Source organism: Altererythrobacter chaiwopuensis (assembly GCF_054957755.1).
In genome coordinates, this window is record NZ_JBTXJG010000002.1 from 1 (window position 1) to 115,343 (window position 115,343).

General features: G+C 59.1%; 90 protein-coding genes and 2 pseudogenes (1 of these 92 running past the window's edge). 51 read left to right on the forward strand and 41 right to left on the reverse strand.

The annotated features are described in order from the left end of the window. Nucleotides 1-230: 230 nt before the first annotated feature. The 4 genes and pseudogenes from ACX2DJ_RS10670 to ACX2DJ_RS10685 all read left to right on the forward strand — a co-directional run. Nucleotides 231-542 (forward strand): annotated as a pseudogene (locus ACX2DJ_RS10670) (IS6 family transposase); the annotation flags it as partial. Between the two features lie 219 nt (nucleotides 543-761). After that, the gene (locus tag ACX2DJ_RS10675; protein WP_462572600.1) at nucleotides 762-2,564 is read left to right on the forward strand and encodes a sulfotransferase family protein; all 1,803 of its coding nucleotides are present in this window, start codon (nucleotides 762-764) and stop codon (nucleotides 2,562-2,564) included. A gap of 148 nt (nucleotides 2,565-2,712) precedes the next feature. Then, nucleotides 2,713-5,103 carry a TonB-dependent receptor gene (locus tag ACX2DJ_RS10680; protein ID WP_462572601.1) on the forward strand — a complete coding sequence of 797 codons (2,391 nt, stop codon included), beginning with the start codon at nucleotides 2,713-2,715 and terminating at the stop codon, nucleotides 5,101-5,103. A gap of 4 nt (nucleotides 5,104-5,107) precedes the next feature. Beyond that, the gene (locus ACX2DJ_RS10685) at nucleotides 5,108-6,409 is read left to right on the forward strand and encodes an APC family permease (RefSeq protein WP_462572602.1); all 1,302 of its coding nucleotides are present in this window, start codon (nucleotides 5,108-5,110) and stop codon (nucleotides 6,407-6,409) included. Between the two features lie 9 nt (nucleotides 6,410-6,418). Here ACX2DJ_RS10685 and ACX2DJ_RS10690 read toward each other — a convergent pair whose 3' ends face one another. Beyond that, nucleotides 6,419-7,021 (reverse strand): TetR family transcriptional regulator C-terminal domain-containing protein, encoded by a 603-nt coding sequence (locus ACX2DJ_RS10690; protein WP_462572603.1) that lies wholly within the window; start codon nucleotides 7,019-7,021, stop codon nucleotides 6,419-6,421. Between the two features lie 33 nt (nucleotides 7,022-7,054). Between ACX2DJ_RS10690 and ACX2DJ_RS10695 the strand changes: the two genes are divergently transcribed. From ACX2DJ_RS10695 to ACX2DJ_RS10705, 3 genes and pseudogenes are all read left to right on the forward strand, one after another. Next, on the forward strand, nucleotides 7,055-8,221 hold the full coding sequence (locus ACX2DJ_RS10695) for an aromatic ring-hydroxylating oxygenase subunit alpha (RefSeq protein ID WP_462572604.1): 1,167 nt from the start codon (nucleotides 7,055-7,057) through the stop codon (nucleotides 8,219-8,221). Further along, nucleotides 8,218-9,828 (forward strand): phytoene desaturase family protein, encoded by a 1,611-nt coding sequence (locus ACX2DJ_RS10700; RefSeq protein ID WP_462572605.1) that lies wholly within the window; start codon nucleotides 8,218-8,220, stop codon nucleotides 9,826-9,828. Before ACX2DJ_RS10695 ends, ACX2DJ_RS10700 begins: the two co-directional genes overlap by 4 nt. Before the next feature lie 93 nt (nucleotides 9,829-9,921). Next, a pseudogene (locus tag ACX2DJ_RS10705) lies at nucleotides 9,922-10,209 on the forward strand (IS6 family transposase); the annotation flags it as partial. Between the two features lie 208 nt (nucleotides 10,210-10,417). On the opposite strand, the gene ACX2DJ_RS10710 reads toward ACX2DJ_RS10705, so the two are convergent. Both ACX2DJ_RS10710 and ACX2DJ_RS10715 read right to left on the reverse strand, forming a co-directional pair. Next, entirely contained in the window at nucleotides 10,418-11,740 is a 1,323-nt protein-coding gene (locus ACX2DJ_RS10710) for a sigma-54-dependent transcriptional regulator (protein ID WP_462572606.1), read from the reverse strand. After that, nucleotides 11,737-13,407: a sensor histidine kinase gene (locus ACX2DJ_RS10715; protein WP_462572608.1), complete on the reverse strand. Its 1,671-nt coding sequence runs from the start codon at nucleotides 13,405-13,407 to the stop codon at nucleotides 11,737-11,739. Before ACX2DJ_RS10715 ends, ACX2DJ_RS10710 begins: the two co-directional genes overlap by 4 nt. 210 nt (nucleotides 13,408-13,617) lie before the next feature. Between ACX2DJ_RS10715 and ACX2DJ_RS10720 the strand changes: the two genes are divergently transcribed. The 4 genes from ACX2DJ_RS10720 (at nucleotide 13,618) to ACX2DJ_RS10735 (ending at nucleotide 20,176) form a co-directional block, all read left to right on the forward strand. Further along, nucleotides 13,618-15,009 (forward strand): dicarboxylate/amino acid:cation symporter, encoded by a 1,392-nt coding sequence (locus ACX2DJ_RS10720; RefSeq protein ID WP_462572609.1) that lies wholly within the window; start codon nucleotides 13,618-13,620, stop codon nucleotides 15,007-15,009. A gap of 80 nt (nucleotides 15,010-15,089) precedes the next feature. Next, nucleotides 15,090-15,962 carry an alpha/beta hydrolase gene (locus tag ACX2DJ_RS10725; RefSeq protein ID WP_462572610.1) on the forward strand — a complete coding sequence of 291 codons (873 nt, stop codon included), beginning with the start codon at nucleotides 15,090-15,092 and terminating at the stop codon, nucleotides 15,960-15,962. Nucleotides 15,963-15,964: 2 nt separating this feature from the next. Then, complete coding sequence (locus tag ACX2DJ_RS10730) at nucleotides 15,965-18,982, forward strand: TonB-dependent receptor domain-containing protein (protein WP_462572611.1); 3,018 nt, start codon at nucleotides 15,965-15,967, stop codon at nucleotides 18,980-18,982. An 87-nt stretch (nucleotides 18,983-19,069) separates the two neighbouring features. Next, a complete protein-coding gene (locus ACX2DJ_RS10735; RefSeq protein ID WP_462572612.1) occupies nucleotides 19,070-20,176 on the forward strand; it encodes a M14 family metallopeptidase in 1,107 nt (368 codons plus the stop codon). Nucleotides 20,177-20,376: 200 nt separating this feature from the next. On the opposite strand, the gene ACX2DJ_RS10740 is transcribed toward ACX2DJ_RS10735, so the two are convergent. Then, the gene (locus tag ACX2DJ_RS10740) at nucleotides 20,377-21,408 is read right to left on the reverse strand and encodes a GGDEF domain-containing protein (protein ID WP_462572613.1); all 1,032 of its coding nucleotides are present in this window, start codon (nucleotides 21,406-21,408) and stop codon (nucleotides 20,377-20,379) included. Between the two features lie 255 nt (nucleotides 21,409-21,663). Here ACX2DJ_RS10740 and ACX2DJ_RS10745 point away from each other — a divergent pair, with 255 nt between their 5' ends. After that, a complete protein-coding gene (locus tag ACX2DJ_RS10745; RefSeq protein WP_462572614.1) occupies nucleotides 21,664-23,010 on the forward strand; it encodes a sensor domain-containing phosphodiesterase in 1,347 nt (448 codons plus the stop codon). A 210-nt stretch (nucleotides 23,011-23,220) separates the two neighbouring features. Here ACX2DJ_RS10745 and ACX2DJ_RS10750 read toward each other — a convergent pair whose 3' ends face one another. From ACX2DJ_RS10750 to ACX2DJ_RS10765, 4 genes are read right to left on the reverse strand one after another with little or no spacing between them, the layout of a single operon-like run. Next, nucleotides 23,221-23,808: a hypothetical protein gene (locus tag ACX2DJ_RS10750; protein WP_462572616.1), complete on the reverse strand. Its 588-nt coding sequence runs from the start codon at nucleotides 23,806-23,808 to the stop codon at nucleotides 23,221-23,223. A 39-nt stretch (nucleotides 23,809-23,847) separates the two neighbouring features. Then, nucleotides 23,848-24,165 carry a hypothetical protein gene (locus tag ACX2DJ_RS10755; RefSeq protein ID WP_462572617.1) on the reverse strand — a complete coding sequence of 106 codons (318 nt, stop codon included), beginning with the start codon at nucleotides 24,163-24,165 and terminating at the stop codon, nucleotides 23,848-23,850. Further along, a complete protein-coding gene (locus tag ACX2DJ_RS10760) occupies nucleotides 24,162-25,001 on the reverse strand; it encodes a FecR family protein (protein ID WP_462572618.1) in 840 nt (279 codons plus the stop codon). Before ACX2DJ_RS10760 ends, ACX2DJ_RS10755 begins: the two co-directional genes overlap by 4 nt. A 14-nt stretch (nucleotides 25,002-25,015) precedes the next feature. Further along, the gene (locus ACX2DJ_RS10765) at nucleotides 25,016-26,218 is read right to left on the reverse strand and encodes a hypothetical protein (RefSeq protein WP_462572620.1); all 1,203 of its coding nucleotides are present in this window, start codon (nucleotides 26,216-26,218) and stop codon (nucleotides 25,016-25,018) included. A 165-nt stretch (nucleotides 26,219-26,383) separates the two neighbouring features. On the opposite strand from ACX2DJ_RS10765, the gene ACX2DJ_RS10770 reads away from it, so the two are divergent. From ACX2DJ_RS10770 to ACX2DJ_RS10800, 7 genes are all read left to right on the forward strand, one after another. Beyond that, on the forward strand, nucleotides 26,384-28,618 hold the full coding sequence (locus ACX2DJ_RS10770) for a CHASE2 domain-containing protein (protein WP_462572621.1): 2,235 nt from the start codon (nucleotides 26,384-26,386) through the stop codon (nucleotides 28,616-28,618). Between the two features lie 78 nt (nucleotides 28,619-28,696). After that, a complete protein-coding gene (locus tag ACX2DJ_RS10775) occupies nucleotides 28,697-30,004 on the forward strand; it encodes a multiheme c-type cytochrome (protein WP_462573071.1) in 1,308 nt (435 codons plus the stop codon). Then, nucleotides 30,001-31,947: a heme-binding protein gene (locus ACX2DJ_RS10780; RefSeq protein ID WP_462572623.1), complete on the forward strand. Its 1,947-nt coding sequence runs from the start codon at nucleotides 30,001-30,003 to the stop codon at nucleotides 31,945-31,947. Before ACX2DJ_RS10775 ends, ACX2DJ_RS10780 begins: the two co-directional genes overlap by 4 nt. A gap of 11 nt (nucleotides 31,948-31,958) precedes the next feature. Continuing rightward, nucleotides 31,959-33,782, forward strand: a complete 1,824-nt coding sequence (locus tag ACX2DJ_RS10785) for a hypothetical protein (RefSeq protein ID WP_462573073.1) — start codon at nucleotides 31,959-31,961, stop codon at nucleotides 33,780-33,782. Further along, nucleotides 33,782-37,792, forward strand: coding sequence for an LVIVD repeat-containing protein (locus tag ACX2DJ_RS10790; protein ID WP_462572624.1), 4,011 nt, complete (start codon nucleotides 33,782-33,784; stop codon nucleotides 37,790-37,792). The genes ACX2DJ_RS10785 and ACX2DJ_RS10790 overlap by 1 nt, the downstream gene beginning before the upstream one ends. Then, complete coding sequence (locus ACX2DJ_RS10795) at nucleotides 37,792-38,211, forward strand: hypothetical protein (protein WP_462572625.1); 420 nt, start codon at nucleotides 37,792-37,794, stop codon at nucleotides 38,209-38,211. Before ACX2DJ_RS10790 ends, ACX2DJ_RS10795 begins: the two co-directional genes overlap by 1 nt. A gap of 108 nt (nucleotides 38,212-38,319) precedes the next feature. Beyond that, nucleotides 38,320-38,919, forward strand: a complete 600-nt coding sequence (locus tag ACX2DJ_RS10800) for a hypothetical protein (protein ID WP_462572626.1) — start codon at nucleotides 38,320-38,322, stop codon at nucleotides 38,917-38,919. A gap of 580 nt (nucleotides 38,920-39,499) precedes the next feature. On the opposite strand, the gene ACX2DJ_RS10805 is transcribed toward ACX2DJ_RS10800, so the two are convergent. From ACX2DJ_RS10805 to ACX2DJ_RS10820, 4 genes are read right to left on the reverse strand one after another with little or no spacing between them, the layout of a single operon-like run. Beyond that, entirely contained in the window at nucleotides 39,500-40,366 is an 867-nt protein-coding gene (locus ACX2DJ_RS10805; RefSeq protein ID WP_462572627.1) for a phosphodiesterase, read from the reverse strand. 1 nt (nucleotide 40,367) lies between these two features. Beyond that, a complete protein-coding gene (locus ACX2DJ_RS10810; protein WP_462572628.1) occupies nucleotides 40,368-42,128 on the reverse strand; it encodes a cytochrome c3 family protein in 1,761 nt (586 codons plus the stop codon). Nucleotides 42,129-42,135: 7 nt separating this feature from the next. Then, nucleotides 42,136-43,020 (reverse strand): hypothetical protein, encoded by an 885-nt coding sequence (locus ACX2DJ_RS10815; protein ID WP_462572629.1) that lies wholly within the window; start codon nucleotides 43,018-43,020, stop codon nucleotides 42,136-42,138. Then, nucleotides 43,020-45,470, reverse strand: a complete 2,451-nt coding sequence (locus ACX2DJ_RS10820; protein ID WP_462572630.1) for a cyclic nucleotide-binding domain-containing protein — start codon at nucleotides 45,468-45,470, stop codon at nucleotides 43,020-43,022. Before ACX2DJ_RS10820 ends, ACX2DJ_RS10815 begins: the two co-directional genes overlap by 1 nt. A gap of 123 nt (nucleotides 45,471-45,593) precedes the next feature. Between ACX2DJ_RS10820 and ACX2DJ_RS10825 the strand changes: the two genes are divergently transcribed. Continuing rightward, entirely contained in the window at nucleotides 45,594-46,496 is a 903-nt protein-coding gene (locus tag ACX2DJ_RS10825; RefSeq protein WP_462572631.1) for a tetratricopeptide repeat protein, read from the forward strand. A gap of 11 nt (nucleotides 46,497-46,507) precedes the next feature. Here ACX2DJ_RS10825 and ACX2DJ_RS10830 read toward each other — a convergent pair whose 3' ends face one another. The 4 genes from ACX2DJ_RS10830 to ACX2DJ_RS10845 all read right to left on the reverse strand — a co-directional run bounded on the left by ACX2DJ_RS10830 (nucleotide 46,508) and on the right by ACX2DJ_RS10845 (nucleotide 50,092). Beyond that, complete coding sequence (locus tag ACX2DJ_RS10830) at nucleotides 46,508-47,041, reverse strand: Pycsar system effector family protein (RefSeq protein WP_462572632.1); 534 nt, start codon at nucleotides 47,039-47,041, stop codon at nucleotides 46,508-46,510. A 5-nt stretch (nucleotides 47,042-47,046) separates the two neighbouring features. Continuing rightward, complete coding sequence (gene gdhA / locus ACX2DJ_RS10835) at nucleotides 47,047-48,402, reverse strand: NADP-specific glutamate dehydrogenase (RefSeq protein WP_462572633.1); 1,356 nt, start codon at nucleotides 48,400-48,402, stop codon at nucleotides 47,047-47,049. Nucleotides 48,403-48,646: 244 nt separating this feature from the next. Further along, nucleotides 48,647-48,922 (reverse strand): hypothetical protein, encoded by a 276-nt coding sequence (locus ACX2DJ_RS10840; protein ID WP_462572634.1) that lies wholly within the window; start codon nucleotides 48,920-48,922, stop codon nucleotides 48,647-48,649. 60 nt (nucleotides 48,923-48,982) lie between these two features. Beyond that, nucleotides 48,983-50,092, reverse strand: coding sequence for an NAD(P)/FAD-dependent oxidoreductase (locus ACX2DJ_RS10845; protein WP_462572635.1), 1,110 nt, complete (start codon nucleotides 50,090-50,092; stop codon nucleotides 48,983-48,985). Between the two features lie 193 nt (nucleotides 50,093-50,285). Between ACX2DJ_RS10845 and ACX2DJ_RS10850 the strand changes: the two genes are divergently transcribed. Continuing rightward, on the forward strand, nucleotides 50,286-51,356 hold the full coding sequence (locus ACX2DJ_RS10850; RefSeq protein WP_462572636.1) for a GNAT family N-acetyltransferase: 1,071 nt from the start codon (nucleotides 50,286-50,288) through the stop codon (nucleotides 51,354-51,356). Nucleotide 51,357: 1 nt separating this feature from the next. After that, nucleotides 51,358-52,215, forward strand: a complete 858-nt coding sequence (locus tag ACX2DJ_RS10855; protein WP_462572637.1) for a proline dehydrogenase family protein — start codon at nucleotides 51,358-51,360, stop codon at nucleotides 52,213-52,215. A 7-nt stretch (nucleotides 52,216-52,222) separates the two neighbouring features. Here ACX2DJ_RS10855 and ACX2DJ_RS10860 read toward each other — a convergent pair whose 3' ends face one another. From ACX2DJ_RS10860 to ACX2DJ_RS10875, 4 genes are all read right to left on the reverse strand, one after another. Further along, a complete protein-coding gene (locus ACX2DJ_RS10860; RefSeq protein ID WP_462572638.1) occupies nucleotides 52,223-53,002 on the reverse strand; it encodes a glycoside hydrolase family 16 protein in 780 nt (259 codons plus the stop codon). A 93-nt stretch (nucleotides 53,003-53,095) separates the two neighbouring features. Then, nucleotides 53,096-54,229, reverse strand: coding sequence for an aspartyl/asparaginyl beta-hydroxylase domain-containing protein (locus ACX2DJ_RS10865; RefSeq protein ID WP_462572639.1), 1,134 nt, complete (start codon nucleotides 54,227-54,229; stop codon nucleotides 53,096-53,098). Nucleotides 54,230-54,231: 2 nt separating this feature from the next. Further along, a complete protein-coding gene (locus tag ACX2DJ_RS10870) occupies nucleotides 54,232-55,581 on the reverse strand; it encodes a glycosyltransferase family 4 protein (protein ID WP_462572640.1) in 1,350 nt (449 codons plus the stop codon). Then, nucleotides 55,578-57,173 carry a glucosamine inositolphosphorylceramide transferase family protein gene (locus ACX2DJ_RS10875; RefSeq protein ID WP_462572642.1) on the reverse strand — a complete coding sequence of 532 codons (1,596 nt, stop codon included), beginning with the start codon at nucleotides 57,171-57,173 and terminating at the stop codon, nucleotides 55,578-55,580. Before ACX2DJ_RS10875 ends, ACX2DJ_RS10870 begins: the two co-directional genes overlap by 4 nt. A 231-nt stretch (nucleotides 57,174-57,404) precedes the next feature. On the opposite strand from ACX2DJ_RS10875, the gene ACX2DJ_RS10880 reads away from it, so the two are divergent. After that, nucleotides 57,405-58,268: a glycosyltransferase family 2 protein gene (locus ACX2DJ_RS10880; protein WP_462573074.1), complete on the forward strand. Its 864-nt coding sequence runs from the start codon at nucleotides 57,405-57,407 to the stop codon at nucleotides 58,266-58,268. Here ACX2DJ_RS10880 and ACX2DJ_RS10885 read toward each other — a convergent pair. Both ACX2DJ_RS10885 and ACX2DJ_RS10890 read right to left on the reverse strand, forming a co-directional pair. Continuing rightward, nucleotides 58,239-59,483, reverse strand: coding sequence for a polysaccharide pyruvyl transferase family protein (locus ACX2DJ_RS10885; protein ID WP_462572643.1), 1,245 nt, complete (start codon nucleotides 59,481-59,483; stop codon nucleotides 58,239-58,241). The genes ACX2DJ_RS10880 and ACX2DJ_RS10885 overlap by 30 nt on opposite strands. 167 nt (nucleotides 59,484-59,650) lie before the next feature. Continuing rightward, a complete protein-coding gene (locus ACX2DJ_RS10890; RefSeq protein WP_462572644.1) occupies nucleotides 59,651-60,364 on the reverse strand; it encodes a GIY-YIG nuclease family protein in 714 nt (237 codons plus the stop codon). 517 nt (nucleotides 60,365-60,881) lie between these two features. Here ACX2DJ_RS10890 and ACX2DJ_RS10895 point away from each other — a divergent pair. From ACX2DJ_RS10895 to ACX2DJ_RS10925, 7 genes are all read left to right on the forward strand, one after another. Further along, nucleotides 60,882-61,193, forward strand: coding sequence for a hypothetical protein (locus ACX2DJ_RS10895; RefSeq protein ID WP_462572645.1), 312 nt, complete (start codon nucleotides 60,882-60,884; stop codon nucleotides 61,191-61,193). Between the two features lie 377 nt (nucleotides 61,194-61,570). Next, entirely contained in the window at nucleotides 61,571-62,488 is a 918-nt protein-coding gene (locus ACX2DJ_RS10900; protein ID WP_462573075.1) for a glycosyltransferase family 2 protein, read from the forward strand. A gap of 27 nt (nucleotides 62,489-62,515) precedes the next feature. Next, complete coding sequence (rfbF, locus tag ACX2DJ_RS10905; protein WP_462572646.1) at nucleotides 62,516-63,373, forward strand: glucose-1-phosphate cytidylyltransferase; 858 nt, start codon at nucleotides 62,516-62,518, stop codon at nucleotides 63,371-63,373. Then, entirely contained in the window at nucleotides 63,297-64,352 is a 1,056-nt protein-coding gene (locus tag ACX2DJ_RS10910) for an NAD-dependent epimerase/dehydratase family protein (protein WP_462572648.1), read from the forward strand. The genes rfbF and ACX2DJ_RS10910 overlap by 77 nt, the downstream gene beginning before the upstream one ends. A gap of 7 nt (nucleotides 64,353-64,359) precedes the next feature. Next, nucleotides 64,360-65,628 carry a class I SAM-dependent methyltransferase gene (locus ACX2DJ_RS10915; protein ID WP_462572649.1) on the forward strand — a complete coding sequence of 423 codons (1,269 nt, stop codon included), beginning with the start codon at nucleotides 64,360-64,362 and terminating at the stop codon, nucleotides 65,626-65,628. Further along, nucleotides 65,625-66,857, forward strand: a complete 1,233-nt coding sequence (locus ACX2DJ_RS10920) for a class I SAM-dependent methyltransferase (protein WP_462572650.1) — start codon at nucleotides 65,625-65,627, stop codon at nucleotides 66,855-66,857. The genes ACX2DJ_RS10915 and ACX2DJ_RS10920 overlap by 4 nt, the downstream gene beginning before the upstream one ends. Before the next feature lie 51 nt (nucleotides 66,858-66,908). Next, nucleotides 66,909-68,009, forward strand: coding sequence for a glycosyltransferase family 8 protein (locus ACX2DJ_RS10925; protein WP_462572651.1), 1,101 nt, complete (start codon nucleotides 66,909-66,911; stop codon nucleotides 68,007-68,009). 49 nt (nucleotides 68,010-68,058) lie between these two features. Here ACX2DJ_RS10925 and ACX2DJ_RS10930 read toward each other — a convergent pair whose 3' ends face one another. From ACX2DJ_RS10930 to ACX2DJ_RS10960, 7 genes are all read right to left on the reverse strand, one after another. Beyond that, nucleotides 68,059-69,585 carry a lipopolysaccharide biosynthesis protein gene (locus tag ACX2DJ_RS10930; RefSeq protein WP_462572652.1) on the reverse strand — a complete coding sequence of 509 codons (1,527 nt, stop codon included), beginning with the start codon at nucleotides 69,583-69,585 and terminating at the stop codon, nucleotides 68,059-68,061. Then, the gene (locus ACX2DJ_RS10935) at nucleotides 69,582-70,694 is read right to left on the reverse strand and encodes a GNAT family N-acetyltransferase (protein WP_462572654.1); all 1,113 of its coding nucleotides are present in this window, start codon (nucleotides 70,692-70,694) and stop codon (nucleotides 69,582-69,584) included. Before ACX2DJ_RS10935 ends, ACX2DJ_RS10930 begins: the two co-directional genes overlap by 4 nt. Nucleotides 70,695-70,800: 106 nt before the next feature. Next, the gene (locus tag ACX2DJ_RS10940) at nucleotides 70,801-72,255 is read right to left on the reverse strand and encodes a glycoside hydrolase (protein WP_462572655.1); all 1,455 of its coding nucleotides are present in this window, start codon (nucleotides 72,253-72,255) and stop codon (nucleotides 70,801-70,803) included. 12 nt (nucleotides 72,256-72,267) lie between these two features. Continuing rightward, the gene (locus tag ACX2DJ_RS10945) at nucleotides 72,268-73,311 is read right to left on the reverse strand and encodes a glycosyltransferase (RefSeq protein WP_462572657.1); all 1,044 of its coding nucleotides are present in this window, start codon (nucleotides 73,309-73,311) and stop codon (nucleotides 72,268-72,270) included. Nucleotides 73,312-73,405: 94 nt separating this feature from the next. Then, nucleotides 73,406-75,541 (reverse strand): GumC family protein, encoded by a 2,136-nt coding sequence (locus tag ACX2DJ_RS10950; RefSeq protein WP_462572659.1) that lies wholly within the window; start codon nucleotides 75,539-75,541, stop codon nucleotides 73,406-73,408. A gap of 69 nt (nucleotides 75,542-75,610) precedes the next feature. Continuing rightward, complete coding sequence (locus ACX2DJ_RS10955) at nucleotides 75,611-77,305, reverse strand: outer membrane beta-barrel protein (RefSeq protein WP_462573076.1); 1,695 nt, start codon at nucleotides 77,303-77,305, stop codon at nucleotides 75,611-75,613. Further along, nucleotides 77,305-78,054 (reverse strand): sugar transferase, encoded by a 750-nt coding sequence (locus ACX2DJ_RS10960; protein WP_462572660.1) that lies wholly within the window; start codon nucleotides 78,052-78,054, stop codon nucleotides 77,305-77,307. The genes ACX2DJ_RS10955 and ACX2DJ_RS10960 overlap by 1 nt, the downstream gene beginning before the upstream one ends. A gap of 284 nt (nucleotides 78,055-78,338) precedes the next feature. Between ACX2DJ_RS10960 and ACX2DJ_RS10965 the strand changes: the two genes are divergently transcribed. Beyond that, entirely contained in the window at nucleotides 78,339-78,941 is a 603-nt protein-coding gene (locus tag ACX2DJ_RS10965; RefSeq protein WP_462572661.1) for a polysaccharide biosynthesis/export family protein, read from the forward strand. A gap of 246 nt (nucleotides 78,942-79,187) precedes the next feature. Next, entirely contained in the window at nucleotides 79,188-79,850 is a 663-nt protein-coding gene (locus tag ACX2DJ_RS10970; RefSeq protein WP_462572662.1) for a LuxR C-terminal-related transcriptional regulator, read from the forward strand. A 64-nt stretch (nucleotides 79,851-79,914) separates the two neighbouring features. Here ACX2DJ_RS10970 and ACX2DJ_RS10975 read toward each other — a convergent pair whose 3' ends face one another. The 6 genes from ACX2DJ_RS10975 to ACX2DJ_RS11000 form a co-directional block, all read right to left on the reverse strand. Then, the gene (locus ACX2DJ_RS10975; RefSeq protein ID WP_462572664.1) at nucleotides 79,915-81,081 is read right to left on the reverse strand and encodes a cell wall hydrolase; all 1,167 of its coding nucleotides are present in this window, start codon (nucleotides 81,079-81,081) and stop codon (nucleotides 79,915-79,917) included. Nucleotides 81,082-81,404: 323 nt separating this feature from the next. Then, nucleotides 81,405-81,830, reverse strand: a complete 426-nt coding sequence (locus ACX2DJ_RS10980; protein WP_462572665.1) for a hypothetical protein — start codon at nucleotides 81,828-81,830, stop codon at nucleotides 81,405-81,407. Between the two features lie 273 nt (nucleotides 81,831-82,103). Then, entirely contained in the window at nucleotides 82,104-82,613 is a 510-nt protein-coding gene (locus tag ACX2DJ_RS10985) for a PilZ domain-containing protein (RefSeq protein WP_462572666.1), read from the reverse strand. Nucleotides 82,614-83,071: 458 nt separating this feature from the next. After that, the gene (locus tag ACX2DJ_RS10990; RefSeq protein WP_462572667.1) at nucleotides 83,072-83,947 is read right to left on the reverse strand and encodes an ROK family protein; all 876 of its coding nucleotides are present in this window, start codon (nucleotides 83,945-83,947) and stop codon (nucleotides 83,072-83,074) included. Further along, complete coding sequence (locus tag ACX2DJ_RS10995; RefSeq protein ID WP_462572668.1) at nucleotides 83,944-85,059, reverse strand: glycoside hydrolase family 68 protein; 1,116 nt, start codon at nucleotides 85,057-85,059, stop codon at nucleotides 83,944-83,946. Before ACX2DJ_RS10995 ends, ACX2DJ_RS10990 begins: the two co-directional genes overlap by 4 nt. Before the next feature lie 80 nt (nucleotides 85,060-85,139). Beyond that, entirely contained in the window at nucleotides 85,140-87,611 is a 2,472-nt protein-coding gene (locus ACX2DJ_RS11000) for a TonB-dependent receptor (protein ID WP_462572669.1), read from the reverse strand. 173 nt (nucleotides 87,612-87,784) lie between these two features. Between ACX2DJ_RS11000 and ACX2DJ_RS11005 the strand changes: the two genes are divergently transcribed. Continuing rightward, complete coding sequence (locus tag ACX2DJ_RS11005; protein WP_462572671.1) at nucleotides 87,785-89,119, forward strand: MFS transporter; 1,335 nt, start codon at nucleotides 87,785-87,787, stop codon at nucleotides 89,117-89,119. Continuing rightward, nucleotides 89,120-90,157: a LacI family DNA-binding transcriptional regulator gene (locus ACX2DJ_RS11010; protein WP_462572672.1), complete on the forward strand. Its 1,038-nt coding sequence runs from the start codon at nucleotides 89,120-89,122 to the stop codon at nucleotides 90,155-90,157. A 125-nt stretch (nucleotides 90,158-90,282) separates the two neighbouring features. Here ACX2DJ_RS11010 and ACX2DJ_RS11015 read toward each other — a convergent pair whose 3' ends face one another. The 3 genes from ACX2DJ_RS11015 to ACX2DJ_RS11025 form a co-directional block, all read right to left on the reverse strand. After that, entirely contained in the window at nucleotides 90,283-91,362 is a 1,080-nt protein-coding gene (locus tag ACX2DJ_RS11015) for a YeiH family protein (protein ID WP_462572673.1), read from the reverse strand. Nucleotides 91,363-91,451: 89 nt separating this feature from the next. Next, the gene (locus ACX2DJ_RS11020) at nucleotides 91,452-92,714 is read right to left on the reverse strand and encodes an MFS transporter (protein WP_462572674.1); all 1,263 of its coding nucleotides are present in this window, start codon (nucleotides 92,712-92,714) and stop codon (nucleotides 91,452-91,454) included. Nucleotides 92,715-92,830: 116 nt separating this feature from the next. Beyond that, a complete protein-coding gene (locus ACX2DJ_RS11025; RefSeq protein ID WP_462572675.1) occupies nucleotides 92,831-95,179 on the reverse strand; it encodes a TonB-dependent receptor in 2,349 nt (782 codons plus the stop codon). A gap of 123 nt (nucleotides 95,180-95,302) precedes the next feature. Here ACX2DJ_RS11025 and ACX2DJ_RS11030 point away from each other — a divergent pair, with 123 nt between their 5' ends. The 7 genes from ACX2DJ_RS11030 to ACX2DJ_RS11060 are packed head-to-tail and all read left to right on the forward strand — an operon-like array spanning nucleotide 95,303 to nucleotide 103,068. After that, complete coding sequence (locus ACX2DJ_RS11030) at nucleotides 95,303-97,360, forward strand: alpha-glucosidase (protein ID WP_462572676.1); 2,058 nt, start codon at nucleotides 95,303-95,305, stop codon at nucleotides 97,358-97,360. Next, nucleotides 97,357-98,370 (forward strand): LacI family DNA-binding transcriptional regulator, encoded by a 1,014-nt coding sequence (locus ACX2DJ_RS11035; RefSeq protein WP_462572677.1) that lies wholly within the window; start codon nucleotides 97,357-97,359, stop codon nucleotides 98,368-98,370. Before ACX2DJ_RS11030 ends, ACX2DJ_RS11035 begins: the two co-directional genes overlap by 4 nt. Then, a complete protein-coding gene (locus tag ACX2DJ_RS11040; protein WP_462572679.1) occupies nucleotides 98,367-99,281 on the forward strand; it encodes an aldo/keto reductase in 915 nt (304 codons plus the stop codon). Before ACX2DJ_RS11035 ends, ACX2DJ_RS11040 begins: the two co-directional genes overlap by 4 nt. Next, nucleotides 99,281-100,384, forward strand: a complete 1,104-nt coding sequence (locus ACX2DJ_RS11045; RefSeq protein ID WP_462572680.1) for an LLM class flavin-dependent oxidoreductase — start codon at nucleotides 99,281-99,283, stop codon at nucleotides 100,382-100,384. Before ACX2DJ_RS11040 ends, ACX2DJ_RS11045 begins: the two co-directional genes overlap by 1 nt. 7 nt (nucleotides 100,385-100,391) lie before the next feature. Continuing rightward, nucleotides 100,392-101,891 (forward strand): glycerol-3-phosphate dehydrogenase, encoded by a 1,500-nt coding sequence (gene glpD, locus ACX2DJ_RS11050; RefSeq protein WP_462573077.1) that lies wholly within the window; start codon nucleotides 100,392-100,394, stop codon nucleotides 101,889-101,891. Then, a complete protein-coding gene (locus ACX2DJ_RS11055; protein WP_462572681.1) occupies nucleotides 101,888-102,463 on the forward strand; it encodes an NADPH-dependent FMN reductase in 576 nt (191 codons plus the stop codon). The genes glpD and ACX2DJ_RS11055 overlap by 4 nt, the downstream gene beginning before the upstream one ends. Continuing rightward, nucleotides 102,463-103,068, forward strand: coding sequence for a 3,4-dihydroxy-2-butanone-4-phosphate synthase (locus ACX2DJ_RS11060; protein ID WP_462572683.1), 606 nt, complete (start codon nucleotides 102,463-102,465; stop codon nucleotides 103,066-103,068). Before ACX2DJ_RS11055 ends, ACX2DJ_RS11060 begins: the two co-directional genes overlap by 1 nt. A gap of 139 nt (nucleotides 103,069-103,207) precedes the next feature. Here the strand turns inward: ACX2DJ_RS11060 and ACX2DJ_RS11065 are convergent, their stop codons facing one another. Next, a complete protein-coding gene (locus ACX2DJ_RS11065) occupies nucleotides 103,208-104,410 on the reverse strand; it encodes a sulfotransferase (RefSeq protein WP_462572685.1) in 1,203 nt (400 codons plus the stop codon). 87 nt (nucleotides 104,411-104,497) lie between these two features. Between ACX2DJ_RS11065 and ACX2DJ_RS11070 the strand changes: the two genes are divergently transcribed. The 4 genes from ACX2DJ_RS11070 (at nucleotide 104,498) to ACX2DJ_RS11085 (ending at nucleotide 110,152) form a co-directional block, all read left to right on the forward strand. Further along, on the forward strand, nucleotides 104,498-104,716 hold the full coding sequence (locus tag ACX2DJ_RS11070; RefSeq protein WP_462572687.1) for a hypothetical protein: 219 nt from the start codon (nucleotides 104,498-104,500) through the stop codon (nucleotides 104,714-104,716). Nucleotides 104,717-104,954: 238 nt separating this feature from the next. Then, nucleotides 104,955-107,417, forward strand: a complete 2,463-nt coding sequence (locus tag ACX2DJ_RS11075; protein WP_462572688.1) for a TonB-dependent receptor — start codon at nucleotides 104,955-104,957, stop codon at nucleotides 107,415-107,417. Nucleotides 107,418-107,797: 380 nt separating this feature from the next. Beyond that, a complete protein-coding gene (locus tag ACX2DJ_RS11080) occupies nucleotides 107,798-108,994 on the forward strand; it encodes an acyl-CoA dehydrogenase family protein (protein WP_462572689.1) in 1,197 nt (398 codons plus the stop codon). A gap of 27 nt (nucleotides 108,995-109,021) precedes the next feature. Beyond that, nucleotides 109,022-110,152, forward strand: a complete 1,131-nt coding sequence (locus ACX2DJ_RS11085) for an acyl-CoA dehydrogenase family protein (RefSeq protein WP_462572690.1) — start codon at nucleotides 109,022-109,024, stop codon at nucleotides 110,150-110,152. An 88-nt stretch (nucleotides 110,153-110,240) separates the two neighbouring features. Here ACX2DJ_RS11085 and ACX2DJ_RS11090 read toward each other — a convergent pair whose 3' ends face one another. Together ACX2DJ_RS11090 and ACX2DJ_RS11095 are read right to left on the reverse strand one after the other, a co-directional pair. Then, entirely contained in the window at nucleotides 110,241-110,618 is a 378-nt protein-coding gene (locus ACX2DJ_RS11090) for a limonene-1,2-epoxide hydrolase family protein (protein WP_462572691.1), read from the reverse strand. Between the two features lie 15 nt (nucleotides 110,619-110,633). After that, on the reverse strand, nucleotides 110,634-111,848 hold the full coding sequence (locus tag ACX2DJ_RS11095) for an alginate export family protein (protein ID WP_462572692.1): 1,215 nt from the start codon (nucleotides 111,846-111,848) through the stop codon (nucleotides 110,634-110,636). Nucleotides 111,849-112,163: 315 nt separating this feature from the next. Here ACX2DJ_RS11095 and infA point away from each other — a divergent pair, with 315 nt between their 5' ends. From infA to ACX2DJ_RS11125, 6 genes are all read left to right on the forward strand, one after another. After that, nucleotides 112,164-112,430, forward strand: coding sequence for a translation initiation factor IF-1 (gene infA / locus ACX2DJ_RS11100; protein WP_462573079.1), 267 nt, complete (start codon nucleotides 112,164-112,166; stop codon nucleotides 112,428-112,430). A gap of 45 nt (nucleotides 112,431-112,475) precedes the next feature. Then, complete coding sequence (locus ACX2DJ_RS11105) at nucleotides 112,476-112,628, forward strand: hypothetical protein (protein WP_462572693.1); 153 nt, start codon at nucleotides 112,476-112,478, stop codon at nucleotides 112,626-112,628. A gap of 2 nt (nucleotides 112,629-112,630) precedes the next feature. Next, nucleotides 112,631-112,885 (forward strand): hypothetical protein, encoded by a 255-nt coding sequence (locus ACX2DJ_RS11110; RefSeq protein WP_462572694.1) that lies wholly within the window; start codon nucleotides 112,631-112,633, stop codon nucleotides 112,883-112,885. Nucleotides 112,886-113,084: 199 nt separating this feature from the next. Continuing rightward, on the forward strand, nucleotides 113,085-113,294 hold the full coding sequence (locus ACX2DJ_RS11115; protein ID WP_462572695.1) for a cold-shock protein: 210 nt from the start codon (nucleotides 113,085-113,087) through the stop codon (nucleotides 113,292-113,294). 76 nt (nucleotides 113,295-113,370) lie between these two features. Further along, on the forward strand, nucleotides 113,371-113,607 hold the full coding sequence (locus tag ACX2DJ_RS11120; RefSeq protein WP_462572696.1) for a hypothetical protein: 237 nt from the start codon (nucleotides 113,371-113,373) through the stop codon (nucleotides 113,605-113,607). A gap of 206 nt (nucleotides 113,608-113,813) precedes the next feature. After that, nucleotides 113,814-115,343 carry the 5' portion of an acyl-CoA dehydrogenase family protein gene (locus ACX2DJ_RS11125; RefSeq protein ID WP_462572697.1) on the forward strand. The gene runs 114 nt beyond the window's last position, so 1,530 of the gene's 1,644 nt are visible here — the first part of the coding sequence; it begins with the start codon at nucleotides 113,814-113,816; its stop codon lies off the right edge, out of view.

The following is a 115,343-nucleotide window of genomic DNA, read 5'->3' on the forward strand; positions in this document are numbered from 1 at the left end:
GCCGCGCAAACAGGCCGGACAGATGACCGCACCCTGACAGGTCCAACCATCAAATCAATTTAACCCTTGCGCAGGGGCCATCCACAGATGACAGCACCGCCACCTGGTCTAAGTATCTGATATACTTAGATAATTAGGCTCGAATACGGCGCAGTTCCGCGCCATTTTTTGGTTCTGTCAAAGCTAATGCACTAATTGGCGAGAAGCACGGGGCAGGGTAGGGCGCTCTAATGCCCAGACCACGCAAACCAGCCAGTCCATTCCGCTATTTCAACTCCTCGCCCGAGTTCATTCGGCTCGCGGTGCTGCTGTATGTGCGGTTTCCGCTGTCGCTGCGGAACGTCGAGGATCTGCTCTTCGAGCATGGGATCGACATTTGCCACGAGACGGTTCGGTTCTGGTGGAACCGGTTTGGCCCGATGGTCGCGGCCGATATTCGCAGACAGCGGGTAAGTCGAATGAAGGGTTACACCCAATAGCGCTGGCATCTGGATGAGGTCCTTGTGAAGGTCATCGGCGAGCGGCACTACCTGTGGCGGGCATCGTCAAGTTAACGGCCGCGGGGTGCGGCAATGCGGCGTCGTTCCAATTCATCCATTGGCCGCGGGTGCGGCATTCCACTCCTCGATTGCGCGGTTCCTCAAGGTCCGCATTATACGGGCGAACCTGCCGCCCCGATCGACCGTTATCTGGCACGCGGGCTGATCTGATATTTGCCAAGGGAATTTGACTGCACCGGCGGCCATGATAGGCAGCCGGTCATGGACGTCGAAACTTCATCCGCACACGGCCATGCGGAGCATGGGCAGCCAGTACCGATTGCCCGGCTGATCGAGAGCGATCCAGCCGCTGCGCTGGAACGTCTGCGCGGCGCGGTGGCGCGCGAACCGCGCAATGCCCCCGCCTGGCGCCTGATGGGGCGGGCTTTACGCAAACTGGCGCGCGAGGAGGAAGCGGGCGAGGCCGAAATGGCTGCGATCCGCGCCACCGCTTATGATGCGCAAATGGTCGCCATCGCCGCCGCCATGCTTGAGGGCGAGCTCAGTCAGGCCGAGGCCTTGCTGCGCGAGCGGCTCAGCGCCCAGCCCACCGATGCGGCGGCGATCCGGTTGATGGCCGAACTGGCCGCCCGGATCGGCCGCCTGCCCGATGCCGAAGCGCTGCTGCGCCGCGCGATCGAACTGGCCCCCGCGTTCACCGCCGCGCGCGCCAATCTGGCGACGGTGCTTTACAAGCAAAGCCGTTATGAAGAGGCCGCGCGCGTGCTCGACGAAGTCTTGGCGGTCGATCCCGCCAATCCGGGCAACCGCAATCTGCTGGCCGCAACGCTGGGCCGGATCGGCGATTATAACGAGGCGTTGGCGCTCTATGCCGAGCTGGTCGAAACCTTCCCCGATCATGCCAAGCTGTGGATGAGCTATGGCCATATGCTCAAGACCGTCGGGCGGCAGGAAGAAGGCGTGATGGCCTATCGCCGCGCGCTGGCGGTGCAGGCCGATCTGGGCGAGGTCTGGTGGAGCCTCGCTAATCTCAAGACCGTGCACTTCACGGGCGAGGACGTGGCGGCGATGGAAGCGGCGCTGGAGGGCGAGCCTTCGCACCATGACCGGCTGCACCTGCACTTTGCGCTGGGCAAGGCATACGGCGACTTGAAGCAAGCCGAACCGAGCTTCCGCCACTTTGCCGCGGGCAACGCGCTGCGCAGCGAAGAGCTCGAATACGATCCTGATGCGATCACGCGGCAGGTTGACCAGATGATCGCGCGGTTCACCCCGCAATTTCTAGATGGGCACCGCGGGGTCGGTGATCCCTCGCCCGATCCGGTCTTCATCCTGGGCCTGCCGCGCGCCGGATCGACGCTGCTCGAACAGATCCTCTCCAGCCATTCGCAGGTCGAAGGGACGATGGAGCTGCCCGATGTTCCTGCGATCGCGATGCGCGAGGCGCGCAAAGCCGGCGGCGACATGCGCGACTGGCCCGATGCCGTGGCCGACATGCCGCGCGAACGGTTCGCCGAACTGGGGGCGGAATTTCTCGAGCGCACGCGCGTGCAGCGCAAGTCCGGCAAGCCCTTCTACATCGACAAGCTGCCCAACAACTGGAGCTATGCCGGGTTCATCCACCTGATCCTGCCCAATGCCAAGATCATCGACGCGCGGCGCCACCCGCTCGATTGCTGCTTTTCCAATTTCCGCCAGCATTTCGCCAAGGGCCAGGGGTTTTCCTATTCGCTCGACCATATCGGGCGCTATTACCGCGATTATGTGCGGGCAATGGACCATTATGGCGCGGTCCTGCCGGGGCGCATCCACCGCGTGATTCACGAGCGACTGCTCGACGATCCCGAAGCCGAAGTGCGTGCGCTGCTCACCTATCTCGGCCTTGATTTCGAGGATAGCTGCATGGATTTTCACACCAATGCGCGGGCGGTGCGCACCGCTTCGTCCGAGCAGGTGCGCCGGCCGATCAACCGCGACGGTGTGGGGCAATGGCAGCCCTACGATCAATGGCTCGGCCCGCTGCGCGAGGCATTGGGCGATCTGGTCGAGACCTACGCGCGCTAGGGCTGCACCGGCTCAGGCCATTGTGGCAAATATGCAATAATTTATCCGCATCGCGCGATTTGCGTGGTCAACGCGCAGCAACTCACTTGGCAAATGCCGCCAGTTGTGGCGGATAAGCCGCTGGGGACAGTTCAAAGGGGATGTTTCAGTGAGAATTCCTGAAAATGGCGGGGTACGCGCCTTGACCGCAACACTGATGGCGGGCTGCTCGCTCGCCGTCGTCACGCCTGCCATGGCGCAGGGAGAAGACGCGGACGACAGCAATGTCATCATCGTCACTGCGCAGAAGCGCTCGCAGGACCTGCAGGACGTCCCGGTGGCGATCACCGCGCTCGGCACCGAAACGCTCGACCAGTTGCAGGTGAGTCAGTTGCAGGACGTGGTGAAGTATCTGCCGTCGGTGACCATCCAGAAGACCAAGGAAGGTGTCACGCAGGTCTACTTCCGCGGTGTTTCATCGGGCGAAAATGCCAACCACTCCACCTCTCAGCCGACCGTAGGCATATACCTCGATGAAATGCCGATCACGACCATTCAGGGCGCGCTCGATATTCACGCCTATGACCTTGCCCGGGTCGAAGCATTGGCTGGCCCGCAGGGAACACTTTATGGCGCCAGCTCGATGGCCGGCACGGTCAAGATGGTCACCAATCAACCCGACTATTCGAGCAGCTATGGCGCAGCCGATTTCGAGCTAAACAACATCGCCCACGGCGAATTCGGCGGCATCGCCGAAGGGTTCTACAACGCCAAATTGTCTGACAGCGCGGCGCTGCGCCTGGTCGGCTGGTATCGCCAGGAAGGCGGTTATATCGACAATATCCCGGGCAGCCGAACCTTCCCGACTTCTGGCATCGTTCAGGACAATGCCGAATTGGTCGAAGAGGATTACAACGACGTCGAAACTTATGGCGCTCGCCTTGCGCTGGGGATCGAGCTCAACGAGAGCTGGACCGTTCGCCCGACGATAATTGCTCAGGAGCAGAAGGCCGACGGCAGTGGCCAGCAGGAACGCTCGAGCGCGGTCACCGGCAAGCTGCAGACCGTTCAATACAATCCGGAACGCCGCGATGACAAATGGCTGCAGGCGGCGCTGACAATCGAGGGCAAGATCGGCAGCTGGGACCTGGTGGCAACGGGGGGCAGACTGTGGCGCAAGACCGACGTTGAATTCGACTATTCGGACTACGCCTATTTCTATGACGCGCTCTATGGCTATGGCGCCTATTTCTATGACAATAACTACGATCTGATCAGCCCGAACCAGTTCATTCAGGGCAGCGATCGGTATCGCCGTAATTTCGCCGAAGTGCGCATTTCCAGCCCGCAGGATGCTCCGGTGCGCTTCATCGGCGGCGTGTTTGCACAGCGCCAGCGCCACGGTATCGAGCAGAACTACATCATCGAGAATCTGACCGATCTGTTCACCGTCACCGGCACTGACAGCAATATCTGGCTGACCAAGCAGAACCGCACCGACCGCGACTATGCCGCCTTCGGTGAATTGAGCTTCGATGTCACCGAAAAGCTGACACTGACGGGCGGGGGACGGCTCTATCGTTACCGCAACTCGCTGGTCGGGTTCTTTGGTTACAACGCCAATTTCTCCAGCCGAACGGGCGAAGCCGCCTGTTTTGGTCCGGCCGTGGTCGAAGGATCGCCCTGCACCAACCTCGACAAGACGACAGCGGATACCGACGCGATCTTCAAGGCCAATGCGACCTACAAGATCAATCCCGACATGATGGTCTATGTCACCTGGTCGCAGGGCTTCCGCCCCGGCGGCATCAACCGCCGCGGCACATTGCCGCCGTACGAATCCGACACGCTCGACAATTACGAATTTGGCTGGAAGACGCGATTTGGCGACGTGACCTTCAACGGCGCGATCTATCAGGAAGACTGGACCGATATCCAGCTGTCGTTCCTGGGCGAAAACGGGCTTTCCGAAGTCCGCAATGCCGGGATTGCCCGCATCCGCGGGATCGAATCCGACCTGACTTATCGTTCGGGCGGGCTCACCCTCACGCTCGCCGGCAGCTATAACGATGCGACAATCCGGCGCGATTTCTGCCTCATTGCCAACCCCGATTTCGATTGCACGTTCGATCCGGGCGACGGGCGCACAAATGCCCTGCTCGCGCCCACTGGATCGCGGCTTCCGATCACCGCCAAGTTCAAGGGCAATGCCATTGCCCGCTATGAATTCCCCGTGGGCGATTGGGAGGGGCATTTCCAAGGCGCAGTTTCGCACATTGGCAGCCGGCGCAGCGACCTGCGGACCTTCGAGAATGACCTCAAGGGCACGTTCGGAGCTTTTACCACGGCAGATCTGAGTTTTGGCGTCAAGAAGGACAATCTGCGGTTCGAACTGTTCGCAACCAACCTGTTCGACAGCAACGGCATTCTCGACAGTACGGTCCAGTGCCTCGAAACAACTTGCGGCGACCCTTTTGGGGCGAGCAGCACCGGCGGGGTGTTCTACGATTACCCGATCAGGCCGAGAACTGTGGGCATCAAGGCCGGATTCGACTTCTGAGTTCGTGACGCAAAGGTCCAACCAAACAGAAAGGCCGGGCCGCAAGCTCGGCCTTTTTGCTGCCATCGCCCTGATCATGGGCAATATGATCGGTTCGGGCGTGTTCCTGCTGCCTGCCAGCCTCGCTCCCTACGGGTGGAACGCGGTGCTCGGCTGGATCATCACCATTGCCGGCACACTGGTGCTTGCCTGGGTGTTCGCCGCGCTGACCCGCGCCCTTCCCGCGGCGCGCGATCCCACAGGTTTCGTGACCGAGGCTTTCGGCGAGTTGCCGGCATTTCTGGTTGCCTGGCTTTATCTTGTGTCGATCTGGAGTGCTGTGGCCTCTATCTCTATGGCGGGGGTAAGCTATCTTTCGTCCCTGCTGCCAGCGATCGGCGCAACCGCCTTCCTGCCTGCGCTCTGCGCGATGGTCTTGGTCTGGACCATGACGTTGGTTAACTTGCGGGGCGTGCGCACGGCGGGCAATTTCCAGATGCTCACCCTGGCGCTCAAGCTTCTGCCGCTGCTGGGCGTGATCGTGCTGGCGGCGCTGGTGCTGGGCGATGGAAGCGGCGAGATCCGGCCTTTCGAGTCAAGCGAGATCAACCCGGGCCAGCTGGGCGGCGCGGCGGCGCTGACCCTGTTCGCGCTGCTCGGCTTTGAATGCGCCAGCGTAGCGGCCGGGCAGGTCGAGAACCCCACGGTCAACGTCCCGCGGGCGACGCTGTGGGGCACGGCGCTGACCGGGCTCATCTATCTGCTGGTCTGCTCGGCCGTGGCGCTGATGCTGCCCGAAGCGGTTGCCTCCGCTTCGCCCGCGCCTCTCGCGACATTTGTCGAAACTTATTGGAACAGCGGCACCGGGCAGGTGGTGAGCGTCTTTGCGATCATCAGCTGCGTCGGTGCGGTTAATGGCTGGGTACTGATGCAGGGCGAATTGCCGCGCAGCATGGCTGAACGCGGCATCCTGCCGGCATGGTTTGCGGCCACCGATGCGCGCGGCGCGCCAGTGCGCGCATTGCTGCTGTCGAGCGCGGTGGCGACGTTCTTTCTTGTCTTCACCGCCAGCCGTTCGATGCAGGGGATCTATGAATTCCTGCTGCTGCTTTCGACCAGCGCGACGCTGTGGCTCTACCTGCTCTGCGCGCTGGCGGCATGGCGCATGCGGGTTGTCCGGGCGTTCGCGCTGATTGGGGCCGCCTATGCGCTGTGGACGCTGTGGGGCGCGGGGCTGGAGGCGACCGGATGGAGCCTGGTGCTCGCCGGTGCCGGGGTGCCGCTCTATCTGTGGACCCGCCGCAGCCGGGTGCCAGCTGCCGGATAGATCACAGGTTCAGCCGGTTACGGTGTCGAGCCAGCGTTCCGCCAGCGCTTCCGCCTCTTCAGGCGTAAACGGCGCATCCCCCAGCGACAGTTCGAGCCACAGCCCGTCGATCAGCGCGGTCAGCGCAATCGCGGGCAAGCGCGCATCGTCCAGACCCGGCCTGTGCTCGGCGATCAGCGCTTCGAGCCCGCTGCGAAAGTCGCGGTAAACCTCGGCCCGCACCCGCGCGACCCGCGGGTCGCTGCGCGACAGGCTCCATAAGGCGATATAGGAAGCGAGCAGCTGCGGATCGGCGATCGGCGGGCGGAAGCTGGCGGTGATATAGGCGAGCAGACGTGCGCGCGGATCGGGCCCGGCGTTCACCACCGCCGCTGCCAGCGCCGCTTCTATATTGCGCCCGGTCATCCGATAGGTTTCGGCGATCGCCTCTGAAACACCTGAAAAGTAATGACGCAGCAGGCCGGGCGACACGCCGGCTTCGGCGCATATCGCCCGCACCGACACGCCCGCCGCGCCCTTCGATGCCAGCACGCGCGCGGTCGCCTCGATCAGGCTTTGCCGCCGTTCATCGGGATCGGCGCGCGTAAATGCGGGTTGATGGCTCGTCTGCATCTTGTTATACGTTCGTATAGCAAGGAAGAGCCAATGGCAACACAGGTCAGGGAAACACCGCAGCAGGACGCGCTTGCGGGCTGGAGCCTGCCGGCATGGACCTATCGCGATCAGGAGTTCTTCGCATTGGAACTTGATCGGGTTTTCCGGCCGAGCTGGCAGGTTGTCTGCCACGAGAGTGACGTGCCCGCAGCTGGCGATTGGCACACGCTCGATTACTGCGGTGAAAGCGTGATCGTGGTGCGTGGCAACGATACCCAGCTTCGCGCTTTCACCAATGTCTGCCGCCATCGCGGATCGCGGATTGTCGACGGATCGCAAGGCTGCGCGAAGAAGCTGGTCTGCCCCTATCACGCCTGGACCTACGAGCTTGACGGGCGGCTCTCCGGCGTACCCGACAGCGCCAGCTACCCCACGCTCGATCGCGGTAATGCAGGCCTCGCGCCGGTCGAGATCGAGGTCTGGCGCGGCTTTGTGTTCGTGCGACTCGAAAACGATGGCGGGCCTTCGGTGGCCGAAATGATGGCGCCTTACGAAGCCATGGTCGCGCCCTATCGCTTCGGCGAACTCAAGGCGTTGGGCCGCGTCACGCTGCGCCCGCGCGAGGTCAACTGGAAAAACGTCGGCGACAATTATTCTGACGGGCTGCACATTCCTGTCGCGCACCCCGGCCTCACGCGGCTGTTCGGCAAGAGTTATGGCATCGAGGCGCAGCGCCATGTCGACCGGATGTGGGGAGACATGATCGACCGCGACAGCGCCAACTGGTCCGAACGCATGTATCAGCGCCTGCTGCCCCCGACGGAGCATCTGCCGCCTGAACGGCAGCGCCATTGGCTCTATTTCAAGCTGTGGCCCAACGTCGCCTTCGATATCTACCCGGATCAGGTCGATTTCATGCAGTGGCTGCCCGTCAGCCCCACGACCAGCCTGATCCGCGAGATTTCCTACGTCCTCCCGGATGACCGCCGGGAAATGCGCGCGGCGCGTTATCTCAACTGGCGGATCAACCGCCAGGTCAATGCCGAGGACACAGCGCTGATCAACCGTGTGCAGCAGGGTATGGAATCGCGCAGCTTCAGCATGGGTCCGCTGAGCGAAAAGGAAGTCTGCCTGCGCCATTTCTGTAGCCGCATCCGCGAATTGATCCCCGAGGCGCGGCTCGAGCAACAACCAGCCCACGGATGGAGCCGCGCATGAGCAGCCAATACGATGCCGTAATCATCGGCGGCGGCCACAACGGCCTCGTCTGCGCCTTCTATCTGGCGCGCGCTGGCCTCAAGGTGCGCATTCTCGAACGCCGCGATGTGGTGGGCGGCGCGGCGGTGACCGAGGAGTTTCACCCGGGCTTTCGCAATTCGGTGGCGAGCTACACGGTCAGCCTGCTCCAGCCCAGGGTGATCGCCGACATGAAGCTGGCCGATCACGGTTACCGCGTGATCGAACGGCCGATCTCCAATTTCCTGCCGCAGGAGGATGGCGGCTATCTCAAGCTGGGCGGCGGTCTCGAACGCACGCAGGAGGAATTCCGCAAGTTCTCGGCGCACGATGCCGCAGTGCTCCCCCAATATTACGACGCGCTGGAAGGCGTGGCCGAAGTGCTGCGCAGCCTCGCGCTCAAATCGCCGCCCAACGTGGGTGAAGGGCTGCGCACGCTCATGGCCGGGGCTTCGCAGGGCTGGGGCCTTTCGCGCCTCGGGCTTGAAGCCAAGCGCGACGTGCTCGACCTGTTCACCAAATCGGCGCGCAGCTTCCTTGACAGCTGGTTCGAGAGCGAGGCGGTCAAGGCCGCATTCGGCTTCGATGCGGTGGTGGGCAACTATGCCTCACCCGATACGCCGGGCAGCGCCTATGTGCTGCTGCACCACGTCTTTGGCGAGGTGAACGGCAAGAAGGGCGCATGGGGTCACTGCGTGGGCGGCATGGGCACGATCACGCAGATCATGGCCAGGGTGTGCCATGATGCAGGCGTCGAAATCAGCCTTGATGCGCCGGTGGCAGAGGTCTTGATCGATGGCGACAAGGCGGTCGGCGTCAGGCTCGAAAGCGGCGAGGAGATTGCTGCGAAGCGCGTGATCGCCAATGTCGGGCCCAAGCTGCTCTACGGCAAAATGGTGCCCGAAAGCGCGCAGCCGGAGGATTTCCGCCGCCGCATGCGGGGCTTCAAGGCAGGCGGAGGGACTTTCCGCATGAATGTCGCGCTTTCCGAACTGCCGCGCTTCACCTGCCTGCCCGAACCTGGCGAGCATCACCGTTCGGGCATCATTCTCGCCCCCACGCTCGATTACATGGACCGCGCCTTCCTCGATGCGAAGCAGTTCGGCTGGTCGAAGGCGCCGATCGTCGAGATGCTGATTCCCTCGACGGTCGATGACAGCCTCGCCCCGCCGGGCCAGCATGTCGCCAGCCTGTTCTGTCAGCAGTTCGCGCCCGAGCTTCCTGATGGCCGGTGCTGGGACGCGGAAGAAGACGCCGCGGCAGACACGATCATCGACACTGTCGAGCGCCATGCGCCCGGTTTTCGCGCCTCGATCCTGGGGCGGCAGGTGCTCAGTCCCAAGGGACTTTTCGACAAGTTCGGGCTGGTCGGCGGTGACATCATGCACGGTCACATGAGCCTCGACCAGCTGTGGTCGGCGCGCCCGGTGCTGGGCCACGGCGCCTATCGCGGGCCGGTGAAGGGGCTCTACATGTGCGGGGCGGGCACGCATCCGGGCGGCGGCGTGACCGGCGCACCGGGGCACAATTGCGCCGCCGAAGTGCTGGCCGATCGCGGGCGCTGGGGCCGATTCCAGACCGGGGGCTGAAAGGCACACAAAACCGGCTTACGGCGCCATAACGCGCATAGCCACTGTCAGAGCAAAGTAGCTGATCGGCCAGGGCGCTGCTAATCTTTCGGAATGATCTCTTCCAAAAGCCCGTTCCGATATTTCAACTCGTCACCCGAAGTCATCCGCATGGTCGTGATGCTTTACGTGCGGTATCCGCTGTCGCTTCGATACGTCGAAGACCTGCTGTTCGAACGGGGCATCGACATTTGCCACGAGACGGTTCGGTTCTGGTGGAACCGGTTTGGCCCGATGGTCGCGGCCGACATCAGGCGGCAGCGGATCAGCCGAATGCGAGGGTTCCGTCACTGGCGCTGGCACCTCGATGAGGTGTTCGTCAGGGTCATCGGCGAGCGGCATTAACTGTGGCGGGCAAATGGCATTGCCACAGTGACATTCACTTGCCAGCAATGCGAACCATCACTTCGTCCCGCCGTTTGCAGCCGACATTAGGGGCAGTTACGCCAGGTGGTGAGCGGTTAACGTCAGGCTGACGGCACCCTGGCAGGGAAACTCGCCTTGCTCATTCTGTCGCGCACTGAGCAAAGCGTCCAGCGGCCCGCCGCAGCTATTGTCTGTAATCCCGCGGCTTAAGGTCATAGCGCGCCAGTTTGTCGTAGAGTGTTTTGCGCGGGATCTGCAACATTGCCTGTAGAGGCGCGACATTGCCACCGCATCGGCGCAGCGCATCGTCAAGCAGCGAGCGCTCGAAATCGGCCACAATCTGCTGCAATGGGCGTGGGCCCGAGAGCGGGAGAGGCCGCGGTTCGAGCGAAGACAGGCCAAGCACGAAGGCCCGCGCATAACCGCTCAACTCGCGCAGGTTTCCGGGCCAGTCGTGCGTCTGGATGTGGCGCCATTCTTCTTCGCTGATCCCGCCTGCTTCATTCTCGAGTTCGCGCTCATGCACCCGGACGAAATGGCGGAATAACTCGGCAATGTCCGAACGTCGTTCTGCGAGCGTTGGCAGGGTAATGCGCACCGCTGCAAGGCGCTGTTCAAGCTGGAGGAGTTGCGGCGGTGACAGATCCTGGGCATCCGGATTTCTCGCGAGCAGAATCCGGACGTCGAGCTTGCGGGCCCGATCAGCCCCGATGGGGATCACCGAGCGTTTGTCGATCATCGCCAAAAGCCGGGAATGGGTCTGGTCCGAAACGAAGCGCAGCTCATCGAGAAACAGGGTCCCGCCGTTTGCCCGTTCCAAGAGACCGGTCCGTGAAAGACCTGCCGATGGCTCACGGCCGAACAGCAGAAGGTCGGCATCCTCATGTGCGAGTATGCCCGCGTCGATCGTGACGAATGGCCTGCCCCTGCGCGGGCTTGAATCGTGGATCAGGCGCGCGGTGAAACTCTTGCCAGTGCCAGCTGCCCCTTCAATGAGGACATCGATTTCGGAGCGAGCCACCGCTTCGATCACGGATCTCAGCTTTTGCGCTGCCTCGGACGAGCCAAGAACCGAGGCATCGGATCGTTCGCCGAGTTCGCTGCGCAAGCGTCGGTTCTCAAGCACCAGGGCCCTCTTTTCGGCAGCGGACCTGACTGAACGGACAAGTTCGACCGAGGAATAGGGCTTGGTCAGGAAGTCAGAGGCTCCGTCCTTCATCGCCTCGACCGCCATTTCCACGTCGCCATGCGCAGTCGTGAGAATAACGGGCAATTCGGGGTCCACCTCGCGCAGGCGCGAGAAGAATTCGAGACCGTCCATCCTGGGCATGCGTATATCACTCACCACAACCCCGGGAAATTCGTTCGTGAGGGACTTCAGCGCAGTTTCGGCATCGCTGTAGGCCCGCACTTGTACTCCCTCCAGGCTCAGCGCCTGCACCGTTGCTTCGAGCAGTGATTGGTCATCCTCGACAAGCACGACATCGAGATGGGGCAACTCGGTCATGCCCGTGGAATCACCATGGTGAAGCGTGCGCCGGCCTTGCTGCTCTCGGCCCTGAGGTCACCGCCAAGGCTGCGCATGATGTCTTGCGAGATGACGAGCCCCAGGCCGAGGCCTTCTTCCTTCGTCGTCGCAAAAGGCTGGAACAGGTTTGCCCGCACCTCGTCACTTATGCCGTGCCCCTCATCTGTGACTGCAAGAAGGCAGTAATCCCCCTCAGACGCCAGTTCGATCGCGATCCTGCTGCCGGCTGGGGAGGCATCCAGCGCGTTCTGAAGTAGGTTTACCAATACTTGCTCCAACCGGACATGCTCTGCTTGAACCAGGGTTTGCGCCATCTGGGGATCCGGCCGTGACACCGTCGCACCATGGCGTTCGATCCTGTCGCGCAACAGCAGAAGCGCCCCGTCGATCACCTGTGCGAGTGGCATCTCCCGTGGCTCTCGCGCCCCGCGTCGGCTAAAACGCAGCAACTCTTCGGTGATCTGCCCGATTCTGGCCGTCAGCCCCACGATCTTCACGAAATTATCGGCGGCGGCGGTGTTTTGGCCCTTTTCAAGCAGACGCGCCCCATTCTCGGCAAAGACCCGCATCGCGGCAACCGGTTGCCTGATCTCATGCCCAATTCCGGCTGTAACCTGGCCCAGCGTGGCCAGGCGGTTGGCTTGCAAAAGCTGATCGCGCAGTGTTGCGGTCCGTTCCGCCAAAAGCGATTCCGCCTGCGCTTCGCGGCGGCCATGCCACCACAACAGCAAACCCAGGGCTCCAGCCGCCAATATCAATCCCAGCAGGACCAGCAAGCGTCCGTTGGCAATCGCAGCGGCAAGGCTGGGCGCCGGATCGACCATCAGGTGCAACTCCCATCCTTCCGGCGAGATCGGCTGGCTCATCTCGATCAGGGAAGTCGGCGAGCGTCCGCGCCGTATCGCCGCAGGCAGCATTGGTTCGAGCGATGATTTGCCGAAGCGCAATTCATCCTGCGCCGGATCACGGACCCCCATGGCTGCCGGACGCGTAGTGCGAAAGCGCCATTCCGGGTTGCTGGTGATCAATACAACCCCATCGGCGTCGGTAACGAATACACCCTCTTCCACTCCACGCCAGCTTTGCTCGGTCACATCGAATTCAACCTTCACCGCGACCACTCCAAGCGTCGACGCTCCCGACTGAACACGCTGCGCGATGTAGAGACCGGGACGGCGGCTTACTGTGCCCAAGGCAAATTCACTCGCGGAACCATGCGCGATCGCTTCGGAAAAATAATTCCGGAATCCATAGTTCGAACCGACGAAACTTGATGGCAGGCTCCAGTTGCTTGCTGCCAGCGTGAGTCCTTTCGCGTCCATAAGATAGATCGCAGATGCACCGGTCTGGTCGGCAAGATCGGAAAGTCGGCGATTTAGGACGGCCCGCTGGCGCCGGTCGCCTGCGAGCAGCGCTCGCACCTCGGGGTCGACCGCGAGGACGCGAGGCACCAGGCTGAACTTTTCCAATTTGCTATCCAGGCCCGCCGCAAGGATCGCCAAATTTCTTTCCGCAGCCGATTTGGTTTCGGCCAGCGCCGAGGTGCGCATCGTTTGGTCGACGGCCAACATGGCAAGCAGGGCTATGAGGATCATCGCCACACCGGCAATGCCCCGCAAATACCAGCTACCGAATCTCTGGCCCAAAACCGCCTCCTTGCCTCAAGCGCTTGTGCGAAATATCGCACCGAAGTCAAAGGTAATGTGCGGAATATCGCACAAAATAACTCGGACCACGTTTCAATACATTGATTTTGAATATGAAAATATATCCGGCGCCCGGACTTGTCGTATTCGCAAACCTGACTAGCCTTTCCCTGGGCAGAGCCAAACTTGGCCTGTGGAGGGGATCGTTTGATGGGGTTGCAGGATAGCATCGCGCAAAAGCCGGATCGGCCCGCGCCGAGAAAACCGATCTACCGGCAACTCTATTTTCAAGTGCTCTCGGCAATCTTGCTGGGCGCAATCGTCGGTCATGTGTTTCCCGAATTCGGCGCTGCCCTGAAACCGCTTGGCGATGGCTTCATCAAGCTGGTCAAGATGATCATCGCACCGGTGATATTCCTGACCGTCGCTACCGGGATCGCCGGGATGCGCGACATAAACTCGGTCGGGAGTGTTGCCGGAAAGGCCTTCGTCTACTTCCTGTTCTTCTCGACCCTGGCGCTTTTCATCGGACTGGCAGTGGCCAATATTGTACGCCCCGGGGAGGGGCTCGGAATCGATCCGGCATCGCTCGATGCGGGCGCTGTCACCAGTTACACCCAATCTGCCGAAGAGCAGAGCATCACCGGATTCCTGCTCAATATCATACCTGAGACCCTGTTCAGTGCCATGACGGAAGGAAAAATCCTCCAGGTGCTGCTGGTCGCAATCCTGGCGGGCGTGGCCATTGCAATGACACGCCCGCACAGTGATCTCGTGCTCGATGTCCTCGGGTCGCTCAGCGAGATTATCTTCAAGCTTGTCCATATGTTGATGAAACTCGCGCCAATCGGCGCTTTTGGCGCCATCGCATTCACGATCGGTGAATTCGGCATCGGGTCACTCGCCAATCTCGCTACGCTGATCGCCGCATTCTATCTTACCTCGTTGCTGTTCGTGCTCGTGGTGCTTGGATTGGTCGGCTACTTCGCTGGTTTCTCGATCTTCTCGCTCATCCGGTACTTGCGCGAGGAGCTGCTGCTGGTGCTTGGCACCTCGTCCTCCGAAGCGGCACTGCCGAGCCTGATGGAAAAAATGGAGATCGCCGGCTGCCGCAAGACCGTGGTGGGGCTGGTTGTCCCGACCGGATATTCCTTCAACCTCGATGGAACCAATATCTACATGACACTTGCTGCACTGTTCATTGCACAGGCAGTGGGCGTGGAATTGAGCTGGAGCGAGCAACTGGCTCTCGTGTTCGTGGCAATGATCAGTTCGAAGGGGGCCGCTGGCGTGACTGGCGCCGGCTTCGTCATCCTCGCCGCCACTCTGTCCGTGGTTCCCTCGGTTCCGGTCGCCGGAATGGCACTGATACTCGGGATCGATCGCTTCATGAGCGAGTGCCGCGCACTCACCAATTTCATCGGTAATGCCGTGGCTACTATCGTGGTTGCCCGATGGGAGGGGGCACTCGACCGGACGCGGCTCGCCGCCGCAATGGCCGGAAACCCGCTGCCGCTGCCCGAGGAAGATATCGAACGCCACGAGCGAACCGGCCCGCATAGCGAGGCGCTCGCCGCCAAAGTGGCAGTACAAGACGCGTGATTTCGCGCCGTGCCTTGATCTCGACCGCTGCGGTCATTGGGTCATACGCCGGTCTTGCTGGATGGGCACCTTTGCGTGCCATGGAGCAGGAGGAAATCCCGCTTTGGCCGGGACACCCCCCGGGCAGGGGTGGCCCCACCGGGCCAGAAAAGGTCGGGGGCCCTGGATCGGGCTATGGCGCGGTTTCCAACATCTCGGTACCGCGGATGCGCGTTTACCGGCCTCTGCGGCCCAATGGCAGTGCTGTACTGGTGTGCGGCGGCGGCGGCTATTTCCGCATCCAGTTGTGGAAGGAAAGTACGCCGGCGTCACAGTGGCTGCAGGAACGCGGCTTTACAGTGTTCGAACTGATCTACCGCCTACCTAATGACGGGTGGGATGCGGGGGCTCCATTCGCCGATGCCCAGCGGGCCATGAAGATCATTCGCTCGCGGGCGAAGGAATTCGGCCTGCGCACCGACCGGATCGGGGTCATGGGATTTTCCGCGGGCGGGCATCTTGCAGGCTTCACTGCCTTGCAGCCTGAAAGGACCTTCTACCAAGGGGCAGACCAATACGAAAAGGTCAGCTCGCGCCCCGATTTCAGTGTGCTGCTTTTCCCTGTGGTGTCGCTGCGCGAGCCGTTCGACAACACCCGTACCCGGCGCGAAATCATTGGCCGAAAGCCATCCATGGCTGCGCAGAAGGAATGGTCGCTCGACACCCACGCGAGCGCCGAAGCGCCGCCGACGATCATCTTTTCCGCTGCTGACGACCCGATCACTCCGCCCGAGCACGGGATCACATTGTTCGAGGCGTTGCGTGCCAAAGGTGCTCCAGCTGAGCTGCATATTTTCAGCGAGGGCGGTCATGGCTGGGGCCTGGGCGAGCCGGACCAGGTCATCAGCCAGTGGCCAATGCTCTTCGCCAAATGGTTTGATACAATATTTAGACAGGATTCAGGGGAGAAATAGCAATGTACAATGGAAAAATCAGCAAGCTCATACTGCTGTCGGGCTCGAGCCTGGCAGCCACCGCCACTGCAGCCGCCGCGCAGCAGGCTGCGCCTCCACCGCCTGACGAACCGGTGATTATCGTCACCGGCTCCCAGATTCAGGGCGCCAAGATCAATGACGTTCTGCCGGTGACTGTGCTTGACGAAGAGGCAATCGAAAACACCGGTGCTTCATCGGGCGATGAACTGTTCCGCGCAATCCCGCAGGCGGGCACGGTTGCCTTCAACGAGCAGAACGCGACAACCCAGAACAGCGCGCGCGGCGATGTCGGATCGATCAACCTGCGGGATCTTGGTACTGGCAATACCCTGTTGCTGATCAATGGCCGCCGCATGACCTTGCACCCCGGCTTCCAGACTGAATTGCTGGTGCCCGTGGTCAGCTCCGACACCAATGAAATCGCACCGGGCAGTATTCGCCGGATCGAAATCCTGCGCGATGGCGCTTCGGCCATTTACGGCGCGGACGCGGTCGCAGGGGTCATCAACACCGTGCTCAAGGGCAATATGAGGGGAGGATTCCTCGAGGGCGACTGGCGCGCTTCCGATGGTACGAGCCTCTACAGCTATCGCCTCAGCGGGGGGTTGGGATTCGATTTCGGGGGCGGTCGCGGCAATCTCACGGTCTATGGCGGCTATTTCCATGAAAACGGCCTGCCGACATCGGCTCGCGCCTATGCAGCCGACGAGAATCGCCTGCCGCTCGTTGAAGGAACCGACTTCGAAGGCGATGCCTCGTTCAATAATCGCAACACCTTCGGGCCGTTCGGCCAGTTCGACATACAGGCTTCGCGGACCAGCACGCCGATCGGGGATGATGATTTCTACCTGCAACCGGACACTTTCCCGGGCTGCCGGCTGGACTTCGGCAATGGCATCTGCGCCCGCAACGGCACTACGCCAACGACTGCCGTTCGCTACAACCAGAATTTTGACGGAACCCTGATCAGCGAGAAGAGCCGCTACAACGCGATGGCGCTGCTCAATTATGATCTGACCGACAATCTCGAAGCTTATTTCGAAGGCAGTTTCTACCGGTCGGAAAGCCGCCGAAACAACGAAGCTTCGGCCATTCTCGGCGCTGTGCCCATGGGCATTTCGCGCGATGCCTACTGGAATCCCTTCGGTCCGGCCGGCAGCCCTAACCGGCTGCCGGGAACCACCATTGCGGCCGGCGGCGCAGACGTGATCATGGAACGCTATCGCTTCGTGGATGTCGGCAGCCGCGACGTATCGGTCGACAAGAATACCTACCGCCTCCTCGGGGGGCTGCGCGGTAACCTTGGCGCTTGGGAATTCGATACCGGCTTCCTCTATTCGCAAGCGAGATTGACCGACCTTGCGCGCAACCGCGTGTCGCTGACGCTCGCGCAGCAGGCCATCAACCGGACCACGCCGGACGCATACAACCCGTTCAACGGTGGCTGCCTTGATGACCCCGGCGAAGGCGATTGCACGCCAAATCCGGAAGCGGTGCTTGATTCCATGAGGGTCGATGTTTTCCGCAAGGGCGGGACCAGCCTGGCCCTGGCCGATTTCAAGGTCAGCCGCGATGACCTGCTTTCGCTTCCGGGCGGTGACCTGGGCGTTGCCGCCGGTATCGAATGGCGGCGCGAGAGCTTTTTCGACGATCGCGATCCCCGGCTCGATGGCACGATCACCTTCACCGACAGCGTGACCGGGGAATTCAACGGAAGCGATGTGGTCGGCACCAGCCCGACGCCTGACACCAATGGTAATCGCGAAGTCTATTCGGCGTTTGCCGAAATGTTCGTGCCATTGGTCAGCCCCGACATGAATATTCCGCTGGTGGAAGAATTCAATGTGCAGATGGCAGGCCGCATCGAGCATTTCACCGACATAGACGAATCCGCTCTGGTGCCGCGCGTGGCGGCATCCTGGACCACCATTCCCGGTGTCACATTCCGGGGCGCATGGTCGGAAGGCTTTCGTGCACCGAACCTCGTGCAGGTGAACGACGAAGGCACGACCAGGGTCAATACCCGCGATGATTTCGTGTTCTGTCAGGCGCAAGTCGAGAAGGGCATCATCGCCAATATTGGAGCCTGTCCCGGCGCGAGTACGATCAGTTTCCGCTCGGGAAGCGAAAATCTCGTTCCCGAGGATAGCGAAAGCATCAATTTGGGTATCGTGCTCGAACCGGGGTTTGTTCCGGGCCTGATCCTGACGGCCGATTACTGGCGCGTCAAACAGACCGGGCTGGTCGGCACTTTTGGCGATGACAACGCCATCGCGCTCGACCTGCTGCGACGCCTCAACGGCAGCACCAATCCCAACGTGATCCGCGAGGCGCCGGATGCCGATGCCATTGCGCTGTTTACGGGCACCAGCCTGGCACCGGCCGGCGCAATTATTCAGGTTCTCGATCCCTATCTCAACCTCGATAGCCGCGTTTCCAAGGGTTGGGACTTTGGCCTGTTTTATCGCGTCCCGGATTTTGGCCTGGGCAAGTTGCGCTTGCGCTTCAATGCCGCCCGACTGGACAGTTTCGTCCAGTCGGCCGGACCCGATAGCCGGGAACTGCTCGACGCCATTGCCGCGGGCACTCTGCCGCCCGATGTAACAGTCGGTGGGCTCGGCCAGCTGCTGGAAATCGAAGGGCGCCCAAAATGGCGCTTCAGTGGCTCGATCAACTGGGAGAGCGGGCCGGTCGATGTCAGCCTGTTCGGCAATTATGTCGGCAAGGTCTGGGATACCAGCGTAACGCGAGACGACCTGATCGAAACCGACGATCCGAACGGCAATTTCTGGCGTGTGGATGATCAGTTCGTGGTAAACTTCTCGATCGCCTACAAGATCGAAAACGATACCCCACTCGACGGCACCAGGTTGCGCTTTGCGATCAACAATCTGTTCGATAAGGACCCGCCTCTGGCAGACGAGCAGTTTGGCTTCTTCAGTGAGCTGCACAGTGCGCGCGGGCGCGTGTTCCATATCGAACTTCGCAAGGAGTTCTGACGGACGAGGTGATAGCCTATGGAATTCCGGCATCTGCTGTTCGGAATCGCGTTGGCAACGGGGGCATGCACAGCCGGTGCGCCCCCGTTGGACAGTTCCGTTCAGGGGCCGGTTGGCAGTGCCTGCACCACAAGTTCAGCGAAGTTGTCCTTCGATTTCGAGGCCGCATCATTCGCGCGCTGCGTGATCGAGGGGGAGCGAGAATTCAGCGTGCTGGTAGCGCCCGAGCACCAGCCGCCGATCAATCCCAGCCCCTGGTATGCCTTTCGCTACGAGGCGAGCACCGGCGGTGAGCTGACCGTTCACTTGCGCTATCTCGCCAGCCAGCACCGGTACGTGCCGAAATGGACCGACGGAACCGAGAGGCGCCAACTGACTGTCGAGACAAGTGAGGATGGCACCACCGCCACCATGCAACTGCCCCCCGGCCGGGCGACGGTTAGCGCGCAGGAAATCTTCGACAGCGGGGATTACGAGGAGGCACTCGAGCGATGGGCGCAGGGCCCGCTCGCTCGGCGCTTCGTGCTGGGAAGGTCGCACGATCGCAGGCCGATCGGGGCCGTTCGTCTCGGCCTCGCGGATGCCCCCCGGCTAGTGGTGCTGCTTGGTCGCCAGCACCCGCCCGAGGTTACCGGCGCAATAGCCATGGAAAGTTTTGTCGACCGGATAGCCGCGCTGCTCGCAGCCGATCCGCAAATGGGCAAGCGTTACCAGTTTCTCGTAATTCCGTTGCTCAATCCCGACGGGGTGGCCCGCGGCAACTGGCGTGCAAACCTTGGCGGAAAGGATATCAACCGCGACTGGGGAGAATTCAGCCAGCCAGAGACGCAGGCCATCAAAGGCTGGCTTGACGCACTGCCAGCAGGGGTCCAGCCAGTCCTCATGCTCGACTTCCATTCGACCCATCGCAATCTCTTCTATGTCCAGGGCGATGAAGCAAGCGAGCGGCAGGAACAGTTCCTTGGCGCGTGGCTTCAGGGGAAGGAGAACTCGCTCCCGGGCTATATTTTTTCGATCGAGCGGCGCAATGCGAACCCTGGCAGCGGGACAGCCAAGAACTGGTTTCACCAGGCCTACGGCATTCCCGCATACACCTATGAAGTGGCTGACGATGCCGATCGTATGGCGATCCGTCAGGCCGCAGCGGTATTTGCGAGGGGACTTCCAGGATCCCTTGAAGTTCTTGAAAGGTAGTGTTCGAGAACATCGGCGAGGACGCGTCCGATGTAACGGACTGCGTAATCGATCCGCAATAAGTCGACAGAAACCAGATACGTCAGTCCCGGAACCGGACTGACTGCTGACGGCCCAGATTCATTCAATGGATGGCGACTGGAGTTTGGATGGTACGGGACTATCGTTGTGGGCTGACTCTAAACCTGTGGCGGCCGCTCCTAAGCGGCCGCAGAGCGGTCGGGAAAACTCTGAATGCCTGCATTCTCGGAGTATCTCTCAATCGCTCTGAATGCAGCCGCTTGCCGTCTGACAGATTCGACCTCAGGCGCAATGGGCATAAGCTGCTGCATCTCCCCATCGATTGAGGTTGCCATCATAACTCCGATCCGTTCTCTCTTCGCAAAATACATCAGCCTATCGGCCTGTTGGAGCTCAGCGTCGATGTTCTTTGAACCTGCCAGTAAGATCAAGACGCCCAAGCTGCATGTCAGATGAGTCCCGTCTCGCTTTACGCCACGATTAAGTTCGGTATCCAGTCGGCTAGCCACAACATGTGCCGCCGATCGATCTTGAACTTTGAAGAAGATCACAAATTCGTCACCGCCTATTCGGGCGAAGAGATCTTCCTTGCGGATTACCTTCTTGACGCGAGCTGCAAAGTCCTGGAGCGCCTCATCACCTGCTTCGTGCCCCAGTCGATCGTTGACACGTTTCAACCCATTGACATCTGCAAACATCAGAACCGCTATACCGTTTGTATCGGCATCAGATGCCACGGCCTCAAAGAACGCCTTCCTGTTTTGCGCTCCAGTCAAGGGGTCAACCCGCGCAAAGCGCCACTCAATTTCAAGAGCTTCCCTGGCGACACCGAGCATGAGAACCACAGCTAATGCGCAGCTTGCCCGTATGGCCAGGTCCATACCTGTGACAATTGGTCTATCATGAAGGAAAACAGCATGGCCGTTCAGGAACTCGATTGCCGCGATGAACATTAGTAGCACGACAGCATAGCGACTGCCCACGAACCACGCTCCGAAAGCGCAAATCAACAGGAACACCGGGCCAAATGCAATCGCTGGAAAAGTCAGATTGCTGGCGGCCAAGGCCAGTAGCGTGCAACCAGCCAGTACCGACGCCGCGATTGTTCTGGGAACCTGAATGAACAGCGGCTGCCCAAGCCTGAAGGCCTGGGTTTTTGCTTTTCGCCGTTCGGTTATTCCTTCGGGTCGCATAAACGGTCGATAGCTCAAGTATCGCTAACATTCTGCTAACAAGAACCCAGGCTATGCCCTTAAGTCCATTGCTCGCCGCCTGGACTTTGGCCAAAAGGGGCCCAGCAAATACCTATCACCAGATAGCGGGTGCAAAGCGGGTTCAAGAAAAGCGGCTTTAAGAGGAGATCAGCTTTCTTAATGCGGTGAAAACTCTAGTCAGCGCCCCTGATTCTGTTTCATTTTATGGTAAAGGTTCCCCGCTAGGAGATTGTTCTCAAAGGAAAGGAATAAGTGGCGCACCGAAGAAACCATGTCGCTTTAGCAGAGTTGCTGCGCATCAAGGAGGCGGATAGCAACGAGTCCACTGGCAGCATCATACAAGGGGTGCTTGACGGGCTGCGCGAGCATCTCTCCATGGACGTGGCGTTCATTTCCGAGTTCCTCGACGGGAAAAGGGTCTTTCGTTACGTAAGCTGCGCTACCAAACAAGCTCCGATCGAAGTTGGTGGTTCTGATCCGCTAGTCGATAGCTATTGCCACCATATTGTGGAGGGGCGCCTTCCTGAACTTATCCAGAATGCGGCAGCCATTCCCTTCGCGGCCGCCATGCCAGTTACGAAGGAACTCCCAGTTGGAGCACATCTGAGCGTTCCGCTCAAGCTTCGTGACGGTACGACCTACGGCACCATGTGCTGCTTTGCCTTTGAGGCAGACTTCAATTTGAATCGGCGCAATCTCGATGTTTTAAAGATGGCGGCGAAGCTGACTGGGGACTTGATTGATCGACGGGCGATGCAAGAATCGCGTCAGAAAGAACTGTCTGCAAAGATCACGAAGGCCATTGAAGTGGGTCACTATACGACCGTTTATCAACCGATTTACAGTATCGCAGACCTCAAACCAGTTGGTGTCGAAGCCCTGGTCCGATTTCCTGATGCGGAAGAGCGCTCACCGAGCGATTGGTTCGATGAGGCCGACGAGGTTGGGCTTACCGTCGAGCTTGAAATTGCGACCATTCAGCGGGCGCTGAAGGGGCTGACTCATCTGCCCCAGAATGTTTATCTGTCGGTCAACGTCTCGCTTGAAACGCTCTTGTCCGGCGAACTTAAAGCGGCATTCGAAGGCTTGTCCGCCAATCGTGTTGTCATCGAGCTCACCGAGCACGAAGCAGTCGAGGACTACAAAGAATTAAACCAGCGCATTGAAGAGCTTCATGGTTGCGCGCAACTCGCAATAGACGATGTGGGTGCAGGCTATTCCAGCATGCGGCACATCCTTGACCTTGGCCCCGATATTATCAAGCTTGACGTCTCAATGGTGCGGGACATTCATAACCGGCCTGCGAGATCCGCTTTTGTCAAGGCCATGGTCCAATTCGCCAGGACTTTGGGCTCGTCGATTGTGGCAGAGGGCGTAGAGATCAAAGAGGAATTGGACGAACTGGCCAGGCTTGGTGTCGCCAAGGCCCAAGGCTACCTCCTTTGCCGCCCCATGCCGCTACTGAACGTTGTTGAGCATTTGTCTTGCGATGCGGCCAGTTCCCGTGAGGAATTGTCGCACTCGAACCAGAATAATGCTGCCGGTCTTGCAACTGGTGAAAGAGGCTGGCCCAGAAGCAAGGCACGACGGAATTTCTGACCGGGGCATTGGCCAGAAATTACAGTGCCCACAATTGGATCGCTGCCAGCGATTGCTTCCTATCGCGAAAACGGTCCGCTTTCCTTGGAGCGATCGCCAGGATCGGACATACTGCAACCGGCCCAATTGCGGGCGTCCTCAAGGGGGTGATTGGTTGCCGCCAAAGCAAGTGGGACGATATGGCGTCCATGGGCAACAAACAGCCTCACCTTACTTGCTCTCGGCATCTCCCAGCCGGACCATCAGATGGGCAAATGGCGTGTCTTTCCACATCACGTAGACCGGATCGTCCACATCGTTGGACATATCAGAATAAAGCGCGGGGTCTGGCAGGATGATCATCATATGCGGCCCATCCTTGATCCACATGTTGTCGGCTGTGGGCTTGGTAGCAGCCGGGTCCAGATTGCTTACACCGGGCGCATTTCCCTCGCCTGCAAGCATATAGGACACACCGAACTTGCCGGTTGGAAACGCCTCGCCTGCTTGCATCGCGGAGAGAGCTGCCATCCAGGTCTGATCATTGCACATTGGCCCCATGCCCGGAGTCTCTGGGATGCAGGTCCAACCATTGCTCCCCTCGCGCAGGACATTCCCCTCACCGTCGATGACTGCCGCTTCCTTTGTTACGTCATTCGGGCCGGCAGAAAGTGCGTTTGCGATGAGAGCTGCATGTCCATCAAGTGCATCGTCTTCGGTTTGAGTGGCACTCTCGCCGCCGACATTGTCGCCAGTATTGTTGCAGGCAGCTGCAGCGCTCAGGATTGCAATGGCCATGCAGGCCGGTAACATCTTCATGTTCTGTCCTCCTCCTTGCCGACCCTCAATGGAGCAAGGTTAGGACGATTGCCGGAGCTTGACAAATTTGATGCGGCGCAGGCAGTCGGCGACGCACCGCGACCATTGGCCCAAAATTCGCTCATCCTTACCTGAAACCACTAACCAGCAAGCGGTCCAGAAGCTGAAGCTGGGCTGGATGAGTAGCCGCACGGCGGAAATTGTCAGCCCTACGTCCTGAGCGCGCATAAAGGCACGCAGCTGAAAATTCTCCATTTGCAGCGAATACACATTGCCACTCGGCGAATGCGCGATCTCTTCAGGCGCGGAAGCGATTTGGCGCTTGCCTGACGGTATCGCCGCCTGAAACGCGATCATTGCAGCGAGGAGAAACACCCTCCGGGCGAACCCTGGCGACCACCTTCGCACTCGAATATCTGATCGGTGGTCGGATCTCTTTCAAAATTGCGGTCAGGCCCCGGAATGGGTCTTGGTGCGAGTAGATCGCGCAATGACGCGGTGCCCCGCTGCGAAAGCATGAACGGCCCGATGGGCTCCTGGCCCGGCGCCGGAATAAACAGTGCCAATCCCGCATCCTCCATCGGGATCACGATTTCGCCCACGCTCACATCTATCGCACCCGGCTGCACGCCCTGCGCGTTTCGGCCGGGGCCGCGCAGCACGATCAGGGTGGCCGTTTCCGGATCGGCTACGAAATCCCGGTCAATTCCCGGTTCACGCCTGGCTATATCAATCGCCTCTTCACCAACCACCCCTTCGATGATCGTGCCTCGAATGCCAATCGAGGCAACCGGAGTCTCGATCGAAGAGCGGGTGCTGCCATTGCGCAGCGAGCGACCGGACATGAAGCGAAAGGCGCCCTTTGCCACCGAGGCCCCGACCGAGCTGGCATTTGTATTTGGGTTATAGACGAAGCGGTCGATCTTCACCCTTGCATTGGCGCCGACGGTGAAACTTGTCTGGTCCAGCAGCAGCAATTGAGTCATGCTGTTCTTGCCGGTGACGATGTCATTCCCAAGCGCGATGCGTTCACGAACCTTCGCCGGATGAAGCACCGGATTGACGGGCGTCGTTACCCGGACATCGTTTCGCACGGCTGCGGTAATCCCCACATCCTGGCCAAACGAAACACCCGGCAAAGCTAACGCCGAAAGCGCGCTCAACACTATGATTTTCTGGGTCAAGGTCTTCATCGCGGGCATCCCTCTCAAAACCTCCATACCAGCATCAGGTCTGCGCCCAGGCTGCTGTAATCATCAACGAACTGCTGGCTGTTTTCGCGAGACCGGTATCTTGCGGCTCCTTCCAGATAGAGACTCCTGCCCACCAAAGGCACGCCAACTGCTCCGCGCAGGTAGAGCCGCCATTCACGCCGATCCTCGAAGAATTCCTCATTTTGAAAATTCACCCGCCGGAGGGTGGAGGAAAGCTTGGCGTAGGTGCCCCCCTCGCTCAATGGAAATTCGACCGCGCCGGCAATGCCGAAGGCATCGTAACCCAGGAACTTGAACTCCGCACTCTTGGTTTCCGCAGTGGCTGCGACGAATATCGAGCTGCGAAGGGTGGGGTGCACTTCGTAGGCGATCTGCCCGGTATAGTGCCAGCCATCCAGCAAGCCGGTCACGAAATCCTCATCCACGGCTTCGGCGCGCAATGTAAGGCGGCTTTTTGTCCCGACCCGGAAGCTGGCCCGTGCCTCGCCGCCCACTGCGGTGAGATATTTGTCGCCCGAGATTCGGCCATGCCGGACCAGGCCGCCAACACTAAACTCGCTCGCACCATTCTCGATACCAAATCCGATCGCTGCGTCGCCGAACTGGTAATCGGAGTCCGGACCGGAGATATCGTTGTGAGTTTGGGCAAAGAGATCGCCATAAAAGAACGCGTCGCCCGCCGGAATGCGAGCGTTGATCTGGCTGGTTGTGACGATGGCAAGGCCATCGGTCGATTCCGGCGGCAGGAATGTGAAGGTGCTCAGTTCGCCGAATGCATCTTCATCATAAGCGATGCCAACCCTGATCTGGCCATTGATGCGACCGGTACGGCGGGTGAACTGCCCGAAATCTTCACCGCATGTTTCCAGCATCCGGTTCCATCCAGCACTGGAGGTCGGGCGTGACCGCAGCATACCCAACTCGACTTGCGCCGATTGTCGGTTGTCCAGACGGCAGAGCAGTGTGGCGTAGGCGATCCTGACGTCATCTGCTTCAGGATGCTTGAGCAAGGCCCGCTCCAAAGTGGCTGCGGCTCCCAGCAGGTTTCCCGCGTTTTCCTGCGCTGTCGCGGTCTCCAGCGCTATGTCGGCTTTCTCCGCCGCTTCGCTCAATTCGTCGAGCGAGTTCGCCTGAGCGCCGCTTTGCGCAAGCGCAGCCGGCGCATGCGCGGTTAGTGCAAGTACGGAAACTCCCAAGGCTAAGCGCCTGCTTGGCAACTGCATCACCATCCCCCAAAAATCCCGCCCCGTATCTAGCACAGATGGATTCCATCAGCTAGCCTTCAGCAGTTGGGCCGGATTTGCAGAGGGCTGCGGCTTTGCGAAGGTGCAGGGAGGCGAAGAGGAGGGGCGCTGTCTCGCGTGGGCAAGCTTAGGGCCTTTATCAAAAGCACCGGCCTTGCCGGACTGCTGACCTTGCTGGTCATATTCCTGCTGCAACTGACCCAGTCACAATCGCTTTCGGTGCTTGGCAATCTGGTTTTCGATTCCTTCGCCCGTGCCCAACCGCGCGAATATGTTTCAACGCCTGTGGTCGTCGTCGACATCGACGAGGAATCGCTGAGGCGCGAAGGTCAATGGCCATGGCCGCGGCAAAACGTCGCGCGGCTGCTCCAGCGCCTGAACGAAGCGGGGGCCGCCGCAATCGGGCTTGATATTGTCTTTTCCGAGGCCGATCGCACCTCGCCGCGATTGATCGCCTCGACATTGGCCAGCCAGGGGGTTGCCGGATCGACAGTGGATGCACTTCGGGCGCTGCCCGACAATGACGATGAGTTTGCCGCAGCCCTGGTGCAGATGCCCGTCGTCAACGGATTTTTCCTGACACATGATCCGAAGCGCAGCGAGGCCGTTCCCAAGGCCGGCATCGCGATTTCAGGTTCGGTCCATGTTGAATCGATTCCGGAATATTCGAATGCGATTCTGCCGCTGCCGCAACTTGACGAAGCGGCACTGGGAAGGGGATTCCTGACTCTGACCGGCGATTCCGACGGGATCGTGCGTCGTGCGCCGTTGCTGGCGCGGCAGGGGGATCAGATTCTCCCGGCCTTGTCGGTTGAGACCTTGCGAGTGGCCCAGGGGGCGGGCTCCATCCTCGTCAAGATGAGCGATGGCAGCGGCAATATCGCGGCAGGCGCCGAGCCAGGAGTTGTTTCGCTCAAGGTCGGCGATTTCGAGATACCGACGACCCGCGCCGGCGAATTGTGGATGCATTACACCGAGCCCGTCGCCAGCAGAACCGTGCCAGCGTGGCAGGTTCTCGATCCGGCGACTGCAGACCAGGAGCTGGCCAAAAGGTTCGAGGGACGGATTGTGCTGGTAGGGGCCGGTGCGATCGGCCTACGCGATCTCGTTTCGACCCCAATTCGCGAGCGTGAACTTGGCGTGATGGTCCATGCGCAAGCGATCGAGCAGATGATCCTGGGCGATTTCCTCACCCGGCCCGACTGGGCTGTGGGGCTCGAGCGCGCGCTGGTGCTGCTGGCTGGAGCGTTGCTGTTGCTCCTCTTGCCCCGACTTGGCGCGAGCGGGGGGGCGATCCTGGGTTTTGCCATGATCGCAGCAGTATCTGCGGGAAGCTGGTGGGCCTTCAGCGAGCAGCAATTCCTGCTTGATCCGACTTTTCCGATCCTGGCGGTATTGGGCGTTTATGGAACTGTCACGGTGCTTGATTACTACCGCGAGGAGAAGGCCCGCGCCTATATCCACCAGGCCTTCGACCGATATCTGTCACCCGAGTTGGTGAAACGGATCGCTGCGGACCCCCATCAGCTCGACCTCGGCGGGGAGGAGCGCGAAATGACCGTGCTGTTCTGCGATATTCGCAGCTTCTCGCGAATCTCCGAAAAGCTTGAACCCCGATCCCTGATTTCGTTCCTCATCAGCTTCCTGACGCCGATGTGCGACATCCTGCTCGAACGCAAGGCAACCATCGACAAGTTTATCGGTGATGCCATCCTTGCGTTCTGGAACGCTCCGCTCGACGATCCTGACCAGTATGCCAATGCGGCCCGTGCAGCATTGGCAATGCGGGAACGGCTGAAGGCGCTCAATCGGGAGATGCCAAACCAGCCTGGCCAGGTATGGCCCGGCGAAGTCGCTATCGGAATCGGGCTCAATTCCGGGTCATGTTGCGTGGGGAACATGGGCTCTGCGCAGCGGCTATCCTATTCGCTGCTGGGCGATACCGTAAACCTGGCTTCGCGGATCGAGGGACTCACCAAACTCTACAAGGTCGATATCGCAGTGGGCAGCGCATTGCAGAAGGAGCTTCCCGACTTCGCGACTGTGGAGCTGGATCTCGTCCGTGTGGTCGGGCGTGAAACCCCCGAAGCGATCTATGCCCTGATCGGTGATGAAGAACTGGGATCGTCCGAAGATTTCCGCGCATTCGCCCTTGGGCACTCGGCGATGCTTGCGGCTTATCGTGCAATGGATTGGGATACTGCCCAGCGCCTGCTTGACGAATGGGGCGCGCAAGCTGACAATTTTGGCCTCGATGGCTTGTATGCAATCTATCGTGCGCGCGCATCGCAATTGCGCCGATCACCGCCGCCGGGCGATTGGGATGGGGTATACAACGCCAGCGAAAAGTGACTATCGCGGGAGAGGGAGGCGAGGGACTTGACCAACGTGCCTGCAATCAGGCGAACCAGGCTGGGCCTGCTTCTCGGCATGCTGCTGGTGACCGGCCTGATTCCTTCCTCGCAGGCGAACAGCAATGCCCGCTATGAAGGCGTAGCGACCTGCGCCGGTTCGACCTGCCATGGCCGCGCCGAAGGCAATGGAGCGGTTGTCCGCCAGGATGAGATAGCGACTTGGCAGGAGCCATCTTCTGCTACGGGAGCGCATAGCCGCGCCTATGCCGCGCTTACCGGCGAGCGCGGAAGGCAGATCGCAGCAAGCCTGGGTCTGGGGGCGGCCACTTCCGCGCCAGCCTGCCTTGGATGCCATACAACCTTTGCTCCAGTGGATCAGCGTGGTGATCGTTTCCTGCTGGCTGACGGGGTCGGGTGCGAAAGCTGCCACGGGGCATCGGGCGATTGGCTGCCGCTGCACTATGCGCGCCCTGCAACCCACGCATCCAATGTGGCCGCAGGGCTGGTGCCGCTGGAAGATCCGCAAACGCGCGCCAGGATTTGTCTTGACTGTCACTTCGGCTCCGCCCGGACTGGCCAGTTCGTGACCCATTCGATGATGGCAGCGGGGCACCCGCGCATCTCGTTCGAGCTCGACCTGTTCAGCGCGCTGCAGCAGCATCACGACGTCGACGCCGACTATATCGACCGCAAGGGCCGGCCCGACAGCGTCAAGCTGTGGGCGATCGGCCAGGCAGAGGCCGTCCGGCGCTCCACCGGGCTGTTCGCCCAGCCCGCATTCGGCATGCGCGGGATGTTCCCGGAATTCTATTTTTACGACTGCCACAGTTGCCATCGCAGCATTGCCGATGGGCCGCGCCGCAAACTCACCTTCGAGAGCAATCCAGGCCGCCCCATCCCTTTCGGAAATCCGCCGTTCAACGATGAAAACATCATCATGCTTTCAGCCGTGGCCCGCGCGCTCGCGCCCGGGCAGGCCGAGGATTTCCTTGCCGCCAGCCGCGCATTCCACCGGGCGATGGGCCAAGATGCGGCCAGCGCCCGTGAAGCTGCAGGTGCGCTTGGCAGGCAGGCGGGCGTGCTGTCAGATGGCCTGGCTGCGCGCGGCGACGGCGATGCATTCATGGTGATCGCGACCATTGCCGGGAAAGCAACCTCGGCCCGGTTCACCGATTATGCTGGCTCGGTCCAGGCGGTAATGGCGATCGACACCTTGCTCAATGCGCTGGTTCGCGATGGACGGATAACCGTTGGCGCGGCAGCAGGAATCAGGGCCGATATCGCAGTCGCCTATGCCGCAGTTGACGATCCCAACAGCTACCGGCCTGGCCAGTTCCGCAGCGCGCTGGGTGCGGCGGCCCGATCGATAGGGATGCTACAATGATGCGGCTGGGCCGGTGCAAGGCATGGGTTTCGGCCTCTGCGCTGGTGCTGGCTTCATGCGGCGGAGGAGGCTCGTCCGGCGGCGGATCGGGCGGTTCGCCAACTCCTACACCCACCCCGCCGCCGGGCGGGGCGCTGTATTCCGTGCCCGCTCAGGAATCGCTCAGCGCAGCAGAAGTCGGCACAGTGGTTGCGCGCGCCGCGGCGCAGGCAAATGCGCAGGGCCATGCCGCGACCATTGCGGTGGTTGACCGGGTTGGCAATGTCCTGGCGGTGTTCGCCATGCCGGGTGCATTGCCGACCGTTGCCATTTCCGCAGCTCCAAACGGCAACAATATCGATGCGCAGGCGCTGGCCGTGCCTGCAGCTGCGGCCGCGATCGCCAAGGCGATAACCGGGGCCTATCTTTCGAGCGGGGGCAATGCCTTTTCCACGCGCACCGCCAGCATGATCGTGCAGCAACATTTCCCTCCTGCGCCAAGCACTGCCGGGCTGGAAAGCGGCCCATTGTTCGGCGTGCAATTCAGCCAGCTTCCATGCTCGGACCTTTCCGCCCGCGCCAGCGACGGGTTGATCGGGCCCAAACGTTCGCCGCTGGGCCTTGCCGCCGATCCGGGGGGATTCCCGCTCTACAAGAACGGTGTGGTGGTGGGCGGCGTCGGCGTGGCGGCCGACGGGGCATACGGCTTTGATCCGAATGTGCTCGATACCGACGCTGATAGCGACGAGTCGATTGCGCTTGCCGGAACGCTGGGCTTAGAGGCGCCCGATAGCGTGCGCGCCAATCGTATCTTCGTTGACGGCACCTCGCTGCGGTATTCGGATGTAAGCTACAATTCGCTGGCCGACGTGATGGGGGCCAGTTTTGCAGGAACTTCCGGCGCGCTTGTTGCGGTCAAGGGCTATTACGATGGTGCCGCATTGCGCAGCGGCACGGCATACGGCAGCGAAGCGTCGGGTATCCGCCCCGCCAGCGCAGCCGAATTCTCCAACCTGGATGCCTTTATCCTGACCAACGGCGCAGGTACCAACCGCTACCCGGTTCGTGCAGGCACCGATGGAGCCGACGTCGCCGGGCCGATCAGCTTGGGCGAGGCGCGCGCCATCCTGGAAGAGGCGTTCGCGATAATGAGCCGGGCCCGTGCGCAGATCCGCCAGCCGCTCGACAGCCGCGCACAAGTGACGATATCGCTGGTTGATACCCGCGGCGAAGTGCTGGGGATCGTCCGGTCGCCCGACGCCCCGATATTCGGGATCGATGTAAGCTTGCAGAAGGCAAGGACAGCGAATTTCATCTCTGGCGCCTTTGCTGCGGGGCAACTCCAGTCGGCCGCTGGCGAAGTGCCGCAATTCGTCGATCGGCTGCGGACCTTCCTGAATGACCCCAACGCACTGACCGGCCAATTCGCTTTTGCTGACCGGTCAGGCGGCAATCTGTCGCGGCCCTATTTCCCGGATGGCGAGGTGGGCCAGCCCCATGGCCCGTTGTCGCGGCCGATCGCGCAGCTCAATCCGTTCTCGACCGGCCTTCAATCGGCCCTGGTGATCGGCAATCTGGCGCAGCACCTGGGCTTCGTTACCGGTGCGGCCCCTTCCGACACGCCGCGCTTTTGCACCTCGCTGCCGCAGGTCACGCCCGATCACACGCGGATCGCCAATGGCATCCAGATTTTCCCGGGATCGGTGCCGGTCTATCGCGGCGGCACATTGGTTGGCGGCATTGGCGTTTCAGGCGACGGCATCGACCAGGATGACATGATCAGCTTCCTGGGGCTGCACAATGGGGGCCAGAGAGTGGGGGGGATCGGCAATGCCCCGCAAGCGATCAGGGCTGACCAGATCGTGGTCAATGTCGGCGGGCGGCAAGTGCGGCTGCGCTATGTCAATTGTCCCTTCGCTCCGTTTCTCGGCAGCGATCAGAACAATGTCTGCGAGGGGCTGTGAGCGGGGCTGCGATGCTCCTGCCGCTGGTATTGCAGGCGCAGGCTGCTCCGCCGCCTGAGCCGCAGGATCCTGCCCCCGATCCGCCATGGGAATTTGATCCGCCGCCGGTCGATCCCCAAGTCATCGAAGGCCGCCGCAGGCCGGACTACAGCGATCCCTTGCCCGATCCGGTGGAGCAAGACAATCCGGGCGCGGTGCGCGCGCCGCCGCCTTCGGCCTTTCCTGTCGACGAAATCCCTATCCCCGATCGCTGGCGGCTGATCGAAAGCCTGGGGCTGGTCAAGGAGCGCTGGTGGGACCCGTATAACCAGAACACCTACAAGGGCGATCGGCCGATCAACCCCGAAAAGGTTCCGTGGTTGCCGATCAAGGGCCATGACTGGTTCTTCGTGGCCAATGCCGTCAGCGACACTGTGCTGGAACCGCGCAGCTTTCCGATCCCCGTTGGCGTGCAGACGACCGAGGATCCCGGCAGGACCGACGTGTTCGGCAATGACTTCTCGACCGTCTTCTCGCAGACGTTTATTGTCGGCGCGGCGCTGATCAAGGGCAGCACGGCGTTCAAGCCGCCAGATGTCGAATATCGCGTTACCCTGGCGTTCAACATGAACTATGTGGACGTGCCGGAACGGCGCGTGCTGTTCGTCGAGCCATCGCGCCCCAGCCACCGCTTCGATCATTTTTTGGGCGTGCAGGAAGCCTTTTTCGATTATCACTTCCGCAATGTTTCGACCCGCTATGATTTTGACTCGGTGCGGATCGGCATCCAGCCGTTCCAGTCCGATTTCCGCGGCTTCCTGTTCAATGATCAGCAGCTGGGTCTGCGCTTCTTCGGCACGCGCGACAACAATCGCTTCCAGTACAATCTGGCGGCATTCTGGCGGCTGGAGAAGGATACCAACAGCGGGCTCAACGCGGTCACGCAGCGCCCGCGCGACGATTGGCTTCTGGTCGCCAATCTGTATCGCCAGGATTTCCTGATCCCGGCGCTGACCAGCCAGATAACGCTTGCGTACAATCGCAATCGTGAAGGTGACCAGATCGAGATCGACGATAATGGATTCCCGGTGCGGCCCGCGCTGCTGGGTGACCTGCGCGGGCGCGACTATGACGTGTTCTATCTGGGTTACAATGCCGATGGGCGGATCGGACGGATCAATCTGACGGCCAGTGCCTATGCCGCGCTGGGAGAAGACCGGAACAGCTTCTTCACCGGCGAACCCGCCGATATACGGGCCTATTTTGGCGCTGCTGAACTGAGTTATGACAAGGACTGGATGCGGTTCCGCCTGTCGGGTGCCTATGCCAGCGGTGACGGCGATCCGTTCGACAACACAGAGGGCGGGTTTGACGCAATTTTCGAAAACCCGATTTTCGCGGGGGCGGACACGAGCTACTGGATCAGGCAAACCATCCCCTTTGCAGGAGGCGGCCGGGCGGTTTCGGTCAATGGCCGCAACGGCATCCTCAATTCGCTGCGCTCGTCGAAGGAGCAGGGGCAGTCCAATTTCAACAACCCCGGCCTGATCCTGGCAGGGGCGGGTGCCGATTTCGACCTCACGCCGGAGCTGCGCGTTTCGGCGAACGCCAATCACCTGTGGTTCGAAAACACAGCCACGATCGAAACCTTGCGCAACGAGGGTTCGGTGCCGCGCGATATCGGTTGGGATCTCTCGACTGCGGCGATCTGGCGACCCAAGGCTACGCAGAACATCGTCGTCCGCCTGTCCGCCGCCGCACTCGTTTCGGGTGACGGATTCCGCGACCTGTTTGACAGTTTGGGCGGGGGCAGCACCTATTATTCCGTCCTCGCAAATGCGATACTGACCTACTGATGCTGCAGCTGCGCCATATCCTGTTCCTGCTCGCGGGGGTGCTTCTTACGGGAACCTTGTCGTTCGGCTCGATCCGTGCGGCAGAAGGCGAGAAACCTGTTGCGCGCGATTACACTCGCGTAACTGCGCCGCCGGCACCTGCGCGCCAGACTTACGCCGATATGCTGGCCAAGTCCGCTGGCTGCATCTCATGCCATGTGCGTACCGATGCGCCCACCATGCATGTCACTCCTGCGGTCCAACTGGGCTGCACGGATTGCCACGGCGGTGATGCCCGCGTGGTGGGTAACCCCGAACTGGAGCACGACCATCCGAGTTATGTTGCGGCGCGCGATCTGGCGCATGTCCTGCCCATATATCCGGAAAGTTGGCATTGGCCCTCGTCGGCCAATCCGAAGCGCAGCTATGCCTTGCTTAACCGCGAGGCACCCGAGTTCGTGCGGTTCATCAACCCCAGCGATTACCGTGTGGCGCGTGAAGCCTGCGGTTCCTGCCACATGCAGACGATCGAAGCGGGCGAGAGATCGATCATGGCGACGGGTGCCATGCTGTGGGGCGGTGCCGCCTACAACAACGGGATTTTGCCCTTCAAGAACTACGTTCTGGGCGAGGCCTATACCCGTGATGGCGAACCCGCCAAGATCGTGACGCCGGGCGATCCGCCGGGTGAACTGTCGGAACAGCAAAAGGCGCGCGGGGCGCTGGCCGAATTATACCCCTTGCCAACCTGGCAAGTTATCCCGCCGGGAGACATCTTCCGCGTGTTCGAGCGCGGCGGGCGGACCATCAACTCGCAATTCCCCGAGATCGGCCTGCCCAATCCCACCGGGCAAATCCAGCGGCTGGAAGAGCCGGGGCGCCCCGATCTCAAGCAGTCGAACCGCGGCCCGGCAACGGGGCTCAGGGTCGCGATCCCGGCACTCAACATCCACAAGACGAGGCTCAACGATCCCTATACCTGGTTCATGGGCACCAACGACCAGCCCGGCGACTATCGCCATTCAGGGTGTGCCAGTTGCCATGTGATCTATGCCAATGACCGCGAGCCGCGCCATTCGCTGGTCTATGCGCAATACGGGCGCGACGGGCAAACCGTTACCGCCGATCCCACCATCGCCAGCAAGCTTGAAACTGGCCACGGTGCATTGAAGCAGCCGGGCGACCATTCGGACGAAGCGCCTGTGAAGGAGAAGGGGCATCCGCTGCAGCATGTCTTCACCCGCGCGATCCCCACCGCACAATGCATGAATTGCCACATGCACCAGCCCAATATCTTCCTCAATTCCTACCTTGGCTACACCATGTGGGATTACGAGAGCGACGCGCCATTGATGTGGCCGCAGCAGCAGAAATACCCGACGGCAGAAGAGGTGCGCGCCGTGCTTGACCGCAATCCGGAAGGTGCGGCGCCGCGCGGCAAGTGGGCCGATCTCGATTTCTTGCGCAACGTCTATGATCTGAACCCGCTGCTCAAGGACACGCAATTTGCCGATTATCACGGCCATGGCTGGAATTTCCGCGCCATTTTCAAGCGTGATCGCGACGGAAATCTGCTTGATGCTGGCGGGAACATTGTCGACCCTGACGATCCTGAGAAGTGGCGCAGAAAAGGCGAGGGCAAGTTTGTCGAACCCGGCACCAATCCCGGCAAGGCGGTGCATTTGATGAGCATCCATGCCGAGAAGGGAATGCAATGTGCCGATTGCCACTATGCGCAGGATAGCCACGGCAATGGCCTGATCTATGGCGAAGTTGCCAATGCGATCGAGATCGGGTGCAAGGACTGCCACGGCACCGCCGATGCCTATCCCACGCTGCTGACCAGCGGCCCGGCAGCACCGCCGAAGGGCAATGACCTCAGCCTGCTGCGCAATCCCGACGGGCGCCGCAGGTTCGAATGGATCGACCAGGATGATGGAACGCGCCAGCTGATCCAGCGATCGATCGTCGACCCAAAGCTTGAATGGGTGGTCAGCCTGGTCAGGGACACCGTTGATCCTGCTAGCGCGGGTTTCAACGCCAAGGCAGCGCGCGCAAAGCTGATGAGCCGCATGGGTGCGGAAACCGGCAAGTTCGAATTCGGCCTGGGTATCCCGGAGCAGGACCGGGCGCACCGCGATCCTGAGATGGCATGCTTCACCTGCCATCTTTCCTGGACCACCTCTTGCGGCGGCTGCCACCTTCCGATCGAAGCCAACTGGAAAAGCGAAGTGCATCGCTATGAAGGCGAGACGACGCGCAATTTCGCCACTTACAACCCGCAGGTCGCGCGTGACGAGATGTTCCAGCTGGGCAAGCACCAGACAACCAAAGGCAACCAGACCGCGCCGGTGCGCTCTTCAAGTGCGCTGGTGCTGTCCTCGACCAATATCAACCGCGAACGGATCTATGTGCAGCAGCCGCCGATCTCCGCGATCGGCTTTTCGAGCCAGGCCTTTGCCCCGCATTTCCCGCACACTGTGCGCAAGACCGAGACCAAGACCTGTTCGGATTGCCACCTTTCCGCCAAGGATGACAACAACGCGATCATGGCGCAGCTGCTGCTGCTTGGCACGAACTATGTCAACTTTGTGGGGCTCAACGCCTGGACCGGGCTGGAAGGCGGCTTCTCCGCCATTCGCGTGACTGAATGGGAAGAGCCGCAGGCCGTGCTCGGCTCCTACCTCCACCGCTATGCCTATCCCGATTATTGGCGGATGCATGTCGAAGGCAATGGGCGCGAACTCAAGAACTGGGTGCGGGGCAAAACCTTTGACGAAAAGCTGAGCGGCGAGACCAGGAGCTTCGAACAATTCGTCAACACACATGAAGGTACAAAGGACCGGGTGGGGTGCTTGCAACTGCGCGGCGAATATATGTTCGTTGCTGAAGGGAAGGGCGGCTTTCGCGCCTATGACGTGGCATCCATCGCCAACAAGGGTTTTTCCGAACGGATCGTCACCGCGCCATTTTCCCCGCTTGGCCACAACACCCGCGTCAACACGAAGAACGCCACCTGCATGGCGCTGGCCACGAACCAGCCGGTCAACCCGCTGCGCAATACGCCCGAGATGCGCGCGATGAACCAGGAGCAAGCGTTCCTGCCAATCTACAATTACGCGGTGGTTACGGACGCGCAGGAAGGCCTGGTGCTGGTTGACGTGAACACGCTGGCCGATGGGGAATTCCGCAACAACAAGCTTCGCCGCGCCAAATTTGCCGATGGCAGCAAGGCATGGAACCCTGAGGGCGTATTGGACGGCGCGCGCCATATCCACCTGGCTGGAGAGATCGCCTACATCACCGCCCGGCGCGGCCTGGTTGTGGTTGACCTGGCCGATCCGCTTGATCCGCAAGTGGCCGCCGTGCGCGATCTGCGCGACGCGTGGGCGAGCGCGGTCCAGTTCCGCTATCTGTGGGTGACGGATGCAGAGGGTGTGAAACTGTTCGATGTCACGCAGCTGCGCAATCCGGTTCCCATGCCGCAGGCGACCGTGCCGTTGGCGGATGCGCGGCGGCTTTATGTCGCGCGCACCTATGCCTATGTGGCGGCCAAGGCTGACGGGCTGGTGATCCTGGATGTCAAGAACCCGCTCAAGCCCAAGGTCTATTCAAAGGAAACACTGGGCGGCAGCCTGAACGATGCCGAAGACGTGATCGTTGCTTCGACCAACGCCTCGCTGTTCGCCTATGTCGCAGATGGCCGCAATGGGCTCAAGGTGCTCCAGCTGACCAGCCCCGACAGCCAGCGCAATTTCTATGGCTTCAGCCCGGCTCCGGTGCCCGAACTGATCGCCTGGGCGAAAACGCCCTCACCAGCGATTGCGCTCAGCAAGGGGCTCGACCGTGACCGCGCGGTGGACGAAACGGGCGGGCAGATGGCTGTGTTCGGGCGGCTCGGTTCGCGCCCCTTCACCCGGCCCGAGATGGAGCGGCTGTTCCTGCGCCGCGATGGCGTGCCGTGGAAGGTGCAGGATGAGGTGGATATGAGCGTCTGGGTGCCTGGGCGCGGACCGAGAAAGGAGAGGTAATGTTTGAATTCGTCAAAGAAGGAGCATTCACCATTGGGGCTTGGTTTATCCTTATGTTCATTAGTACCAATCTGATTGGTATATTGGCGAGAGGCTACCTTCCCAACACGGAAATGGAAGAAATAACTTCCAAGCATGAGTTAATCGCGAAAGAGTATCAGAAAGGGAAGAGAACGACGGGCATTGTTGCGGTTGTCTTGTTTCTGGCTTTAGTTTCAGCACTTTACTATTTTTGGAACATTGGAGTGGTTGTCGCTTTGTTGATGCTGATGGCGGCAAGATTGCCTGATCTAATCTGGGAATTACGGAACGGACGACAACTTCAAATGAAGGATATGACCAAGCCGAAGTTCTATTTGCTGACCACGCTAATCTCTTGGGCATCCCTTCCCGTTCTTTGGTACGCTCTGTTCCAATGATAGGGGGATTACCCATTCATCACCGGCGGGCAATCAAGTCTCTGTCCCCGGAAGCCCCAAAATCTGGTAGGTTAAGCGGTGGGGCAGCGCCTTCTATTGGAGGGGAATATGGCAGTTCTTGTGGAAGCAATTTCGGTAATCGTTCGTCTGGACAGGCTGCTTGAAAGCTACCCTGGGGGATGGGAGCAGTTCAAGAAAATGGTCACAAACCAGACCTTGGTCGCGGACAATGAATTGGTGCGGGTCGGTTTCATGGTGCCCGGTGATGTGGAGGCGTTCATCAGCCAACTTGAAAGGAACGATCTTGTCTATTTGCGTGAAGGCCAGGCAATCGACATCGCAGTGGTGGACCAACAGCGGGGCTTTATGGCCCCGTGCAGTTGGGCCGAGTTCGGCGGGATCAACTGGGAAGGTGACTCCACGAAGGAAGTCGCTGCGTGCAGGCTGATAGGGAGCCGCCATTCGACTCTAATGACGCCGGAAGGATGGTCCTATGAAGAATCCCTTTCAGCGGCATTCGGCTTTGTGTCGGCTAATAAACGAGGTTCCATCGAGGTCGTAGAACGTGAAAATGGGCTTGAAGTCTTGCGGACACCGCTTTCAGACAAGCCCATGTATGTCGGCAGAACCAGCAATGCCGACAGCTTTCCGGATTCGGCAACTAAGCGTAAGCCCAGTTTTTTAAGCAGGTTTTGGGGTCGGAGTTGAATCCGCACCTAGAATTGCCCTGCCGGAATTCTGGTGAGATTTTGCACAGGATCAGGTGATGTCCCGCATTAATCACGATCGCCCACAATTACGAGTCTTGGATAACCTGCGGCGTGAGCTGCAAAAAGGCCAGCCTGAACACAACTCATCGTCAGTCGATTACTCTTGGCCGGATTACCTAAGGCCACTGGTTTCAAGAAAAAAATCTCTAGCTGCGCTATTAAATTTGCTGGAGGCCTTATCCGTTTGGCTTGATGAAGCAAGTCCATTGTCATTTTCTGAGCCTACTCCGCAAGTCCAACACGCTTGTCAGGCGTTCGCCGAAGTTCGTGTGCACCATAGCTATGATAATCGTTTTTCTGGTCGGGACTGGCTCGCGTCCTTGCTGGAGCACCCATCACCTGACGGAAGAGCAATTGGGGAATTTCTGTCATTCATAATGGACAATGCAAACTCAGTCATTCGGCGCTAATAATTCCGGGGACAGGAATTCAAGAGACACTAGACCCAATTCTCATTGCGCAGCCCGCCCTCCGGCTTGATCGTGCGCCGTCGATATAGCGTATCGATCTCGCTCGCTTCACCCCCGTTCGGCAAGGGATTGGCGCATCATCGGTTGCAGTTCCGGGCCATAGCTGGCCAGCGTCTGCCAGTCGCCCACGCTCTCATAATGCGTTACCAGCGATCCGCCGTGCCAGCGGTGCAGCGCATAGCCGGGCGGCTCGGTGGTGATGAGCGCGCGGCCATCGGGCACGGCGGCGTCAACCGGGCGCAGGTCGAGCGATACAGCGGGCGCGACCGACGGGGTCACACCCAGCGCAATGCCGCGAAAGCTTGTGTGGAGGGGGCGGTGCAGATGCCCGCAGTGGATGGCCCGGATCTGGCTGTGCCCTGCAATTGCTTCCCCGAAATTGACGATCCAGTCCTCGTCAGGGCGGGGATCCATCCAGTCTATCCCGGTCACGACCGGCGGGTGATGCATGAAAATCAGCGTCGGCGTGTGCTTATGCGCGTTCAGCTGATCGGCAAGCCACGCCGCGCGCCGATCACAGAACGACCCGCCGTGCCGCCCCGGCTCGAAGGTGTCGAGGCAGAGCACGCGCAGGCCCTTCTGCTGAACCGCATAGTGGATGAAACCCTCATCGCTCGGGCAGTCAGGGAAGGCGCGCAGCAACTCTTCGCGCGTATCGTGATTGCCAACCAGCGGATAGACCGGGAAGGGCACCGGCGCGACCATATCGGCCAGCCGAGCAAAGCTTTCGGCATCGCCGCGTTCGGTCAGGTCCCCGCTGAGCACAAGCATGTCGGGCGTGTTCGGCTGCGCGAGCAGCCGCGCCAGCGCGGTGCGGCAGCGTACCTGGTTGAGCTCGCCGGTTCCGGCTTCCCGGTCGAACCCGATATGGATGTCGGTCAGCTGCGCAATCAGAAGCTGCTCATCGCCCGCCATGCTAGCGCTCCCACCAGTTCAGCAGCGCAACTTCATCGCGGCGTTTGTCAGGATGGTCTTCCGGCATAGGCCCACCGGGCACGTGATAGGAATGGCACATCGCGCAGCTTGACGGAACTTCGGCTTTGACCGCGCCTTCGCCTTGGTGGCACTCGCGGCAGCTCTTGAGATCGGGCAGCAGGACGTCACTCGAAAGCCTGGAGGTGCCAGCTTCGTGGCAGGTGCTGCACTTTTCCTGGCGATGCGCCCCATGGTCAAACCCGCCGAGTACGAAGTAACGCTGGGGCAGGTTAACCGGCATCACGTCAGGCTGGCCGTTGGTAATGGCGGGCAAGTGGCATTCGCCGCAGACCCCGCCGGGTGCCAGCGCGCGGTCGATGCCCACCAGTGAACGCAGTGGAGAGCCGAAATTGGAGTAATAGACTCCCCCGCGGGCAAATTTGTCTGGCCGTGAGCGGCCGGTAACGATCGGGCGGCGCGGTGCGCGGTCCATCGCGCGCAGATCGGCCAGCATTTCCGCGACATCGCCGTGGCGCAATGTGCGGAACGTTCCGCCGACCTTGTCATAGACCAGGCTGTGGCAGCTCTCGCAGTTCTTTTCCATGTCGATCGGTTCGAAGCCGATCCTGTCGCTCGTAGAGGTATGACAATCCTTGCACGCCAGCGGCGCACCATAACCCTCCCTTGCGCCCAGCCGTATCGCCATGCGTGCAACCCCGCCTTGCGGGTCAAGGTGGAGCTCGTGCGGGAACTTGAGCCCGCTCTTTTCCTTGGGCTTGTCACCCAGCGAGATCCGCAGCGGTTTTTCCTGCCGCAGCTCGGTGAAGATTGCAGGCTTGAATTCGGGATGCCGCTTGCCGAAATCACTGGCATTTCCAAGCGAGGTATCGGCCAGCCGCGTATCGAGCGAAGCGTGGCAATCTGCACAGAACTGTTGGCTCGCCGGCTCCATGCGCGTGGGGCCTTCGTGTTCGGTGTGGCAGGTGGTGCAGGCACCCGGCCCTTCCTTGCCGAACATGCCTGCAACCGCCCATTGAAAGCTTTCGCTCAATCCGTGCGGAGCGCGCCCATCAGCCAGCCGGGGTGCGGCGGCGTGATCCCCGATCTCGGCATGACAGGTCAGGCAAGTGTCGTCGCGCACCGCCACGAAGGCATCCACGTGGCAGGCCTCGCAATTGTTCTCCAGGCTGTGGTGCGCCCGGCTAAGTGCGCCGGCGCTCCAGCTGGCGTCGAATACAACCTGGCCTGCGCGCTCGGCGTCCGGTTTGATCCGCTCGCGGGTCAGATGCGATACTGCCGGGATTGCCAGAAACGCCAGCAGGATGGCTGCCACAAGCGCCCATGATATTGCCCGCTTGCCGGGCAGGGTGGTTTCCAGTGCGAAGCCTCGCTTCGCGTCGGTCCGGCCTTCGCTGGAAGGGGCCTGCCTGATCGTTACCTCTACGGCGCGGTTGCCACTTTGCTGGGTGATCGCAAGGATCGCGGAGCCCAGCATGATTTCCGCCCCTTCGTGGGGATCGATCATTGCCGAGGTCACAGTGCGGCCGTCGATGGCGAATCCCAGCGTCCCCACCGCTTCGATCTTCAGCTGGCCGCTGGCTGCAGGCTCGATCCGCAAGTGCTTCTGTTCAACGGCAAGATCGGGCAGATGGATGTCGTTTTCGGCGGCGCGCCCGACCATGAGGCTGGCTTGATCGAGCTCCCGCTCTCGAACGATCTCGCGTCCGCTGGCGGTATGGTCGATGGTTCGGATCAGGAACATAACCCGCTCAACCCCAATAATAGAATACGCTGAACACGTGTGCGAACAATGCAGCCAGCAGCGCAATGGTCGCCGGGACATGCACGAACAGCCATACCTCGAGCAGCGCCTTCAGCCTTAGCTGCCGGCGGATCTGGGCAAGCTGCGCAGCGCGGCGGCCCAACAGCGCACGAACCCGGTCTTCCGGGCCGGAGGTGTCTGACAAGGCGCGATAGTCATCGGGAAAGCCCTCAATTGCGCGCTCCGTGGCACAGTTGGGATAGCGCCCTGTCAACCGTGTCCATGCACCCGCGCGGAACACGTCCTGCTCAAGTGCGGCGAGCACCAGATCGGCCTTGTCGCGGTCCAGCGGCTGGGCTGCCTGTTCCAGCTGGCGATCGATCGCGGCAAGTGCTTCGATCATTTGCCCGCGGGTCATTTCCTTGCGGTTGGCGCTCAGCTGGCTGGGCAGCGCAGTATAGACAACCACCCCATAGATGCCGGAGGCGATCACCAGCATCATCAGGCTCCAGGCCAGTGTGTGCACGTTCCAGCCCAGCTGGAAGCCGGTGTGCAGCGTTCCAATCACCACCAGTGACAGGCCGAGATAAACATGTGCGCTGGTCCACGCCTTCAGGCTCCAGTGGCCCTCGGTTATCTTGCGTTTGCGTATCCCCAGCAGCGACAGCCAGATTATCAGGCCAAGGCCGATCGTGCCCAGCGTGTAGCCATACCAGCTGCCGCCATTGGGCCGCGGCTGCTGGTCGACCAGCAAATAGCCCAGGAACAGCGCAAGGCTAAGCCCGGCCCCGATCTTGGCCCAACGCATCCGGCGATAGACCAGGAAACTCTCGTGATCGGACGAATGGCGGCTTTCGCGGAAATCGGCACGGTCTTTGGGAGTGCTGGCCATCAATCCGATTCCCCAATCCGCGCGACCGAAAGGAATTTCTCGGGCGCAACCCGGATCGCGGCGCCGGTCGGACATGCCCGGACGCATGCTGGGCCGCCCTCAATACCCGCGCACATGTCGCATTTGATCGCGACCTTCGGCGCATCGGACGAAAGCTTTTCCGCTTCCTTCTTCCGCCAGGTATATGGCGCTTCGCCTGGCCCCGGGCCCTTGCCGAACAGCAGCCACTGCACCAGCGACGGTTTCTCAGGCGGCTTTGCATCCATCCGGATCACGCCATAGGGGCAGTTTCGCTGGCAATTGCCGCAGCCGATGCAGGTTTCATCAATGAAGACTTCGCCGTCGGGGCCGCGCTTGATCGCGTCGGGCGGGCAATCGGCCATGCAATGCGGATGTTCGCAGTGACGGCAAGAAGTAGGCACGTGAAGGTGGGCGTATGTTTTGCCGGCTTCGCGGTCGAGCCGGGAAAGCCCGTCATGGCTGTCGGCACAGGCCTTTTCGCAATTGTCGCAGCCGATACACAGATTCTCGTCGATCAGCAGCACGTCGGTCGCTTCGCCGATGCCATTGTCGACCAGGAATTGCGCGGTTTCGGAGTACATGTCGACCGCGCTTGCGAAACTGTGTTTGCGGCTTTCGACAAAGGCGTTGATTTTGCGGCGGCTGGCCATGTCTGCCAGCGCGCGTTCGCGCAATCTGGGGTGGCGATCCAGCAGGGCCATGAAGCCCGCGCCTGGCAGGCGAATGACCTGTGACTTGATCGCTGCCTTCACGGTGGCAGAGCGTGGTTGCCCGTCGATCAAGGCCATCTCGCCGAAATAGGTGCCGGCTGGGAGATAGGAGAGGAACACCTGCCTGCCGCCGATCGCCTTTTCGACGATCATCGAGCCGCGCCTGAGGATGAAAACGTCCTTGTCTTCATCGCCTTCTGCGATCACGACCTCACCGGCTCTCAGTTCCACCACTTCCGCATTGTCGACGAGTTCGGCTACATCCTGCGCTGAAAGGCCGGATCCGAACATCTGGAGCAATTGCCGCTCGATCGAAATGCGGGTGACCGCACGGTTGGCAGCTGGAGAAGTGGCAAGCAGCCGCAGCGCGACCATGCGCGAAAATTCGATCGCCACCACCGGTTCGGCGGCGCGGATTGTCGCGCCGCGCCGGCGGCCCGAAATAAGGCCAACTTCGCCAAAAATGGAGCCTTGCTCGATTGCAACAGTCACGGAAGGGTCGAGCGGATTGGTTTCTACCGCCACCGATCCCTGGCAGATCGCGAACATCGACGAGCCTGGATCGTTGCGCGCGAAAATCACTTCTCCGGATGCGAAGGCATGAACCTTGCTGTCGAGCATCAGTTCGCGCAGCTGCAGCGGCGAAAGTTCCTGCAGGACGGTGATGTTATTGCCGAACAGGTCGAGCCATTCGTCGACGCTGTATTTTCCGGGGAGGCGGGCGAATTTCTCTGCCAGTATCGGCTCGTCGGCGGGCTTCAGATCGCGGTTGCCATTGAGGAACTCGATAACGTCATAGCCCTGGTTCATGCAGTGCTTGATCAGCGGATAGCCCGCCAGTGCGCCGATCACGTGGATGCCCTGCTTGGTGGTTTCGAAGCTGGGAGAAAGCCGGGGAAAGGCGCTGCGTTCCTCGCTGGTGAATTCGATCCCGCACGCTTCGACAAAGCCGCGTGGTGGCTGTGACCCGGTGCGAGCGATGATCCTGTCGCAACGGATCGTTTCCTGACCGTCGCGCGTTTCGAGCACCAATTCTCCAGGCCGGACCTCTGCCGGGCTGGTTTCGCGCCGGACAATCAGCCTGCCTTCCTGCTCAGCCTGCTCAAGCAGTTTGACATTGGCATCTTTCGCCCTGGCGAAGTCCGTGCCCCGATTGAGAATCGTCACGGTGTTGCGCTGGGCGTCGTCAGCAGCCAGGCCCAGGGCATTCTCGATCCCCGCATCGCCCGAACCGATTACCGTGATGTGCTCGTCGAAGTACTCGCCGGGATCGTCAAGCTGATACTGGATCTGCGGCAGATCGGCGCCGGGAATGCGCAAGCGATTGGGATTGCCTTGCGTGCCGATCGCCAGCACGATCGCTTGTGCATTGATCGCCTCACCGTTCTTCAGGGTAATGGTGAAGTTCCCGGGCTCTCCAGCAATGGCGGTCACTTCTGCATTGAGCTGCACGTTGACCTCGTGTTCGGCCAGCTGGCGACCCCAGATGTCCAGTATCGCCTCGCGCTTTCCCGCCGCGAAATCGAGATCGCTGCGGAGCACGAGATTGGCCGGCGTCGCCATCACGTGCTTGCCCTTCTGGTATTTGTAGATTGTATCGGAAATATGGTCAGTCTTTTCGAGCAGCACATGGCTCATGCCGAGCGCGGCAGCGCGCCCGGCAGCGCTCAGGCCGGCAGGTCCGGAACCGATGATCGCAACCCGGAACACCTCGGGCAAAACGTCTCCCCCTGATCCACCTTCGAACGCTCATCATAGGACAAAAGGTCGGCTGCACCAGTACGAATTGATGCCTGGCATCGGGGATGCTAACCGAGGATGATGAACAAGTACGCAACGGGTATGGGTGGTGCCGGGCTGCTCCGCGCAAGAGGCAGCCTGGTCATGCTGTTGGTTGCCATCGCCATGTTGGCTGGAGCGATCGCTTACCGCACCGGGGGCGCGGACCTGCCGCAATCGCAGTTGGATATGTCTGCCCCGTCGTCGATTGAAGAATTGAAGCGCGCGGCCGAGTCGTCCACGGATGATGCCAGGCCATGGCAAGCACTGGGCTTCGCTCATTTTCAGCGTAACGAGTTCGCCGAGGCGGCCAGCGCCTATGAAAGGGCGGTGGCCATCGACAGCGACGAGGCTGTGCTCTGGTCGGCGCTCGGCGAGGCGCGTGTAATGGCGAGCGAACGCGACCCTATGCCGCCCGAAGCGGCCGAGGCCTTTTCAAAGGCTCTTGCCCTGGATGCAAATGATCCGCGCTCACTCTACTTCGCTAACGTGAAGAAAGACCTTGACGGCGATCATGACGGGGCGATCGCCGGTTGGCTTGCGCTGCTGGCCCAGACTCCGGCGGGCGCACCCTGGGAGCGCGATCTCGTGCGAACCATCGAGCAGGTGGGGAAGTTGAACGAAATTGAAGTGCAACCCAGGATCGACATGGCCATGGCGGCACGGCCGGGTGCTATCGAGGCCACAGGCGCTGCACCGCGCGGGCCGACGCAGGCGGAGCTGGCGGCCGCCGGGTCAATCCCGCCGAGCGAGCAGCGCGCTATGGCCGAGGGAATGGTCGAACGGCTCGAGCAGCGATTGGACGCAAACCCCAAGGATGTCGCGGGCTGGGTCATGCTGATGCGGAGCCGGATGACGCTTGAGCAACCCGAGCGCGCGCGTGAGGCGCTGGCAGCGGCGTTGCGCACCAACCCGGAAGATGAAAACCGGCTGCGACGTGAGGCGCAGGCGCTGGGCGTGCGCTAGATCCCGGCAGATTAAAGCAGGCTTGAGATCACTCCGCGCTGTTCAATGAGAAAGCTTGCCAGCGTCAGGGTCAGGCCGAGCATGAAGACGCGATAGGACCAGCCGAGCAGTCGATATTTCCTGCGTCGGAGCACTTGCCCATTCTGGTAGATGTCCCGCAGCATCAGGCGGAACACGTCCTCGTCTGCGCCCAGTTCGTCGATCACCCTGTTTGCAAACTCCTCTTCATCCATGTGTGTGAAAACGCCGAAGAACAGGATGTTTGCGCGCGTATCGGCTACCGGTTTCGACCCTGCAGACGGGATTACCGCTGCAACCGCAAGGAAGGCCGCGATGAACGCAAAGCAACCCAGCAGGATGAGGGTTGGTGACGCAGCTCCGCTTCGCGCCTGGCCGACAGCCAGCGAAAACACCACGAATGATGCGCCCATCAGCAGGCTGGCCTTCTGATCGGCCATCTGGCTCAGCGCTAGGTTGGATATGGTGGCGGTTCGAACGAGATGGATCGCTTGCGCCGAGAAGCGCCGTTCACTGCTGTCACTCATCTTGCCTACACCACTCCAAAGGCCAGCATCGCATCGGCTACCTTCTTGAACCCTGCGATATTTGCGCCTTTTACGTAGTCGACATAGTCAATGCTCTGGCGGCCATGTGTGAGGCAGCGCGAATGGATGCCCTCCATGATTTCCTTGAGCATGATCTGCAGCTCTTCTTCGCTCCACGAGCGACGCAGCGAATTTTGGCTCATTTCAAGGCCGGAAACAGCGACACCTCCGGCATTGGCGGCTTTGCCCGGGGCATAGAGGATCCTGGCATGCTTGAAGACATGCACCCCTTCAAGATCGGTGGGCATGTTTGCCCCCTCCGATACTGCCATGCAGCCGTTCTTCACGAGCGTGCGGGCGTCATCTCCCAGCAGTTCATTCTGCGTTGCGCAGGGAAGTGCGACGTCACAGCTTACATTCCACGGGGTCATGCGGGCATGAAACTGGGCATTCGGGAAGGCCTCGACATATTCCTCGATCCGCCCGCGTCGATGGGTCTTGTGGGTCTTCACCCAGGCTATCTTCTCCAAATCGATCCCGTCGGGATCGTAAATGAAGCCGCCGGAATCAGACAAGGTCAGAACCTTTCCGCCGAGATGGACAATTTTCTCCGCAGCATGGGTCGCCACATTGCCCGAACCTGAAATGACTGCGGTCTTCCCCTCGATGCTCATGTCCCTGGTCGCGAGCATATTCTGGAGGAAATAGACCGCGCCATATCCGGTCGCCTCCGGCCTGATAAGCGAACCGCCATACTCCAGTCCCTTTCCGGTCAGTACTCCGGTGAACTGGTTGGTGATCCGCTTGTATTGGCCAAACATGTAACCGATTTCACGGCCGCCAACCCCGATATCACCTGCCGGTACGTCGATATCGGCGCCGATGTGGCGATAGAGCTCGGTCATGAAGCTTTGGCAGAAACGCATGATCTCGCGTTCGCTCTTGCCCTTGGGGTTGAAGTTTGAGCCTCCCTTGCCGCCCCCCATGGGCAGGCCGGTAAGCGCATTCTTAAACGTCTGCTCGAAGGCGAGAAACTTGAGCACGCTCTCGTTCACACTGGTGTGGAAGCGGATACCGCCTTTGTAGGGTCCGATTGCGTTGTTGTTCTGGACCCGCCAGCCACGCTGTACGCGAATGCAGCCATTGTCATCTTCCCAGCACACCCGAAAGCTGATGACGCGGTCGGGCTCGGCCATGCGCCTCAGGATCTGCTCGCTGTGATATGCTTCCTTGTCGGCGATGAAGTCGAAAATGTCTTCCGCCACTTCCTGCACTGCCTGGACAAATTCGGGCTGATGTGGATTGCGACGTTTGACGCCCTCCATAAACCCGGCAAAGTCAACGTGATCTGACACGGCCATATGCTCTCCCCCTCAAGGTTGTATCGCGTAGAACGCGAATGCGCGACCGGCTTGCCAAGCGAATCCTGCGATCCAGCAGGTAGGGCAAGGCAAAAACCAGCCTACGACTTTGGGGGCTCGCAGGAAAGATGCTGTTGTTCTAATGCCCAACGATACGTCGGTCCGGCCGGAGATACGCGCCTTATGCCCGGAATGCCTCGGGATTGTCGGGGTGAGAGAATACCAGCCTGACCCTAGTCCGGCTTCACAGAAGCCACGGATGAATACCCTCCATGATCCACTTGACAGTGACGATTGCAACGGTCGCCGCCGTACAATTCAACAGGAGCGCAGCGAAATCTCGCCGTGCACCCATGGCCGGCCGGATGACAAATTCCAGAACGATGGCAAGCAGGCAGAAGAGCGCGATAATGTAGCGGGTTTCGATCAGGTACCGCGACGCATAACGCGCCGCTCCTCCCGCTGCTGCAAAGGTCAGCGCCCAGAGGATCGACGACAGGATCCGATTGTATTGTGTCATGATTTGGTACCTGGAGTATCTTGCCGGTCTGGATCGGCTGATGAAACTGACAACAGCACTCTAGCCTGAGCGGCGCACCAGATCTGCAACGTAATCGGCAATTGCGGGGCTTGCGGTCAGCCCCGGAGATTCGATCCCGAACAGGTTTACGACGCCGCGCCCGCCATGAACCTGTGCCCCATCGATCCGGAAGTCTGCGGCTGGCTGTCCGGCCCCGACGATTTTGGGCCTTATCCCGGTATAGTCAGGAGCCAGCCGATCCACCGGCAGCTCTGGCAAATAGGTCCTTATCGCAGAAAGGAAGTCTGCGAAGCGGCTATCATCGAAAGAATAGTCGATCTTGTCGATCCATCGTACATCGGGCCCGAACTTGGCCTGTCCGCCCAGATCGACGGTCAGGTGAATACCCAGGCCGCCGGGTTCGGGCAGGGGATAGACCGGACGCTGGCAGGGACTGCGCCCGCCAAGCCGATAGTAGTGTCCGATGGCATAGTGGGCCTGCGGTACACTGTTTTCCTTCAGGCCTCTGATGGACCGGGCGACCGCTGGCGCCATCAGACCGGCGCAATTTATGAGATGGCGCGCACTCAACCGGGTGGGATCCTTGCCGCCTGTTTCAACGAAGATCCCGCCATCGCTGACGGCGCAGCCCGAAACTGGTGTTTGCAGCGCGATCATACCGCCATGCGCTTCCAGCTCGCCTGCCAATGCCAGCATGTATGCATGGCTGTCGATGATACCCGTAGAGGGGGAGAGTAGCGCGGAATGACAGGCAACCGCAGGCTCCAGCCTGTGCGTTTCGGCCTGTGTCAGCAATTCGAGGTCCATGACATCATTGGCGATGGCGTTGCGCCGAATTGCTTCGAGCTTCACGGCCTGTTCCTGCGAGCAGGCGACGATCAGCTTTCCCGTGTTTCGCAATGGAATGCCGCGATCCTTGGCATAGGCGTAGAGCTGCTGCTTGCCGCGCCGGCAAAATTCGGCCTTCAGGCTTCCCGGTTCATAATAGATTCCGGCATGGATGACTTCCGAGTTGCGACTGCTCGTATGCGTACCAATCGCATTTTCGGCTTCAAGGACGAGTACTTCACGTCCTGAGCGAGCGATCGCAGCTGCGCAGGCAAGGCCGACGACGCCCGCACCAACCACGATGCATTCGACATTTTCCATGTTGGCCCCGCTTTCGCAACACGCGTCCTGCCGTGTCCCGCCCGGCCTATATCCAGTCCCGCGCGCGCGCAGGCAAGTGGCGACCGGGTCGCTAGGCCGTATTAGCCCTGCCAGGCATGGGGAACTGCCCCAAGGCGGTACGACATAAGAGCGTTTCACGCCAACTTCACACTTGAGCTAAACGGTCAGTGTGATGATTGCCGCCACTATTCCCCTCTCCGAAATCGATCGGGAGGTATGGGACGCAATACCTGCACGGCCGCGCACGCCGATGCGGCAGTATATATGGGCGTCCGCCTACCAGGATACGCTGGCGAACGGAGACGTTCGGACTTTTGTCATCGGTCCGCAGTCGAAACCGCTTGCTGTCGCTCCATTTGCCCAGCCGGCGAATGGTCCGCGCCGGCAGGTTCTCCTGGGTGCGGAAGATATCTGGGAATCTGTCGAGGTCGCTGCGCAGGATGAGCAGACGCTGCGAGACCTTGCGGAAACCATCGCGATCAGCGGCCTCCCGCTACGGTTCGGGCATCACCCGATCGACACACCGTTTCATGAATACCTGGTACAGGCCTACCGCGGCAAAGGGTGGGTAGTCATGGCCCGGCAGCCGATGGGCGCCATGCCGAAGATTGATCTCGATCATTCATGGACTGAGCCAGAGAATCATTTCAGCAATCGGCGGCGATCGGATTTCCGCCGAATGGCGCGAAAGGCCCAGTCATCTGGCGAAGTAACATTCGAGATTGTCGAGCCCAGTCCTGAGACGCTTGAGGCGCTGATGGACGAGGCATTCGATATCGAGGCGCGAAGCTGGAAGGGCCGTTCGGGTACCGCAATAAAGCAGGACCAAAGGACTGAGGCATTCTACCGTGCCTATGCCAGAAGCGCGATGGAGGCAGGCATTTTGCGATTGTGCTTCATGCGCATCGACGGTGTGGCGGCTGCCATGCAATTTGCGGTCGAGTGCGAAAACCGCTTCTGGTTGATCAAGGTCGGCTATGACGAGGCCTACAAGCACGTTTCGCCCGGCAACCTCCTCATGCGGGAGACCATCAAATATGCGGCGGAAAGCGGGCTGGAAGGTTATGAGTTTCTGGGCAAGGAAGCCGAGTGGACCAAGCTTTGGGCCTCGCACGCTCGCCCGATCGCCACGATCCGGACTTACCCCTACAATTTGCAAGGTGTCAGCGCCTTTCTCTCTGATGCTATCGGCTTGGCCGCCAAACGGATTGCAGCGCGTCTGAGAAAAAGAAACGGAGGCTGAGTTGCGAAACATAATCAAGCCCATAGTGATGCCGATCGTGAAGCGCGCGACGCGTACCTATGTTGCAGGCGATGACCTTGGTGAAGCATTGAGCCTGGCAGGCCGCGTCCGCGAGGCCGGCTTTTCCTGCACGCTATGTTACTGGAACGATGGCACCGAAGAGCCAGCGAAAGTAGCGAACGAATATCTCCAGATCCTGTCACAAGGATCTGAGCGAGGCCTCGACCTGGCGCTGGCCGCAAAACTTCCCGCGCTTTGGGAGCGGCAGGAGGAAGTGGACAAGGTCGTCAAAAGGGCGCGCGAGCTCGGCTTTCCGGTGATCTTCGATTCCCATGACCCCCATAAGTCGGATGACATCGTCGCGGCGCTTGAGAAAACCGGCCCTGAGGGCATGGGATGGGCCATTCCGGGGCGCTGGCATCGCAGCCTGGAAGATGCCGAACGGGCGATCGAGCTTGGCGTGAGAGTGCGGGTCGTAAAGGGGCAATGGGCTGACCCGACCGATCCGGACATCGACCTGCGAGAGGGATATTTGCAAGTGATCAAACGCCTGGCCGGGCGCGCTTCGTTCGTTGGTGTCGCAACACATGATGCGCCGCTTGCCCGTAAGGCGATGGAAATCCTTGCCGAGGCTGGCACGCCGTTCGAACAGGAATTTGTTTTCCCTTTGCCAATTGCGCCCGCGATGGAGGAGGGGAAACGGTTCGGTGCGGCGGCACGGGTTTACCTGCCATATGGATCGGCGTGGCTGCCCTATTCGCTTTCGCGTGCAGCCGCCAATCCGATCATGCTTTACTGGTTGGCACGCGACACAATCCTGGGGCGCAAATTCAACGTGCCGCAACGCGAAGCTGTCTAAGCCATAATTAGAAACCGATCGGCTTGCGCTGGAAGGCTCGTACATAATCGACTTCCATCAGCACTGAATCCGGAGTGGTCTCGTCCATCTGGCTGGTATCGGCGGCAAAGGAGACGAGCATGTACATCGGTTGCTTCATTTCTTCGAGCGTCGGCGTCCGCCAGATCGCCTGGCGATTGAAATAAAACACGATTTCTTCCTCGCTGACTTCAACGCCGAAGGTGTTGAATTGCTTGTTCAGCATTTCGGCGGCGACACTGTGATGCGTGGAAAAGGTCTGCCTGGCTTCGCCTTCGACGCGCGGATGCTTGTGTATCCCCAGGCTGAGCCTGTCGGGATCATGCGTCAGATATTCGAAAACATCGATTTCGGCAGTCCCCTGCCGCTTGTCGACGCCGATCAGCCAGAACGAGGGCCAGAATCCGGGCGCCTCCGGCAAGCGGGCCCTGACTTCGAAATATCCATATTTCTGGGCGAAGCCGCTGTTACAGGCATCCCAGGATGACAACATGCCCGAGGCCCAGCTGCCATCAGCCAGTTTCTTCGCTTCGATCCGCAGGATGCCGTCCCGTGTTTCGAACGGGAAATCGCGCTGCGGCGCCATGAACCGGGCGGAGCCGAAATCCCCCGCCCAGGGCGTATGCGCAATCCACCTGGAAAGGCACCCCCATTCGGAGACATCGAGGCTATCGAATTCCTCCCTGAATGATGGTTCGAAATCAGAGAGCTCCAATTCACTGGGTGCGGCTGTTTCAGCGGCCCCTCCACAGCTGAACAGGCTCAGCATGGCCAGTGATGAGCAAATCTGAAGCGCTAAACCATGGGGCCATTGTGACATCTCGGCTAATCCTCCATTCCGCTCAGCCATGTTTCTCCGAACCTAGAGGCGTGACGCAGCGATCCAGGCAGCTTCCTCGGGTGTGAGTTCAGGATGCAGGAAGTCCACCAGCAACACCACGCGGACTTCGTCGGAATTATTCTGCGCCTGGTGATGATAGGATGAATCGAAGATCATTGCCTCGCCCTTGCGCCATTCGCGGCGCAGCCCCCCAACTTCGATGAAGCCGTTGCCCGGCGCGATGAGCGGCAAATGCATGGTCAGAAAGACGTTTGACACATCCCGGTGCGGCTGGATGACTCCGCCCCCATCCAGGATCGAGAACATCGCATCGCGGAACGAGGGATAGTGCGGGATCGTCTTCAACAATGCAGTTGTCTTGGGACACATCGCTTCACATTCCGGGATTTCGCGGTGCCTGGTCACGAACTGGAAGCTTTTCCAGAAGTCACCTTCAAGGCCGGCGTATTTGTAGGCGTGAATTTCATCCCTGTGCCGCTTGCTAACAGCCTCAAATTCCCCGGTAATTTCGTCAATAGAATCCTCGAATGCCTTGACCCACGGAAAATCCTTCACATCATGCCATGGCCGTGATGTCAGACCGGCGAATGTGAAGCCTTGGGGGCTGGGCCTGACGGTCGTGTCGCTATTGCCAGCTTCGCTATTGATTGAAACACGCACTCTCTCAAGCGCTTCTCCTGCTCGATCGTTCGCAGCCATAAGCTCGAGGCTTCGCCGGTAAGCTCTCAAGCGCCGGACGGCCGAAATCATCAGCAGAAAGGAAATTGCGAGAGGTGCGCCAATCGCGACGGCGGTAAGCACGATCTCAATGGCTCTGGCCAGGTAGGTATCATTTGCGAGCAGCAGAAACATTGCCGAGGCCAGCATTGCAAGCGCGCCAAGGACAAGGGCGGGCTGCAACAAACGCTCGATGTGCAGCTTTACGCTTGTCCCCCAGAACAGTTCGACACCATTGGTGCCGATGGGCCAAGCGTATCTCAGCACCAGCAGAGAGCTGGCAGTAAACACCAGCGCAAACGCACCGGCAGCAGCCAGGTCCGACCGGGCGGAGTGATGGATTGCGACGTACGCGAGGTAGGCTGCGCATGCCAAGAGCAGGCCCGCTTGTGCGACGAGGAAGGCGAATAACCGTTTGAATCCTGCCAAACCGTCCATGATCAACCTCTTCCGTCTCTGTTATTCATTCCCACAAGCCTGCCCATGATCTGACGGTTAGCCGCAGCCATGCTGCTGGCCGAAGAATCGGCAATTCCGGCATGTGCAGAACTCTGGTCCAGGCCCTTCGATCTGGCAGTGCGAAGCAGCTCATCATAAAGCGCCAGCAATTCGTCCCGCCACCCTTCATGCGTACATGAAAGGGCCATGGTGCAATCGAACGCCTTGTGACTGGCGCTCTCCACCGCTTCGTCATCGTCAAGCTTTTGAACGGCCTTTGCAAGGGAACCGGCTTGTCGATCAGCGGCCAGGAAAGCGCACCCCATCTCGGCAGCCTCACGCGCAACAAAAGAATCCGCGAACGCTACAAGCGGAACACCGCATTGAAGCGCCTCGAGGGCAACCAGCCCAAATGGCTCGGGAAGCCTGCTGGGCATGATCAAGCCCCGCGCGGATTTGACAAGTTCGGCTATCTGCGCGTGAGAGCACCAGCCCTCCCAGGCGATATCGGGGAATTTTTTCGCTAGGCGTGGGCGGTCTGAACCATCTCCGATAATTCTTAGCTGGCGGCCTGCCAGGAGAGCGGCTTCTGCCGCCAATTCAACGCCTTTTTCCTGCTCGACCCGGCCGATGAAAAACAGGTCGGAATTTTGTTCCGCCTTAACCCTGGTTGTCCGAAAGGGCTTCACCGGATTGCGTACTACCCGGATACGGTCTTCGGCGATGCCGGCTTTTTGCAACCACTCGCTCATGAATGGATGAATGGCAGCGACAAGGGCATCAGTTGTACCAAGGTCGAGTAGGTGCCTTTTCACTGCCATGCGCGCCAGACGGAAAGTCTTCTGCGATATGCTCCGCTTGTCGCAATTGGTGCTCATGCACGCGAGACTCATGGGCTGGAGACTGCAAACGCTTTCCTGGCGAAAATTGAAGAAAGTCCCATTGGGGCATGCGTGGAAGAAGTCATGGGCGTGGATGACAAGGCGGTCCTCAACGCTCGCGAGCGCGTAAAGCACTGATGGTGACAGAATTTGTGCCCAGCCATGCAAGTGATAGACAGCATTGGGGCTGTCGAACTTGCGGACCACCTGTCTTGTAAAGTCATACGCCGCTTTGTTGAACAGTCCTTTCTCAATGCGCTCCAGAAACGGCAGCGAGAGCAATGGGCTGCCCCCGAGCGCGACAATTTCCACATTGGCGGGCAGATCGTGTGCCTCGCCCGAATCCCCGGTTACATAGACAACTTCGTATCCGCTTTCCGCGAACAGGCGGGCGGAAAGCAGGGCCAGCGAAGTGGCGCCTCCGACCGGTTTCGAAGCATCGTTGATAATGATGATCGGGTCGGGGATCATGAAGCGCTGAGCGCAATAGGGCGCGCCCCCAAGAACCTGGACCCGTAGGCACGTCTCACGTCCATGATGAAGAGATCATCACAGCTGTCGATGTGATGGCACCCTGTAGTCGCCTGGGCCCGATCCGGTTCGATCCTCCTGACCTCCCTTTCGGAATAGGCATCCATCGAAAGCTCGGTGATTTCCATGAACTTCAATCCGTAACCGTACAGGCCGTGGCTGGTGATCTGTGCGGGGCGGATCAGGCGGCCATCCCTGACAAATGGGCGCCCAGCGTTGCGCGCGCTTGTCGTATCAAGGACTACCGGGTTCATGGGGTGCGGCTCGACATGCTGCAACTCGGGCCCGTCGACGCGAAAGACGTGCAACTCCATACAATGGTCGAGAATGTTCCCCGAACACAGGTTGGTGAACATCCACCACTGCTTGTCCCATTCGATCAGGGTGGTGTCGGCCGGAGATGTTCCCTCAAGAGCTGTTGCATGGGGTGTCCATTTGCCCGGAAAGTCCGTGCAGCGCCAAATCTCGACGCGATTCCGTTCATGAGTTTCGGGGATCAGGAAAGTTTCGCCACCGGCATCGAACACGTAGGGGTAAGAAAGGTGAACGTCGCCAAGCTCGATCCCGATCACGTCCCTGATCGAGCTCCCATCCAGGCGGCCGACACAAATCTTGGCCGCATGACCATTCCCGTTCCAGGCTTCAAAGAACACCCAGCTTTCGCCGCATTTGCGGAAAAGAAAGGGGTCCGCCCGAAATTCGCCGTCCGGTTGCGGCAGTTCCCGCAAGTTGTCCAGGCTTGAACTCAGAACGTCACCCTCGCCAATAACCAGCGACCAGTTATCTGGTTGCCCTCCCAAGCGCGCGAGAGCGAGTTTGGCGATCCGATTGCCAGTCCGGCCAATCAGTCTGGCGCCATAGCGCAGCACTTCGCGCCAGCCGAACTCGGGGAATGGCGCGGGGGGCATTGAGGTGGCGTGGCCGGCAGAGCTGGCCTCATCGCCTCTCTGCCGCAATTTCCCGAGCATTTCCCGTTCGACCAGCGCGGGCAACATGTCTTTGGCATATTGCGCATTGAGGGTTGCACTGAATTTCGTGTTGGTCGTGCAGGTGGCGATGACTTCCCTCGAGCCGTCGTGCATCCGGCGCAAAATCGCACTTTGCGTAATCGGGATGGCTTCCAGGCTCTCATGAAAACCGAATAATTCGGGCAGCCCCGAAGCGTCGGCGTAGAAGTGATACTCCCAGAACTCCTTGCCGCAGTTGGGCAGGCAATCCGCATGTGCGCCAGGCAGGTGGGAAAGCACCACGTCCAGCCCGGCTTCAGCCATGGCTTCATCATGCGCGGGCCTGCTGGGGATATTGCCGAGTTTTCCACCCGATAGGCGCGCGTATGGTTTCCCAGCCCGCAAGAACAGCGCCCTCTCTATTTTGGACAGGGCCTGAAGAATTACAGAGGGCTTGCGCTTGCGGGCAAAAGGCTGGTCGGTGAGGAATGCCTCGAGCGATATCACGGGATGCCGGTTCAGGCGTTCAAACAGCGAGAGTTCCCATGGCTCGAAGTCCTGACCAGGATAGATCAGGATTCCCACGCGTAACGGCGGCGCCAATGACTCGCTCTTGGACATAGTGGTTACTTCATACCGCTACATCGCCCTCCCGGCATGGAATATTAAGTGGTACGAATGTTGGTTAGGGCTGCAATCCGGGGAACCTGCCGATATAGCCGCTGCACAGGCGGAGGTGGCCGAAGGCTATGGGTTTCGGCCTGTCACTACTGGCTGCCAGCGGGATGACCGGAGACATCATAAGTGCGAATTGCGGTGATCGTTGCCACGTTGGGAAGGCGCCAGGCGTCTGAAGATCTGGTCAATGATCTTTGCGCTCAGACGCGGTTGCCGGATCGGGTCATATTTGCAGTTACGACAGCTGAGGATGCTCCGATGCCCAACGCAAGATTGGGCAATGAGACTTTGCTGTGTGAGCGCAAGGGAAGTTGCGTGCAAAGAAACTGCGCGATCGATCACGTTGTTTCAGATTGCGATATCATTGTATTTTTCGATGACGATTTCATTCCGGAGGCAACATATCTGGAGCGGCTGGAGGATGCCTTCGCAGCCGATGATGACATTGCCGGTCTGACAGGCCTGGTGGTGGCCGACGGTGTGAACGGAGCAGGGCTGGAGCGCGAAGAGGCGCTTGCAGCGATCCGCCGCCAGACCGAGCATTTTCCGAAGGGGAGCGAGCGCGAGACACAGCTTTTCGGCCTATACGGCTGCAACATGGCTGTCCGCACAAAGGCACTTGGCAGCCGGCGGTTTGACGAGAAGATGCCTCTCTACGGTTGGCTTGAGGATCTCGATCTTACAAACCAGTTGCTACAGGAAGGCCGCCTTCTCAGGCTGGACCGGTTGGTTGGCGCACACCGGGGTATCAAGGCAGCTCGAACGTCTGGCGTTCGCCTCGGCTATTCGCAGATAGCCAATGCCGTCTATCTCATTCGGAAGGGCACTGCCCCCAGGCGGCCGATGTACGAGAACATCATAAAATATCTGGCGGTGAACCTGATACGATCCGTCCGGCCCGAACCCTTCATTGACCGCCGTGGCCGGCTCAAGGGCAATCTGGTGGGCCTTCTCGATATCTTGCGGGGCCAGTCACGCCCGGACCGAATTCTGGAACTCTGACCGGCTGCGGTTGCCGCGCGCAGAAATGGCTGAATCAAGTTCACGGGCGCAAGCCTCGATCGCTTGCCTCGTCTTCATGATCACTTCGGCATGTACATCGCTGTCAATCCCTTCACGAAGCGATGCCTCAATCAAATCGGCAACCTGACCTGGTTCGGACTGTGTGTGGTTGGCCAAATATTGCCGCCTTCCAACACTATCGAAAAAGGCTTCCATTTTCGGATCCCACGCCATGCCAACATGCGGGATCCGGAAAGCATAGGCGAGGATGTTGGCATGCAGCCTGTGCGCAACGATGGCGTCAAAAGACCTGACCGTTTCTGCCAGGTCGCTCGGAACGAGCGGGCGCGGCATCCTTTTTACCCTTGGGTCATCGACAGCGTCGAGAACGATTTCCAGAAAGGCTTCGCCGTCCTGCGGCCCGTTTGTGAACAGCGTAACGCCAAGCCCGCGCGAGAGCAGTTCCTTTGCAAGCGCGCACCAGAAATCCCGCGCGGTGTTGAATGAAAAGTCGTCGTCATCCCTGGAGTGACGATCAAGCGTTCTAGGATTGGCGATGCCAATGCCAACTTCAGGAATGCCAGTGCTCCTGGGCGACGGTTTGGCCGTATAGACATCCGCTGCCAGAAGCCCGGGATCTGAACAGAGGTTGGCCTTGGCCAAACCGGATCGCCCGAAGTGGCGATTCCAGTTGTATCGCGACACGCTGTCCCGGACAGCCACATGTTCCAGGCCAAAACGGGAAAAGGCCTTCAAGAAAAGGCGCCGCGCGGGTTTCGACAGGTGCTCTGAAACGCCAACGCCAAAGACAGCCAGCAGCGCATTGACACGCCGGGCTTCGCCCAGTGCCGTATACAGCTTGAGTGGGAAATTGAGATCCGTGTCGGCGAGCAACTGCCCTCCGCCAACTATCACGCCGCTCACTCCCGACAGCTGCCGTCGCCAGATTTTCCGGTACCTTAACTGGATGAGGGCGATCAGGGCCGTAACGGTCCCCATGCTCCGCAATAGCGGCGGCAGGGCATCAAGGAACTTCAGAACATGGCCGCGCCCTGCATCCAAACCGCTGCCAAAGCTTTCCCTTCCGGCAAGATCGATCGAATGGACCTGCCAATCCGGCTGGACGCGGGCAAGCTCGCACTCAAGGCATTCGGCAATGACACCATCGCCCAAATTCGGGCTGAATTTGACGTTGAGAAGGGCAATTCGTTTCATGACAGCAGCCGCTCGGATCCAGTTTGCGGTCTCGCTATCAGAGTTCCGGACCGAAGGCGATCCAGTGTAAAAGGGCCAGGCATCGAACAAGGTCGCATGTGATTTCCTGGCGCCTTGAACTGCATTCCTTTCCAATCGCCATTCAGGACCGGATGGGTTTCCTGCGCCTATATCTTCCTGTTTCTTATGAACATCACCGGCGATTCATCGGCATCGTTGCGAGCAACGGGCACATGCTGGGTCTCATCATAGACGAAGGTAGAACTGGCTTTGGCTTGGGCTGCATACGAAGGCTGAAACTCATGCCGCACCCAGTAATCTGTCGCGGACACCTCAGCCCAGTCAAAACCGATCCTGTGCAGGGCACGCAAGGTCGCTTCCTGCGGGGTCACAGTTTCACCTTCATATTGGACCATACCATTATCCAGCGCAGTGCAGGTGATGGAAGTATCCTTCGAGAAGTAGAGCGTGGTATCGGGTTTTGCGCTGAACGCTCCGAAGCGGGATGCGTCATGCGAAGCCTTGATCTGCTCCATGCGCGCGCGCACCTGCGGGGAAATGCCAAGTTCCTCGTCGCTCAAATTCACGGTTGTTGTGGCAGCCAGTTCGATCGCAGCGCGCAACATGTCCGGGTTCATCCTGAAGAACCGTGAATCGCGCGCATCACAATGGTCAGAGAAAAGATAGTGCAGGTTCCGGTCCAGTGACTCGCAATCGGGCACCTTGGCGGCATAATACAAGCGGAACGGGATCGGGAGATCCTTGTCATTGATCTTGCGGATCTTGTTCGCCAAATCGTCCTTGGCTGTATATTCAAACCTTACGAAGCCCGGCATTGCATCGTTCGTCAGGATGAAGGCGGTCCCCTCTTGCCCACTCATCGAACACACTCCGCTATATCGACCCGCTTGAAACTGGCAGATCAAAAAAGCCTTGTGGGCAGCTTTGTCTGATCAACGAAAAACCTTCAAACCTTGGTCAAAAATTCAACCTAGGGTGCAGGGCGCTGCTTCTGCAAAGGATATCTCGGACTAGTTCAATTTTGACCGGTGCGGCCTTGCAGCCGCGCTGTTTGCATGAACGCTCTGACTGGTTGGATTTGAAGAACTTCAGCCTCCCGTTCGCCGTTAATGACGAACGCCGATCAGAGTAATTTCATCACTTGATCCGGTACTTGTGCACCGCGCCTCTTCCATCGGATTAGACCTTAAGGACATTGATTTTGCGCAATCGGCCTCGGTCTGGAAATAGCGAACTAGTGGGACCGGTTGGGATTGCCGTTAGCGACGGAACTTGTAATTTGGGTGCTGTGCATGACTGTGAGCGTTTTGAGGGCTTTCCTGCATGATGCCAGCCGATAGCTGGCCAACGGCAAGTATAGGAGTGGTCGAGATCGTCATGGCTAACAGGCAAGCGACTGATATATATGATGACGTTTCGGATCACGCCTGGCTTTACCACGAGCTTGGAAATTCTTTCGATCCGGATGTCGCCGTGCATTTTAGCGACATGGTCGAAGTGTCGGACATGCTGATGGCGGGCTATGCACGCTTTGTTGGCCAGGGGATGCCCCGCGAAATGGTAGGGTTTGCCATGCTGGGCGCCACAATGAACCTCTATGACCTGTTCGGCATGCAGGCGAGCCTTCCCAAGATCTTGCGCGGCCTTGCTGATCGTATCGATCAGAAGACTGATACCTGCAACCGCTGATCGCACTGGGCCAATGACACATCGGGTTTCGGCCCGGTGATAACGTAGTTCGGGCGCAATATCTCGCGAAGCCGGGGCTTGAGCAGCTCCGCTTCCTGACCTTGCATGCTCGGCGAGCGCTGCCCGCAATTCGTCCTTTCGGATTAGACGGATGCGCGTTCGGTCTAAGCACAGTGCGCGTCTCCCGCCCGCGGCCTCCAGGCGATATGAATGGTGGGAGGATGGCTAGTCAATGAGAATGCAGACCCGCACCGATTGGCCTTCAAACATAAGAAGCTGTGAATTCCACAAAATGATTTTCTCTATAGTTGCGGGATCTAATGCAAAAACAGGCTTGAAAAATAGTGTCAGAGAAAAATAGAAAAGTTACATTGGCAATGCCTGTTTACAACGGATCGAATTTTATTCGGGATGCGCTCGATTCGATTGTTGCCCAAACCTTTACGGATTTCGAACTGATAGTTTGTGACAATGCGTCCGAAGACGACACGCGCGAAATCGTCCAGCAATACGCCGCGAAGGACAGCCGCATCGAATTGATCAGAAACCCCCGCAACATCGGTGCGTCGGCGAATTACAATCTAGGCTTCAAGCACGGTCGAGGAAAATATCTTAAGTGGTGCGCTCATGACGATACGCTGAGCCCCAATTACCTTGAAGCCTGCATTCGCGTGATGGATGCCAACCCGGATGTCGCGCTGGCCTTTGGATCGACGCTCGGCATTACGGGCAAGAATGAAATCGTCCGTCCGGTGGGGGATGAAACGCCATCGCTGGAAAGCGACAGCCCCGCTGAACGGTTCCAGCGAGCGATTGAACTGTCAGGCACATGCTTTCCCATTTTCGGCGTCTTCAGAAGGGAAAATCTGGAGCGCTCTACCCTTCATCGCCCCTATTACGGCTCGGACCGGGCGGTGCTGGCCGAAGCCGCGATCATGGGAAAATTCCTGCGCGTCGAGGAAGCGATCTTCTACAATCGCGAACACGAGCAGCGCTCGATCAACATCGATGACAAGGTCCAGCGCAGCTTCTGGCAAACCGGCAGGAAGAGCCGCGGAGCAGCAGCTGAGCATCTGCAACTGGCGCTCCATCTGTTCGAGATTGCTTCTCGCCACAGCGACATCACTTCGCCCTGGCCGCTGCGTGCGGCGCTGATCCGGCGAAGCCTGCTCCCGATACAATTGGGAAGATACGGCCTTGAACTGGTCCATATGGTTTCACCCGCTGCTGCGCAGGCTGCGAAGCGGGTTTTCGCGAAGCCTCAACGCAACCACGAAGCAAGCAAGATGGTGTAGGACATGACAAGTTTTGACCTGACGAAAGTGAAAGTCGGCATTCTCGCCGGTGGACTTGGCTCGCGTCTTTCCGAGGAAACCGAGACGCGCCCGAAGCCGATGGTCGAAATCGGTGAAATGCCGATCCTGTGGCATATCATGAAGATATATTCGCACTATGGCTTCAACGATTTCAGCATCGCGCTGGGCTACAAGGGCGATTACATCAAGCGGTGGTTCCGCGAACATTTCAGTGTGTCGGGCTCGATCTCGCTGAACACGCGCAAGGGCGGGGTTCTTCGCCATTCTCCGGACTGCGTCCCTGACTGGAATGTCGACCTCGTCGAAACCGGAATGAAGTCAGGCACGGGCGGCCGGATCAAGAAACTGGCCCATTGGCTCGGCGACCAGACCATGATGGTGACCTGGGGTGATGGTGTTGCCGATATCGACATCGGCAAGCTCCTGGCTTTCCACAAATCCCACGGAAAGCTGGCGACACTCACCGCGGTAAGGCCGCCAGCCAGATATGGTCACCTTCAATTTGACGGGGACCTCATCACTGACTTCACCGAAAAGCCGCAGATCGGCGAGGGCTGGATCAACGGTGCCTTCTTCGTCCTTGAGCCGGAAGTGATGAACTACATCGATCACGAAGACGAGATGTTTGAGCATCGCCCGTTGTCGAGGCTGGCCGAGGATGGGCAGCTGATGGCTTACCGCCATGAGTCCTTCTGGCAGTGCATGGATACCATGCGCGAAAAGCAGCTACTCAATGAATACTGGTCGTCTGGAAAGGCGCCCTGGAAGATATGGAAGGACCAGACCAATGAAAGTTCTTTTGACTGGGCACCGCGGGTACATCGGTACGGTGCTGACCCGACGTCTGCTGGAGCGCGGTCATGATCTAGTTGGCCTTGACAGCAATCTATTCGAGGATTGTTTTTTCCTTCCGGAGACCGCCGAGATTCCCTCGATCGGGGGAGATATCAGGGAATTCGTGCTTGATCCCTTTGCCGCAGACAAGCTGCGCGGTCTCGATGCGATCATCCATCTTGCGGGCCTGTCCAACGATCCGCTGGGCGATTACCGGCCCGGCCTTACGCAGGAAATCAACTCGAAGGCCTCGATCGATCTTGCCCGTCTGGCCAAGGCGGCCGGCGTACAGCGCTTTATCTATGCCTCATCCTGCTCCAATTATGGCGCGTCGGGCGATGGGTTTATCGATGAGGGCGGGGCGCTCAACCCGGTAACGCCCTATGGCGTCTCGAAGGTCGAGGCGGAGATTTCCATCGAGGCTTATGCCGATGAAAGCTTCAGCCCGACGTTCCTGCGCGCGTCGACAGCTTACGGCTTGTCGCCGATGCTGCGCTTCGATCTCGTCGTAAACAATCTGACAGCCTGGGCCTGTACGACTGGCGAAGTCCATCTCAAGAGCGACGGCAGCGCCTGGCGCCCGATCGTCCATGTCGAGGATATAGCGCTGGCTTATGTTGCCAGCCTTGAAGCCGATCGCAGCGAAGTGCACTGCGAGGTGTTCAACGTCGGCCAAACCTCGGAAAACTACCAGATCAGGGAAATTGCAGAGATAGTCCGTGATGTGGTGCCCAATTCGCGGATCGGCTTTTCCGCCGACGCGAGCCCCGATGTGCGTAACTACCGGGTCGACTGCAACCATATTGCGCGAAAGCTGCACAATTTCAAACCGCAATGGACGTGCCGCCGCGGCGTTGAGCAACTCTACGATGCATTCGTTTGCAGCGGCCTGACTCTCGAGGACTTCGAGGGTCCCCGCTTCAAACGCATTGCCCACATGAAGCAGAGGATCGCCCAGGGTACTGTGGGCGAAGACCTTTTTCCCGTCCGGCAAATGGTTGCCGCCTGAAAGGTTAATGATGAACCAGATTTTCCTGGAACAACCCGGCAAATATTCGCGCACCGAGACGTGCTGCCGTTCCTGTGGCGGAAATTCGCTCGAACCATTCCTTGACCTTGGTTCCACACCGCTGGCCGACAGGCTCCTGACGCAAGAGATGCTGGAAGAGCTTGAGCTTACATTTCCGCTCGTTGTCGCTTTTTGTCCGGACTGCTCGCTTGTCCAGATCCTGGAGACAGTCGCGCCGGAAATCCTGTTTGCCGATGCCTACCCTTATTATTCGTCATTCTCACCAGCATTGATGGAGCATTCGCGTGCGAATGCGCTGGCACAGCTTGAGGAGCGAAAGCTTGGACCCTCGAGCCTTGTGGTCGAGCTCGCCAGCAATGATGGCTACCTGCTGCGCAATTATGTCGAGAGCTACGTTCCTGTAATCGGTATCGACCCTGCGGACGGGCCTGCCGCTGCTGCCAGAAAGATCGGAGTGCCGACCTTATGCGAGTTCTTTACCGAGGAATTCGCTGCAGACTTTGCCGAAACCCATGGCCTGGCGGACGTCGTGCATGGCAACAATGTCCTGGCTCATGTTTCAGACACCAATGGGTTTGTGGCCGGGATAGCAAAGATCCTGAAGCCGACAGGTGTAGCGGTGATCGAGATGCCGTATCTCTTGCCGCTGATCGAGCACATAGAGTTCGATACGATCTATCATGAGCATCTGTGCTATTTCTCGCTTACGGCGCTGGACAAACTGTTCCGCAGGCACGGACTTTTCCTGAACCGGGTCGAGGAGCTTTCGATCCATGGTGGGTCGCTGCGCATCTTCGTCGAACCCAGCGAGCGGGTCGAGCAGAGCGTCAACCGCATGCTTGCCCATGAGCGCGCGATTGGCCTCGACCAGGCCAGCTTCTTCGCCGAGTTTTCCTCGCGGGTCGATACGCTGAGGAAGGAACTGGTTGCGCTTATCGCGGACCTCAAGGCGAAGGGGCATTCGATCGCTGCCTATGGGGCCGCTGCGAAGGGGGCGACCATGCTCAATTACTGCGGTTTGGACCGGACCCAGATTGATTTCGTGGTTGATCGCAACGTCAACAAGCAAGGCAAGTTCATGCCTGGTGCCCACCTGCCGATCCTTGAACCTGAAGCTCTGGCCGAACGCAAGCCCGACTATGTCCTGATGCTTGCCTGGAACTTCGCGGATGAAATCATCGCGCAGCAGCAAGCCTATCTGGCGCAAGGCGGTCAGTTCATCATACCCGTGCCACATCCAAGGATTGTCGCATGAACCTGGGCGATAGCTTTCTGGAGGCGGACACTATTTCCCAAGCTGATGACGTTTCAGAGCAGTTCACCTGCCCTACTTGCAACTCCGGCAGGACCGAGCTCTTTCATGAGGTTGAAAACGTCCCCACAAACTCGTGCATCCTGTTCGAGACCCGGGAAGAGGCGCTGAACTGCAACAAAGGCTCCATCGCGCTGCGATTCTGCCATGGTTGCGGCTTTATCTACAACGCCAGCTTCAAGCAGGAATTGACCGAGTATTCCGGGCGTTACGAGGAGACCCAGGGCTTCTCGCCAACATTCTCACGCTTCCATCGCAACCTTGCCGAGGAAATGATCGAGCGGCACGGCCTGTCCGGTCGGGACGTGATGGAGATCGGCTGCGGCAAGGGCGAGTTTCTTGTGCTGCTTTCGCAGCTGGGAGAAAATCGCGGCGTGGGGGTGGACCCCAGCGCCTTGCCGGAGCGGCTCGAGGGGGTGCCCGGTGCAGAGCGGGTCACGCTTATTCCCGAATATTTCGAACCGCGGCATTGCCAGGTCCAGCCGGATTTCCTGTGCTGCAAGATGACACTCGAGCACATCACGCAAACTTCCGAGTTCATCGAAACGATCCGTGCCGGGCTGGACGAATCCAGGCAGACCGTGGTGTTCTTCCAGGTGCCCGAGGCAGACCGGATCATCAGGCATTGCGCCTTCGAGGATATCTACCACGAGCATTGTTCCTATTTCACCGAGAGTTCGCTTCGCCACTTGTTCGAAAGGAGCGGTTTCAAGGTCACAAGGACCGCCATTGAATATGATGATCAGTACCTGACGATCGAAGCGGTGCCTTGCTCCGGGAATTCGGCAACGGGGACACGCGCCGCGATCGACGAACTTGCCGATCTTGTGCGCAGCTTTGCGGAACGGCTCGAACTTCACAAGCAGCATTGGCGCGAAAAGGTCCAGCAAGCGAAGTCCGAAGGAAAGACTGTGGTCCTCTGGGGGTCAGGTTCGAAGGCCGTGTCGTTCCTGACATCGCTTGGGATTGCCGACCAGGTCGATTTCGTCACTGACATCAATCCCAATCGCCACAATCACTACATGCCGGGTACAGGCCAGCTGATTGTCCCGCCAGAACAGCTGGTGGAGATACAGCCGGGATTGGTGATTGTCATGAACCGGATCTACGAGGGCGAGATTTCGCAGTCGCTTTCGGACATGGGCGTTTCCTGCGATGTGGCATGCCTGTGATGGAAATCGGATACCTGTCCAGGAAGGATCATATTTGAGGTCGCAGCTGACATGAAGATCGCGATTACAACCGCAACGGATAGCGGCTATTTGCCGGCAGCTTGCTGCCAGCTCAAATCGGTCGCCGATCATTTGCCTGATGGATACGATGTCAGCCTGAACCTGGTCTGTTGCGATGTCAGCGAAGGGGATGTTGCAGCGGCGCGGGCATTCTTTGAATGCAAGGGTGTACCGGCTAAAATCATCCTCCCCGATTTCGTCGATGAACAGATCAAGCCGATCAACCAGAGATGGCCTAGAGCGGCCTATCTGCGGCTCTACTTCGACATGATCTTCGGTGCGGAAGTCGAACGGCTGATCTATTTTGACGCTGATACGCGCATCATGGCCTCGATCGAGCCACTGCTAGCCTTGGACCTGCAAGGGTTTCCCGCTGCCGCAGTGCACGATTTCGTATACTACCTGAGCGGCAACATCAGGCGCCGCCGCCGGGACCTGTTTCTGTCTGATGACGCCCCTTACCTTCAGTCAGGCGTGATGGTGTTCGACTGGCCAAAATTGTTGGCGGACGGTGCACTCGAACGCGCACGACAATTTCTGGTCGACAACCCTGAAGGCTGCATGGAGGCGCCCGATCAGGACGCGCTCAACCATGCGCTTGAAGGAAAGTGGTTGCCACTCGATCCGCGGTGGAATCTGCACGAGACTTATCTCAACTTCGGCGGCAAGCTGACCCCATACCTGGAACATTATACCTCGACCAAGCCCTGGTCGAAAAGGCGGCCACCCCGGTGGGCGGATGCGGCACAATGGTACCGGGAGGAATTGCGCGATACGATCTGGTCGGGCTTCATCCCTGAACAAACCACTGGCGACAAGATCCGCTCGCAGCTCGATTTTCTGAGGTTCCGCTACGCACCAAAAATCCGCAACGCGCTTGCGCTTTATGCGCCTGTCGTTCTGGACATGATGAAGGTGCCAAGGCATCGCTCCGACGATTCCGAACTTCCCTGGGCGCCGCGAAACAGCAAGGATGTCGAGGACATGGCTCGCGCGCTTGTTTCCGAAGCGCATGGCGAGCGCAGTTTCATCCGCCCACCAGAGGGAGTACTGGACGGGCACGGCAAGGGCCGTCCGATAGGCCTCGCCTGATCAGCGCGTAGGTCAATGCTGCAACATTGCGTGCTCGCGGCTTGGCAACTCAACTCGGCAAGTTCTGGTCAAGGGTGCCATTAGCTTGAGCCTTGGCCTCATGGCGGCTCCTCCGCCCGGCTTTGACCCGCTGAACCAGAGTAACGATCTCGGTAACAGGTCCTGCTGGCCGTCCGGTTGCGAGCCATGCCATGCAGATGGCCGCGGCATAGAACGCGCCGCCCGCCAGAATTTTTGCGGCCAGGTCGATCATGACGCCGACATTGGCGTTTGCGAGCAGAAGGTCGACAGCAAATACCCCGAATGTCATTGAAACAAGACCGCAGATCGTGAAGCCGTGATGCTTCACCTGATGAGCCACCGAGATATTCAGGAGATGGCGCAGGAACAGCAGTTCGATCATCACAGTTATCAGCTCGCTGACAAGACGGCCGATGGCTGCGCCAATCAGCCCTCCGCCAATCAAGCCTCCGACGATCAAGGGTATCTTGACGAATACTGCGATGATCTGGCGGATGAAAAGCAGCTTCGTTTTGCCAAGCGCCATGGCGACCGGCTGCAGCCCCACGGTGAAGGTACCCAAAGCATAATAAAGGGCGCAAATCTCCACGAAGGGGATCGCAGCCAGCCACTGATCCCCCAGCGCGATCTTGACCGCAGGCCCGGCTACCAAAGCCAGGCCGATGCCAAGCGGCGCAATCAACATGGCGATGGAGGATTGTGCAAGCAGATGCGATCGGGTCAGCCGCGCCATTTCCTTTGAAAGATTGGCAAGGCCCGGGAAAAGCGCGTGCTTGATAGGCTGTATGGTTTCGCGGGTTGGGATGACCGCGAAATTGTCAGCCATCGCATAGATGCCCAACTGGGCCTTGGGAACGACGAGGCCGATGATCAACTGGTCGATCCGCCAGTTCAATGTTTCGAATAGCTGGTTGAGGAAAATCCAGCCTGAGAATGCCCAGATTTCCTTTACATGCTTGAGCGAAAGACGAGGCCAATAGGGAATGAGCAGATAGCTCAGCAAGGCTGCGGCTACCGCGCCAAATGCATTGCCAAGGATGATGGCCCAATAGGATTTCAGAATCAGTGCAAGAATGATTGCAAGGCCAACTCCGGCCGCTTTCTGCGAAAACTGCACCAGGGCGAGGGAAGCGAAGCTCATCTTCTTCGTCACCAACCAGATATGCGGGTTTTGCAATCCGATCATCGCACCGGTGATCCCTGAAACGATGAAGACCGGGACCATGTCGGCGTTCGAATAGACCAATGACAATGGCCAGGCAGCCAGCGCGAAAAACAGGCAGATGATGATCGAGCGGATCAGTGCCATGGTCCACGCCGTATCAATGTGCGATCTGTCGACTTCGTCCTTCTGGATCAGGGCATTGTTGAGCGAGAGTTCGGTGCAGGATTGCACGACCGTGAGGATGGCTGTCGCGATCGCGACGATGCCGAAATCTTCTGGCGTCAACAGCCTGGCAAGGACAAGTATGGCGCCGATGCTGAGCAGGTTCGATGCAACGCGCGCGCCCCCAAGGGAGAATGCACCGCGCACTACGCCCAGCCGCAGATTCAAAACACGTTCCGATCACCGGCGGATTGGGCGTCGTTCGGCAACACCACCCCTGAAACGAATTTGGCTGCCGCACGGCGGGGATATGTGCCAAAGCGACCAAGCGGCAGGCGCTCGGCGGCCGTTACCACCGCATTGGTTCCTGTTCTGAGGATTTTGGCCAAGCTCCCCGGGCGCGTGATCGCACCTTCGCGCAGGCCGACATACTGGTCGGCAAACAACAGTTTGAATGCACCGTCGCCCCGGCCGAAATCGATCAGGGCAATGCCATGCTGCTCCGCTGCCATAGCGCATCGGTCCACCAGATTGATGCCTGGTCCAAGCTTGTAGGCCGCAAGATCGTAAGACGGGAACCACCAATGCCAGACGCTTGATGTCCTCAATCCGAAATGCGCTGCCAACAGCCTGTCGCCAGCGTGTAGCGTCGTCATGACGGCTGAAAATTCGGGGTCAGAAAAATGACGCAGCCTCTCAAGCACTTCACCAATCCAATCGGACCTGATCCGAAATTGCGTGCCGGCTCGCTCATATAGAGCGTTCTTCATCTCGATGTGGCGCCGGTAAATACTATCGTGGGAATCGTGGAATGTGAAGCGGAGCGGCCCGATGTCCTTTTCGGTCTTGCGGCTTCGCCGGCGCATTTCGCGCTTTGCCTTGGTCCAGCTGGAATCCTTGCGCGCTACGAATGCATTGTATCCGTCGCCAAGATTCATCTGCGGTGAAATGGAATTGCCCTGTGCATCGGCAGTCAGTTCCTCAAACGAGGCTGGCAGATGATTATAGTCGTAAGAGGAAATCCCGGCCGCCTGAAGCAGGTTATGCGGATTGATCCGCACACCTGGAGCCAAGATCGGTCCCTGATAATCGTTGAGCTGCCCACCAACCGGCTTGCCAATGCCGCTTCGCAAAAGATGGAATGGCAGGAATCCCACTACGTCGCCATGTTGTTCGAAAATGGCAATGCGTACATCGCAGCGGACTTCGGCAACTGTCTGCGTAAACTGGGGCCAGTAGAACGGACTGTGATAGAGGGGATTTGCCCGGCAGAAGGTCTTCCAGAGTTTGATCAGGTCTGGGCTAAGCTCGCTGGCTTGCAGAGAATGGCTTCGCATGGCCTTCACTTTCCCAGCCGAATGACTTCGGCGGGTGCCCGGCCCGGAGCTTGGCAGGGCATGGCAGCTGTCTGGGTGGCTGCGGGGCAGGGCAGTCGCGGGCGGGTCACGAAGTGGTGACCTTTTCCGTCTTAACCCGGCTTTCCCAGCGAAACTCCGTAAACTGGGGTTTCAGTTCTTCGGCCACATCTGCCAAGCTCGTACGCAAGGCTATCGCAGCACCGGCCATGATGGAAAACAGGGCGGCGGGTATCGCATGAGGTGAGGATATTGCTGCTGGTACGAGGCTCATCACCGCTGCGGTTGCCAGAGCACCGCCGATGGACTGGTAAGGGATCGGGCCGATACCCCAGGTCGACTTCTTCGAAGCCTGGAAAACCGATTTCAGATAGATTCCAAATGTTACTATGCCGATCAATCCGGTCGAACCGAGGATGGCCGTGACCATGCTTGATGATCGAAAGCTGCCCGGGCCAATTCCCAGTCCATACGAAGCAATGAAGCTGTCCCAACCCTGGAGAGCCCAGAACAGCCTTTGCTGACCGGAAAAGCTGGCTGGCTTTCCGACTGTCATGTCAACGATCAACTCATAAACGGCGAATGGCAGCCGAGGGATAGTCGCCATGAGCACGGCCAGTAAGAACAGAATACCGCAGGCTGCAATTACCGCGCGCGCCAATTTCCCGGGCGGGGTTGCAGCAGGAAAGATCATTGCGCGAAAAGTGAAGAACAGGGCGTAGGCACCAAGCGCCACATATGCGGTTGATGCGGTGCTTAACACCAGCATCAGTGCAAGAGCCGCAGCCGCCAATCCCGTCGCCCGTGTCCGGATTGACCGGTACCACAATTCAGCCATCGCGAGAAAAAGAGTGAAGCCCAGGCCAGCATAGCTCGATGCCTCTGGAAGCACGCCTCTGATGCGGATGAAGCCTGAAATGGACAAGTCGAGCGGTGTGTAACCGCCATTTCGGAATAGACTGAGGATTACCTCGAAACTCGTCCCACGTGTCAGCAGGTCAAGACCACCCGTTCCTATATGAAGCCAACTGGCGAGGATGAGCGCTGTGACCAGGGCGTCACCACCCGAGGGGAGACGGCAAAATATATAGCTTGAGATTGCGAGCAGCAGTGCGCCCAACAGATAGAAACCAGCGGTCAGGTTCTGCGAGGTAGGCTGCAGCGGGACGGTGTCGAAGGGGCCCATCGATGGGTCCGGCCGCATGGGAAAAACATCCACCATGCCTCCGAACATGCGCGGCGCCAGGTACGCGCAGACCATGCCGTACAAAACAAAGAAGACGATCCATTTATTCTCGCTCACAGCAGCTGGCAAAAAGCGGAGATAGCCTCCTTTTGGAGCCAGAATTCTCAGGCTGGTAAACAGCAGCGCGAATTGAACCGGCGGGATGGATGAGCCCCCCAAACCAGGGAGTGAAATGGCGGCGGAACCATCAAGAAGCGCGCTGATGACAAGAAAGATAAGTGCGCCTCGCACGCTGCCAGCCAGCACGACATAGGTGCCGATCAGGATCTGGACCATGCCGATAATGGTGAGTTCCATTGCCCTCTTCGCTCAGTTCGGCTGCGCCATTTGCAATATCTTCCGGTCGAACTGCTCCGGTTCGAAAAGGCTTGCCTGTTTGATGGCCACCGAAGGATCAAAATCCTTCACGAAAAACTCCATCTGTTTGACTGCTTCGATGAGCGATCCGGCCGTTTGCTCGTCGAAAAAGATCCCGGTCTGGCCGTGTAAGACGCTGTCCCTTACCCCGCCGCGTCCGTATGCGACCACGGGTCGGCCCGAAGCCATGGTTTCGACAGGGGAAATGCCGAAGTCTTCTTCCGCCGTGATGACCAGCGCCTTGCAACGCGCGTAGGCATTCTTGAGCGAGGCAAAATCGAGCCGATCGATAAAGACGATATTCGGCTGCGCGATGGCCTGCAATTTCTTCAACATGCTTCCCGTGCCGACCATGGTCAGCGGCAAGCCGTTCGCATTGAAGGCTTCAACCGCAAGGTCAGGGCGCTTGTAAGGCACCATCTGTCCGACCCAGAGGTAGTTGTCATCAATCTCGTCCGACTGGTGGAAAAGACTGGTATCGACCGGAGGGTGGATCACCTCGGATTCGCGGCGCCAGACCTTGCGGATGCGCTGCTGGATGAAATGGGAATTGGCAATGAACTGGTCGACCCGGGCACTCGAGGTGACGTCCCACTGACGCAAGCGATGATAGATCAACGGCATCGCCCCGCGGGCAAGCAAGGGTGCTTCGGCGCGATACTGGTGATAGTGATCCCATAAGTATCTCATGGGGGAATGGCAGTAGCACAGGTGCATCGCGTCTGGCCGGGTGATCACACCTTTTGCAGGGCCGGATTCACTGCTTATGACAAGGTCATAGGCAGTGAGATCGAGGCACTCGAGCGCCATCGGCATCAGCGGCAGGTAATATTGATACAAACGCCGTGCGAACGGAAGCCGGTTGACGAAACCCGCTTTGATCGGCGCCTGCTTCAGGGTCGCCGACATGCTGCGCGGGTCATAGACATTGGTAAAAATGTCGGCATTCGGGAAGATCCGCAGGAGCCGCTCGACCACCCGTTCGCCGCCGCGCATTGCGACAAACCAATAGTGCACAATCGCCACGCGCCGTTCCGAAAAGGTTCCATTGATCAAAGAATGATCCAAGCCCGTCCGCTCGGCGGCCAGTCTAGGCATAATATTCCTTGTACTGCGAATAATAGAAATACGGGTCGTGCGGATCGAGGAACGACCGGCGTTTCATGTTGACACCGTTAAGCACGGCGCCAAGGACATTGACCTTGTCGGGTGGGAGCCTCCTCAGCGCGGCGCGGATCGCAAACTTCGAAGTTGCGCGCCATTTTGTTGCGAATACAACAACATCGGCGCGGCCCGCCAATATGCGAGAGGCGGCTATCGGAAGGACTGGTGGCAGGTCGAGAATGATCCTGTCAAAATGGCCGCGAAGCCGCTCCAGGAGGTCCACGAATTCCTGTCCGCGCAGCAGGTGCTCCGGTTCCTCCGCGCTTGGTGACAGCGGAAGAACGCAGAAGACATTCTCTCCTACATATTGCTCAAAATCGATCGGCGCCGTCCCTTTCAATACATCGATAAGACCTTTTTGCCCTGCCTGCATGTTCAGCAGCCGGCTGATGCCTTGCCTGCGCAAATCACAATCAATCAGCATGGTGCGCATCCCGCCCGCCGCCAATACGCTGGCCAGGCAACACGACATGACCGTTTTGCCTTCGTTGGGCAGCGCGGACGTAATCGCGATAACTTTTGCCTGTCCCTGCGTGGCCAGATCAATCGATGCGCCGAGCGAACGGAACGCCTCTGAGAATCCCGATTTCGGAGCATCCTGTATGGCCGTTGCCGGGTGGTCGTTGCCATCGTCGATCGATGACAGGAGCGGGATCGACGCCAGGCACGGAATGCCCAGGTCGCGTTCCACTTCTTCGGGCGTGGAAAGACCATGGAACAGGGCTTCCTTGATGTAGGCTGCCAATACTCCCAGGCCCAGGCCAATGACCAATGCCAATACCATATTGAGGATTATGTTCGGCGAAGCGGGAAAGATTGGTGCTTCCGCCAAGGTGAGGATATTTGCACTCGGCTTTTCGCTGCCTTCCGCTGCAATAAGCTCCTTGAAGCGGTTAAGATAGGTTTCGTAGATGCCTTGAGATGCTTCGGCGGCGCGCTCCAGTTCGCTGAGACCAACCATTGCATCATTGTTTTGGGATAGCCGACCGCGCGCCGCAGCGAGACTTGAAGTCAAAGATGCGAGGCGCTGTTGCGAGACGTCCTGCTTGGCCCTCAGGTTGGAAACCACTCGACCGATCTCTGCTTCGATCCTGCGCCGAACCTCGTCCAGCTGGCTCTGCGCGCGAATGAGCAGTGGGTGATTGGGGCCGTATTTCGCCGACAGGTCTGCAACGCTGGTCGCAGCCAGGGCTTCCTGGGAGCGCAATGAGGAAATGACCGGCGAATCCAGCGCTTCACCGACATCATCCCCGGTTGACCCGGAACTGAGCTGGGCGAGGGCGGTTCGCAGCCGCGCCTGGTCTGCTGCCGCTGCCGCACGCGCTGTTGTTACCTCCTGGTTGTAGGTTGCGATTTCCTGCTCTGTAAGGGATGCGCCCGAAGTGCTGAGCAGGTTATTCTTTATCCTGTATTGCTGGAGTGCCTGAGTGTCGGCCTGAGCCTGATCGCGCAGCTCGGCCAGGCGTTGCTCCACGATATTGCGGGCATCTGCATTCCGCTGCTTTTCTGAATCGAGTTCCCAATTGACGAACTGGCGTGCAAATTCGTTCGTTATATCGGCAGCAGCCTTTGCCTCCTCGGCTTCATAGGAAATGGCCAAGGCGTAACTTTCGCCCGCCCGCCTTGCTGAAACATGTTCCTGGAGCTGTTCAAGAAGGGCACGCTGATCGCTGTCAGACATGCCTTCGGTCAGGCCCAGCTCCTGAGCCACGCGTTGGGCCATCTCCTGAGAAGTGATGATCTGTATCTGCGTCTCGACCACTTCATCGCTCAACACAGGCTGGGCCGAAAGTGTGGATGTCGATTGAGTTACGATCGCTGCATCGTTCGTCAACATCACGGTCGCTTCCGCGCGGTATGTCTTTCCAGCCAACAGCGAAATCGCCAGACCGGCCAGCAGGGCCGCGGCTGTTACCAGCAGGATCAGCTTGAGCTGCCGATGGAAGAAACTTACGCTCTCGCGCAAATCTAGCCGGTCGGTCTGGGCCGGTGGATATGCACCATAATTGGTCATTCCGGTACCAGGCGCGCCTGCCCTGACCAGATCAGTCGATCCACTCATCCATGATCTCCACGTTTCCTGCAGCAGAAACGATAATTATTGAGCTGGCGCTGCCGTTTCATTTCGACCTCACCATGCCGATCGCAGGCCTATGGTGCCTGCAAAGCCCTTGTATGAACGGCCGAATGCTCCCCCGTCCTGGTCGCGGTATCCAACCGACACGAAAACTCCGATCCTGTCCGCCAGCCTGTAAGTTGTTGATCCGGATACAAATGCGCGTTTGTCCTTGCGGAGGGTGGTCTTGTACTCTTCCTCCAGGTAGCCGGCCTCGGCGCCTACCAAGACGCGATCGCCGATGGCGTGCTGCGCTGAGAGCTTGAATTCGCTTGTGATGATTGCCGGCGCTTCCTGGCTCCTGCTCGGATCGACAAGACGGCTGGCGCTGGCGTCAAGTTTCCATTTCGGCGAAGGAGTCCAGCTCGCTGCAAGCCGGTAGTTTATTTCGCCTGCCGACTTGATCGAAGGGTCGTCGAAATCCTGGCTGATATAGCCAACGCCTGCCTCCAGATCGATCAGGCCGGTGAGTTCATGCCTGACACCGATCAGCGCCGCATAACCGCTCGAGTTTCGCGAGGGGGTGGTCGCAATCTGGTAATCGATTTCGTTGCCGCGCAATTCGCCGAAGATCTTGGTCTTGGCGTTGACTCCCAAGTCAGCCCTGAATTTCGCTGTGCGCACAGTGACATCGCGCAACGAAAGATCGATTGGCGCCCCACCGAGCACGGTGTCCGAATAGTCTCGTTTGATGACACCGGCCCCAAGCGCGATTTCCAGCTTGTTCCCGGTCCGCGCCACTTCGATTCCGGCCGTTTTTTCATGGAATGAAATAGGCTCGTCGCTGAAGAATATATCGCCAGCCGTCCCGCGCCGTTCGATCCCCCGGTTGTACCCCGCATTGGCCGCAACATCGATGCCAAGGCCTAGCTCCAACAGAGCCCGGGCGTTCAGCCTGTATTGTTCGCTATTCTCATCGGATATGTCGAAGTATCGCCTTAGTTCAGCGGCGCCTTCCAAGCTGACAGCGTGCCGCGAGAAGTCGGACCGGAGGACGAAAGCCGGCCTTAGCGACACGACACCGTCCTCGATCTCGCCAAAATCGACATTATAGATATTGGTGTCGTAGGTCAGGTCTACGATCGCCTGCGGATACAGGATGAACCCCGGCGAAACCCTGATCCCTTCGCCTGAATCCGGATCGAACAGCTTGACCGGCGTTACAACTTCTGGCGCTTCGGCCAGTGCCAGTCTCGGCGCCACGAGGCACATGCACGTGAAGGCAGCGAGACGCAAAATGATGCCGCCATGATGTCTTCTTCCAGACAATGCCCTGACCGAGATCGCCTCGTACATGGATTTGGAATTTCGCCTCCTCGGCACAAACGCCAAGCAGATGATGAACGCCAGGTCCTCAAGCTCCTGCCCGAAATTCTTTCCCAAGCCCGAGTTCTTGATGGGCCGGGTCCGCTGAGAGCGGCGTTGCTTGGCCGCAGGAGACTTGCGAGCCTTCAGCAGGGTTAGGACCCGGGTGATGCCTAAACCAATTCCCCTATAGAAATTTTCAGCCAAAAGGAGTAGGTCTATAACCACTATGGATAGTGCGATCAGCATGCTGGAATCTTCCAAACCAACCAGCTCTCGGCCTCGTTGTGATCGAAAGCCGCAGCGCCCTAGCTTTGCCCGTGGTGTACTTTTCGCTTTGCCAGCTGCCCTGGCGCTCTGGGCCTTCTTGTTCTGGTTGGTCTGGTGATCGGACAAATGGCGCATCAGCAAGATCCTTTGCCTGTGATCACTGCGGGAATGGTCAACAGCAAGATCTTGAAATCGAACCACAGCGATTTCGACCGGGAATAAAGTACATCGGCTGCGACCCTGCGGCGATAAGTCGAATCGTTGCGACCGGTAACTTGCCAAAGGCCAGTCAGGCCAGGCCTGACACTGAAATAGCTCGTAATGTAGCGACCGTACTTTGGCACTTCGGAAGACACGATCGGGCGTGGCCCCACCAGGCTCATGTCGCCACGGATGACATTGATCAATTGGGGAAGCTCATCGATGCTGGTATGCCGCAAGAACCGGCCGATCGGGGTTATTCGCGGATCGCGGCTAAGCTTATGATTGCGGTCCCATTCGTGTCGGAGCTCTGCCTTTGTTTCAAGTAAACTTGCAAGATGCTCTTCCGCGTCAATCCGCATCGAGCGGAATTTGTAGCAGCCGAAACCCCGCCCGTTCATGCCAACGCGCGTCTGTTTGAATACGACCGGGCCCGGACTCGTAATTGCAATGAGCAACGCTGCAAGTGCCATCACCGGGAAAAGCACAACGAGCATGGCGGCCGAAATCGCTATGTCGCGCACCCGAACCAGCAGCCCGTTCGTCGCTCGGGATTGTGTGGCCAGATCGGATGCCATCACGATCAGCTCACGTTCGGAAAGCGACGAGTTCGCGCCGAAAAACAGCGTGTCGCCAGATGCTTTTGCATCTCTCAGGGCACTGTCATGTTTGGTCGTGTGCATGGCGCTCGGTTGTTCGATTGCTGATTAACTGGGGCCGTTGGCTCGTCCGGAAATCGGTTCGATCCAACGGGCACCAGAACCACAAGCTTCACCAGAATGGTCACATGAACAATCGCGCATCGGTTGTAAGTCTAGTCCAACCAAAGGGGCTAACGGGGGCGACCGAAAACCCGCGCAGATCCCCCCAAATGGTAATTCAAAGGTAAGCCGGCATGGCCTAACCCAACTAAAACCGAGTGGCGCGAAATCCATCATTCGGATTTGTCAGGAAAAGGGAAGATTGCATGTCTGAAGCAACGATCGTTTCGATGCGGCGACTGTTCAGGGGAGCAATCCTTACCGCATTGTTCGGCCTGGCTGCGGCATGCGCGTCGAATAACCTGGCAGTCATGACCGTGTCGCAAGCCAACAGCGAGCTCGCAACGGGTTATCTTATCGATGCAGGAGACAAGCTGAAGGTAACCGTATTCGATGAAGAACCGCTGACCGGAGAATATGATGTGGGGATGGGGGGAGCCATATCTCTGCCGCTGCTGGAGCCCATCATGGTGAAGAACATGAATCCCAGGCAGGTTGCGCAGATCATAGAGGAAAAGCTGTCTGCTGGCGGCTATGTGCTCTATCCTAGAGTTTCCGTAGACATCCTCGAATATCGTCCCTTCTTTATTCTTGGCGAAGTCGCTGCGCCTGGCGCGTACCCGCATGGGGGTGAGCTTACCTTGGAGCAAGCTGTTGCGAAGGCAGGCGGCTTCACGCCGCGTGCCCAAAAGTCGTCGGTTGTGCTGAAGCGCCAGGACTGGGCGGAAAGCAAACTGATCAAGCTGGAAAAAGCTGCGCTTAAGGTTGCCCCTGGCGATACGATTATCGTGCAGGAGGCGTTTTTCTGAGCCACCCTGGGGTTGTTCTTGCGCCTTGGCAGCGTGATAAAGCCCGAGAACCTGTTTCCCCGACTGTCCCGTAATGCGACTTCCTTGGACTGGTTAAAAAAGTTCATTGATTTGTTAGTCGCATTACCGCATCATTCGTGTTCGCCGTTCGGAGTCGCTGCCACGGCAATTTTTCGATAATAATTCCAACCGTGGTTATTGGTCTGAACGGTCTGGGGTAAACATCGAAATTGCCAAGGAACGGCCATGTCCAGCGACCTATGCTTAGTCAGCTTGCACGATATTTCTCGTGAAGGACTGCATCGAATTCTGTCTTCGGATGGATTCAATATTCTTATTTCATGTCGAGATGTCAGCCGAATTGTTGAATCGGGGATCGATCCTGACTGCTCGGTCGTGATCGATTTGCAGGATCACGAGACCCAGATGGAGGCCGTAAGGGCGATCAACGCGGCTTACCCTGGGGTAAAAATTGCCATTCTGGTTGAAAAATTCGAAATAAGCAGCATGGTCGAATGCTTCGATGCCGGAGTGGCCGGTTATATCGTCAAATCGATGAGCTCGCAGCCTCTTATAGCTGCGCTTCGCCTGGTAACACTTGGACAAAAGGTTTTGCCGTCCGAGCTTGCGGAGGTGCTAAGTCGGCATAATCTGGATCACGCTGTGCCGGGCGGAGATCTGGAGCATGAGATGGAGAGCGCGAACCTTTCAGTACGTGAACGCGATGTGCTGTGCTGCCTTATGGCGGGATACTCCAACAAGGTCATTGCGCGCGAGCTTCACGTTTGCGAAGCCACCGTGAAGGTGCACGTGAAAGCCATTCTTCGGAAGTTGGATGTGAGCAACAGAACGCAAGCTGCAATCTGGGCGAGCACGAGAGGTTTTTCGAACTATCACATGGCCGCATAGCACCGGCTACCGGCCGTCAATAGCTGAGCCGCACAGCGCGGATTTTGCGTAAAGACCAACCTGATTAACCGCGCTCTCGCATAAGTTCGGTCAGCGCCCGTCTGTCGATCGGCAAGCATTCGCTTTTCCGCGGCCGCTCAACCCTCTGGCAGTCCCAAAGCGCGAGGGTCATTGCCGACGCTGCATCGCGAACAAACAGAAAAATTGGTCGTTCCCGCTCTTGCGCGGCTCGAGCCTGATTCCGCTTGATGTCATCCCCATCATCATAGCCGAAAACCTGGCAATCCTGACGGCCCTTGCAGGATTTCATTGCCGCAAGTGCCCACCGGCCGCTTGCTTCGCTTTCCTTAAGAGGCAGGAATATGGCACGATCAGGTAGCATGGCTGCCGCATCCGGCGCGGTTTCTGGTATGGCTGCCTCAATGCGATCCGAAAGCTGGTCGGTCGGCTGCGTGGCAGCAAGTTCAAAAACCTTCGACCGCTCTACGCTCTTCAGCACCAGCGTCTTGTAGTCCTGCTCTGTTCCAAGATGCCTTTGCTGCCGGTTTGCTCCCTTTCCGCCAGCCCAGCGGTAGAAAATATGTGGTCCAACAGAGGTCAAACGTTGAAGCTTTCCGCTCCACCAGGGGGACACATAGGAAGCGTGATAATGCGTTGCTGTGCCCACGCTCTCATCCACGAAACCGTTCAGGGCCTGCTCTGAGCGCAGGATGGCGCGTTTCCATGCGGCGCCTGAAGGCTGGCGCCGTTTGAGCGAGCCATCGCAAGTGAAGGTGAACTGGCACCCGGTCTGCCGTTCGAACCCTTCAAACACGACACCGCAAAACGAATTGGGCCAGCTCGGGTGGTTCACGCGGTTGACCACGGTCTGAATAACCGCCCGTTGCCCGGCCGGATCATCGCCGGCTTCATACCATGCTGCGGCTGCAAGACATTCCGCGGCTCTTGCACGGTTGACCGCCGTACCCTGATAGTGGAACGGTTCGGCCTTCGATAATCCTGACAAGCCTAAGGCGGCACCCGCGCTCGCCGGAAAAAGCGAGGTGCCGTCTGGTTCATCCGGGTGCGCTCTTGCACGCTGGTCGGCCTTGTCTGCACCGCCAGACAGGTCATCCTGCGTCCGCCAATCGAGCCTTTGGTGCGGGCCGGAAACGATGACGAAAGTTGCGACGCTACCGGCGAATGCCAAGGACATAAACTTCGGCAGAGACCCTTGCACGAGCTGGCGCAATCGCGCGAAATTCGCATGACTCTGTTTAGCGATACCGGTGTTCGAGGGGTTCCTCATTCGGCTCCCAATGCGACATCAAGCAAGTCTTGAGGTCTACCATCCATCGCAGTTGCACGGCTATTGCGCTTTGGAGTTAGTGCTTGGCCCCATAATGATCACAATTCGCGCGGCCAGCCATGGCGCCGCGTCACCCAGCTCATCGCGGAGGATGACAGGCCAAGCCGATTTGCGGCATCCGGGCAGCCGACTGCAGCCGGTCACAATTGGCCGTTCAGACCTCCCAACTGCGCTCAGCAGCGACTAAGGCAGGAGCTTGAAGGGTTCTACCTTCTTGGACCGGAAACGACTTTGAGCACCGGGTCTTCTGCCGTTGAGTTGGCAGACTCCCTCAAGCGATCGAAATCCCTGCCGAGAGCCTTCTTGGTCGACTCCGATGTCAGGCGTTCGTCGTCCGTAGTTTGCCGTGCTTCTCCTGACACGATGTCCTCCGAATGAAGCACTAATGTCTCCCCGGGTTCGCCAGACTCTTGGCGCCACTTCGAGCCTGGCACACTGCGCTGGCGCAATTCGGTAAAGCACTCATCCATTTCGACTTGGTGCTTGTCGATCATGTTGATCGCTTCACGGCGATCATGCTGCGCTTTTTTGAAACGCGCATCGGCATCGGCGAATGCGTTCTCGGCCTTTATGAGATCAACCTCAATCTCGGCCAAGCTCCGCCGGCGTTCTTGCTCTTCATTGCTACTCATCGCAGTCACCCCTCAAAACAAGCTCAGACCGCATGGTCAGTTCTCATCCGGTTCAATAGGCACGATATGTCTCTGGCTCGCACCCCGAACATCTATAACAAAGAGCGTAACATGATCAGTCCCACAACGGATATAATCCAAAAGAGGGGGGAGCGGTGCAGCAGCGAAGCCGCTGGTCTGACAGCGCTTGATTGCAGTATGCGCGCAGATGAACCTCGAAAATGGCTTAATCGCTTTGGCAGCCCTGAATTCGAAACAATGGGCCGCGTCTGATCAGTTTGTCTTCGTTATCATGGCGATAGTCATGCCATCGGGTGCCTGCCGAAACCCGACAAGTCTGTAACCCTGCGCGGCCTTGGTTTGTTCAAAGTTCAGTCTCCACTTTGTCAAATCCTCCAGGCTTGGCTTGATACCGACTGGAAATTCCTCAACGGTCGTCTCGATTTCACTATCCCGCAGATCGCGGGACGCCTGCAACAAGGCAGCACTTACAGTTTTTCGAGATACGGGGACCAAAAATTCGCACCCCAGGGAGCCCCCTTCCTTCCATACGATTCTTGCCTCACTTTTGCCGATATATGGCAAATCGACAGAGACAATCTCGCCGATCGCAAGCCCGGCAGAGGTTTCGAACATCAACCCTGTTTCGGACAGGTCATGGATCAGAACCTGAGCCCAATCGCTTGAAGAGGAGACCCTTGCCGACAAACGAAGCGTGCGCCGCTCATCGCTGCGGTTTTCCCGCTGAATTTCACCTTTCAATGGACGGACGAATTTACCCATCAGGTAAATAACCTTAGCCTGCGAGAGGCACTGAACCTCTAAACTTTCTCACACATCTTCCGGTTCGCTTGCAATTCTTCGTGCTGGGACTCGGCGCGCAATAGGCACGTGTTGTCAGGATGCAGCCGATCTATCAACAGGACATTGGTGTTAGGAGCACTATACCATGGTTGAGCAGGCGCGGTGAGGATGAGGGGCTCACATTAGACGCATTGTACCGGCCGTTGACGTTCTCGGGCGATATCAGAGCCCTTGGGCTTCATCACACCGATTGCAATTGGTGGCGGCTGAGGCCGAACGGATAGTCCATCCGGCCGCCAACACGCAGGAAACCGGCCAATCCGTTTCGCGGTTTCCATTCATTGCCACATGCGGTGAGTGGTTGGCGTTTGGCCGACGACATCTTGCACCTGGTCCAAGGCTTTAAGTCTCAGTTTCCAAGTTCCCGAAAGCGGACGTCAAGCGGTTCGCGCCAAGGTTAGCGCTCCGATGATCCCGGCATCGTCACCCAAGCTCGGCGCAACAATCCTGTGCTTGGACTGTCCGGGGAAGTAGCTCGCTCCCAGTTCGGACACTCGCGCATTGATCAGCTCGAGCAGACGATTTGTCTTCATAACCCCGCCGCCGAGCACGACGAGCTCTACTGCCGAAATGGCAATAAGCGTATGGCAAAGCTGCGCCAGATAGGCGGCGACTATTTCGTGCGCCTCGTGATCTGAAGGAAGCTGCGACAATGACTCGCCCCAGCGGGCCTTGATTGCCGGCCCGCTCGCCAGTCCTTCCAGGCAATCGCCGTGATGTGGGCAGATACCGCTGAAACGCTGGTCGGCTGGATGGCGCAGCGGGAAAATGTGACCCATTTCGGGGTGGGCTGCACCATGAACCGGTTGTCCATCGATCACCAGACCTCCGCCGATGCCGGTTCCGACAGTTACATACGCGAGCGATGTGGCATTCTTGCATGGACGGTACTTGTATTCTGCAAGTGCCGCAGCGTTTACGTCAGTATCGAATCCGATTGGCACGCCAAGCCGCTCGGAAAAATACCCGGCAATGTCGCAATTCGCCCAGCCTCGTTTGGGGGTGTTTGTGATGTGCCCCCAGTCAGGCGACGTTCTGTCGAGCTCGACGGGGCCAAAGCTGGCAATGCCGAGAGCACCGAGATTGCCCTGGCCTTCAAACCATTCAGCAGCTTGTGCCAGGGTGGTCGCCGGATCTCGGGTTGGTATTGTGTGCCGGGCGGTGATTTCTGACGGCGAAAGACCCACAGCAAGAACGAATTTCGTGCCGCCCGCCTCAATCGCTCCCAACAGCTTCTGGCCAGTTTCAGTCATGTCAAATCCGGCTTGGCCAAATTGCATCGATCACCATCGATGCACAGTTGCAGCAAGGGAGCGGGAGCACCGCCGAAGAATTTGCTCGCCTCATGCGCCTGTTCTGGCAAGGGCCTGCCCTTCAATCCATAAAAGTCGACAAAGCTTGATACCAACAGCTCTTTCGTGACGAACCAGCTGTAGCTTTGCAACGGTTCTTCTTCGGCATTGGCAATCACGAGACCAGAGCCGTTGAGCGGTCTATAATCGCCCAGCAGGTTGTCCGCCACCATCCCATAGAGCCCGGTGGGCGCGTGCTGCAAGTCCGGCGCGAATGTGGCGTTCTGGGTGACCCAGAACACGTAATAGCGTCCGTCATGGAAAACCGCATGGGCGCGCTCGAGTTCGTTGTTCACGCCATCTGCGTGGATCAGCGGGGCGATCAGTTGCCAGCCATCGGCGCTTCGGCGCGCGATGCCGACCGCGCCATTGTGCGCGCTTTTGGAACCGGCGAGCGAGGCCGTGAAGATGAGATATTCCTTTCCGTCCGCGGGGTCGCGAAAATATGCCGGATCGCGGAAGGCCTTGATCTTGCCAGCTTCGCCCTCGTGCGCGTTGGCAGGCATGTAGAATTCGGATTCTGCAGATACCGACCGCTGCGGCTGGGTCCATTCCTTTGGCAGCCCGTCTGAGTCGAATTGCGCACGGGTTTCGACCAGTCGCTGCTGATAGCCCCCCGGGCGATCGCTGGTTCCGGCGGCGGTGAAATAGAGCGTTACACCGGTGCCATCGCTAACCGCCGAGCCTGCCCATTCGCGTTCATAATCAACCGGAAAATCAGGCAATGCATCGCCCCGATCGATCCAGCAATCGTTGCTCCGCTCGAGCAAGCGGATCTTCGCTTCGAAGTGGCGAAGTGCAGGATCGTCACGCCTCGGAGCAGACAGCGCCATCCATAATTCGCGGCCGCCAAGGTTCGCGATGCGCCCATCCAGATCCTGGATGGGCCACATGTCCCAATAGACGCGGTCAGGATCGAGTTCGGACCGGGCGATCTTGTGAATGACCGGCACGCGCGACGCATGCTGCAGATCGATTTTCCGCACGCAATCGGCGGTCCAGGCTGTGGTCATTCCAGCACCCTAGTCAAAGCGTCAGAAAAAATAAGGGCCGACCGGAAGGGAGGAATCCGGTCGGCCCTGTCCTCGTCCGGTCAGAAATTGACGCGGACCGAAGCCGAAATCGTACGACCGGCGATGGACCGCGCGCGCACGATCCCGTTGGCCGGAATCGAGCCCTCTTCCGCTTCGGTATAGCCGAATTCATTGAAGAGGTTATTCGCGTTGAGCGACAGTTCAAGCCGTTCAAGCGGTCGCACCGCAAGGAAGGCGTTGACCTGCGTATAGCCCGGCAATTTCAGCTGGTTGGAATCCTGCGCGAAACTGTCGGTCGTGCCGATGGCATTCAGGCCAGCCGTGATGAAGTCATCTTCATATTGTGCAGTGGCCTGATAGACGAAGTCAGCCTGGCGCCGAGGAGTATTACCGACCACGCTGGCGTCGAGCGCCCGCTTGATTTCGGAATCCGTCCAGGTTGCACCGGCCGAAATCGAGAACGGACCCATTCTGTAAGCGCCTTCGAGCTCGATACCGAATGCTTCATAGTCCGTGTCTGTGAGCACGAGTGGTGCGATCTCGACATTGGTTTCGCTCGTTTCGGCGTAGAAGGCGGTGGCATAAAGCGAGGCACCTCCACCCTGGTACTTCAGGCCTGCCTCCAGCTGATTGACGTCTGCAATCACCCCGCCGTCACCGCCGGGCGTATCGCCATCGACTGCGCTGACCGCAGGTGAGAACAGGCTCCGGTCTGCCGTATGGCGCCCGCCCTGGCTGTAACGCGCGAAGATCGAAAGATCATCGGTGAGCAGATAGTTCGCACCCAGTGAGAACGAGAAGAAATCGTAGTCGTAATTGACCGGGCGCGCATCGGTCAGCGGCAAAACGCCGGTTTGCGCCTCAGCTGGATCGATCACGCCGTCATTGTTGAAATCGAAACTCGTCAGGCCAATGCCAAAGCCGCTGTCCGATCCGGTGATCGTGCCGTCAGCCTCACCGAAGTCATAGCGGATGCTGCCATCGAGGGTAAGGCGATCAAGTTCGAGCGAAAGCGAAGCGAAGGGCGCATATGTGTCGTAGCGAACATCGTAATTGCGGCGGCAGCAGTTGCCGAAGAAGCTGGCTCCAAAACCGACGACGCCGTTCTGTGTCACCGGATCGCCATTCGCATCGAGGATGTCGACCAGCACGGCGTTTCCGTCACCCTCAACCGTCTGGACGTGCGAAGTCCATAGCCAGTCAGTGTTCACGTCCTGACGCGATGCGTAGAAGCCGGCCGTGAAGCTGGCTGAACCAGCACCGAAATCGAAATCCTTCGACACGCGCATGTCGTTGGTAATGTTGTCGAGGCTGTTGAGCCGGACGTTGAACACCACGACATTGGTCAGCAGGCCATTGCCGCCAATGAGGGCTGGGTCAGCAATCGCGCCGGAGTTGGGCCCGCTTGCAAAAACAATGCTCGAGCCCGCGCCGCCGATTCCGTCAGCGATAGACTGGGCATCTCCGGCGCTTGCCGGGAAGGGCGAGAGGAAGCTGCCCGAATTGTCAGCAAAGCGGAATTTGTTGTTGAGCGTCCAGCCGGGGGCGAACTCGACCTCGGCTTCTACGCCGAAAGCCTTGGACTTGACCGACAGGCCATCATTGAAATTGAACGAGGTGGGGTTGTTGTCCCCATCCAGCGTGACCGCGTTGGTGATGAAGCGGCTGTAAAGTGAATCCCGGCGCGGATCGAAATTGGGGATCGCGTTGAAATCGGGATTGCTGTCAGTCCCGCCGACGAACACGGGCTGGGGCAGGATCGTGGGCGTGCTGTCATCCAGATATTTGGCGGAGAAGCGGACGAAGCCGCTGTCAAATTCCTTGGTCAGGTTTGCCTTGATCTGGCCGCCGTTATTGCCGTTAAAGCCGGTGTCGCGGGCACCTTCGCCAGTGCGGTAGAAACCGCCGACGTGGAAATAGGTGTCTTCGCTGAGGCTTGAGCCATAGTCGAAGTCGAGGCGGTAGGTCTCGAAATCCACGCCAACCGTTCCCTGGATGGCGCCGCCTTCCTGGGTGCCCGTCTTGGAGATGAAGTTGATGATGCCACCGGGTGAGTTCGAAGCAAATGTCGATGCCGAACCGCCGCGGATCGCTTCAACCCGCGCAATATTGCGATCTGCACGAACGAAATTGTCAGCATTGCCGAAAACGATATCGCCAAATTCGAGAACCGGCAGCCCATCTTCCTGAAGCTGGATATAGCGCGCACCACCGGTCGACACGGGAATGCCGCGCACGGCGATGTTGGCGTTACCTTCGCCACCCGAGGCTTCCGAGCGGATGCCGGGGATCTGGCGAATAAGGTCAGCAGAAGATCGCGGATTAAGGTTGGCAATCGATTCTGCGCTGACTGCGCTGATGGATACCGAGCTTTCGAGGCGGTTCTGGCTGCGGGCCACACCGGTGACGATGATGACATTGTCCTCTTGCGCCGAACCGGCATTCGCGGCGGGGGACTGATCCTGCGCGAAAGCGGGGGTCGAAATGGCATTCAGCGCAACGCCGAAAGCCAGAGCGTGACGAAACTTCATGGCAAAAACTCTCCTCATTGGCTCGCACTATCAATGCGCGATTCGCGGCAAGGAATAATTCCAATGCAAACGATTGCAATAACAAAGTTGCAAACGTTTGCAATTGCGGGTGTTCTATGTCACGAAAATGCCACAACGCCAGGGGAATGCTGGTGCGGGAGAGGGATCTGATCATGCAAACTGCCGGAAAACCACGGCTTTCACTGCTGCGAATCATCGAAATGAATATCGGCTTTTTCGGCCTTCAGTTCAGTTTCGGGCTGCAGCAGGCCAACATGGGGCCGATCTATGGTTTCCTTGGCGCAGACGAGGCTACCATGCCGCTGCTGTGGTTGGCTGGGCCGATGACCGGCCTCATCATCCAGCCGATCGTGGGGGCGATGAGCGATCGCACCAATTCGCGCTATGGCCGCCGTACGCCCTATTTCCTGATCGGCGCGATCATTTGCACGATCAGCCTTTTCCTGATGCCTTATTCGAGCACGCTGTGGATGGCAGCTTCGCTGCTCTGGATACTCGATGCGGGCAACAACATCACAATGGAGCCCTACCGTGCCTATGTTGCCGATCGGCTGTTGCCCGACCAGCGCTCTATGGGATTCCTCACACAAAGCGCATTTACTGGCCTTGCACAGACCCTTTCCTATCTAGCTCCGACTTTGCTGACCGCGTTCGTCGCCCGCGACGTTCTCGACGATAATGGGATCCCGGTTATCGTGCGCATCGCCTTCACAATCGGAGCGATCCTGTCGATATCGACAATCGTCTGGTCGGTCTGGCGCGTTCCCGAGTTGCCGATGACCGATGACGAAAAGGATGTGCTCGAAAGTAAGCCGATGACCGTCAAAGCCACATTGACCGAGATCGGCGACGCCATCCGCGACATGCCCAGGCCAATGCGACAACTTGCCGTGGCCATGCTGTGTCAGTGGTACGCAATGTTTGCCTATTGGCAGTATGTGACCTTTGCCGTTGGCCGGGCTCTTTACGATACCAGTGACCCGTCAAGCGCCGCTTTCAGGGAAGCGACGCTCACCACACAGCAAGCCGGTGCGTTCTATAATTTCATCGCCTTTGTCGGTGCACTCGCGCTGATCCCGATCGTTGCCCGGTTAGGCGCAAGGCTGGTACATGCGGCCTGCTTGACTGCATCGGGCACGGCCATGCTGATGTTGCCCGGGGTCGAAACGCCGGCCGCGTTGTTCGTGCTGATGCTGGGGATCGGGATCGGCTGGGCCGGAATGATGGGGAACACCTATGTGATGCTGGCGGATTCCATCCCGGCTGAACGCAATGGAGTTTATATGGGCATCTTCAACATGTTCATTGTAATTCCCATGTTGATCCAGACATTGACGATGCCGCTGATCTACAACCCGATACTAGGCGGCGATCCGCGCAATGTCCTGATGCTGGGCGGGATGCTGATGATTGCCGGGGCGATAGCAACGCTGTTTGTTGACGCTGGACATCGCGTACCGCGTGAGCAAGAACCGATTGCAAGCTAAATGTCCGAACACGAACATCCTGAATCGGAAAACACCAGCCGGCCCGTCCGTACCATTACCGATCTGGCCAGGCTTGCAGGCGTGTCTCCGGGCACGGTATCGCGGGCACTTGCAGGCAAGAGCCTGGTCAACGCCAACACGCGCGAAAAGATCGAAGCGCTTGCGCGAAAGCATGGGTTCCGGCCCAACCAGATGGCAAGCAAGCTGCGCAGGCAGAAGACCGGCGTGATAGGGGTGGCCATTCCGCTTGGCCACGATGTGCATCAGCAGATTTCCGATACCTTCTTCATGACGCTGCTCGGCCATTTGGCCGATGAGCTCACGGATAAGGGGTATGACCTGATGCTGCGGCGCGTGATCCCGGCACAGGATGAGGATTGGCTAGATCGCTTTATCGGCTCCGGCATAGTCGATGGCGTGATTGTGATCGGCCAGTCCGACCAGTTCGACCGGATCGAAGAGATTGCCGATGGATATTTACCAATGGTTGTTTGGGGCAACCACCAGGAGGGGCAGCGCCACTGCGTTGTCGGCAGTGACAACCGGCTCGGCGGCAAGCTCGCCGCTGAAAGGCTGATTGCCGCAGGGGCCAGGAGCCTTGCCTTTCTGGGCGATACCGAGCCGATCGAGTTCGCAGCCCGATTTGCCGGTGCGAAAGAAATCGCCGATCGAATGTCGATCCCGATCCGCGCGCTGCCTACACATCTTTCGGCTGATCGCATGAACGGAGAGATCGCTGAGCATTTGAGCGAGATCGAAGGCAAGGTCGATGGAATCTTTGCCGCCACCGACGCAGTAGCGGTTGCTTGCTTGAGAGAGCTTCGAGAGCGTGGAGTGTCGGTGCCAAATTCTGTGAAAGTGATCGGCTTCGACGATCTACCGATCGCGAGCCAGACGGTCCCGCCGCTTACGACTGTGAGACAGGACATTGCCGCGGGAGCTAAAGGCCTTGTAGATTTGCTCCTGCGGAGGCTTGCCGGCGTGGATACTGAAAGCCTAGTTTTGCCACCACATTTGATAGCCCGTGAAACCGCATAGCAGTTTCAGGAGAAACTGACGACGCCCCGGCAAATCATCCGCCCGAAGCCTATCCTTCCGGGCTCTCGCTTTTACCCCGAGAAGCCGTGATTCAGCCAGCGGCCCAGATACTGCCCCCCATTCACTTAAAATCCGATCCAGACCACATAAGCCAGTGATGCGAGGAAGCTGGCAAGCGATGCGGCTACGATCGGTGTCCCCGCTTTCCAGCCCAACTCCATGATCAGGTCGACGCGCGATCGCATGGCGGTTGCTGTAACCGCGAGCAATAGCAAGCCCTTCGAGCCCGCCAGCGACATCGTGCGAACCTGCTCAGGCAGATCGAAACTGCTGTTGACGATTACCAACAGGGCAAAGGCCGTGATGAACCAGGGCAGCCGCAACCGCTTCAGCGAAAGCCGCGACCCGGAAACTTCGGTGGCACCAAGCCACAGCGATATCAGCATGACCACCGGTGCAAGCAAGGCGACACGAGACAATTTGACAATTGTCGCTTCGCTTCCGGCAAGGTCGGAATAGGCGTACCCGCCGCCAATGGCCTGGGCGACATCGTGTACCGATGCGCCGATCAGGAAACCGGCTTGCCGGTCGGTCAGCCCGATTTCGGCGGCAATCATTGGGTAAAGCGACATCGCCAGCGCGCTGGCCAGGCTCACACCGACCAGGGTGAGCGCGAATTGCGCCTGGGGAAGGCGTTTCCGCCCGATGACCCCGTATAATGCCAAGGCAGCGCTGGCACCGCAGATGGCGGTCGCCCCGCCTGCCAATATCCCGGCATAGCGCGATTGGCCGGTCATGCGGGCTCCGGCAATACCGGCAATGAAGGTAACGGTCATGATTCCGATCAGCGCAAGAAGCGACTGGAGGCCCAGTCCGTGCACTTGATCGAGCGTTACCTGCAACCCAAGAGCGACGATCCCCAAGCGCAGAAAGGTCTGGCTAGCGAAATCCTGACCGCGGTGAACTGCAGTATCGCGCGACACGAAATTGAGCGATAGCCCCACCAGCAGCCCCATCAGGATAATCGGGAAACCATAGTGTTCCGAAAGCCATGCAGCGGCTGCGGCTGCGGCAAATGTCACCAGAAGACCGGGTAAGAGCGACCCTTTGGGCTGATTTTCCCCATCGCTGCCCTGTTCGGCAAGATAGATCTCGCCGAAAAGGTCACCTTTGCTGTCGATCGAAATTCTCTGCGGATCCGTCATATCTGGTCTCAAACCGATTTTCCAAACCGTCTGCTAGCGGACAAATCCGCAACCGATTGCCTGGAACATCGCATCCAGGTTGGCAGCACTCAGGCCATTGTCTCCAGGGCTCCCTCATCACGCCGAATTTCCGGGAGCAACAACTGAAACCATGCCAGCGCCAGCAGGTATGAAGCTGCAGCGAACAGGAACAGGGGGGCAAAGCCAAATCCGGCATCCAGGACCCTGCCGGTCACCAGGCTGATCAACACCCCGCCCATATTGCCCATGAATGCGCCGAAGGCGGTGACGCGGCCAACCTTGGCTGTGGGCACAACATCCGTGATGACGGAAAAGATCGACAATGAGAAACCCTGGTGTCCTGCCATCACCACACCCATCATGATGGCAACCGGCCAGAAGGCATTCAGTTCGAGCACCAGAGGCAAGGGCGCAACGACCAGTGCTGATAACAGCATGACTGTTTTGCGCACCCGATTCACCGACCAGCCGCGTTCGAGCAACCGGGTTGAGCCCCATCCTGCCAACATTGCGCCAAGGCCGGATCCGGCAAAGGCGATCGCCAGCGGGATCGCCAGCTCCAGAATGGTCAACCCGAACTCCTTGCGGTAAAAATCCGCCAGCCAGAAATTTATGAACCACCACGTCATATCTGACAGCGCCTTGGCAATCACGATCGCCCAGGTCTTGCGATTGGCCAAGATCGGGCCATAATCCGAAGCGGGGTTGCCTGGGCTGCCGGTGCCCGCTTCTCCCTTTTCATTCGATGTGCGCACGGTAAAATCTATGCCGCGCGCCAACCATATCCATAGTGCCAGCGATATGAGTCCGCCGATACCGCCGACCACCAGTGCGCCGCGCCACCCGGTCGTGACTGCCAGAGCAGGGATGACAAAGGGCATGGCAATAGTGCCGGCTCCGGCCAGAAGCGTTGCAACTCCAAATGCCAGCGAACGGCGATTAGGTTCGAATAGCGCGGCCACAGCCTTGATGGTCAGCGGGGTCTGGACCGCTTCGGTAACGCCCAGGCCCACGCGCGCGCCCACCACCTGCCAGGTAGTAATCGCCCAGCCATGAGCCATGGCGGCCACGCTCCACGCAGATGCGCCAAGCTGCATCGAGCGATTGACGCCAAGGCGATCGACCAGCCAGCCTGTGAACAGAAACGCAAAGGCAGCAGCGAATTGTGTTACTGCGGCAAGGTCACCAAAATCGCTGTCTGTCCACCCGAAATCGGCCATCATATCGGGTTTGAGGATCGCGATGATGGGCCGATCCATCGCGTTGAAAATCCCGGCAATGCACAGCACGATAAAGAGCGACCAGCGACGGGTTGGTGAAAGAACGCCCATCAATTTCTTCCTCTTTCCACGCTGCAATGCCCGGGATCAGCGCCCACCTTGTCCCAACCCCCGGAAAAATGGGCCACCTGATTGCTCCGGCGGCCCATTTCAAGCTTTAGTCGCGATCAGTTCCCACCAAAACCAACGCGCAAGCTCACCCCGAAATAGCGGTCCGCATCGCGCGGGATCTGCAGGCGCTGGCCATTGCCGACATTCAGCAAGGCATAGCTTTCATCGGTGATATTGCGCACGTGGAACGTCAGGCGATAGCGATCATCCGGATCGGATACGCCAATGGACGCGTTCCAAATGCCATAGGAATCGATCGGTCCGCCCTCGCCAAGATCGGAGAACTGCGAACTGACATGCCGGAAATCGGTGTCTGCATAAAGCCGCAGGGCTCCGACATCGGTCTCATAGCTGGCGCCAAGTGTATATACGAACTCCGGCGCCAGGGGCAGCTTCGTGCCGTCGCGGGCATCAGGCGCATTGGTGATCGGATTCGGATTGAATTTCTTCACCTTGGCATCGGCATAGGCACCGCTTGCGCGCAGGGTGAGCCCGTCAACCGGAACTGCCAGCACATCGACTTCGAAACCTTCGCTCTTCACGGTGCCGGCATTGGTCAGGTTGGTGACGGTCGCTCCGTTAAGCAAGACAAAGTTATTTGCCTGGAAGCCATCATACTCGACGGTGAATGCGGAAACGTTGAACTGAATCCGGTTGTCCGCGAACTGCGACTTCAGGCCGATTTCAAACGCGTCCGAAGTTTCTGCGTCAATCGGAACCGCATTGTTGGGTGCGGTATGGTTGAAGAAGACGTTGAATGCCGGCCCCTTGTAGCCTCGGGTGTAAGAACCATAAAACATCGCGTCTTCGCTCGGGGTAAACTGCAGCACGGCCTTGCCCGAAAGGTTGCCATTGCTGCTGCTGCCGGTTGAAGTGTTGGTGCCGTTGCCGCCGCTGGCAATAGTGCCACCGGCCGGGCTGCCGGAAACACCCGGGCCGGTTGCAGGCGTGCCGTCGGTGGCATTGATGCCCGGCGCGCGAATATGGACGAAATCGAGCTCGTCCCACGTGTAGCGCAGGCCGCCAGTCACTGCGAACATTTCGCTGAAGCGATAGGTCGCCTGGCCAAACAATGCGTAGTTGCGCGAATCGACATCGCTATCCGATGTGGCGGTGGGGAACAGAGTGTTGACCGTATCCGTCAGGTTGCACGGTTGCCCGCCGGTAACCGGATCGACCGGCAGAGTGGAGCTGGCGCATGTAATGTCTTCACGCGTGAACTGTTGCTGGTTGTCCGATCGCCAATAGAAGCCGCCAATTTGGTAGAAGAATGGCTTGCTCTGGTCCGACGCGAGCCTTGCCTCGACCGAAAACTGCTCGGTCTTGACCACGCCAAGATCGTGCAGCTCTGCGGTGCCTACCAGTGCACGCGGCAGGAAATCCCCTTCGCGGATCTCAGTATTTTGCCAGTTGCGATAACCCGTCACGACACTCAGTGTGTGGTCGCTCAGCACGTCGAAGTCGCCCGACGCGGTCAGGCTCCACTGGCGATCGCGTGTTTGCGTTACCAGGTTATGATTGACATAGCGCTGGTCCAATCCCTGCGCGACACCCCCGGGCAGGCCCAGCTCCGCATCGAGCACTGCGCCCCGGCTGACTGTCGTTACATCGGCGCAACAATCGTCATCTGCGCGGAAATAATCCGCGATCAGCCGCAACCGTGCCGGCCCGTTATCGTAATCGATCAACCCGCGGGCACCGTAGTGCTCGTAGCCGTTGACCTTGTTCTCTTCTCCGCCGAAGACATTGGTGATGTTGCCGTCATAACTGCCGTAAAAGCCGGTGAGGCGGCCTGACAGGTCAGTGGAGAGCGGCCCGGATACCGAGCCGCGCAGGCGATATTCGTCACCTTCGTACCAATCCGCACGCCCAGTTACCTCAAGGGAGTCCGTGCCCCCTTTTGAGACGATGTTGACGAGGCCCGCCGATGCGTTCTTGCCAAACAATGTGCCTTGCGGACCGCGCAGGACTTCAAGGCGTTCGGCGTCGACCAGATCCATGAATGCCTGGCCTGACCGGCTCAGGACGATGCCGTCCACAACGGTTGATACGCTTGGCTCGGCAGCGACGGAGAAAGTTATGGTCCCCACACCGCGCATGACGATCGCGCTATTGGCGCTGGTGGTCCCCTTACGGAAGGTGACAGAGGGGACAAGCTGGGTCAGCCCTTCGAGGCTGTTGGTCCCGGTCTGCTCCAGGCGTTCGCCGGTGACAGCGGTGATGGAAATCGGGACGTCCTGCACATTTTCCGCGACTTTCTGAGCGGTCACGACGATTGTCTTGATGCCGCTTTCGTCCTCCACATCGCCAGAGCTTTGAGCCAGCGCAGGAACGCTGACTGCGAGAGCCAGAGCGCTCGCAGAAATGGCCAACGCGCGCGCTCGCATGGTGGTGTTGTACCTCATCAAATTCCTCCTCTTCCCATGTCATCCAGCAGACGAGGATTGCGCCGGGGCACATCCCGTCCTTAACGTAATTGCTGCTTGATTTGCGCTGGCCGCGGCGATATGTCAAGCGGTGTCATATTGATGCGGCGTGTATGTGATCAGAATAACACATCTCGGGATTTGAAGGGGGTTTTCCGCGTGCAACTGCGGGTTTTGGAGGATTCTGGCGGGTTCGAACTCCTTGTTAGGGGAAAAATCGTCTTGCACCATACCTCGGACTGTCCTGCGGTAGTCATAGCTCGCGGCGCGCCCGTTGTGGAAATGTATCGCGGCAATTTCCGGATCGAGGATAGCCCCACCGATCATTTGACGCCGCGCGAATGGCAGGTGCTGCCTGGCGGCGTCGATCTGCTCGTCGAAGGCAATCCGGTTGCCCGAATTACGCTTGGCGATGAATGCTTCACCGTGCGTGCTCAAGATCCGGCGGCTGACCGGCTGTGGTTGAGCCTTTATGCCGAAGCAGGTGAAACCGTATGGGGCGGGGGCGAACAGATGAGTTACCTGGCGCTCAACGGACGGCGCTTTCCGATGTGGACCAGCGAACCCGGCGTCGGCCGCGACAAGTCGAGCGAGATTACCCGGCAAATGGATGCGCAGGGAATGGCTGGCGGTGATTACTGGAACACCAATTATCCGCAGCCCACCTTCCTTACTTCGCGCTGGTTGGCGGTGCACCTTGATGCCACTTGCTTCAGCGCGCTCGATTTCACCGATCCGGCGCGGCACAATGTCGAGGTCTGGGCCGGGGAAGCGCGCTTCGAATGTTTTGTGGATGAAGACCCGGCCGGGCTGGTCGAGCAATTGGCCGGCCGGTTCGGTCGCCAGCCAGAATTGCCGCAATGGGCAATCGGCGGCGCGATCGTCGGCCTGAAAGACGGATTGAGCAGCCTTGATCGGCTAGAGCGTTTCATTGAGGCCGGGGCGGCTATCTCCGGATTGTGGTGCGAGGATTGGGCCGGCATCCGCGAGACGAGCTTTGGCCGTCGGCTGTTCTGGGATTGGCAGCGCGACGAGCGGCGATACCCCGATTTGCCGCAGCATATCGCTCGCCTTAAACAGCGCGGCATCCGCTTCCTTGCCTATGCCAACCCTTACCTAAGCAAGGAGGGGAGCCTCTACCATGAAGCCGCCGAAGGCGGGCATCTCTGCCTCAGGCCGGACAGCGATGAGGTTTATCTGGTTGATTTTGGCGAGTTCGATTGCGGCGTGCTCGACTTTACGCGCGAGGAAACTCGCGAGTGGTTTGCCGAAAGGATATTGGGGCGCGAAATGCTCGATATCGGCATCTCCGGCTGGATGGCCGATTTTGGCGAATATCTGCCAACCGATGTTCGTTTGTCTGACGGGTCGAACCCGATGGAAGCGCACAACAATTGGCCGGTCCTGTGGGCCGAAGTCAACGCGCATGCCGTGGCCAAGCGCGGCAAGACAGGCGACGCAGTGTTCTTCATGCGCGCCGGATTTTCCGGAGTGCAGGCGCATTGTCCGTTGCTTTGGGCAGGTGACCAGTCGGTTGATTTCTCCCGCCATGACGGGATTGGAACGGTAATCACAGCTGCACTTTCGGTAGGCCTTGTCGGTAATGCATATAGCCATTCGGACTGCGGCGGATACACTTCGTTGCTTGGCAATATCCGAACTGAGGAACTGATGCAGCGCTGGTGCGAGCTGGCCGCATTTGCGCCGGTAATGCGCAGCCATGAAGGTAATCGGCCTGACGAGAATTTGCAGTATGACAGCACGCCCGAACTGCTGGGCTGCTTTGCGCGCTGGAGCAGGGTGCACGCCCATCTTGCACCATATGTCCGCACGCTTTGCCGCGAGGCAGCATCGAGCGGGCTGCCATTGCAGCGTCCGATCTTTCTGCACTATCCTGAGGATACCGACCTGTTTGCGGTGCAGGACCAATATCTGTACGGAGCCGACCTGCTGGTGGCACCGGTCATTGAAGCTGGCGCGACGTCGCGCCGCGTGAGCCTGCCGGGCGATCGGGCCTGGCGGCACGCCTGGACAGGCATGGACTTTGCCCCCGGCACGCACGAGATTGCGGCGCCGATTGGACAGCCGCCTGTATTCTATAACTCTGGCAGCGCGCATGCCACGCTGTTTTCAGGTCTGAAGGAGGTGCTCGCCGCATGAGCGAACGGGCCAATATCAGGGATGTTGCGGCCAAGGCAGGCGTGGCGGTCAAGACTGTCAGCCGGGTTTTGAACGGCCATCCCTACGTCAGCAAGGAAATGCGCGAACGAGTGGAATCGGCCATGAAAGCGCTTGATTTCCGGCCCAGCGTCGCAGCCCGGATCCTGTCAGGCGCGAAATCCAACCAGATCGCGCTGATTTATGACAATCACAGCCCTTACTACATGTTCCAGATCCAGAAGGGGTGCTGGGACTATTGCCATGAAAAGGGCATACGCCTGCTTGCCCAGCCGGTTGATGTCGAAGATCCCGATGTCGGCGAGCAGGTGCGCGGCCTCGTCTCCGAAACGCAGGTCGACGGGTTGATACTGTCATCGCCGGTCACCGATTGTGAGCCGGTTTTGCGGACGCTTGACGCGCTCGACATTCCGTTTGTGCGGATTTCGCCCGGTACAAACCACGCGCTGACAAGTTCCGTGTTCATGGACGATGTGCAGGCTGCCGATGATATGACAACCCATCTCGTCAATTGCGGACACCGGCGGATTGGTTTCATCAAGGGCCACAGGAGCCATATGGCAAGTGAAGAGCGCCTGTTCGGTTATCGCCGCGCGCTCGACCGCGCGGGAATACCCTTCGAGCCCGGCCTGGTGTGCGACGGTGAGTTTGACTTTGATAGCGGGGTGCGCGCTGCGCGCCTGCTATTGGACATGAGCTGTCCGCCCACGGCAATCTTCGCCTCCAATGATGATATGGCTGCCGGAGTTCTGGCAGTGGCGCATGATCGCAACATGAACTTGCCCGGCGAACTTTCGGTTGCGGGCTTTGATGATACCACGCTTGCGCGGACGGTTTGGCCGCCACTCACAACCATTCACCAGCCGATGGTAGAACTTGCCCGGAGCGCTGCTGAAATCCTCGTCAATGGCGGCGATATCACGCACCGCCGACTGCCGCACCGATTGGTCGAACGCGCTTCGATAACGGCGCCCATAAGGACAGAAATATGAATGCTTTGCTGCCTCCACCTGCCAACCGTCAGTTGGGACAAAGCGGTATCGAGATCGCTCCGATTGCGTGGGGAATGTGGCGGCTTGCCGAAGGCGATCGCAGCGCGGGCGATGCGGCACGGCTTGTCCATGCGGCGCTCGATGCCGGAATAACACTGTTCGATACTGCCGACATTTATGGTTTCGATGGGTCAGGCGGGTTTGGCGATGCCGAGGCGCTGCTTGGCGAAGTGTTGCAATCGGAACGCGGCCTGCGCCAACGGATGGTGCTGGCCAGCAAGGGCGGCATTCGCCCGCCGCTCCCCTATGACCAGTCGCGCGAATATCTTGCGCATGCGATTGATGCATCGCTCAAACGCCTGAATACCGACGTGATCGATCTCTATCAGATTCATCGTCCTGACATCCTGGCGCACCCGCAGGAGGTGGCAAAGGCACTTGATGATGCCGTGGATGCGGGCAAGATCCGTGCGCTTGGCGTATCGAATTTCACGGTCGCCCAGATTGACGCGCTGGATCATTTTCTTGGTCACAAACTGGTAGCCACCCAGCCCGAGATCAGCCCGCTCAGAATTGCCTGTTTCGAAAATGGCGAACTTGACCAGGCAATGCGTAAGGACCTGACGCCGCTTGCCTGGTCACCGCTTGGCGGCGGCAGGCTGATGTCACCAGTATCCGCTTGCGAAAGGGAGGTGGCGGCACAGCTTGACCGGATCGCCGAGGCGCAGGGCGTGAGCCGTTCGGTTGCTGCCTATGGCTGGCTAATGGCTCACCCTGCCGGGATTGTTCCGATCATTGGATCACAAAATTCGGCCCGAATAACCGAAGGGGTGCAAGCGCTGGACATGCGCTGGAGCCGGCAGGATTGGTACGCGGTGCTGGTGGCCGCAAGAGGAGAGAGGCTTCCCTGATGACTGACAAGCAAACCGGTGGGCAGCAATGCGAGATCGCCTGGTTCTCAGCGCTGTGTGACGATGATTATGAATTCCTTGGCGTTCCCGATCCCTATCTGAAGTCGAGTTGGGAGCATTGCCGCAACATCGTGCTGCGCGCCGAAGAGGGTGGCTTTGACAATATCCTACTGCCTTCTGGCTACGAACTGGGCTTGGATACAACTGTTTTCGCCGCCGCCGTGGCAACGCAGATCAAGCGCATGAAATTGCTGTGGGCGACCCGCATCGGCGAGGATTGGCCGCCGCAACTTGCCCGGCGGATCGCTACGCTTGACCGTATCCTGGGGCCTGACGCTGCGGGCACCGGAGGACGCCTAAACGTCAACATCATTTCTTCCGACATGCCTGGGCAGAAGCTCGAAAGCGACCCGCGCTATCGCCGCGCGACCGAAGTGATGAAGATCGTGCGCACCCTGCTCAATGGGCAGCACCTGTCCCATCAGGGTGAGTTCTATCAGTTGGAACTCGATCCTGCGCGGATCACCACTATTTCGGGCAAATGCCCGCCGTTCTATTTCGGTGGCCTCAGTCACGAGGCACGCGAGTGCGCGGCGGAAGGTTGTGACGTTTACTTGATGTGGCCCGATACCATGGACAAGGTTCGCGAGAACATTGCCGACTTGACTGAACGCGCTGCACGGCACGGTCGCAGACTGAAATTCGGATATCGCGCCCATGTGATCGTGCGCGAGACCGAGGATGAGGCGCGCGCCTATGCCGATCGATTGCTGTCAAAGCTGGATGACGAAGCCGGACGGGCAATCCGTGAAAAATCGCTCGACGCGAAGAATTACGGGGTTCAGCGCCAGGCCGAGCTGCGCGGTGCAGCCGGTGGCGATGGCTTTGTGGAGGACAATCTGTGGACCGGTATCGGTCGTGCCCGGTCGGGATGCGGTGCAGCCATTGTCGGTACACCTGACCAGGTTCTGGCCAAGTTGCGCGCCTATCAGGACGAAGGGATCGAGGCATTCATCCTCTCGGGATATCCGCATGTGAACGAATGCGACATGTTCGCACGCTACGTGTTGCCGCAAATCGCACACGCACCGCTGCAGTTCTGAGTTGGCAGTGGTGGCTGATCCTGAACCCGATATTTTCGATCTTGCCGTCATCGGAGGTGGGATCAATGGCTGCGGTATCGCCCGCGATGCGGCGGGACGCGGGGCCAAGGTAGCGCTGCTTGAGGCAGGCGATCTGGCCAGCGGGACTTCATCTGCCTCAACCAAGCTGATTCATGGCGGCTTGCGTTATCTGGAGCATTTCGAATTCGGCCTGGTCAGGGAATCGCTGTCGGAACGTGAGCGTCTTTGGTCAATTGCGCCGCATATCGTATGGCCGCTGCGCTTCGTGCTGCCACATGTCCAGGGCCTTCGCCCGCGCTGGCTGGTGCGGCTGGGGCTGTTCCTTTACGACCATATCGGCGGGCGCAGGCTGCTGCCCGCGACCGAGAATATCGCGCTGGCCAATCACCCAGCGGGCGCGCCGCTCAAGCCCGAATTTGCGAAAGCCTTCGTCTATTCGGACTGCTGGGTCGATGATGCCCGGCTGGTGGTGCTCAATGCCCGGGATGCAGCCGATCGCGGGGCTGAGGTCCATACGCGCTGCCGCGTGACAGCTTTGACGCGCGAGGGCGAGCTGTGGCGGATCGATGCAGGCGGCAAGACCTTCCATGCCCGCGCCGTGGTCAATGCCGCCGGCCCGGCGGTGCTCAAGCTGCTAGGGCTGGCGCATGAACCCGCCGAGCGCGGCATGCGGTTGGTGCGCGGTTCGCACATCGTCGTGCGCAAGCTGTTTGATCACCCTTACGCCTATTTCTTCCAACTGCCGGACGGGCGGATCTTCTTTGCCATTCCTTATGAGCACGATTTCACCCTGATCGGAACCACTGATGCCGATCACCATGGGGGGCTGGACCATGTCGAGGCGAGCTTCGAGGAAATCGTCTATCTGTGCGAAGGGGCAAGCCGCTTCTTCAGACAGCCTGTTACTCCTGATGACGTCGTGTGGACCTATTCCGGTGTGCGCCCGCTGATCGACGACGGTTCAGGCAAGCCCGAAGCGGCGACACGCGGCTATTATCTCGACCTTTCAGACGAGGATGACGGCCCCCCGATCCTTTCCGTGTTCGGAGGAAAGATCACCACTTACCGGCATCTGGCGCAGGAAGTGGTCGAACAGCTGGCGCAGCGGCTACCGCAACTCAAGGGGGATGGGTGGACCGATCGGGTGCCGTTACCGGGCGGTGACTTCGCTGTCGGCACGGTGGCGACAAGGATCGCCGAACTGCGCGCCCGCTATCCGTTTCTCGAACCGCACTGGGCCGACCGGCTGGCCCATGCCTACGGTATGCTGGCAATGGAGATTTTGGGTGACGCGCGCGCCCTGGAGGACTGCGGATATCATTTCGGCCATGGTCTCACGCAAGCCGAAGTCGATTATCTGGTTACACGGGAATGGTCCCTGGCTGTTGACGATATCCTGTGGCGCCGGACCAAGCTAGGGCTGCGGTTCTCGCCCGAACAAACAGAGCGTCTTGCTGGCTATCTCAATGAAAAGGTTTGTGCATGACTGTTAGGATCGTTGGCATCGGAGGCACGGTAAACCCCGGCAGCACCACCGAACAGGCACTGCGCCTTGCGGCTGCACAGTCTGCGAGCGAGGGCGCCGAAACACGTATATTCGGCGGAGAGTATCTTGGCCGCCTGCCCCATTACCGGGGCGCAGGCCATGAACCCGGCAGCGGCAACGAACTGGTCGAGGCAGTGAGGCAAGCCCATGGTGTCATCATTGCCGCGCCCGGCTATCACGGGACAATTTCAGGCCTGGTCAAGAACGCGCTCGACTATCTGGAGGACCTTTCCCGGGACGAGCGGCCCTATCTCGATGGGCGCGCGGTCGGCCTGATCACGACCGCCTATGGTGACCAGGCAACCATGAGCACGCTGTTGACGCTGCGCAGCATCGTTCATGCGCTGCGCGGCTGGCCTACCCCGATGGGGGCCACAATCCGGACCTATCACGGATTGTTCTCGCCTGATGGGGAATGCCTTGAAGATCGTGCCCGGCTCCAATTGGAACTGGTCGGTCGCCAGACCTTTCGTGGCGCCCGTGCGCTCGCATCACTCGAAGATGGGGCGTGATGATGGACCGGCTTCAATCGGCGTTGGACGCGCTTGCCGGGGGGCGCATGATTATCATCACCGGTGATCGGCTGCGCGGCGGCGACATCGATTTTTGTATGGCTGCCCGCCATGTCACGCCAGATGCGATAAATTTCATGGCGACCCACGGACGCGGCCTCATCTGTCTGGCGCTCACCCCGAAACGTGCATCCGATCTGGGGATCGAGCTGATCAATCCAGGCGCGGACCAGCAATCTGGCAGGCCGCATGGCCGTTCGATCGAGGCGGCGAGGGGAGTTACGACGGGAATCTCCGCCGCCGATCGCGCGCATACCATCAAAGTTGCGGTTGCGCCCGATACGACAGTAGGTGATCTGGTTTCACCGGGGCATGTGTTTCCGCTCATCACGGCCGAGGGCGGCGTTAGCGTGCGACCTGCTGCGGCAGAGGCATCAATCGAGCTGTGCCGCCGGGCCGGGGCAGGCGACGCCGCTGTCATTTGCTCGATCATGCGCGATGATGGCGAGATGGCGCGGATAGAAGACATCGGCCATCTCGTTTCGGAACGGTGCCTGCAAGTTTGCGATATCGCTCAATTACTCGAGTTGCGCGGCGAGGAGTGAAGCGTCCGATCCTTTTGACAGGGCCATCGGATAATGGCGGATCGCTATGGCCTGAACTTCTTCGGCCTCTCACGATCGGCCGACAATACGGCTGCCAGCTCAGAGAGCCGATACTGCGACACCCGCTGGCACAAGGCCGTCACACGCCCACAATTGAGGGCGAAATGCCATATCGTCCGAGCTCCGATTCCGCGCGCCTTGCGCCTTCGGTGTAGCGTCGCCATTGGTCAATCGAGCTGGAGTAAATCGGTGATCGTACCTGAACCGAGCTCGCAGTTGCGACCGGCTCTGCGTTCAGGTGAAAGTCCATGCAGGCGTCTTCCCAATCGAGGCCGCAAAAATCCAGCAGCTTTTCGGTTTGGCCGCGCTGGTCTGCAATTACATCTTCGTAGCGGATTGCAAGAAAACGGCTCCTCGGCAATTCCGCCTCGTATGTTTTCGCCATACGTTCAAACTGGGCCACAAAGTGCGCCGTATCGCCGAAATCGTAATTGTAGCTGTAATAGCTGAAACCCGTGGCAAACAATTGGCGGTAATTGGCAAACAGCACGTCGAACGGCGACCGCCTGAGGCAGATAACTCGCGCGCCGGGCAAGGCACGCAGGATTGCTGGAACATAGAACGCATTGAACGGCATCTTGTCGATGAAGCGTCCTGCGCTTCCTGCAAGCCCGGTAACCCTTCGCTGATACTCTATGCCGACAAAGTCCAGATTGGATTGGCTGGACGCGGCTGCCAGAACGGCCGGGTCAAGCACCATGGGGCCGGGCGTGCCCAAAACCTGTTTGAGAAGGATCGCGAAGTCGGACAATTCGCCAACCGATGTTACCTGCGAATGCGAAGTCAGGATACGTTCGACCAGGGTTGTCCCGCTACGCGGCATGCCGACCACGAAGAGCGGGCTCTGATCGCCCTGCAGAACGTCAGCCACCTGATGGGCAGATACAGCGGCAACGGCAGCATCAACCAACCTTTCTGTGGCGATCCGATCATGCCCAACCTCCGCTTTCTTCTGTTCCTTGGCCTTGCCCAGCCATGCGAACGAAATGTCCCATTGCTTTGCGCCCTCGGCGAGGCGGGCCAGAGCATGTCCCAGCAGGAGTCGATCCTCTGCAACGACTGACGCTTCGAACCGTGCGGCCAGCGTTTCAAACCAATCCGGATTCGGATATTTCGCTAACTGGACCAGCGCCAGCCATGCCTTGGCATGTCCTGGATTCAGCGAGATTACTTCCCTGAACTGATCCTCTGCTTCCTTGAGCCTACCGGCAAACTGCAGTGCCACCGCCAGATTGTAACGATAATCGGCATTGTCAGGCACGCCCTGTATGGCCTGGAACATAGGCTCGATGGCCAAATCATGACGCCCCGTGCGCGAAAGGACGACCCCAAGCTGATTTGCAACATCCGCATCATCACTGGCTAGCGCGTGCGCTGCCAATGCCAACTGCCGGGCCTGTTCCTGATCCTGCTGCAAGAGCGCGACGCGCGCCTGCAAAACCGCAAGCCAGCGATTCTGGACTCCAGCATCGGACAACATGCGGCAAAGTTTGCCAGCGCCAAGAGCATTTTCGTGCTCCACGGCAATCGCGGCCATCACCAGAATTGCATCGTATTCCAGAGGGTTTTCGCGCAGCGCCTGTTGTGACGCAGCGTGCGCTTTCTGGAAATTCCCCAAAAATAGTTCTTTTTTGGCCACACCCAGCGCAGAGATTCGTCCCGTTATCTGGTTTCTCCTTCAACCCGTTTGACATGCGATAAACCTGAATGCACCAGTATGGAAATGCTGCACTGCGGCATCGGGACTGTGCCTTTAAACGACATAACATGAGGGTTCGATGAAAATGAATGCACATTTCACACAACGCGCTGCACGGATTGCTCTTTTGGGCAGTACCATAATCGCATCGGCATATTCGGCGCCACTGCTTGCCCAGGAAGCAGGGGCACGGGAGAATGATGACAATGTCATCATTGTGACCGCCACTCGCCGTGCTGAATCCGTGCAGGACATTCCGCTCAATATCGCTGCAGTCGGCGCCGAGCAGATCGAGGAACAGGGGCTGACCGAGCTTTCCGAGCTGCTGCCCTTCGTTCCCGGCATCAACATCGTCGATCGCGGCGGACGCCAGGGTAACCCGATCATCGTTCGCGGCCTGAACGTCGATGCAATCGGTTCGGGTGACGGCAACAACAACGGCGGCGGAACGGTCGCGACCTACCTGGGCGAAATTCCGGTTTTCGTGGATCTCAAGTTGAACGACCTCGAACGCGTCGAAGTTCTGCTTGGCCCGCAAGGCACGCTTTATGGCGCGGGTACGCTTGGCGGCGCGATCCGCTATATTCCGCGCAAGCCGCAGTTTGGCGAAACCACTGTCTCGGCGCGTGCGGAAGCTTCCAAGTATTCCAAGGCCTCGAGCCTCAGCCACGAAACCGGCTTCACTGTGAACTTTGGCCTGACTGACACTTTTGCAATCCGCGGATCGCTGGATTGGACTGACGATTCGGGTTTCATTGATTACGTCAATGTCGTCGATCAGATCGGGGTGACGAACCCCGACACGCCGGAAGGCCTGAATCGGATCAAGGATGCCGATGGCGAAGAAACGCTTTCCGGCCGCATCGCCGCCCGATGGGAACCGGCTCAGTGGTTCGATGCGACGCTGACTTATTACTACCAGGAAGCCGATATCGAAGGGCGCCGCGTATCGCACCATCGGGACATTGTACCTGGCTTGCTCGACGGGACGGACAGCGTGGGGCGTTATGAGAATGCGTTCCGTGTGAGAGAACCGAACGAGATCAAGAACGATCTCTTGGCGCTGGAAATGATCGCTGATCTCGGCTTTGCCGAGCTCACTTCGGCCACCGGTTGGAGCACTTTCAAGGACGAAGGCCAGCGCGATCAGACGACACTGCTGATCACGCTGGAATATAGCTACGAGCTGTTTCCCTCATTCACCTCGTTCACACGCGAAATTGGCGAGGAAGAGCGAATCAATCAGGAAGTCCGCCTGGTTTCCAAGAATGATGGGCCATTCAACTGGATTGTTGGTGGATATTATAACAAGTTCACGGCTGCCAATTCATCTTCGGAATTCGTTCCAAACTTTGTGGCTTTTGTGAACCAGCCCGATCTCGATTTCGGCCTGACCGATCGCCCGGATGCGCTTGAGTTTTTCTCGACGGATCGAGAGCGGCTCGTAGAAGTGGCCGCCTTCGGCGAAGTCAGCTACACACTGTTTGACAAGCTGACATTGACTGCAGGCGGCAGATATTATGATTATAGTCTGAAGGCGGCTTCGACAGTCGATTTCCCTTTGTTTGAGCCGCTAAGCTTCACACCTCTGACATTGAAAGAGGTTGCCAGCCAGGCGTTCGATCCCGATCTTGCGCAATCGGACAATGGGTTCCTCTACAAGTTCAACGCGTCCTGGGAGGTCAATGATGACCTGCTGCTCTATGCCACGGTCAGCGAAGGCTACCGGATCGGCGGCGTGAACGGAGTGGGCGAATGTGGCGAATTCGATCCCAACGCCAACCAAGGCGCTTGCGCTCTGGCGCCGGGGCAGCGGTTTGGCCCGGGGCCAGACGATATTTCGATCCGCGACGAGCGTCAGTTCAGGCCCGACCAGACCCGGAACTACGAAGTTGGTTTCAAGTCGACATTGCTGGAAGGCGATCTCACCTTTAACGGCGCGGTTTACTACATCGACTGGATTGATCCGCAGCTGGGTTCGTCGACTGTCAACGCCAATATCCCGATCACGGTGAATGGTGGCGGTGCCGAGTCAAGGGGTGTCGAGCTGTCGGCAAACTGGCGGGCCACCGACCGCCTGCAATTGCGTGGTAATTTCAGCTACACCGATGCGCAGCTGACCACGTTGACGCCGGACCTTATCCGCACGATCACCCCGCCGGGATTTGGCTCTGACTTCGAGGATGGGCAGGACGGAGACCGCTTGCCGGGCTCGCCCAAGACCCAGTTCTCGGTCTTCGGCGCCTATGAATATCCCCTGGTCAATGGTGACAGCCTGGTCTTCAACGCCAGCTATTCCCATCAGGGCAATGTGCTCACCCGCACCGGCGGCCGTGGCTCCGGCTTGACCTTGGACAGCTATGGCACTGCCAATGCAGCAATGACCTACCAAGCGGACCGCTGGTCTGCCACCTTGTTCGTAGACAATCTGTTCGACAAGTTCGCCGAAACTGGCGCGATCGGAACACCGTTGAATAATCAGATCGTTACAGACTTCGACGGCGGGAATGTATATCCCCGCGCGTTCTCGACCCACATCCTGCCGCCGCGCTCGATCGGGCTGCGCCTGAAGTTCGACTTCGGCGGCTAGGTACTAAGGCGTCACTCAATTTCAGGAGCTGACGTCAAGAGGATGCAGGAAAAAGGGCCGGTTGACTGGCGCGCCTGGTAAGCGCAGCCACGAAGCCGGCCCGTTATTTCCACTCATCGCCAAAAGCCATCTGCATGGCGGTGATGTTCCATGTGCGATACCCGCCCGTTTGCGGGAAGTTGAAGATCTGCTTGTCGAGCGCGGTATCGACACCTGTCACCAGACGATGCGGATGTGGTGGAACCGGTTTGACCCACTATTCGCAGCCGAGATCTGGCGCCCCCTTCCTTGTCAGCGCCCCGCCTCTCTTTTTTCGGCTTTCAGCCTGCGCACGCTCGTGGCAGTAGGGCCTCAGAGCATACACCTTGGAGACATTTCTGATGAATCTGGAGTTCACCGCCGAAGAACTGGCGTTTCGCGACGAGGTTCGTGCCTTTATCAGCGAAAATTATCCTGCGCACCTCGCCGATTTCGGCATGCGGGAAGACATGTCGCCGGAAGATATGGTCGCGTGGCACAAGATCCTGGGAAAAAAGGGCTGGTCGGTGCCGGCCTGGCCGAAAGAGTATGGCGGAACCGGCTGGACCCCCACTCAGCGCTATATCTGGTCGGAAGAAAATGCCCGGATCAATTCCTTCATGCCGCTGCCGTTTGGCGTGTCGATGGTCGGCCCGGTTATCTACACCTTTGGCAACCAGGCCCAGAAGGATCAGCATCTCCCCGGCATCCGCAGCGGCGAGGTGTGGTGGTGCCAGGGATACAGTGAGCCGGGCGCAGGATCCGATCTGGCCTCGCTCAAGACGACCGCCGTGCGCGATGGTGACCATTACATCATCAATGGCCAGAAGACCTGGACCACGCTTGCGCAATATGCCGATTGGGGGTTCTTCCTCTGCCGCACCGATCCGGGCGCCGCGAAACCGCAGGAGGGGATCAGCTTCATCCTGATCGACATGAAATCACCGGGTGTCGAAGTGCGCCCGATCAAGCTCATCGATGGCGGGCATGAGGTCAATGAGACCTGGCTGACCGATGTGCGCGTTCCAGTCGAGAACCTGGTCGGTGAAGAGAACAAGGGATGGACCTATGCGAAGTTCCTGTTGGCCCATGAGCGCAGCGGAATTGCCGGGGTTGCCCGCTCCAAGCGGGGCGTCGAGAAGCTTCGCGAAATCGCCGGAATGGAACTGCTCGATGGCAAGCCGTTGATCGATGATTTCGATTTCGCCCGTAAGGTCAGCCAGCTTGAAATCGATCTGGCGGCGCTTGAGATTACCGAGCTGCGCACCCTGGCTGGCGAACAGGCCGGCAAGGGGCCGGGGCCGGAAAGCTCGATCCTCAAGATCAAGGGAACCGAAATTCAGCAGCGCCTCACCGAACTTACGCTTGAGGCGGTCGGCAATTATGGCACGCCGCAATACGGCAACATCGCCGAGAACGGATCGAACCAATACCCGATTGGCCCGGAATACGCGCGGCACGCTGCCTCGACCTATCTCAACATGCGCAAAACTTCGATTTATGGCGGATCGAATGAAATCCAGCGCAACATCATCACGAAAATGATCCTCGGCCTGTAAGGCCACCGGATATCCTGGAGAGTATTTGTGGATTTCAATTTCACCGAAGAACAAGCGATGGTGCGCGACGGCCTGTCGCGGCTCGTGCGCGAACAGTATGACTGGGAAACGCGCCGCCGCGTGGTTGAGGGCGAACCGGGCTGGCGCCCCGAAATCTGGGCGCAGCTGGCCGAGCTGGGGCTGCTGGGCATGCCGTTTTCCGAAGCGGATGGCGGCTTTGGCGGGGGCGCCATAGAGGCGATGATCGCCATGGAAGAATTCGGCAAGGGGCTGGTGGTTGAGCCGTTTGTGCCCACGGTTGTGTGTGCGGGCGGCTTCCTCAGGCACGCAGGCACCGCAGCGCAGAAGGCAGAGCATATCGGCGGCATTGTCGATGGCAGCCGAGTCTATGCCTTCGCCTATGCCGAGCCGCGCGGCCGGTATGACTATGCGGATATTCAAACTACCGCGAAGAAGGATGGCAGCGGCTATGTCCTGAACGGCCACAAGGCTGTTGTTGTGGGGGCACCGTGGGCAACGCATTTGATCGTGACCGCCCGGACTTCGGGCGAACAGCGGGACAGGAATGGCGTGTCTGTGTTCGTGGTCGAAAAGGCTGCCGATGGCCTGATTACGCGCGACTATCCAACCATTGATGGCCGCCGCGCGTCTGAAGTCTACCTGGAAAATGTGAGCGTGCCGGCAGATGCGCTGATCGGTGAAGAGGGGGCGGGGCTTCCCCTGATCGAGCGGGTAGCGGATGAAGCGATTGCGGCGCTTTGCGCCGAGGCTTGCGGAGCGATGAAAGTCGCGCACCAGATGACGGTTGAATATTCGCGCCAGCGCAAGCAGTTCGGTGTGCCGATCGGATCGTTTCAGGTGCTGCAGCACCGCATGGTCGACATGTTCACGGAGTATGAGCAATCGGTTTCGCTCACCTATCTCGCGACACTCAAGCTCGATGCCGCTGAGAAAGAGCGCAAGCGTGCGGTTTCGTCAGCCAAGGTCCGTATCGGCCAGGCCGCCCGTTTCATCGGCCAGGAAGCGATCCAGATACACGGCGGCATGGGCATGACCGACGAACTGGCGATTGGTGGCTATTTCAAGCGGTTGACGATCTTCAATTCGGAATTCGGTGATATCGATCACCACATGAGGCGGCATATAGCGCTTGCGTGAAATGCGGTTTTGACGGGAATATGGGGGCCGTTGCCGATCTGACGGCCTCCATAATCGCTTTCAGCATGCGCGCTGCCGAAACCAGATACTATGCTTCCAGTGCGGCGCGATAGGTGGCCATATCGAAGTAATCGCGCCACACCTTGATCTTGCCATCCTCAAGCTCGAACACTCCGCAGCAAGGTAGATTGACCGCCTTGCCATTGGCAATGGTGCGATCCAGCCGTTCGGCGAAGACAATATTCCCGCTCGCGGCAATGGTGAGAATGTCCCATTCGGTCTCTGTCCAACCGGCAAGGAAGGCGCGGATGAACTGGCGCAACGCATCGCGGCCCTGAACGGGCGCAATCGGCATGTTGTGATAGATGCCATCATCGGCAAAAAAGCTGACCAGTTCGTCTGCATCCAGCCGCGACCATGCCGCAATGAACTTGCTGATGATTGCTACATTGCCATTGCGGTCCACCACTTCCTCCTGACGCTAGAACATGGCCTCGACCTGAAACCACGCCTTTTCCGTATCTGTCGCAAAATCCCGGGCATCATAGCTGGAAAACTTTGCCAGCAGAGTTATGCGCCTGGTCAGCGGAAAGGCAACCAGTGCATTCCATTCCGTGCCATAATCAAGACCTGCCCGGGTAGATGCGAAGTCATGATAGGCAATTCGCAGCGTCATCCCCTTCAGCGCCGAATTATCGCTGAATTTGTAGGCCGCATCGGCATAGAGGTCGCGCAGTCCGTTGGGCGGCGTCGAAAGGAATTTGTCGCTCCAGCCATTGAAGGCGTGCAGCGTCGCCAGCGGAGTTTGCAAAGCCGCGCTGCCATTGCCCTGGAGCCGTTCCAGCCCGGCATTGACCGTCAAGCCGGAAACGGAAAAGCCCGGTTGCAGCGAAAGATAATCGAGCCCGAATTCGCCGGGATTGGCCGCATGGTCGGTCTGATGCGCATATTCGGCAACGTAGAGCAGCTTTGCATCTTGGTTGATCGACTGCGTGCCGGCCAATCTTACCCCGAAGGTTTTGGAACTGCCCCCCGGATTGGCCGGGATGTCGAGCCAATAGCCATAGGCCGATAGCTTGCCGATCGGTTTGACATCATAGGCAGCGCGGACGCCGTGAATATCGGTGTTGCGCCAGATACCCTGGGGCGAATCAGGGCCGAAAACCCGGTTCACCCGCCAGGCATAAAGATAGTCGACCGACAGCCCCTTGTGCGGTTTGAGCGAAAGCTGCGCGGCATCGAGCGTTTGATCATTCTGGCGCCAGCCGACCGATCCGATCCAGCGCTGGTTGTCAAGATTGATCGCTTGCCTCCCGCCAGTCGCTTGGACAGCATCAAGCGGACGCCATCGGACAAAGGCCTGGTTGAGCAGGACATCTGCGGGATCTGCCACCACCGGAAATTCCGTGCGGCCATTGACGGTATCATTGAAATCTCTTGGTCCGATACGGGTGATGGCCTCACCTTCAATCTGCGCGCTGAACCCGTGCCATTCGCCAAGCTTGACGCCCGCCTTCAAGCGCAGCGTCGAGGCTGTCGCATCCTCAGGCAGCCCGTCCTGGTCAACCAGTTCCAGCCGGTACCGGATATCGGCATAGGGCACGGCGGATACATTCCCATCGGTTTCCGCCAGAGCGGTGGAGGGGAAGAGCAGTGCGGCAAGCAGGGCCGCAGGCAAGAGGTGCAGTTGATTCATGTTGCCTGAATACGGGAATAATCCGAACAGTAATTGATTTCTATCAAAGATGATCGAATGCAGGGCAATAGTGTCTGGCGCGCAAGGAAGGATGGGGCCGGGAATAATTACACCGCCTAGCTTCAAGGCCGAACCGAGAGCAATCGAGGGCTTGGCTTGAAATTTATTTACAATGCGCTATATACAAATTGCTTACGTCGCCTGCGACGGAATTTGTTCACCGCTACGGCGGTTCCCTATTTCCTTTCATGCTGCCTGGCTCTGCTGCGGGATACGCCCGTGAGCAGATCGATTTTCTGCACGCTAGGATTTGGTTTGGCGAAAGAAGCACTCATTGCCATGGAAGGCGAGATCGACGAGGTCCTGCCGGATGGACGCTTTGGCGTTACACTCGACAATGAGCATCGCATCATCGCCTATACGGCGGGAAAAATGCGCCGCTACCGAATCCGCTCGGTCGTTGGAGACCGCGTGCACGTTGAAATGACGCCATATGATCTGACAAAGGGTCGGATCGTATTCCGCGAGCGGACGCCGGGGCAAGGTCCCGGCGCAAACCGCAAGCGCGGGTTCAGGCGTTGACACGATTTAGACAATGGCAACCAGAGCGTTGCCGACAAGGACACGATGAATATCAATTATACCGGCGCCACTACGCGCCGAACGACTTTCCCCGGCTTCGGCGAGGGGACCAATAGAGATCCGGCCAGCCATCTGGCGCGCCAAACATTCCTTCCGACACTGGAGCTGCGGCGGCTAGTCGCGGCGATGGTCGACTGAAGATGAACCGGACAAGCGGCCATGCCGCAGCGTTTCTGCAAGCGCTGGGAACTGATCTGGACCTCAATCCGGAATATGCCGCCCGTCAAAAAACGTTGATCTCTGCAGGTAAAGCCTGCAATGATGAAATTTGCCGGATGCCTCTTGACTTGGCGTCGGACATTGCCGGGCGGATTTACCGGATCCAGAAGAATTCTGGGGCTGCCGCAGCAAGTGTATTGTGTGCACCACAAAACGCCGCAACCGACAATGCCTGAACATCCAGGTCAAGCTGGCTAAGGCAAAGCAAATTGCTCTCGTTGGATTACGACGGGTATCGACGAATTGGTTACGGGCAGGGGCCAGCAATGGCTCCCGTCTGCGAGACGACGAGTTCCTTTCAATTGACGACTAGACGCATAACTTCGGCCCGCAATTTCGCGGCTGAAACACTCCGTTTCTTGAAAGGAAACGTACATGACTACTGGTACCGTAAAATTCTTTAACGAAGACAAGGGCTATGGATTCATCCAGCCTGATGACGGCTCGGCTGACAGCTTCGTTCACATTTCCGCCGTCCAGGCCGCGGGAATGAACACGCTGAACAAGGATCAGCGGCTGAACTACGAAATCGAAACAGGCCGCAACGGCAAAGCCAGCGCAGTGAATCTCAGCAGCGCTGACTAAGGTGGAAGTCCCCGGCTGCCTTCACCAAGGGAGCCGGGGCCTACCCCATCGCCATTTCTCCTGCGGAGCCAAGCCAATGGCGCTGACCTATGAGTTTTTGATCGCCCGTGCCGAAGAGGCCGGAATACACGCCGAGAAGGCCACGCTGGACAATGTCCGCCGCATGGCCCTGCGTTCGGAAGCTGCGTGGCGTGACATGGCTGGCCGCGCGCTCAGCGTCGAGCGCGCACGAACACGTGCACGCCTCGAACGAGTGATCGCGAGCTCAAATGATCTGGACGGCCAAGGCCAGGCCAAAGTCCACGATATCTAACCCGCGCGATCCATCTGATTTCACGGCTTTGCCAGACAGGCCATCGCCTGTTTGCTTACCTTCAAACTTTCCACCAAACAGATCGAACTGCGCTGTCCCGGCGCATTTTGCGCAAATTGCGAGTGGTGCCCGATGCGCCACCGGGGCATTGCTGCATGGGTTTGGCTTGATCCGATTCGTCCGGGCAAGGCCGGCAAGGAGGAACCGTGCCAACAGCGATACTCGATCAGATCAATCGGGAACTGGACCGCGCCCTTGCCGCGCTTGCGCAGGCCTGCACGCGAGACGGCCGGATAGATAATCGGGCCGCCGATGCGCATCAGCTCGCCTGTTACGAGATTGCAATTGCCCATGCCGACATGCTGGCCGCTCAAACCTGCACTGCGGCGCTCAAAGCGATGCCCGCGCTCGATCGCGGATTGGCGCTGGCCTTCGTGGCAGAAGCAAGCATCGCCGCGCTTGGGCGGCTGGAAGAAATCCAGGCGGGGCTGGGGCTCGATACTTCGGAATTGCTCGAACTGCGCGCCAGCGATGCGCTGGCCGAATTGCGACTGGCATATGCCACGCCCGATGCGCTGGCGGGGCTTGGCCGCCAAGTAGCCGAAAGCGACGCTGAACTGGGCCACGTCGAGCTCGATGAAATGGCCACCATGGCAAGCGAGGCTTTTTCCCGCTTTGCCGCCGATGTGGTCGCGCCGATGGCTGCGGAAATCCACCGCAAGGACCTGACCGTTCCCGAAAGCCTGCTTCAGCCGATGCGCGAGATGGGCGTGTTCGGCCTGTCGATCCCTGAGCGATATGGCGGCAACGCGGGCGAGCGCGAAAATACCGCCATGATGATCGCGGTAACCGAGGCGCTTTCGGAGGCGTCGCTGGCAGCAGCAGGAAGCCTGATTACCCGGCCGGAGATACTGGCAAGGGCGCTGCTGGCGGGGGGCACAGAGGCACAGAAGCGATACTGGCTGCCGCGCATTGCGGCGGGTGAACCGCTGTGCGCGATTTCGATTACCGAGCCCGATTTCGGCTCTGACGTGGCGGCGCTGTCGCTGCGCGGAACGCCGGCGGAGGGCGGCTGGCTGCTCAACGGCGCCAAGACCTGGTGCACCTTTGCCGGAAAGGCTGGGCTGCTGATGGTGGTGGCTCGCACCGATCCCGATCGCTCGCTTGGCCACCGTGGCCTGAGCGTGCTGCTGGTCGAAAAGCCCAGCTTCGAGGGGCATGAGTTCACGGTCGAACAACCGGGCGGAGGCCGCTTGACCGGCAAGGCAATTCCCACGATCGGCTATCGCGGGATGCACAGTTTCGATCTTTCCTTCCAGGACTTCTTCGTGCCCGATGCCAATGTGATCGGAGGGAAAAGCGGGCTGGGCAGGGGTTTCTACCTCACCATGGCAGGGATGACCGGCGGAAGGATTCAGACTGCCGGGCGCGCACTGGGCCTGATGCGTGCCAGCCTGAAGGCTGCGATCGCCTATGCGCGGGACCGCAAGGTGTTTGGCGCAGCCTTGGCCGAATACCAGCTTACGCAGGTAAAAATCGCCCGCATGGCCGCACGCTTCGTGGCTTGCAGGCACCTTGCCTTTGCGGTTGGCAAGCGGCTCGACGAAGGCGGTGGCGGCGCGGAGGCAAGCGTGGCGAAGCTGATCGCCTGCCGTTCAGCCGAAACCGTTTCGCGCGAGGCGCTGCAGATCCACGGCGGCATGGGCTATGCCGAGGAATCCCCGGTCAGCCGCTAT

Coding starts and splice junctions, on each gene's coding strand:
- ACX2DJ_RS10675 (WP_462572600.1), top strand. CDS start 762: ATGGACGTCGAAACTTCATCCGCACACGGCCATGCGGAGCATGGGCAG.
- ACX2DJ_RS10690 (WP_462572603.1), bottom strand. CDS start 7,021: ATGCAGACGAGCCATCAACCCGCATTTACGCGCGCCGATCCCGATGAA.
- ACX2DJ_RS10695 (WP_462572604.1), top strand. CDS start 7,055: ATGGCAACACAGGTCAGGGAAACACCGCAGCAGGACGCGCTTGCGGGC.
- ACX2DJ_RS10700 (WP_462572605.1), top strand. CDS start 8,218: ATGAGCAGCCAATACGATGCCGTAATCATCGGCGGCGGCCACAACGGC.
- ACX2DJ_RS10710 (WP_462572606.1), bottom strand. CDS start 11,740: ATGACCGAGTTGCCCCATCTCGATGTCGTGCTTGTCGAGGATGACCAA.
- ACX2DJ_RS10720 (WP_462572609.1), top strand. CDS start 13,618: ATGGGGTTGCAGGATAGCATCGCGCAAAAGCCGGATCGGCCCGCGCCG.
- ACX2DJ_RS10725 (WP_462572610.1), top strand. CDS start 15,090: ATGGAGCAGGAGGAAATCCCGCTTTGGCCGGGACACCCCCCGGGCAGG.
- ACX2DJ_RS10730 (WP_462572611.1), top strand. CDS start 15,965: ATGTACAATGGAAAAATCAGCAAGCTCATACTGCTGTCGGGCTCGAGC.
- ACX2DJ_RS10750 (WP_462572616.1), bottom strand. CDS start 23,808: ATGAAGATGTTACCGGCCTGCATGGCCATTGCAATCCTGAGCGCTGCA.
- ACX2DJ_RS10755 (WP_462572617.1), bottom strand. CDS start 24,165: ATGATCGCGTTTCAGGCGGCGATACCGTCAGGCAAGCGCCAAATCGCT.
- ACX2DJ_RS10760 (WP_462572618.1), bottom strand. CDS start 25,001: ATGAAGACCTTGACCCAGAAAATCATAGTGTTGAGCGCGCTTTCGGCG.
- ACX2DJ_RS10775 (WP_462573071.1), top strand. CDS start 28,697: ATGCTGCTGGTGACCGGCCTGATTCCTTCCTCGCAGGCGAACAGCAAT.
- ACX2DJ_RS10780 (WP_462572623.1), top strand. CDS start 30,001: ATGATGCGGCTGGGCCGGTGCAAGGCATGGGTTTCGGCCTCTGCGCTG.
- ACX2DJ_RS10785 (WP_462573073.1), top strand. CDS start 31,959: ATGCTCCTGCCGCTGGTATTGCAGGCGCAGGCTGCTCCGCCGCCTGAG.
- ACX2DJ_RS10790 (WP_462572624.1), top strand. CDS start 33,782: ATGCTGCAGCTGCGCCATATCCTGTTCCTGCTCGCGGGGGTGCTTCTT.
- ACX2DJ_RS10795 (WP_462572625.1), top strand. CDS start 37,792: ATGTTTGAATTCGTCAAAGAAGGAGCATTCACCATTGGGGCTTGGTTT.
- ACX2DJ_RS10800 (WP_462572626.1), top strand. CDS start 38,320: ATGGCAGTTCTTGTGGAAGCAATTTCGGTAATCGTTCGTCTGGACAGG.
- ACX2DJ_RS10805 (WP_462572627.1), bottom strand. CDS start 40,366: ATGGCGGGCGATGAGCAGCTTCTGATTGCGCAGCTGACCGACATCCAT.
- ACX2DJ_RS10810 (WP_462572628.1), bottom strand. CDS start 42,128: ATGTTCCTGATCCGAACCATCGACCATACCGCCAGCGGACGCGAGATC.
- ACX2DJ_RS10815 (WP_462572629.1), bottom strand. CDS start 43,020: ATGGCCAGCACTCCCAAAGACCGTGCCGATTTCCGCGAAAGCCGCCAT.
- ACX2DJ_RS10825 (WP_462572631.1), top strand. CDS start 45,594: ATGGGTGGTGCCGGGCTGCTCCGCGCAAGAGGCAGCCTGGTCATGCTG.
- ACX2DJ_RS10830 (WP_462572632.1), bottom strand. CDS start 47,041: ATGAGTGACAGCAGTGAACGGCGCTTCTCGGCGCAAGCGATCCATCTC.
- gdhA (WP_462572633.1), bottom strand. CDS start 48,402: ATGGCCGTGTCAGATCACGTTGACTTTGCCGGGTTTATGGAGGGCGTC.
- ACX2DJ_RS10840 (WP_462572634.1), bottom strand. CDS start 48,922: ATGACACAATACAATCGGATCCTGTCGTCGATCCTCTGGGCGCTGACC.
- ACX2DJ_RS10845 (WP_462572635.1), bottom strand. CDS start 50,092: ATGGAAAATGTCGAATGCATCGTGGTTGGTGCGGGCGTCGTCGGCCTT.
- ACX2DJ_RS10850 (WP_462572636.1), top strand. CDS start 50,286: ATGATTGCCGCCACTATTCCCCTCTCCGAAATCGATCGGGAGGTATGG.
- ACX2DJ_RS10860 (WP_462572638.1), bottom strand. CDS start 53,002: ATGCTGAGCCTGTTCAGCTGTGGAGGGGCCGCTGAAACAGCCGCACCC.
- ACX2DJ_RS10865 (WP_462572639.1), bottom strand. CDS start 54,229: ATGGACGGTTTGGCAGGATTCAAACGGTTATTCGCCTTCCTCGTCGCA.
- ACX2DJ_RS10870 (WP_462572640.1), bottom strand. CDS start 55,581: ATGATCCCCGACCCGATCATCATTATCAACGATGCTTCGAAACCGGTC.
- ACX2DJ_RS10885 (WP_462572643.1), bottom strand. CDS start 59,483: ATGAAACGAATTGCCCTTCTCAACGTCAAATTCAGCCCGAATTTGGGC.
- ACX2DJ_RS10890 (WP_462572644.1), bottom strand. CDS start 60,364: ATGAGTGGGCAAGAGGGGACCGCCTTCATCCTGACGAACGATGCAATG.
- ACX2DJ_RS10895 (WP_462572645.1), top strand. CDS start 60,882: ATGGCTAACAGGCAAGCGACTGATATATATGATGACGTTTCGGATCAC.
- ACX2DJ_RS10900 (WP_462573075.1), top strand. CDS start 61,571: ATGCCTGTTTACAACGGATCGAATTTTATTCGGGATGCGCTCGATTCG.
- ACX2DJ_RS10910 (WP_462572648.1), top strand. CDS start 63,297: ATGAAAGTTCTTTTGACTGGGCACCGCGGGTACATCGGTACGGTGCTG.
- ACX2DJ_RS10915 (WP_462572649.1), top strand. CDS start 64,360: ATGATGAACCAGATTTTCCTGGAACAACCCGGCAAATATTCGCGCACC.
- ACX2DJ_RS10920 (WP_462572650.1), top strand. CDS start 65,625: ATGAACCTGGGCGATAGCTTTCTGGAGGCGGACACTATTTCCCAAGCT.
- ACX2DJ_RS10925 (WP_462572651.1), top strand. CDS start 66,909: ATGAAGATCGCGATTACAACCGCAACGGATAGCGGCTATTTGCCGGCA.
- ACX2DJ_RS10935 (WP_462572654.1), bottom strand. CDS start 70,694: ATGCGAAGCCATTCTCTGCAAGCCAGCGAGCTTAGCCCAGACCTGATC.
- ACX2DJ_RS10940 (WP_462572655.1), bottom strand. CDS start 72,255: ATGGAACTCACCATTATCGGCATGGTCCAGATCCTGATCGGCACCTAT.
- ACX2DJ_RS10945 (WP_462572657.1), bottom strand. CDS start 73,311: ATGCGCGGCGGCGAACGGGTGGTCGAGCGGCTCCTGCGGATCTTCCCG.
- ACX2DJ_RS10950 (WP_462572659.1), bottom strand. CDS start 75,541: ATGAGTGGATCGACTGATCTGGTCAGGGCAGGCGCGCCTGGTACCGGA.
- ACX2DJ_RS10955 (WP_462573076.1), bottom strand. CDS start 77,305: ATGCGCCATTTGTCCGATCACCAGACCAACCAGAACAAGAAGGCCCAG.
- ACX2DJ_RS10960 (WP_462572660.1), bottom strand. CDS start 78,054: ATGCACACGACCAAACATGACAGTGCCCTGAGAGATGCAAAAGCATCT.
- ACX2DJ_RS10965 (WP_462572661.1), top strand. CDS start 78,339: ATGTCTGAAGCAACGATCGTTTCGATGCGGCGACTGTTCAGGGGAGCA.
- ACX2DJ_RS10970 (WP_462572662.1), top strand. CDS start 79,188: ATGTCCAGCGACCTATGCTTAGTCAGCTTGCACGATATTTCTCGTGAA.
- ACX2DJ_RS10980 (WP_462572665.1), bottom strand. CDS start 81,830: ATGAGTAGCAATGAAGAGCAAGAACGCCGGCGGAGCTTGGCCGAGATT.
- ACX2DJ_RS10985 (WP_462572666.1), bottom strand. CDS start 82,613: ATGGGTAAATTCGTCCGTCCATTGAAAGGTGAAATTCAGCGGGAAAAC.
- ACX2DJ_RS10990 (WP_462572667.1), bottom strand. CDS start 83,947: ATGACTGAAACTGGCCAGAAGCTGTTGGGAGCGATTGAGGCGGGCGGC.
- ACX2DJ_RS10995 (WP_462572668.1), bottom strand. CDS start 85,059: ATGACCACAGCCTGGACCGCCGATTGCGTGCGGAAAATCGATCTGCAG.
- ACX2DJ_RS11000 (WP_462572669.1), bottom strand. CDS start 87,611: ATGAAGTTTCGTCACGCTCTGGCTTTCGGCGTTGCGCTGAATGCCATT.
- ACX2DJ_RS11005 (WP_462572671.1), top strand. CDS start 87,785: ATGCAAACTGCCGGAAAACCACGGCTTTCACTGCTGCGAATCATCGAA.
- ACX2DJ_RS11010 (WP_462572672.1), top strand. CDS start 89,120: ATGTCCGAACACGAACATCCTGAATCGGAAAACACCAGCCGGCCCGTC.
- ACX2DJ_RS11015 (WP_462572673.1), bottom strand. CDS start 91,362: ATGACGGATCCGCAGAGAATTTCGATCGACAGCAAAGGTGACCTTTTC.
- ACX2DJ_RS11020 (WP_462572674.1), bottom strand. CDS start 92,714: ATGGGCGTTCTTTCACCAACCCGTCGCTGGTCGCTCTTTATCGTGCTG.
- ACX2DJ_RS11025 (WP_462572675.1), bottom strand. CDS start 95,179: ATGAGGTACAACACCACCATGCGAGCGCGCGCGTTGGCCATTTCTGCG.
- ACX2DJ_RS11030 (WP_462572676.1), top strand. CDS start 95,303: ATGCGGCGTGTATGTGATCAGAATAACACATCTCGGGATTTGAAGGGG.
- ACX2DJ_RS11035 (WP_462572677.1), top strand. CDS start 97,357: ATGAGCGAACGGGCCAATATCAGGGATGTTGCGGCCAAGGCAGGCGTG.
- ACX2DJ_RS11040 (WP_462572679.1), top strand. CDS start 98,367: ATGAATGCTTTGCTGCCTCCACCTGCCAACCGTCAGTTGGGACAAAGC.
- ACX2DJ_RS11045 (WP_462572680.1), top strand. CDS start 99,281: ATGACTGACAAGCAAACCGGTGGGCAGCAATGCGAGATCGCCTGGTTC.
- ACX2DJ_RS11055 (WP_462572681.1), top strand. CDS start 101,888: ATGACTGTTAGGATCGTTGGCATCGGAGGCACGGTAAACCCCGGCAGC.
- ACX2DJ_RS11060 (WP_462572683.1), top strand. CDS start 102,463: ATGATGGACCGGCTTCAATCGGCGTTGGACGCGCTTGCCGGGGGGCGC.
- ACX2DJ_RS11065 (WP_462572685.1), bottom strand. CDS start 104,410: ATGTTCCAGGCCATACAGGGCGTGCCTGACAATGCCGATTATCGTTAC.
- ACX2DJ_RS11080 (WP_462572689.1), top strand. CDS start 107,798: ATGAATCTGGAGTTCACCGCCGAAGAACTGGCGTTTCGCGACGAGGTT.
- ACX2DJ_RS11095 (WP_462572692.1), bottom strand. CDS start 111,848: ATGAATCAACTGCACCTCTTGCCTGCGGCCCTGCTTGCCGCACTGCTC.
- ACX2DJ_RS11105 (WP_462572693.1), top strand. CDS start 112,476: ATGAATATCAATTATACCGGCGCCACTACGCGCCGAACGACTTTCCCC.
- ACX2DJ_RS11110 (WP_462572694.1), top strand. CDS start 112,631: ATGAACCGGACAAGCGGCCATGCCGCAGCGTTTCTGCAAGCGCTGGGA.
- ACX2DJ_RS11115 (WP_462572695.1), top strand. CDS start 113,085: ATGACTACTGGTACCGTAAAATTCTTTAACGAAGACAAGGGCTATGGA.
- ACX2DJ_RS11120 (WP_462572696.1), top strand. CDS start 113,371: ATGGCGCTGACCTATGAGTTTTTGATCGCCCGTGCCGAAGAGGCCGGA.